The sequence below is a fragment of the Prauserella sediminis genome (assembly GCF_014195435.1).
Classification (GTDB): domain Bacteria; phylum Actinomycetota; class Actinomycetes; order Mycobacteriales; family Pseudonocardiaceae; genus Prauserella; species Prauserella salsuginis.
The window spans coordinates 1,065,172-1,180,514 of record NZ_JACIBS010000001.1 but is presented as its reverse complement, the minus strand read 5'-3'; the positions used below and the strand labels follow the sequence as shown (position 1 = coordinate 1,180,514).

94 protein-coding genes (2 of these 94 only partly in view) are annotated in these 115,343 nt (G+C 70.4%); 67 read left to right on the top strand and 27 right to left on the bottom strand.

The features are described 5' to 3' along the window. The 4 genes from rpsD to truA form a co-directional block, all read left to right on the top strand. A protein-coding gene (rpsD, locus tag FB384_RS05160; RefSeq protein ID WP_183646118.1) for a 30S ribosomal protein S4 crosses the window boundary here: on the top strand, nt 1-392 show its 3' portion. It extends 214 nt beyond the left edge of the window; 392 of the gene's 606 nt are visible here — the last part of the coding sequence; its start codon lies off the left edge, out of view; the stop codon is at nt 390-392. A gap of 91 nt (nt 393-483) precedes the next feature. Beyond that, the gene (locus tag FB384_RS05155) at nt 484-1,563 is read left to right on the top strand and encodes a DNA-directed RNA polymerase subunit alpha (RefSeq protein WP_183779618.1); all 1,080 of its coding nucleotides are present in this window, start codon (nt 484-486) and stop codon (nt 1,561-1,563) included. A 68-nt stretch (nt 1,564-1,631) separates the two neighbouring features. Beyond that, on the top strand, nt 1,632-2,216 hold the full coding sequence (gene rplQ / locus FB384_RS05150; RefSeq protein ID WP_183779616.1) for a 50S ribosomal protein L17: 585 nt from the start codon (nt 1,632-1,634) through the stop codon (nt 2,214-2,216). A gap of 71 nt (nt 2,217-2,287) precedes the next feature. After that, on the top strand, nt 2,288-3,115 hold the full coding sequence (gene truA, locus FB384_RS05145) for a tRNA pseudouridine(38-40) synthase TruA (RefSeq protein WP_323985124.1): 828 nt from the start codon (nt 2,288-2,290) through the stop codon (nt 3,113-3,115). A gap of 68 nt (nt 3,116-3,183) precedes the next feature. Here the strand turns inward: truA and FB384_RS05140 are convergent, their stop codons facing one another. Continuing rightward, a complete protein-coding gene (locus FB384_RS05140) occupies nt 3,184-3,903 on the bottom strand; it encodes a hypothetical protein (protein ID WP_183779614.1) in 720 nt (239 codons plus the stop codon). Then, nucleotides 3,900-5,111, bottom strand: coding sequence for a type VII secretion protein EccE (gene eccE, locus FB384_RS05135; protein ID WP_183779612.1), 1,212 nt, complete (start codon nt 5,109-5,111; stop codon nt 3,900-3,902). The genes FB384_RS05140 and eccE overlap by 4 nt, the downstream gene beginning before the upstream one ends. An 827-nt stretch (nt 5,112-5,938) precedes the next feature. Here eccE and eccB point away from each other — a divergent pair. After that, nucleotides 5,939-7,582, top strand: a complete 1,644-nt coding sequence (eccB, locus tag FB384_RS05130) for a type VII secretion protein EccB (RefSeq protein ID WP_183779610.1) — start codon at nt 5,939-5,941, stop codon at nt 7,580-7,582. A gap of 716 nt (nt 7,583-8,298) precedes the next feature. Here the strand turns inward: eccB and FB384_RS05125 are convergent. Together FB384_RS05125 and eccD are read right to left on the bottom strand one after the other, a co-directional pair. Next, nucleotides 8,299-9,924, bottom strand: coding sequence for a S8 family serine peptidase (locus tag FB384_RS05125; protein ID WP_183779608.1), 1,626 nt, complete (start codon nt 9,922-9,924; stop codon nt 8,299-8,301). 190 nt (nt 9,925-10,114) lie between these two features. Further along, nucleotides 10,115-11,509 carry a type VII secretion integral membrane protein EccD gene (eccD, locus tag FB384_RS05120; protein WP_183779606.1) on the bottom strand — a complete coding sequence of 465 codons (1,395 nt, stop codon included), beginning with the start codon at nt 11,507-11,509 and terminating at the stop codon, nt 10,115-10,117. A gap of 283 nt (nt 11,510-11,792) precedes the next feature. Here eccD and eccCa point away from each other — a divergent pair, with 283 nt between their 5' ends. The 10 genes from eccCa (at nt 11,793) to FB384_RS05070 (ending at nt 26,573) form a co-directional block, all read left to right on the top strand. After that, nucleotides 11,793-15,815 carry a type VII secretion protein EccCa gene (gene eccCa, locus FB384_RS05115; protein ID WP_183779604.1) on the top strand — a complete coding sequence of 1,341 codons (4,023 nt, stop codon included), beginning with the start codon at nt 11,793-11,795 and terminating at the stop codon, nt 15,813-15,815. A 52-nt stretch (nt 15,816-15,867) separates the two neighbouring features. After that, complete coding sequence (locus FB384_RS05110) at nt 15,868-18,039, top strand: type VII secretion-associated protein (RefSeq protein WP_183779603.1); 2,172 nt, start codon at nt 15,868-15,870, stop codon at nt 18,037-18,039. Between the two features lie 374 nt (nt 18,040-18,413). Then, on the top strand, nt 18,414-18,731 hold the full coding sequence (locus FB384_RS05105; protein WP_183779600.1) for a WXG100 family type VII secretion target: 318 nt from the start codon (nt 18,414-18,416) through the stop codon (nt 18,729-18,731). A 62-nt stretch (nt 18,732-18,793) separates the two neighbouring features. Next, entirely contained in the window at nt 18,794-19,081 is a 288-nt protein-coding gene (locus FB384_RS05100) for a WXG100 family type VII secretion target (protein ID WP_183779598.1), read from the top strand. 554 nt (nt 19,082-19,635) lie between these two features. Next, on the top strand, nt 19,636-20,088 hold the full coding sequence (gene rplM, locus FB384_RS05095) for a 50S ribosomal protein L13 (RefSeq protein ID WP_183779596.1): 453 nt from the start codon (nt 19,636-19,638) through the stop codon (nt 20,086-20,088). Nucleotides 20,089-20,102: 14 nt separating this feature from the next. Continuing rightward, nucleotides 20,103-20,573: a 30S ribosomal protein S9 gene (rpsI, locus tag FB384_RS05090; protein ID WP_183779594.1), complete on the top strand. Its 471-nt coding sequence runs from the start codon at nt 20,103-20,105 to the stop codon at nt 20,571-20,573. Nucleotides 20,574-21,132: 559 nt separating this feature from the next. Then, nucleotides 21,133-22,476: a phosphoglucosamine mutase gene (gene glmM, locus FB384_RS05085; protein WP_183779592.1), complete on the top strand. Its 1,344-nt coding sequence runs from the start codon at nt 21,133-21,135 to the stop codon at nt 22,474-22,476. A 320-nt stretch (nt 22,477-22,796) separates the two neighbouring features. Next, nucleotides 22,797-23,102, top strand: a complete 306-nt coding sequence (locus tag FB384_RS05080) for a WXG100 family type VII secretion target (RefSeq protein ID WP_183779590.1) — start codon at nt 22,797-22,799, stop codon at nt 23,100-23,102. Nucleotides 23,103-23,175: 73 nt separating this feature from the next. Beyond that, on the top strand, nt 23,176-26,082 hold the full coding sequence (locus tag FB384_RS05075; protein ID WP_221213380.1) for a hypothetical protein: 2,907 nt from the start codon (nt 23,176-23,178) through the stop codon (nt 26,080-26,082). A 32-nt stretch (nt 26,083-26,114) separates the two neighbouring features. Continuing rightward, on the top strand, nt 26,115-26,573 hold the full coding sequence (locus FB384_RS05070) for a hypothetical protein (RefSeq protein WP_183779586.1): 459 nt from the start codon (nt 26,115-26,117) through the stop codon (nt 26,571-26,573). Between the two features lie 102 nt (nt 26,574-26,675). Here FB384_RS05070 and FB384_RS05065 read toward each other — a convergent pair whose 3' ends face one another. After that, a complete protein-coding gene (locus FB384_RS05065) occupies nt 26,676-26,843 on the bottom strand; it encodes a hypothetical protein (RefSeq protein ID WP_183779584.1) in 168 nt (55 codons plus the stop codon). Between the two features lie 126 nt (nt 26,844-26,969). On the opposite strand from FB384_RS05065, the gene FB384_RS05060 reads away from it, so the two are divergent. From FB384_RS05060 to FB384_RS05035, 6 genes are all read left to right on the top strand, one after another. Further along, nucleotides 26,970-27,332 carry a hypothetical protein gene (locus FB384_RS05060; protein ID WP_183779582.1) on the top strand — a complete coding sequence of 121 codons (363 nt, stop codon included), beginning with the start codon at nt 26,970-26,972 and terminating at the stop codon, nt 27,330-27,332. Continuing rightward, a complete protein-coding gene (locus tag FB384_RS05055) occupies nt 27,329-29,803 on the top strand; it encodes a WXG100 family type VII secretion target (protein ID WP_183779579.1) in 2,475 nt (824 codons plus the stop codon). Before FB384_RS05060 ends, FB384_RS05055 begins: the two co-directional genes overlap by 4 nt. Before the next feature lie 131 nt (nt 29,804-29,934). Further along, on the top strand, nt 29,935-30,438 hold the full coding sequence (locus FB384_RS05050; protein WP_183779577.1) for a hypothetical protein: 504 nt from the start codon (nt 29,935-29,937) through the stop codon (nt 30,436-30,438). Nucleotides 30,439-30,449: 11 nt separating this feature from the next. Then, entirely contained in the window at nt 30,450-30,737 is a 288-nt protein-coding gene (locus FB384_RS05045; protein ID WP_183779575.1) for an acyl carrier protein, read from the top strand. 2 nt (nt 30,738-30,739) lie between these two features. Continuing rightward, complete coding sequence (locus FB384_RS05040; RefSeq protein ID WP_183779573.1) at nt 30,740-31,978, top strand: beta-ketoacyl-[acyl-carrier-protein] synthase family protein; 1,239 nt, start codon at nt 30,740-30,742, stop codon at nt 31,976-31,978. Then, entirely contained in the window at nt 31,975-33,141 is a 1,167-nt protein-coding gene (locus FB384_RS05035; RefSeq protein ID WP_183779571.1) for a beta-ketoacyl synthase N-terminal-like domain-containing protein, read from the top strand. Before FB384_RS05040 ends, FB384_RS05035 begins: the two co-directional genes overlap by 4 nt. 6 nt (nt 33,142-33,147) lie before the next feature. Here FB384_RS05035 and FB384_RS05030 read toward each other — a convergent pair whose 3' ends face one another. After that, nucleotides 33,148-33,984 (bottom strand): dienelactone hydrolase family protein, encoded by an 837-nt coding sequence (locus FB384_RS05030; RefSeq protein WP_183779568.1) that lies wholly within the window; start codon nt 33,982-33,984, stop codon nt 33,148-33,150. A 131-nt stretch (nt 33,985-34,115) separates the two neighbouring features. Here FB384_RS05030 and glmS point away from each other — a divergent pair, with 131 nt between their 5' ends. From glmS to tsaE, 5 genes are all read left to right on the top strand, one after another. Further along, nucleotides 34,116-35,981, top strand: a complete 1,866-nt coding sequence (gene glmS / locus FB384_RS05025; RefSeq protein WP_183779566.1) for a glutamine--fructose-6-phosphate transaminase (isomerizing) — start codon at nt 34,116-34,118, stop codon at nt 35,979-35,981. Between the two features lie 5 nt (nt 35,982-35,986). Then, nucleotides 35,987-37,459: an NAD(P)H-hydrate dehydratase gene (locus tag FB384_RS05020; RefSeq protein ID WP_183779564.1), complete on the top strand. Its 1,473-nt coding sequence runs from the start codon at nt 35,987-35,989 to the stop codon at nt 37,457-37,459. A gap of 223 nt (nt 37,460-37,682) precedes the next feature. Then, entirely contained in the window at nt 37,683-38,813 is a 1,131-nt protein-coding gene (alr, locus tag FB384_RS05015; RefSeq protein ID WP_183779562.1) for an alanine racemase, read from the top strand. Next, nucleotides 38,810-39,817, top strand: coding sequence for an alpha/beta fold hydrolase (locus FB384_RS05010; protein ID WP_258938002.1), 1,008 nt, complete (start codon nt 38,810-38,812; stop codon nt 39,815-39,817). The genes alr and FB384_RS05010 overlap by 4 nt, the downstream gene beginning before the upstream one ends. Further along, nucleotides 39,814-40,269, top strand: coding sequence for a tRNA (adenosine(37)-N6)-threonylcarbamoyltransferase complex ATPase subunit type 1 TsaE (gene tsaE / locus FB384_RS05005; RefSeq protein WP_407676066.1), 456 nt, complete (start codon nt 39,814-39,816; stop codon nt 40,267-40,269). Before FB384_RS05010 ends, tsaE begins: the two co-directional genes overlap by 4 nt. A gap of 203 nt (nt 40,270-40,472) precedes the next feature. Here the strand turns inward: tsaE and FB384_RS05000 are convergent, their stop codons facing one another. The 3 genes from FB384_RS05000 to FB384_RS04990 form a co-directional block, all read right to left on the bottom strand. After that, nucleotides 40,473-41,834: a carboxyl transferase domain-containing protein gene (locus tag FB384_RS05000; RefSeq protein ID WP_183779558.1), complete on the bottom strand. Its 1,362-nt coding sequence runs from the start codon at nt 41,832-41,834 to the stop codon at nt 40,473-40,475. Then, entirely contained in the window at nt 41,827-43,257 is a 1,431-nt protein-coding gene (locus tag FB384_RS04995) for an acyl-CoA synthetase (RefSeq protein ID WP_183784998.1), read from the bottom strand. The genes FB384_RS05000 and FB384_RS04995 overlap by 8 nt, the downstream gene beginning before the upstream one ends. Before the next feature lie 94 nt (nt 43,258-43,351). Next, entirely contained in the window at nt 43,352-44,731 is a 1,380-nt protein-coding gene (locus FB384_RS04990) for an SLC13 family permease (protein WP_183779556.1), read from the bottom strand. Between the two features lie 294 nt (nt 44,732-45,025). Here FB384_RS04990 and FB384_RS04985 point away from each other — a divergent pair, with 294 nt between their 5' ends. The 10 genes from FB384_RS04985 (at nt 45,026) to FB384_RS04940 (ending at nt 52,773) form a co-directional block, all read left to right on the top strand. Further along, the gene (locus FB384_RS04985; protein WP_258938005.1) at nt 45,026-45,763 is read left to right on the top strand and encodes a FadR/GntR family transcriptional regulator; all 738 of its coding nucleotides are present in this window, start codon (nt 45,026-45,028) and stop codon (nt 45,761-45,763) included. Nucleotides 45,764-45,790: 27 nt separating this feature from the next. After that, a complete protein-coding gene (gene tsaB, locus FB384_RS04980; RefSeq protein ID WP_183779554.1) occupies nt 45,791-46,465 on the top strand; it encodes a tRNA (adenosine(37)-N6)-threonylcarbamoyltransferase complex dimerization subunit type 1 TsaB in 675 nt (224 codons plus the stop codon). Nucleotides 46,466-46,584: 119 nt separating this feature from the next. Beyond that, on the top strand, nt 46,585-47,064 hold the full coding sequence (gene rimI / locus FB384_RS04975; protein ID WP_183784995.1) for a ribosomal protein S18-alanine N-acetyltransferase: 480 nt from the start codon (nt 46,585-46,587) through the stop codon (nt 47,062-47,064). After that, the gene (gene tsaD / locus FB384_RS04970; protein WP_183779552.1) at nt 47,064-48,110 is read left to right on the top strand and encodes a tRNA (adenosine(37)-N6)-threonylcarbamoyltransferase complex transferase subunit TsaD; all 1,047 of its coding nucleotides are present in this window, start codon (nt 47,064-47,066) and stop codon (nt 48,108-48,110) included. Before rimI ends, tsaD begins: the two co-directional genes overlap by 1 nt. Nucleotides 48,111-48,576: 466 nt before the next feature. After that, on the top strand, nt 48,577-49,467 hold the full coding sequence (locus FB384_RS04965; RefSeq protein WP_183779550.1) for a WXG100 family type VII secretion target: 891 nt from the start codon (nt 48,577-48,579) through the stop codon (nt 49,465-49,467). A gap of 17 nt (nt 49,468-49,484) precedes the next feature. Then, nucleotides 49,485-49,940 (top strand): hypothetical protein, encoded by a 456-nt coding sequence (locus FB384_RS04960; RefSeq protein WP_183779548.1) that lies wholly within the window; start codon nt 49,485-49,487, stop codon nt 49,938-49,940. A 46-nt stretch (nt 49,941-49,986) separates the two neighbouring features. Beyond that, nucleotides 49,987-50,499, top strand: a complete 513-nt coding sequence (locus tag FB384_RS04955) for a DUF3558 family protein (protein ID WP_183779546.1) — start codon at nt 49,987-49,989, stop codon at nt 50,497-50,499. Nucleotides 50,500-50,502: 3 nt separating this feature from the next. Next, nucleotides 50,503-51,147, top strand: coding sequence for a hypothetical protein (locus FB384_RS04950; protein ID WP_183779544.1), 645 nt, complete (start codon nt 50,503-50,505; stop codon nt 51,145-51,147). Between the two features lie 136 nt (nt 51,148-51,283). After that, nucleotides 51,284-52,072: a helix-turn-helix transcriptional regulator gene (locus tag FB384_RS04945; RefSeq protein ID WP_183779542.1), complete on the top strand. Its 789-nt coding sequence runs from the start codon at nt 51,284-51,286 to the stop codon at nt 52,070-52,072. A 77-nt stretch (nt 52,073-52,149) separates the two neighbouring features. Next, nucleotides 52,150-52,773, top strand: a complete 624-nt coding sequence (locus FB384_RS04940; protein WP_183779540.1) for a LysE family translocator — start codon at nt 52,150-52,152, stop codon at nt 52,771-52,773. A gap of 87 nt (nt 52,774-52,860) precedes the next feature. Here the strand turns inward: FB384_RS04940 and FB384_RS04935 are convergent, their stop codons facing one another. Next, nucleotides 52,861-54,825 (bottom strand): N-acetylmuramoyl-L-alanine amidase, encoded by a 1,965-nt coding sequence (locus tag FB384_RS04935; protein ID WP_183779538.1) that lies wholly within the window; start codon nt 54,823-54,825, stop codon nt 52,861-52,863. 566 nt (nt 54,826-55,391) lie between these two features. Between FB384_RS04935 and groES the strand changes: the two genes are divergently transcribed. Together groES and groL are read left to right on the top strand one after the other, a co-directional pair. Then, complete coding sequence (groES, locus tag FB384_RS04930) at nt 55,392-55,685, top strand: co-chaperone GroES (RefSeq protein ID WP_030532828.1); 294 nt, start codon at nt 55,392-55,394, stop codon at nt 55,683-55,685. A gap of 81 nt (nt 55,686-55,766) precedes the next feature. Next, the gene (groL, locus tag FB384_RS04925; RefSeq protein WP_183779536.1) at nt 55,767-57,386 is read left to right on the top strand and encodes a chaperonin GroEL; all 1,620 of its coding nucleotides are present in this window, start codon (nt 55,767-55,769) and stop codon (nt 57,384-57,386) included. Between the two features lie 330 nt (nt 57,387-57,716). Here the strand turns inward: groL and FB384_RS04920 are convergent, their stop codons facing one another. After that, on the bottom strand, nt 57,717-58,454 hold the full coding sequence (locus tag FB384_RS04920; RefSeq protein ID WP_183779534.1) for an SDR family NAD(P)-dependent oxidoreductase: 738 nt from the start codon (nt 58,452-58,454) through the stop codon (nt 57,717-57,719). Nucleotides 58,455-58,550: 96 nt separating this feature from the next. Here FB384_RS04920 and FB384_RS04915 point away from each other — a divergent pair, with 96 nt between their 5' ends. Further along, nucleotides 58,551-59,168: a TetR/AcrR family transcriptional regulator gene (locus tag FB384_RS04915; protein ID WP_183779532.1), complete on the top strand. Its 618-nt coding sequence runs from the start codon at nt 58,551-58,553 to the stop codon at nt 59,166-59,168. Nucleotides 59,169-59,260: 92 nt separating this feature from the next. Here the strand turns inward: FB384_RS04915 and FB384_RS04910 are convergent, their stop codons facing one another. Next, nucleotides 59,261-59,560: a WhiB family transcriptional regulator gene (locus FB384_RS04910; protein ID WP_183779530.1), complete on the bottom strand. Its 300-nt coding sequence runs from the start codon at nt 59,558-59,560 to the stop codon at nt 59,261-59,263. Nucleotides 59,561-59,809: 249 nt separating this feature from the next. On the opposite strand from FB384_RS04910, the gene FB384_RS04905 reads away from it, so the two are divergent. The 4 genes from FB384_RS04905 (at nt 59,810) to FB384_RS27260 (ending at nt 64,021) form a co-directional block, all read left to right on the top strand. After that, nucleotides 59,810-60,856: a serine/threonine-protein kinase gene (locus FB384_RS04905; protein ID WP_323985123.1), complete on the top strand. Its 1,047-nt coding sequence runs from the start codon at nt 59,810-59,812 to the stop codon at nt 60,854-60,856. Between the two features lie 129 nt (nt 60,857-60,985). Beyond that, nucleotides 60,986-61,582, top strand: a complete 597-nt coding sequence (locus tag FB384_RS04900) for a response regulator transcription factor (protein WP_030532824.1) — start codon at nt 60,986-60,988, stop codon at nt 61,580-61,582. 393 nt (nt 61,583-61,975) lie between these two features. Beyond that, nucleotides 61,976-62,548 (top strand): sigma-70 family RNA polymerase sigma factor, encoded by a 573-nt coding sequence (locus tag FB384_RS04895; RefSeq protein ID WP_183779528.1) that lies wholly within the window; start codon nt 61,976-61,978, stop codon nt 62,546-62,548. Then, a complete protein-coding gene (locus FB384_RS27260) occupies nt 62,549-64,021 on the top strand; it encodes an anti-sigma-D factor RsdA (protein WP_323985122.1) in 1,473 nt (490 codons plus the stop codon). Between the two features lie 465 nt (nt 64,022-64,486). Here FB384_RS27260 and FB384_RS04885 read toward each other — a convergent pair whose 3' ends face one another. After that, nucleotides 64,487-64,882, bottom strand: coding sequence for a DUF5319 domain-containing protein (locus FB384_RS04885; protein WP_183779526.1), 396 nt, complete (start codon nt 64,880-64,882; stop codon nt 64,487-64,489). A 175-nt stretch (nt 64,883-65,057) separates the two neighbouring features. Here FB384_RS04885 and guaB point away from each other — a divergent pair, with 175 nt between their 5' ends. The 3 genes from guaB to FB384_RS04870 all read left to right on the top strand — a co-directional run bounded on the left by guaB (nt 65,058) and on the right by FB384_RS04870 (nt 69,956). Further along, entirely contained in the window at nt 65,058-66,542 is a 1,485-nt protein-coding gene (guaB, locus tag FB384_RS04880; protein WP_228726194.1) for an IMP dehydrogenase, read from the top strand. A gap of 105 nt (nt 66,543-66,647) precedes the next feature. After that, entirely contained in the window at nt 66,648-67,805 is a 1,158-nt protein-coding gene (locus FB384_RS04875; RefSeq protein ID WP_183779522.1) for a GuaB3 family IMP dehydrogenase-related protein, read from the top strand. Nucleotides 67,806-68,186: 381 nt separating this feature from the next. Next, nucleotides 68,187-69,956, top strand: a complete 1,770-nt coding sequence (locus tag FB384_RS04870; RefSeq protein ID WP_183779520.1) for a GMC oxidoreductase — start codon at nt 68,187-68,189, stop codon at nt 69,954-69,956. Between the two features lie 171 nt (nt 69,957-70,127). Here the strand turns inward: FB384_RS04870 and FB384_RS04865 are convergent, their stop codons facing one another. Beyond that, complete coding sequence (locus FB384_RS04865) at nt 70,128-71,441, bottom strand: aldehyde dehydrogenase family protein (RefSeq protein WP_183779518.1); 1,314 nt, start codon at nt 71,439-71,441, stop codon at nt 70,128-70,130. 143 nt (nt 71,442-71,584) lie between these two features. On the opposite strand from FB384_RS04865, the gene guaA reads away from it, so the two are divergent. The 3 genes from guaA to FB384_RS04850 all read left to right on the top strand — a co-directional run bounded on the left by guaA (nt 71,585) and on the right by FB384_RS04850 (nt 76,079). Beyond that, on the top strand, nt 71,585-73,165 hold the full coding sequence (gene guaA, locus FB384_RS04860) for a glutamine-hydrolyzing GMP synthase (RefSeq protein WP_323985121.1): 1,581 nt from the start codon (nt 71,585-71,587) through the stop codon (nt 73,163-73,165). A 28-nt stretch (nt 73,166-73,193) separates the two neighbouring features. Beyond that, nucleotides 73,194-73,973, top strand: a complete 780-nt coding sequence (locus FB384_RS04855) for an E3 ubiquitin ligase family protein (protein WP_183779513.1) — start codon at nt 73,194-73,196, stop codon at nt 73,971-73,973. 471 nt (nt 73,974-74,444) lie between these two features. Continuing rightward, entirely contained in the window at nt 74,445-76,079 is a 1,635-nt protein-coding gene (locus tag FB384_RS04850; protein ID WP_228725963.1) for an FAD-dependent monooxygenase, read from the top strand. Nucleotides 76,080-76,118: 39 nt separating this feature from the next. Here the strand turns inward: FB384_RS04850 and FB384_RS04845 are convergent, their stop codons facing one another. Both FB384_RS04845 and FB384_RS04840 read right to left on the bottom strand, forming a co-directional pair. Beyond that, entirely contained in the window at nt 76,119-76,358 is a 240-nt protein-coding gene (locus FB384_RS04845) for a hypothetical protein (protein ID WP_183779511.1), read from the bottom strand. Next, nucleotides 76,351-77,622 carry a PspC domain-containing protein gene (locus FB384_RS04840; RefSeq protein WP_183779509.1) on the bottom strand — a complete coding sequence of 424 codons (1,272 nt, stop codon included), beginning with the start codon at nt 77,620-77,622 and terminating at the stop codon, nt 76,351-76,353. The genes FB384_RS04845 and FB384_RS04840 overlap by 8 nt, the downstream gene beginning before the upstream one ends. Before the next feature lie 182 nt (nt 77,623-77,804). Here FB384_RS04840 and FB384_RS04835 point away from each other — a divergent pair, with 182 nt between their 5' ends. From FB384_RS04835 to FB384_RS04825, 3 genes are all read left to right on the top strand, one after another. Continuing rightward, complete coding sequence (locus FB384_RS04835) at nt 77,805-79,409, top strand: ATP-binding protein (RefSeq protein WP_183779507.1); 1,605 nt, start codon at nt 77,805-77,807, stop codon at nt 79,407-79,409. Then, nucleotides 79,406-80,143, top strand: coding sequence for a response regulator (locus tag FB384_RS04830; RefSeq protein ID WP_407676065.1), 738 nt, complete (start codon nt 79,406-79,408; stop codon nt 80,141-80,143). Before FB384_RS04835 ends, FB384_RS04830 begins: the two co-directional genes overlap by 4 nt. A gap of 166 nt (nt 80,144-80,309) precedes the next feature. Further along, a complete protein-coding gene (locus FB384_RS04825; protein ID WP_183779505.1) occupies nt 80,310-81,248 on the top strand; it encodes a DMT family transporter in 939 nt (312 codons plus the stop codon). A 147-nt stretch (nt 81,249-81,395) separates the two neighbouring features. Here the strand turns inward: FB384_RS04825 and FB384_RS04820 are convergent, their stop codons facing one another. The 6 genes from FB384_RS04820 to FB384_RS04795 all read right to left on the bottom strand — a co-directional run bounded on the left by FB384_RS04820 (nt 81,396) and on the right by FB384_RS04795 (nt 87,511). After that, a complete protein-coding gene (locus FB384_RS04820; protein WP_183779503.1) occupies nt 81,396-82,418 on the bottom strand; it encodes a serine/threonine-protein kinase in 1,023 nt (340 codons plus the stop codon). An 18-nt stretch (nt 82,419-82,436) separates the two neighbouring features. Continuing rightward, on the bottom strand, nt 82,437-84,134 hold the full coding sequence (locus tag FB384_RS04815; protein WP_183779501.1) for a serine/threonine-protein kinase: 1,698 nt from the start codon (nt 84,132-84,134) through the stop codon (nt 82,437-82,439). A gap of 198 nt (nt 84,135-84,332) precedes the next feature. Next, nucleotides 84,333-84,716, bottom strand: coding sequence for a hypothetical protein (locus FB384_RS04810; protein WP_183779500.1), 384 nt, complete (start codon nt 84,714-84,716; stop codon nt 84,333-84,335). A 239-nt stretch (nt 84,717-84,955) separates the two neighbouring features. Further along, nucleotides 84,956-86,347: a hypothetical protein gene (locus tag FB384_RS04805; protein WP_183779498.1), complete on the bottom strand. Its 1,392-nt coding sequence runs from the start codon at nt 86,345-86,347 to the stop codon at nt 84,956-84,958. Between the two features lie 379 nt (nt 86,348-86,726). Then, nucleotides 86,727-87,041, bottom strand: coding sequence for a hypothetical protein (locus FB384_RS04800; protein WP_183779496.1), 315 nt, complete (start codon nt 87,039-87,041; stop codon nt 86,727-86,729). A 155-nt stretch (nt 87,042-87,196) separates the two neighbouring features. Further along, a complete protein-coding gene (locus FB384_RS04795) occupies nt 87,197-87,511 on the bottom strand; it encodes a chorismate mutase (RefSeq protein ID WP_183779494.1) in 315 nt (104 codons plus the stop codon). A gap of 220 nt (nt 87,512-87,731) precedes the next feature. On the opposite strand from FB384_RS04795, the gene pcrA reads away from it, so the two are divergent. Next, nucleotides 87,732-90,161, top strand: coding sequence for a DNA helicase PcrA (pcrA, locus tag FB384_RS04790; protein ID WP_183779492.1), 2,430 nt, complete (start codon nt 87,732-87,734; stop codon nt 90,159-90,161). A 924-nt stretch (nt 90,162-91,085) separates the two neighbouring features. Here the strand turns inward: pcrA and FB384_RS04785 are convergent. Further along, nucleotides 91,086-91,808, bottom strand: a complete 723-nt coding sequence (locus tag FB384_RS04785; RefSeq protein WP_183784987.1) for a M23 family metallopeptidase — start codon at nt 91,806-91,808, stop codon at nt 91,086-91,088. Between the two features lie 1,123 nt (nt 91,809-92,931). Between FB384_RS04785 and FB384_RS04780 the strand changes: the two genes are divergently transcribed. The 12 genes from FB384_RS04780 (at nt 92,932) to FB384_RS04720 (ending at nt 110,716) form a co-directional block, all read left to right on the top strand. Continuing rightward, nucleotides 92,932-93,150, top strand: a complete 219-nt coding sequence (locus tag FB384_RS04780) for a hypothetical protein (RefSeq protein WP_183779489.1) — start codon at nt 92,932-92,934, stop codon at nt 93,148-93,150. Next, complete coding sequence (locus FB384_RS04775; protein ID WP_183779487.1) at nt 93,147-94,943, top strand: hypothetical protein; 1,797 nt, start codon at nt 93,147-93,149, stop codon at nt 94,941-94,943. The genes FB384_RS04780 and FB384_RS04775 overlap by 4 nt, the downstream gene beginning before the upstream one ends. 256 nt (nt 94,944-95,199) lie before the next feature. Further along, nucleotides 95,200-96,366, top strand: coding sequence for an ADP-forming succinate--CoA ligase subunit beta (gene sucC / locus FB384_RS04770; RefSeq protein WP_183779485.1), 1,167 nt, complete (start codon nt 95,200-95,202; stop codon nt 96,364-96,366). Between the two features lie 5 nt (nt 96,367-96,371). Further along, nucleotides 96,372-97,259, top strand: a complete 888-nt coding sequence (gene sucD, locus FB384_RS04765) for a succinate--CoA ligase subunit alpha (protein ID WP_183779483.1) — start codon at nt 96,372-96,374, stop codon at nt 97,257-97,259. Between the two features lie 418 nt (nt 97,260-97,677). Next, nucleotides 97,678-98,508 carry a DUF5336 domain-containing protein gene (locus FB384_RS04760; RefSeq protein WP_183779481.1) on the top strand — a complete coding sequence of 277 codons (831 nt, stop codon included), beginning with the start codon at nt 97,678-97,680 and terminating at the stop codon, nt 98,506-98,508. 165 nt (nt 98,509-98,673) lie between these two features. Beyond that, on the top strand, nt 98,674-100,542 hold the full coding sequence (locus FB384_RS04755; protein ID WP_183779479.1) for a cell division protein PerM: 1,869 nt from the start codon (nt 98,674-98,676) through the stop codon (nt 100,540-100,542). 263 nt (nt 100,543-100,805) lie between these two features. Further along, complete coding sequence (purN, locus tag FB384_RS04750; protein ID WP_183779477.1) at nt 100,806-101,423, top strand: phosphoribosylglycinamide formyltransferase; 618 nt, start codon at nt 100,806-100,808, stop codon at nt 101,421-101,423. Continuing rightward, entirely contained in the window at nt 101,420-102,991 is a 1,572-nt protein-coding gene (gene purH, locus FB384_RS04745) for a bifunctional phosphoribosylaminoimidazolecarboxamide formyltransferase/IMP cyclohydrolase (RefSeq protein ID WP_183779475.1), read from the top strand. Before purN ends, purH begins: the two co-directional genes overlap by 4 nt. 711 nt (nt 102,992-103,702) lie before the next feature. Then, nucleotides 103,703-108,007, top strand: a complete 4,305-nt coding sequence (locus tag FB384_RS26725; protein ID WP_323985120.1) for a Pls/PosA family non-ribosomal peptide synthetase — start codon at nt 103,703-103,705, stop codon at nt 108,005-108,007. Continuing rightward, nucleotides 108,007-108,717, top strand: coding sequence for a BPL-N domain-containing protein (locus FB384_RS04730; RefSeq protein WP_183779472.1), 711 nt, complete (start codon nt 108,007-108,009; stop codon nt 108,715-108,717). The genes FB384_RS26725 and FB384_RS04730 overlap by 1 nt, the downstream gene beginning before the upstream one ends. A gap of 2 nt (nt 108,718-108,719) precedes the next feature. After that, the gene (locus tag FB384_RS04725; protein ID WP_221212646.1) at nt 108,720-109,517 is read left to right on the top strand and encodes a dimethylarginine dimethylaminohydrolase family protein; all 798 of its coding nucleotides are present in this window, start codon (nt 108,720-108,722) and stop codon (nt 109,515-109,517) included. Nucleotides 109,518-109,525: 8 nt separating this feature from the next. Next, the gene (locus FB384_RS04720; RefSeq protein WP_183779470.1) at nt 109,526-110,716 is read left to right on the top strand and encodes a heparan-alpha-glucosaminide N-acetyltransferase domain-containing protein; all 1,191 of its coding nucleotides are present in this window, start codon (nt 109,526-109,528) and stop codon (nt 110,714-110,716) included. Here the strand turns inward: FB384_RS04720 and FB384_RS04715 are convergent. From FB384_RS04715 to FB384_RS04700, 4 genes are all read right to left on the bottom strand, one after another. Continuing rightward, complete coding sequence (locus FB384_RS04715) at nt 110,664-111,155, bottom strand: STAS domain-containing protein (RefSeq protein ID WP_228725961.1); 492 nt, start codon at nt 111,153-111,155, stop codon at nt 110,664-110,666. The genes FB384_RS04720 and FB384_RS04715 overlap by 53 nt on opposite strands. A 195-nt stretch (nt 111,156-111,350) precedes the next feature. Then, the gene (locus FB384_RS04710) at nt 111,351-112,103 is read right to left on the bottom strand and encodes a GAF and ANTAR domain-containing protein (RefSeq protein ID WP_221212645.1); all 753 of its coding nucleotides are present in this window, start codon (nt 112,101-112,103) and stop codon (nt 111,351-111,353) included. A gap of 60 nt (nt 112,104-112,163) precedes the next feature. Further along, nucleotides 112,164-112,895, bottom strand: coding sequence for a GAF and ANTAR domain-containing protein (locus FB384_RS04705; protein WP_183779466.1), 732 nt, complete (start codon nt 112,893-112,895; stop codon nt 112,164-112,166). 171 nt (nt 112,896-113,066) lie between these two features. Next, nucleotides 113,067-113,432, bottom strand: coding sequence for a hypothetical protein (locus FB384_RS04700; RefSeq protein ID WP_183779464.1), 366 nt, complete (start codon nt 113,430-113,432; stop codon nt 113,067-113,069). 145 nt (nt 113,433-113,577) lie between these two features. Here FB384_RS04700 and FB384_RS04695 point away from each other — a divergent pair, with 145 nt between their 5' ends. Next, nucleotides 113,578-114,177, top strand: coding sequence for a hypothetical protein (locus tag FB384_RS04695; RefSeq protein ID WP_183779462.1), 600 nt, complete (start codon nt 113,578-113,580; stop codon nt 114,175-114,177). Then, nucleotides 114,174-115,343 carry the 5' portion of a Y-family DNA polymerase gene (locus tag FB384_RS04690; RefSeq protein WP_183779460.1) on the top strand. Its footprint extends 525 nt past the window's final position, so the window shows 1,170 of its 1,695 coding nt (coding positions 1-1,170); it begins with the start codon at nt 114,174-114,176; the stop codon falls past the right edge of the window. The genes FB384_RS04695 and FB384_RS04690 overlap by 4 nt, the downstream gene beginning before the upstream one ends.

Below are 115,343 nucleotides of genomic sequence, written 5' to 3'. Positions count from 1 at the left end.
AGGAAGCCGCACGGCGTTCCGGTAAGACCGGCGAGAACCTGCTGCAGATCTGCGAGTCGCGGCTGGACAACGTCGTGTACCGCGCGGGCATCGCCCGTACGCGCCGCCAGGCCCGTCAGCTCGTGGGCCACGGCCACTTCACGGTCAACGGCAAGAACGTGAACGTGCCCAGCTACCGGGTTTCCAAGTTCGACATCATCGACGTGCGGCCGAAGTCCGCGAAGATGCTGCCGTTCGTGGCCGCCAAGGAGGCCCTGGGCGAGCGTCCGATCCCGGCCTGGCTGCAGGTCGTGCCGTCGACGCTGCGGATTCTCGTGCACCAGCTCCCGGAGCGGGCGCAGATCGAGATCCCCGTGCAGGAACAGCTGATCGTCGAGTACTACTCGAAGTGATCGCCGGCGGCGGCGCGGCAGATCCGCGCCGCCGCTCCGCCATCCCTTTCGGCGTCATATGGCGGGCGCCGGCAGGAAAGGACAAGGAACAGTGCTGATTTCCCAGCGGCCGGCTCTGAGCGAAGAGACGGTCAACGAGACCCGGTCCCGGTTCACCATCGAGCCGCTCGAGCCGGGCTTCGGCTACACGCTCGGCAACTCGCTCCGGCGTACGTTGCTGTCGTCGATCCCGGGTGCTGCTATCACGAGCATCCGCATCGACGGCGTCCTGCACGAGTTCACCACCGTTCCGGGGGTGAAGGAGGATGTCACCGAGATCATCCTGAACCTCAAGGAGCTCGTGGTGTCCTCCGAGGAGGACGAGCCCGTCACCATGTACCTGCGCAAGCAGGGCCCGGGTGAGGTCACCGCGGCGGACATCGTGCCGCCGGCCGGGGTGACCGTGCACAACCCGGATCTGCACATCGGCTGGCTGAACGACAAGGGCAAGCTCGAGGTCGAGCTCGTCGTCGAGCGTGGCCGTGGCTACGTGCCCGCGCTGCAGAACAAGCAGGCTGGTGCCGAGATCGGCCGGATCCCGGTCGACTCGATCTACTCGCCGGTGCTGAAGGTGACGTACAAGGTCGAGGCCACGCGTGTCGAGCAGCGGACCGACTTCGACAAGCTGATCCTGGACGTGGAGACGAAACCGTCGATCACGCCGCGGGACGCCGTCGCGTCGGCGGGCAAGACGCTCGTCGAGCTGTTCGGCCTCGCTCGGGAGCTGAACGTCGACGCGGAGGGCATCGAGATCGGCCCGTCGCCGCAGGAGGCGGACACCATCGCCGCCTACGCGATGCCGATCGAGGACCTGGACCTGACGGTGCGGTCCTACAACTGCCTCAAGCGCGAGGGAATTCACACGGTCGGCGAGCTGGTCTCGCGCAGCGAGGCCGACCTGCTCGATATCCGCAACTTCGGTGCGAAGTCGATCGACGAGGTGAAGATGAAGCTCGTCGGTCTCGGCCTCGCGCTCAAGGACAGCCCGCCCGGGTTCGACCCGACGACCGCGGCCGCCAATTACGACGACGGCGAGGGCTGGGGCGACGACATGTCCGTCGGCGTCCCCGGTGGTCTGTCCGACGATGGCCACGACGATGGCCAGGACTACGCAGAGACGGAGCAGTTGTAGGACCCACGACGGTGGCCGGCGCGCGCCGGCCACCGGGTCCCACGGCTGAGAGCTAACGAGGAGAACCGATGCCCACCCCCACCAAGGGACGCCGTCTCGGTGGATCGCCGTCGCATGAGCGGCTGATGTTGGCGAACCTGGCCACGTCGCTGTTCGAGCACGGCAAGATCACGACCACCGAGGCCAAGGCCAGGCGTGTCCGGCCGCTCGCGGAGAAGCTGATCACGAAGGCCAAGCGCGGCGACGTGCACAACCGGCGTCAGATCATGCGGACCATCCGCAACAAGGACGTCGTGCACAAGCTGATCGACGAGATCGGCCCGCACTTCTCCGAGCGCAACGGCGGTTACGTCCGCATCACCAAGACGCTGCCGCGCAAGGGCGACAACGCCCCGATGGCGGTCATCGAACTGGTGGCGGAGAAGACCGTGACCTCGGAGGCCGAGAAGGCTCGCGGCACGAAGTTCGCGGCCGACGAGAAGGCGGCAGAGGCCGAGTCCGCTGAGAGCGCCGAGTCCGCGGACTCCGCCGACAGCGCCGACTCCGCCGATTCGGCTGACTCGGCCGATTCGGCCGACAGCCCGGCCGCCGAGTCCGACGACAAGGCCGAGGCCGACGACAAGGCCGAGTCCGAGAAGAAGGACGAAGCCTGACAGGCAGTCACGCATCGAACGAGCCCGCCGTTCCCACTGGGGAGGGCGGGCTCGTTCGTCTGCGCCTCGAGGTGGCCTACGACGGCACGGACTTCTCCGGGTGGGCTCGGCAGCCCGGCAGGCGCACCGTGCAGGGGTCGCTGGAGGAGGCGCTGGCGACGCAGCCGCCCGGCGCGGCGGTGCCGCGGTCGGTGGTCGTCGCGGGCCGGACGGACGCCGGCGTGCACGCGGCGAGGCAGGTCGTGCACGTCGACGTGGAGCCCTACGAGGGGCAGCTGACGTCGCGCAGGCTCACCGTGGACGAGCGCGGGCTGCCCGACCTGGACCGCATGCGCCACCGGTGGAATCGGCTGCTGCCGCCGGACGTGCGCGTGCTCGCGGTGGCTCCCGCCCCGGACGGTTTCGATGCCCGGTTCTCCGCCGTCCGGAGGCACTACCGCTACCAGGTGTCCGACGCGCCGTGGGGCGTCGATCCGCTGCGCCGCAAGGACACGCTGGCCTGGAACCGCCCACTGGACGTCGACGCCCTGCAGGAGGCTTCTCAGGCGTTGCTGGGGCTGCAGGACTTCGCCGCCTACTGTAAGCAGCGTGAGGGCGCGACGACGGTGCGGGAGCTGCAGCGGTTCACGTGGCGTCGCGTCGGTGAGTACGACGTGCACGCCGAGGTGTCGGCCGATGCGTTCTGCCACTCCATGGTGCGCAGCCTCGTCGGGGCTGTGCTGATGGTCGGTGACGGCAGGCGCGACGTCGACTGGCCGCACCGGGTGCTGGACAGCCGGGTGCGCGCCAGCTCGGTGGCGCCTGCCCACGGGTTGACGCTCGTCGCGATCGACTACCCGCCGGACGACGAGCTCGCCGCCCGCGCCGAGCAGACCCGCAACGTCCGCGAAAGCCTCTAGCCGCGGGCTTGCCTGCAGCAGCGGGTGTGTGCCCCCAAGGTGCCCTTGGGGGCACACACCGGGCTTGTTCAGTCGCCTCGGCGGACGGGGCCGAGGATCGCCTGCTCCTTGTTCGTCGTGACGAGTCGCAGCGGGCGCCACAGGTTCCGGCCGAGGGCCACCACCTGGTCGTCCTTCAACGTCGTCAGCTGACGGGTCATCTGCTGCGGCAATCGCCAGATCTGCGCGGCCAGGTCTGCCTGTCCCGCGGGCAATCGCTGCATCAGCACCAGATCGGCGCCGTTGGCGACCGCCGTGGCCTGCGGGTGCAGGTACGGCAGCACGTACACCGTCGTCTGCCACGGCGAACGCGGCGGGAACAGGTCCTGCGGTGTGGGGCCGCCGTCGTTGACGACCAGCAGCGGTGCGTCCTCCGACGGCCGTGGCAGTTCGACGGGCGAGAGCCTGCGGATCTGCACCAGCGGCGACGGCTGGCCGTCCCGCTGCGTGCCCGCGGCCTGCTGCAGCACGTGCCACGCGGCGGGCCGGCCCGTGGCGACGATGCACCACGCACCGACGGCCATCGCGCGCATCGCCACCTGCCGCGCCAGGTACAGCCCGCCGACCACCACGATGCGCGTGGGCACCGATCGCAGCGCGGAGACCGTCAGCGGCTCGCCCTGCAGGCCGGAGCCGAGGATGATGCCGCCGCGGTCACCGGACGGGCTCACGGCGTCGAGCAGCGCCGGGTCCGCGACGAACTCGGGTGCGACCCCGTCGACCTTGGTGGGGTCCTGAAGCCGGGTCATGCGGTGCCTCCCAGCGGGATCGTCGCCGCCAGTCCGTCGGTCTGCTTTCCGCGCAGCGGGGTCAGCGAGACGCCGACCTTGTCCGCCAGGGTGCCGAGCCGCTGGTCGGCGGCGTCGAGCTCACGCGGGTTGCGGGCGCTGACGCGGACGATGCCGCGCAGCGTGACCTTGCCTTCGTCCTCGGCGGGCGAGATCGCCATGCCGACCGTGGACGACAGCGCGCGCACACTGGTCAGGGCGTTCAGGTTCTGCGTGACCTTGCCCTTGGGCCAGCCGGTGATGGCGTAGCTGGCGTGGCCGATGCCCGCGGCCGTGACGCCCGTCCACTTCTCCTTGAGCGACACCTTCTGGCCCGAGCCCACGACGCCGGTGAGCTCGGCGGCGGAGATGCCGGCGCGGAGCAGCTCGTCGGCGTCCAACGGGCGGGTGGGCACCCCGTTCGACTCCAGGGCGTTGCGAACACGCGAGAGCGCACCCATCAGGGCGCGGTGCGCACCGACGACACCGCCGCCACGCTCCTGGACGGCGGCGGCGCACCGCTTCGGGTCCAGCCGCAGCGAGATCCACGTCGTCCGCCGCGCCGCCGCGGGGAGCGGGCCGAGGACCTCCATGTACGAGCTGAGGGCGGGCGAGTCGGAGGGCAGTGCGGCGCTGCCCGGGTAGCAGTGCCACGTCATCTGGATGGAGTCGAGCACCACACCGCGGTCTTCGAGACACGGTGCGAGCGCCGACAGCGGCAGGCTGGGCGCGCCGCCCGCCTGCGTGATCAGCGCCGGCGTCGGTTCGACGAGCAGCACCGCCGTCCAGGTGCCGTCGTGCCAGGCGAGGCCGACGTCGGAGTGCTCGTGGTCGTTGCCGTGTGCCACGACCAGGCCGGGAATCGCCAGCCGCAGCAGGTTGACGCGGACGTCGTCGTCGCCGATGACCGTCTCCTCCTCGTCGGCCACCGTTTCGATGGACTTCGGAGGCGGCGGTGTCGCCGTCCTGGCGCGCGAGCGGAACGTGTACCGCGACGTCAGGCCGGCCCACTGCGTGAACCACTGGCCGTGCCAGCGCAGCAGTGCCAGGACGACCGTCACGCCGAGGACACCGGCGCCGACCCACAGCAGCGACTCGTTGATCGCCACCAGGACCAGCCCGATGGCGAGCCCGACCTCGATCAGCACGATGTTCATCACCGGCAGTGGGCCGAGGCTCGCACCGAGCATCCGCTTGCGGGCGGGCGGTGCGTTCCGGGGCTGCGGTTCCGGCGGCTTCGGAGGTTCCGGCGGTGTCGGTTCGGGGCCGCCGGAACCGTGCGGACCGCTGGGCCCACCGGGACCCCCCGGCCCACCGGGACCACCTGGCCCGCCCGGCCCGCCGCTACCGGGGCCCTTCGGCCCACCGGGACCCGCCGGGCCGTTCGGGCCACCGGGGCCGGGGCCCTTGTCGGGACCCCCGGGGCCGCCGGGCCCCTGGGGACTGCCACCGGGACCCGCAGGGCCGCTCGGCTTGGGCGGTCCACCGGGACCACCCGGGCCGTTCGGCCCGCCGGGGCCGCCAGGTCCGCCGGGGCCACCGGGGCCGGGCCGTCCTGGACCCGGCTTACCGGGCCCACCGGGGCCCGCGGGAGCCCCCGGTCCGCCGGGACCTGCCGGCCGGTTCGGGCCCGCAGGCGCACCGGGCCCCCCTGGACCGGGCCTGCCGGGACCGCCGGGTCCACCGGGTCCGCCGGGGCCGGGCCGTCCGGGACCTCCGGGTCCCTGCGGGCGCTGCGGTCCCGGGCCCTGCGGCCTCCCTCCCGGAGGCGGGCCCGATGAACGTGGAGTGGTGACGGACATCCGCTGGCTTCTTCCCCTCTTGTCCCTCGCGTGTGCCCGGTCGGCCGCAGGCGAAGCCTGGTTTGTCCGCTGCGGGACGCGTGTGACGGTCACGCAGCGGAAACAGCCATCCCGGGGAGTCGCAGACTAGCGGGTGTTGGTAGAAACCAACACCAGCCGGTCCTGCACGGCTATCCTGCGGGACCGTATCGCGATGGGGAGGCAGTGGGGCGAGAATGCCGTCAACACCGACAACAAAGTCACAGGTTCAGGCGTACCGGTTCGTGCTGCGGAGGATGCAGTCGGCGCTGGTGCGCAAGGACCCGGTCATGCTGCACGACCCGATGCGGACCCATGGACGTGCCACGACGGTCGGCGTCGTCCTCGGCGCGCTCGGCTGCCTCGGTTTCCTCGTGTTCGGCATTTTCAAGCCGGCGCCGAAGGTGCCCGACAGCGGCATCGTCATCAGTGAGCAGTCCGGCCAGGTCTACGTGGTGCATCAGGCGCAGGGCGGGGACAAGCGGCTCATCCCGACGTTCAACGTCGCGTCGGCGAAGCTGCTGAGCATGGCTCAGGCCCAGCAGGGCAGCGAGGGCGGCGAAGGCGGGGGACAGCTGCCGCAGGCGCCCGAACCCGGTGACCTCGAACCGCAGGTCGTGCCCGACACGCAGCTGGTCGACATCGGCCGCGAACGACTGCGGGGCATTCCGGACGGTCCACCCCTGCTGCCGACCGGTGAGCAGGCGATCGGCCAGCAGTGGGCCGTCTGCGACAACCTGAACTACGACAGTTCGCTGCCCGATCAGACCGCGCGGCAGGAAGCCGTAGTCAAGAGCCAGGTGCTCGCGGGTGAGTCCGGTGGCTCCTCACGCGACGAACTGCCGCGAAACCAGGCCATCCTCGCCAAGGCCTCGAAGGGCGACGACGGCACCGTCTACCTGATCTACCGGCAGGCGGACACCCAGGCCGGTCAGGGCGACGCGGTGAAGGCGCCGGTCAACATGGCACCCAACGACCCCATCGTGAACGCGTTCGGACTGAGCGAGGACGGCATCCGCAACATGTCGCCGAGCCTGCTGGAAGCGATCCCGAACGCGTCGGGTGAGCTGATCGCCCCCGACGTCCCCGGCGCGGGCAGCTCGCCGCAGGACTTCGACGTGGCTTCGGCGCGGATCGGATCGGTCCTCGAGGTCCAGGACGCGGGTTCGACGACCTACTACGTCGTGCTGCAGCAGGGCGTCCAGGAGATCAACGAGGGTGCGGCCAGCGTCCTCCTCGCCGCCGATGAGAACGCCGCGACGGCGCGGCGCGTCGGGCCCGGTGGGATCGCCAGCGCGCCCAAGGTAGCCGAGGGTGACCAGGGCTGGCTCGAGCTCGACCACCTGCCGGTGACCGGTGACCTGGAGGTCGTCGACCAGGAGCTGACCCCGCACACCTGCCTCGGCTGGAGCGTCGAGGGTGAGGGCCGTGCCCGGGACTCGGTCACGAGGCTGTACGTGCACAACACCTCGCCGCTGCCGAACGGGGCGAACCCGATCGACGTCAGCACCCCGGCGCCCGACGGCTACAACCAGGTCGACCAGTTCTACATGCAGCCGGGGCACGCGGCGGTCGTCCGCGCGGCGACCACGCAGGAGACGTTCGACGGCGGGCCGCTGCAGTTGGTTTCCGACCGCGGTATCCGCTACAGCATCCCGGACGTGACGACGGCCGAGTGGCTCGGCCTGTCCGGGAACATGTTCAAGGCGGCACCGGAGACGATCCTGAAGATGCTGCCCGCGGGCTCTTCGCTGAACTACCAGGACGTGCGCCAGACGTACGACTCGGTGCAGGTGCGGACGCCCGGAGTCGAGAACGGAGCGGCCGCCGCAGGCGGCTGACCTGATCTCGTCCAAGGCCCTGTGACGTCGGCCCTGTGACGTCGGCCCTGTGACGTCGGCCCCGTGATGTCGGCGCTGTGATCGTGGCCCCGTGAGCTCGCTTCGCCGAGCCGCGGGGCCACGGTCGTGTCGTATCGGGTTCGGTCCGGACGGGCTCGCGGCCCGGAGGGTGGGGCAGCGCGAGCACCTCGGCGTGCCGAGATGCCTCGCAAGCGCGGGAGGCGGCTTCCGGGTCACGTCCGGTGCTGCGGAGGCGTCCCAGGCGCCCTCCAGGGGCGGGAAACGGGCCAGCGGCGTGAGATGGGGCCCGGAACGTCCCGGAAGTGCTTGGCACGCCTAGGAGGCGGCGAGAGGCACAGGTAGGTCTGGGGCGGGTCCCGGGGGCTGGACAGCCCGGCAGGCTGGACGCGCCGGCACGGCGCACACGAGCCGGCACGGCCCCGATGAGCCCGGCACAGACCAGAAAAGCGCGCCACAGACCGGAAGAGCCCGCCACAGACCGGAAAAGCCCGCCACAGACCGGAAAAGCCAGGCACACCGGAAGAGCCCGATAACGGCCGGACGCCTGCCGGCAGCTTCGGACGTGTCCGACGGCGCCGCATCCGGGAGCCGGTGGCACGCGGCTCGTCACAGTCAGCGGCCCGGGCCGCACGTGAGGCGGCCCGGGCCGGATGCTCGGGTGGTCACGGCCGGCCGGTTCGGCAGGCCCTGGTGGATCAGCCGGGTGAGCCGGAGGACGGCGCCTTGGCCGACGGGGCGGCAGTCTTCTGCCTGCGCCGCACGGTGTGCACGACGAACATCGTCACGCCGAGGGCCACCAGTGCGCCGGCGGAGCCGGTGACGGCCACGGCGAACGGTGTCCAGTTGGGCACGTTCGCGGGCGGCAGGTCGTCGGGCAGCGGCTGCTGTTGGATCGGCTGGATGCCCATCTCAGTGGGCACGTCGGCGGTCAGTGCGGCGACGGGGTCGATGACGCCGTCGCCGATGTACTGGTCGTGGCCGTCGGGCGTGGCCGGGTGGTGCGCGGTGTACTTGATGCGCTCCATGACCTGGGTGGCGTTGAGGTCGGGGTACATCTGCCGCACCAGGACGGCCAGTCCCGAGACGTACGGCGCCGCGAAGCTCGTGCCCTCGATGGGGGCCGCGTTGCCGCTGGGGTCGATCGTCTGGTTGACGATGCGGTCCGAGTCCTCCGCCGGGTCCAGGGAGATGATCTTCGTGCCGGGCGCGGCGACGCCGACCCACGGGCCGTTCATGCTGAACGGCGCGGTGCCTTCCTCGCCGGTCGCGGCCACCGACAGCACATGGTCGGCGAACACCGGCGGCGAGACGACCGAGTTGAGCTTGCTGGGGTCCGAGTCGGTGTTCTGCTGGCAGTTCTCGCCGACGTTGCCCGCCGCGCTCACGACGACGACGTCCTTCTCCTTGTGCGCGTACTTCACCGCAGCCTGGAGCTTCTGGTTCTCGACGTCGATGTTCTCCGAGTACGGCTGGCAGTTGTTGATCGACACGTTCATGACGCTGCCGGGTGCCGTGTCGGCTGCCTTGATGATCGCGGCCGCGAGTGTGGCGAGTGTGCCGGCGCCCTCGTCGCTGTCGGCCTGCCGCTGTGACGTCCCCGTGGCCGACGACTCGCCGGTGCCGGCGTCACCGCCGCCACCGTCCTGGCCACCGGCGTCACCACCGCCGCCGTCACCGCCTGCGCCGCCGTCACCGCCGTCCTGGCCGCCGCCGGCGCCGTCACCACCGTCGCCGCCGCCGTCGCCGCCCGGTTCGGGCTGCTCCGGCTCCTCGCTCTTCTCGTAGTACTGGCTGGACTGGCGGATCGCGTTGATCTGCACGTGCGGTGCGACGCCCTGGAATCCGATGTCCGGTGGGGTGTTCGCGCCGATGATGCCTGCGACCTCGGTGCCGTGGCCGTCGCAGTCGACGACGCCGGGACCGCCGTCCTTCAGGACGTACTCGCCGACGCCGTTGACCCTGCTGTTGCCGTCGGGGCCCGCCAGGTATGGGTGGCCGTCCTCGACACCGGTGTCGATCACGGTCACCGTCTGTCCGTCGCCCGGCTGCTTGCCCTCGGCGGCCAGGATGCGGTGGGCCTCCTCGAGGCGCAGGTACAGCTGGCCCCACGGTGCCTGCCGGAGGCGGTCGGCCTCTTCGAGTTCGGCGGCCTGCACACACTCGGTGTTGCGTGTGTAGGTCTCATTCGGACCGTCGAGTTTCAGCGAACCGACGGGCGGGAGATTGGTGTCGGGCGGGGGAGACCAGCTGTCGGCCTGGGCGGCCGCGGGCAGTGCCGGGACGAGCGCCGTCGTGGCGCCGATGGCCGCGGTGAGCAGCATCGCCGAGATCCGGCGCGCCGATCCGGTCCGGGAACCGGTGCCGACCCGGCCCGCTGGTCTCGACCCGGTGACGTGTGGACCGACCGAACGCACCCGAAACCCCCTTGACGTCTGTTTCCGTGCCTGCACGTGTCGCTGTGGCTGCACCTGTTCGGCGTGCCGGTGCGGGCGGCCGGCGCCCGCACCGGTGTCAGCCGAGTAGATCGAGGTGGCGGAAGAACGAGTACAGGCCCATGACGGCCAGCGCCAGCGGCAGTACCGCCGCGATGCAGATGGCCTCCAGGATGTCGACCGTGCGCCGCACCGGCGGCGAGAACCGCTGGTTGGGGATCACGACACCCAGCACGACCGAACCCGCGGCGATCACGGCGAACGCCACGGTCGCCCACAGCAGCTGGTCGAACGGCTCCGCGCCCTGCAGCCAGCCGATGAGGATGCCTGCGGCGGAGACCATGCCGGTGACCAGCAGCGCGACGGCCTGTGCGCCGTTGGCGTAGGTGCGGGCGCGCAGCAGCAGCACGACCGTGGCCACGGCACCGGTGAGAATGCCCCAGATGTCGCCGGAGGTCGCGGTGAGCATCGCCGCGAGCGCGGTGACGGCACCGCAGCCGACGAGCAGGCCCGTCATGTAGTTGTGCGCGGAGCTGGTGCGCTGCTCGATGTCGGAGTAGTCCGGGATCTCGGAGTCTTCCTTGAGCTCGTCGGCCGTGCCGGGAACGGTCGGCAGCGGCAGCTTCGCGAGCCAGATCGTCGCGCGGGGGAGCATGGAGATGCAGCCGAGCGCCACGGCGGCCGTGCCGGCGGCGATGCCGGGCGCCGGGTGGTCGACGAGCGTGGCGACGAGGAACGAGAGGACACCGAACACGCCGGCGGTCGCGGCGGCGATGAAGGTCGTCAGGCCCGTGCCCATGATCATGATCGAGGCGGCGGCGACCACGACCACGAGCGCGCTGCCCAGCAGCAGGTTCGGCCGGACCGAGACGTCCAGCGGAACGATGAAGAACCCGGCGACGAACGCCATCGGCAGGCCGCCCGCGGCGGAGATCAGCACGCCCGTCGAGATGGCCTGGTAGGCGCGGACCAGGGTGGCGCCCAGCGCGACGCACGCGACGGCCAGCACACCGCCTGCGATCGCGGCGAACAGCGCGTAGCCGCCGATGCCGCCGAGGAACAGCGCCAGCGCGGCGAGCACGGCCGACAGGCCGCCCGCGGCGTGGCCGATCTTGCGGGCGGTTTCCTTGCTCCACGGCCGGAAGCCGTCCGGGTCGGCCTCGGCGATGGCGTCGACGACGTCGTCGTAGAGCGGTGGCGGAGGGTTCTCGTTGCGCTTGCGCAGCTGCAGCAGCTCGCCGTCGACGACACCGAGAGAGGCGAGCGTGCGGCTCGGATCGAGCGGAGCGTCGCCCAGCTTGGCCAGCGCCCAGCCGCCGTGCCGAGCGCCGCCGTCGGGAGAGACCTCCTTGGCCATCTCCAGCAGCATCGGCATCAGGTCCGCAACGGCCACGTCGGCCGGCAGTGCGACGTCGATGCGGGTGCTCGGTGCGACCACCGTGACCCGGCTGAATACGGTCGTGCCCGTTGCCACCTGTTGTCCCCCTACTTGGATGTTCGCTGACCCGGTACTTATACCGCGCACGGGAACTTACCGTTCGCCCGCCCGGACGACTACGGCTACCTCACGCGCAGCTGCGGATGTGTGCCGTTTCTAGCGCACCCGGCGCCGCGATGGGACGGATTCGCTCCAGGCGGCAGTGACTTCGCCGGTCTGTGGATCGCCGGTTGCTCTCGTTCGCTACCGTGTGGTCTCGGCCAGCTCGTGGCCGGTCGCACGGCGACTTGATCAGCCGAGTTGAAGAGGGGTCTTTTCGGTGAGCACGCTGCAGTTCAAGCGGTCGCCACGTCTTGCTGCGCCCCGCCCGCCGGGCGGCGAGGTCCATCTCGAGCCGCCGCCAGAGGTGCCCCGCGCAATTCCGGGCAACATCATGATGAAGATCCTGCCGGTCGTCATGATCGTGGCGATGCTCGGCATGGTCGGCCTGATCATGGTGCCGCGACTGCAGGAGGGGCAGGCGCCGAGCCCGTTCATGCTGATGATGCCGATGATGATGATCATGTCGATGGTCGGCATGTTCGCAGGTGGCGGCAAAGGGGGAGGCGGCCAGAAGAAGGCCGAGATGAACGAGGACCGCAAGGACTACCTGCGGTACCTCGGCCAGATGCGCGAACGCGCCCGCGAGGCGATGGAGGAGCAGCGCGCCTCGCTGGAGTGGGTGCACCCGGATCCGCAGACGCTGTGGTCGATGGCGGCCACGCGCCGGATGTGGGAGCGCAGGCAGAACGACCAGGACTTCCTTCACCTGCGGGTCGGCCGCAGCGCGCACCGGCTGGCGACGCGCCTGGTGCCGCCGCAGACCGGCCCCGTCGACGAGCTGGAGCCGATCGCCACGCTGGCGCTGCGCCGATTCGTGCGGGCGCACTCGATCGTCCCGGACCTGCCGACGCAGATCACCCTGCGCGGGTTCGCGGCCGTCGGCGTGCAGGGGGAGCGCGAGCTCGTCCGCGGGCTGACGCGTGCGGCGCTGGCGCAACTCGTCACGTTCCACAGCCCGGAGGACGTGCTCATCGCGGTCGCGTCGACCGGTCGGTCGAAGGCGGAGTGGGAGTGGGCCAAGTGGCTGCCCCACAGCCAGCACCCGACGCTGTCGGACGGCATCGGCCAGCTGCGCATGATGGCCGGTTCGCTCGCGCAGATCGAGCAGTGGCTGGAGGAGGAGCTGCGCGACCGGCAGCGGTTCTCGCGCAACGCCACGCCGCCACCGGACCAGCCCCACATCGTGATCGTGCTCGACGACGCCGACGTCACCGGCGAGGAGCGGATCCTGCTGGAGGAGGGCCTGGTCGGCGTCACGCTGGTCGACCTGTCCGACACGATCGGCAACCTCGCCGCCCGCCGTGGTCTGCGCCTGGTCGCCGAGCCCGAGCGGCTCGGTGCGCGCAGCGCGGGCGGTGTCGAGTGGTTCGGCGCGCCCGACACGCTCAGCCTCGTCGAGACCGAGGCGCTCGCGCGGAAGCTGTCGCCGTACCGCATCGGCACGGCGGCCGCCGAGGACGGTGAGGAACAGCCGCTGCTGTCCAACCCGTCGCTGCTCGAACTGCTGGGTATTCCCGGCGACCCGATGACGTTCGACGTGCAGCAGGCGTGGCGGCCGCGCCCGGTGCGCGACCGTTACCGCGTGCCGTTCGGGGTCGGCGAGATGGGCCAGGCGGTCGAGCTGGACATCAAGGAAGCCGCGATGGAGGGCATGGGCCCGCACGGCCTGTGCATCGGTGCGACCGGTTCCGGTAAGTCCGAGTTCCTCCGCACCCTCGTGCTGGGCATGCTGGCCACACACTCGTCGACGTCGCTGAACTTCGTGCTCGTCGACTTCAAGGGTGGTGCGACGTTCCTCGGTCTGGACAAGGCACCGCACGTGTCGGCGGTCATCACCAACCTCGCCGACGAGGTCACGCTGGTCGACCGTATGAAGGACGCGCTGGCCGGTGAGATGAACCGCCGGCAGGAGGCGCTCAAGAACGGCGGCAACTTCAAGAACGTCTGGGAGTACGAGAAGGCCCGCGAGAACGGTGCCGACCTCGACCCGCTGCCCGCGCTGTTCATCGTCGTCGACGAGTTCTCCGAGCTGCTGAGCGAGAAGCCCGACTTCATCGAGCTGTTCGTCGCCATCGGCCGGCTGGGCCGGTCGCTGCAGATGCACATGCTGCTGGCCTCGCAGCGCCTCGAGGAGGGCAAGCTGCGTGGTCTGGACTCGCACCTGTCGTACCGGATCGGCCTGAAGACGTTCTCGGCCGCGGAATCACGCGCCGCGATCGGTGTGCCGGACGCGTTCGAGCTGCCGTCGGTGCCCGGTGGCGGTTACCTCAAGTACGACACGTCGACGCTCGAACGGTTCAAGGCCTCGTACGTGTCCGGTCCGTACCGGCCCGCCGGCATCAAGGCCGCGGCGCCGGGCGCGAAGGTCGTGCGCGCCGACAAGCGGCCGCAGCTGTTCGTGCCGGACTACATCGAACTGCCCAAGGAACCGGAACCCGAACCGGAGCCGGAACCGGAACCGCAGCAGCCCGAGTCCGAGGAGGCCGTGGAGCCGAGTGAGCTCGACGTCATCGTCGGCAGGCTCGTCGGCCAGGGCCCGCCCGCTCACGAGGTGTGGCTGCCGCCGCTGACCGAGCCGAACTCGCTCGACACGTTGCTGCCGAACCTCAACCCCACCGAGGAACGCGGCCTGTCCCCGGTCGGGTTCTTCGGCAACGGCAAGCTGCAGGTGCCGCTGGGCATCGTCGACCGTCCCTACGAGCAGCGGCGCGACCCGATGTGGGCGGACTTCTCCGGTGCCGCGGGCCACGGCGCGATCGTCGGCGGCCCGCAGTCGGGCAAGTCGACGCTGCTGCGGACGCTGATCATGTCGATGGCGCTGACGCACACGCCGCAGGAGGCGCAGTTCTACGCGATCGACCTCGGCGGCGGCACGCTCGCCTCGCTGGACGGCCTGCCGCACGTCGGCGGTGTCGCCGTGGCGAGGCGGGATCCGGACAAGGCCCGCCGGATCGTCGCGGAGCTGACGACGCTCGCCAACGAGCGCGAGTCGCGGTTCGGCGAAATGCAGGTCGACTCGATGGCCGACTTCCGCAACCGCAAGCGCCGGGGTGACATCACCGCGGATCAGGACGCCTTCGGCGACGCGTTCCTCGTCGTCGACGGCTGGCGTGCCCTGCGGGACGACTTCGAGGAGCTGGAACCGCAGATCACGAAGCTCGCGGTGCAGGGCCTGGCCTACGGCGTTCACGTGGTCATCGCCTCGAACCGGTGGGCCGACATCCGCCCGGCGATCAAGGACATGCTCGGTACGCGGTTCGAGCTGCGACTGGGTGACCCGACGGAGTCCGACATCGACCGCCGCACCGCGGTGAACATCCCCGCAGGAAGGCCGGGTCGTGGTCTGACCCGCGACAAGCTGCACTTCCTCGGTGGACTGCCGCGGATCGACGGGTCGAGCGACGACGAGACCATCGGTGAGGGTGTGAGCGACGCCGTCGCGAAGATCAACGCCGCGTGGCACGGCCCGCACGCGCCGCAGGTGCGGCTGCTGCCGGAGCTCATGCCGTACGAGGACGTGCTGGCGATGGACAACCGCCGCGACTCGAAGCTGGTGCCGATCGGTGTCAACGAGGACGAGCTGGCGCCCGTGTATCTCGACTTCGACGCGGATCCGCACTTCCTGGCCTACGCCGACGGCGAGTCCGGCAAGACGAACCTGCTGCGGCAGATCGTCCGCGGCATCACCGACCGGTACACGCCGAAGGAAGCGGTGCTGATCCTCGTCGACTACCGGCGCACGATGCTCGGGTTCGTCGAGGGCGACCAGGTGCTGTCGTACGTGGTCTCGGCCAACCAGCTCGAAGGCATCGTCAAGGAGGTCACCGGGTCGATGCAGAAGCGGCTGCCCGGCCCGGACGTCACGCCGCAGCAGCTCAGGGACCGTTCGTGGTGGCAGGGGCCGGAGCTGTTCGTGGTCGTCGACGACTACGACCTTGTGGCGACGCAGCAGAACAACCCGCTGCGGCCGCTGGGCGAGTACCTGGCCCAGGCGAAGGATGTCGGCCTGCACATGATCGTCGCTCGCCGCACCGGTGGTGCTGCGCGGACCGGTATGGACCCGATCCTCGGCAAGCTCAAGGAGCTGGCGATGCCTGGCATCGTCATGAACGGTTCCAAGGACGAGGGCCAGCTGCTCGGCAACGTCAAGGCCGGGCCGATGCCTCCGGGCCGCGGCAACCTGGTCAGCCGCAAGGTGGGCAAGCAGCTCATGCACGTCTCGTGGATCAATCCCGAGTGATCACCGCGATGTCGGACCGATCACCGGTCGCCTCTGACATCGGAGGCGGCCGGTGACTTTTCGCGTCGCGATCGATTTCGGCACGTCCAGCACCTGTGTGGTGGCCGCGATCGGCGAACGACAGCCGCAGGTCGTCGTGATCGACGGCCAGCCGCTCATGCCGTCCGCGGTGTACGCGCACAGCGACGGCACGCTGTTCGTCGGGCAGGAGGCGGAACGCCAGGCCGCGGTCGACCCCGCGCGATTCGAGCCGACCCCGAAGCGGCGCATCGACGAAGGCGAACTGCTGCTGGGCGACACGGTGCTGCCGGTCGTCGACGTGGTCCGCACGGTGCTGTCGCGGGCGGTGGGCGAGGCGCGCAGACTCGCGGCGAACGCCGATGTCGACCTGCTCGTGCTGACCCATCCCGCCGACTGGGGCGCGGTGCGCACGCGACTGCTGCGGCAGGCGGCGTCCGGGCTGGGTCACGAGGTGGCGCTCGTGCCGGAACCGGTGGCGGCCGCGGTGTTCCACGCGGCGACCTACACGCCCGCGAAGGGCGAGAACCCGGAGAAGACCGTCGCGTTCACGGGTACGCCCGGTGACACGCTGGCCGTGTTGGACTTCGGCGGCGGCACGATCGACGTCAGCGTGGTGCGCAGGACGGAGTCGCAGCAGCGGCGGACGGCGTTCGAGGTGCTCGCGACTCGCGGTGATCCGGGGTTCGGTGGTGCGGACATCGACCAGGCGTTGCTCGAGCACGTCGGGTCGCTCGTGCCCGCAGCGGACCGTGAGGCGTGGGACGAGCTGGTGCAGGGCCGCGAGCTGGCGGATCGCAGGCGTAGACGGGTGCTCCGGCAGGACATCCGTGGCGCGAAGGAGACGCTGTCGCGTCACGCCTACACCGACGTGCCGATGCCCCCGCCGTTCGCCGACGCGCACGTCACGCGTGAGCAGCTCGAGGAACTGATTGCCTCGCCGCTCGGCAGGGCGGTCGAGTTGACGCTCGCGACGATCGAGGATGCGAAGCTGCGGGCCAAGCAGCTGACGGCGATCTTCCTGGTGGGCGGGTCGAGCCGGATCCCGATGATGTCCCGGCTGGTGCACGAACGCACGGGCGTGGTGCCGACGACGCTCGACCAGCCGGAAACGGTAGTGGCTCGCGGTGCGCTGCGGGCGGTGCAGGTGATCCCCGACCGCGGCGGCGCCGTGCCGGGTGCGCTGCCGGGCCGTGGCAGTGAGACCACGACGGTCGTCGGCCGGGACGAGGCGGACCGGGCCGTCCAGGGCAGGCCGGCTTCGGGACCGGTGGGTTCCGGCCAAGCGGGGCAGGTACCGCGGGGCGCGCCGGGGCGGCAGGCCGGCCGGTCGCAGGGCTGGCACGGCGGACCGAATCCGCAGGCACCACATCCGGCAGGTCCGAACCAGCAGGTCGGTGGCCAGCAGGGCCCGCAGGCACGGTCGGCTGCGAACCCGTCCGCAGCGCCGGGACCGAACCATCAGGCAACGGGACGTCCGCAGGCGTATCCGCCGAGCGGGCCGCTGCCGCACCAGCAACCGAGCGGGCAGCAGCCGCAACCGGGTGGTCAGCACCAGCAGTCGGCGCCGTACGGCCCATTCGGTCAGCAGCCGTCGCAGGGTTTCGGCCAGCAGCCGGGCCCGCAGGCCGCCGACGGCGGCGACGGTGAGGGCCGGCCGAGTCGGAAGCGTCGCGGGCTGGTGTGGTCGACGGCCGCCGTCGTCACAGTGCTCGTGGCCGGTGCGGCGGGCTGGTTCTTCTTCCTGCGGGACGACCGGCCGCCCGGTACGGAGATCGCGCGGTTCTCCTACTCGTTCGTGGCCCCCGAGGGCTGGGAGAAGGTCCTCGAGGACACCCAGCGCGCGAGGGTCGCGTTCGCTCCGGAGGGCTCGGACGGCTCGGACCGGGTCGTCGTCCAGCAGATCGAGCAGGACTTCGATGCGGGCGAGCAGCATCGGCAGCTCTACGACACGCTGCGGGCCGACGCCGACCAGGCGAACGCGCAGAGCCCCGGCAAGTACCGCAATTTCCGCCAGCACCACACCTATGCGGACAAGGACACCATCTACTACGAGGAGTTCCCGTCCGAGGGCGTGGTCATCAAGTGGTACGTCCAGGCCAACGGCAGGGCGCAGGTCAGCATCGGATGCCGCGTCGTGGAGATGAAGCAGCGGCTCGAATCGGGCTGCAACCAGATCGTCGGCACGTTGGAGTTCACCAACTGACGCCCGATGGCGGCCTGCAGGGGCCTTGCACTGCGGCTGCGGGAGTCTCGTTCGCAAACTGCGGGAGTCGCGTTTGCGAATCAGCGTTGTCGCATTCGCAAACCACGGCCGGAGAACCCGGGAATCGATCCTCCGCCGGTAACCCGTCCGTGGTCGCAGGCCCTTCGAAAACGAATGCAAATGACCGTACGTATGGTTCTGACCTGCGAAAACACGACCGGTTCCTGCTGGTTCCAACCAGTTGCGTTTACGGGAGCAACTACTTCCCAGTCCGGTGGGACATCGTGGAACCGATCGTGGCAGGGTCTTCGTCGTAGGGTCAGTACGAACGAGGAAGTACTCGACCGAACCACTTACGAAGGGGGTCATTCCCAATGGCTGGCGGTTTTGCAGGTACACCGGAGCAGTTCCAGAAGGCGTTCCAGGACGTGTCCGAGACCAAGGGGCAGATGGACGCCAACATGCAGAAGCTGCGTTCGAACATCGAGGCCACGTCGGCCGGCTGGCAGGGCGAGGCAGCCGGTGCGTTCCAGAACGTGATGGCCGCGTTCGACGAGAAGAACCACAAGCTGAACCAGGCGCTGCAGGACATCGCGGACCTGCTCCAGCAGTCCGGTCACAAGTACCAGCAGGCTGAAGAGGAGCAGAACTCCGCCATCAGCAACATCGGCAACGTTCTCGGCGGCCTCTGAGCAGGCGCTCCCACATCCTGATCCACCGCATTTCTTAAACTTTCTCTGGAGGGAAGAAGACCATGGCCGGAATCAAGGTTGATTACGCAACAATCCAGACGGCAGCCGAGGACTGCAAGTCCACCGGCTCGGAGCTGGAGGCCCTGTTCGAGCAGCTGAAGAGCAACCTGGCCCCGCTCACCAGCGAGTGGGAAGGTGACGCCATGGCGGCCTGGCAGGAGCTGCAGCAGAACTGGAACAACTCGCTCGACGAGCTGAAGCAGGTTCTCGCGCAGATCGCCACCGCGCTGCCGCAGATCGCCGACTCGTACCAGGGTACGGAGCAGGGCATCAAGGGCATGTTCGGCTGAGACGGCTTCGGCCGAGCAGCTGACGACGCTGTGTTGAGGCGGGTCCGGCGCTGACGCCGGGCCCGCTTTCTCATGTCCGGAGGAGGTGGGCGTGCCACCGGCTCCGGAATCGGCTGCGTGGCGCGTGCCCGAGTGCGCCTTCGGGGCATCGAACACAGCCCCGCGTCGGCGTGCCGTCGGTGGTGGGCCAGCGGGAGGGCCTCAGGCCTTCCCATCGCTGTCGTGCCGTCGAAGGGTGGCCGGCGGGTCGACGGGCGGAATACAGTCACGCGCCGGCGTGCCGTCGAGGGGTGTGGTCGGGTCGGCGTAGTTGAGGTGCCACAGGGGCTTCACTCGGCCCGGCGGTGGTACGTAAAATGCGTCGGCGCCGGATGTCGACGCGCCGGTGCGGCCTCCTCGGCGTGCGGGGCCGCCGACATTAAGATGACCGGCCGACCCGACCCCGCTTCCATGCGCTCCGAAGCGACCGGGTATCTTCGTAGTCTGTGCGCGCGCCGAGTGTTTGCGCCCAGCCCGCACGTACCCACAAGCAATCTTGACGACGAGGTAGACCCTTGCCCACGTACAGCCCTAAGCCCGGCGATGTCACCCGTGCCTGGCACGTGATCGACGCCCAGGACGTCGTGCTCGGCCGGCTCGCGACCGAGGTTGCCACGCTGCTGCGCGGCAAGCACAAGCCGACCTACGCTCCTCACGTGGACACGGGTGACTTCGTCATCATCGTGAACGCCGAGAAGGTCGCCCTCACCGGCAACAAGCGCGAGCAGAAGTTCGCGTACCGCCACAGTGGCTACCCGGGCGGCATGCGCAAGCAGTCGTTCGGCGAGCTGCTGGACCACAAGCCGGAGCGCCTGCTCGAGAAGACCATCAAGGGCATGCTGCCGAAGAACAAGCTCGGCCGTGCCATGGGTAAGAAGCTGAAGGTGTACGCCGGCCCGAACCACCCGCACGCCGCGCAGAACCCGCAGCCGCACGAGATCACCAAGATCGCTCAGGTGACCAAGTGAGTGAGGAACAGCCTGTGACCAGCACCGAGACCGAGGCCGCCACCGAAGCGGCTGTGATGAGCGAGACGCCGGCCGCGCCGAAGCCGTCTCGTGCCGCCGGTGGCACCGCGCAAACGGTCGGCCGGCGCAAGGAGGCCGTCGTCCGGGTGCGCCTCGTGCCCGGCAGCGGCCAGTTCAAGCTCAACGGCAAGCCGCTTGAGGACTACTTCCCGAACAAGGTGCACCAGCAGCTCATCCGTGAGCCGCTGGTCACGGTCGAGAAGCCGGAGTCGTTCGACATCTCCGCGAACCTGCGTGGCGGCGGCCCGTCGGGTCAGGCCGGTGCGCTGCGCCTGGCCATCGCCCGTGCGCTCGCCGAGATCGACGCCGACGACCGTCCGGCGCTGAAGAAGGCCGGCTTCCTCACGCGTGACGCGCGTTCGACGGAGCGTAAGAAGTACGGCCTCAAGAAGGCCCGTAAGGCGCCGCAGTACTCCAAGCGCTGACCTACGGCGAAGGTTTCCGGTCGCGTGCGTCACATGCGCGCGCGGCAACACGCGAAAGCGCCCATCCGATATACGGGTGGGCGCTTTCGCGTGTCCGCACCGGAGTGGCGCGTGTTGCGCTTTCCGGGGGCCGTGTCGCGTTTCCCAGGGGCCGTGTTGCGTCCTCCGGAGACCGTGTTGCGTCCTCCGGGTGCGTGTCGCGCCTGGAGCGCTTCCGTCGACGCCGGCGCTCGACCGCGCATTCGGGCATCTCCGGTTGCCGATCGTCGCCGGTTGCCGATCGTGACCGGTGCGCCGGGGTGTCGGTGCGGCGGCTTGCGGGTGTGTCGGTGGCGGCGCGGTGTCCGGTTCGGCTCGGCCTGCCGATCGACGGAGTGTCGGCGGGTTCGAGTGCCGGGTGAGGTGCGGAACGTCGTCGTGCGGGCACCGGCGGTAGCGCTATCGGCGACCCGCCGGTATCGCCCGCGCGTGTGTCGCTAAGTTGTCGGCGCGGCGCGCAGTGCCCACCGTGGGCTCGGGAGCGTCGTGAGACGCGAGAAATTGGCAGTTGGAGGAACGTATGGCCCGCCTGTTCGGCACCGATGGTGTGCGTGGTCTCGCGAACGGTGAGCTGACACCGGAGTTGGCGATGTCGGTAGCGGCTGCAGCCGCGGGTGTGTTGGCTGCGCACGACCGGTCCCACCGCCCGGTGGCTGTTGTGGGGCGGGATCCGCGCGCGAGTGGCGAGATGCTGGAGGCAGCGGTGGCTGCCGGCCTCGCGTCGGCGGGTGCGGACGTGCTGCGGGTCGGTGTGCTGCCGACTCCGGCCGTGGCGTTCCTCGTGGGCGACCTGGGTGCGGATTTCGGCGTCATGATCTCGGCGTCGCACAACCCGATGCCGGACAACGGCGTGAAGCTGTTCGGCGAGGGTGGGCACAAGCTGCCGGACAGCATCGAGGACGAGATCGAGGCGGCTCTCGCGGGCGACGGTCCCGGCCGGGTGCGCCCGACGGGGTCGGAGATCGGCCGGGTGGTCGACGTCGACGACGCGGTACAGCGGTACGTGTCGCACCTGGTGGCGGCGACGCCGCACGCGCTGTCGGGCCTGAAGGTGGTCGTGGACTGTGCGAACGGCGCGGCGTCGACGGCGGCACCGGAGGCGTACCGGAAGGCCGGCGCCGACGTGGTGACGATCAACGCCGAGCCGGACGGGCTGAACATCAACGACGGATGCGGTTCGACGCATCCGGAGCGGCTGCAGGAGGCGGTCGTCGCCTGCGGTGCGGACCTGGGGATCGCGCACGACGGCGACGCCGACCGGTGCCTGGCCGTGGACGCCGCGGGCCGGCTGGTGGACGGCGACCAGATCCTGGCGGTGCTCGCGCTGGACATGGCAGAACGCGGCGAGTTGGCGCACACGACGCTCGTGGCGACGGTGATGAGCAACCTGGGCCTGCACCTGGCGATGAAGGAACACGACATCGCGCTGCGCACGGCGGCCGTCGGCGACCGGTACGTGCTCGAGGAGCTGCGGGCCGGCGGGTTCGCACTCGGTGGGGAGCAGTCGGGGCACGTGGTGCTGCCTGCGCACGCGACGACGGGTGACGGGCTGCTGACGGCGTTGCGGCTGATGAGCAGGGCCGCGGCTACGGGCAAGCCGATGGCGGAGCTGGCGGCGGTGATGGAACGGTTGCCGCAGGTGCTGGTGAACGTCCGGGTGGCCGACAAGGCCGCGGTGGCGGCGTCGCAGGCCGTGAAGGACGCCGTCGAGGCGGTGACCGACGAGCTGGGCGAGGAGGGGCGCGTGCTGCTGCGCCCGTCGGGAACCGAGCAGCTGGTGCGGGTGATGGTCGAGGCGAAGGCCGAGGCCACGGCGCAGGCCGCCGCCGACCGGCTGGCGGGAGTCGTCGCCGCCGTGGCGTGAAGGCGGCCGACACCGATCACTGGAAGCCGGTCGAGGTCGACCGGGGGTAGTCGGGTGCCGTAACCCTGGGCTGAACGTCGATTGGCGGTTGGCCGGGGCGTGCAACTCGCTGCACTGCTCCCGGAGCTCACCCGCTCCCCGGCTGTCGGGCCCTGCGGTGCAGGTCATGCACGGCTGGTGTGGTTGTTCTCGTGTCGTGGACCCGGCCGATTCGGTATGTTTCGCTGTGCATCTGTAACGGCACTGGACGTCATCGTGTTGCGTCTGAACCGTGAGGAGCAAGCTCGACCCGCACGACCACGCAACAGGGGGAGGAACCGATGGCCGGTGGACACAAGGTAGACCCGGGCAAACTGGGACAGGTGGGTAAGAACTACACCCAAGAAGGAAAAGGTCTCGGCGAAGCCGGAAAAAAGATCGAAGCCGGAGTCGGTGAATCACAGATTGGCAACCTCTGGTCGGAGACGGCCGAGAAGTATGCGGATGCCATTGAGCAGTATCAAACCGCGGTCAAAAAGTACGGCGAACAAGTAGGGGACTTGGGCGACAAACTCAGCAAGGCCGCGAAGTCGTACGAAGACGGTGAGGCTGTCAGCGCCGAGTCGATCGCGAAGAAGGGGGTCTGAAATGGACCGCGAGGCCTCTATTGCGCTGAGTGGACTGCGAGGTGACGAAGCTCGCGCCAAAGCAGTCCAGCAAATGGCCAACTCGGTTTTCACAGACGCAGAGCTGAAAGAGATGAAAACTCTGCTCGATGATCCAGACATTTCATCGCAGCAGCGTGGTCAAATGTTGATGGCTCTATCCAACGCGGGCATGGTCAGTCATCAGGAGATCGACAAGTATTCGAGCAAGTACGGATACGACGCGGAAGACATCAAAGAGGGCGGAGAGGCTCCGCTCGAGAACCTTATGAACGCCCGTAAGAGTCTTGACGGCGTCAACAAGGGAAAAATCAAGGACGCTAAAAAGAACCTGGACGAGGGCGGCTTCAAGACTTCGGACGAGATCATTGGCGAGGTCGGTCCGGCAATCAAGCTCTTTGACAACTTTCATCCGCTTTACAAACAAGTAAAGCAGCTGAATCTTGGGGATGGTCAGGGTAATGAGAAGCCGGAGTATGTCGAATCAGACCTGACTGAGGACAAGAATTCAGGCCCCGGCAGTGGTCAGTACACCCACACCGGTGGCTCGCCGCAGCAGATTCGAGCGGGTCTTGACGAGTTCCGCGGCATGAACTTCGGTGCGTTCGGTCAGGACGCGAACATGCTGGGAACCGCTTCAAGTGCGGTTGACGAGGCGAAGGAGTCGCTCGACACGGCGTGGGGGCAGGGTACCCAGGACTGGACCGGCGATGCCAAGCAGGCGGCGCAACAGCAGAACAAGGCGATCGTCGACAACGCCGACAAGCTCTCGGAAGCCTTGGGTCGCGCGCCGGAGAACATCAAGACGGTAAGTGGTGACAACAAGAAAAACGTAGTCGAGTATGCCAAGGCCGTCCTGCAGGTCTACGGTGATGGAAAAATCACCGGCCTCACCCAGCAACAGGTTGCGGACCTGATCAAGGCGCACGAGGAGATTCCCAACGCCCTGCGGGAGCTCAATAATGCCATCCAGGAGATGGAAAACAAGAGCATGTGGGACCATATCGGCGACTTCTTGACGAGCCCGTTTTCGCTGCTTCAAGGGGCGCTTGGGCCGGTTGGGTCCATACTCGGTTACGTTGTCGCCGATCAGATCACCGAAGAGAATATCTACGCGGAACGTGACAAGATCAAGCAGGCCCAAGCTGATACGAAGCAGAAGCTTCTGGATTTCGCCAATGGTTACGACAAGAAGGTAAAGGGATTTCACGACCAGGGGCGTAATGCCGGCAAGGCGATTCAGAAGAACTACTCCACCCTGATTCAGCAGCTTGGTAAGGACCTGGAAGGCGCGTTTACCGGCCAGCGTGGCCCGGGTGGCGATGGCAAGGGGTCTGGCGCTCAGGCCATCACGGATCCAGGTGGTGCTGGTAATCAGCAGCCTGGAGGTGGCGGAGGTGGAACTTCCACTCCTCCCGGAGGGGGTGGAGGCAATGCCGGTGGCAGTTTCACGCCGCCTCAAATGGACGGTGGGGGTGGCCCTGTCGCCGGTGAGCAGGCGCAGGGGGAAGCAGGTCAGGGCGGGAACGGTCAGCCGAAACCGGGCGAAGCGGGTGACGGGAAGAACCCTGTCACGGGCGGCAAGCTCGAAACCGACCCGGAGACCGGCGAGCCTTACCCGATCGACCCGGCGACCGGTGAGGCAGTCAAGGACGCTGCCGAGCGCGACACGTTGACGGTCGAACAGGGCGACAAGAAGTTCGAGTTCGCGGAGCCCGACGCCAACGGCGAGATGGGGATCTCCGTCGACGACGGCAACGGGCAGCTCAAGGACTACAAGCTCGACTTCGGCAACAGTGAGGACGCGTCCGGAGGTGCCCAGCCGGGTGGGCAGACCGACGGTGGCCCGGCACAGGCCGGCGGCCAGAATCAGGGGCTCGGCCAGGGACTCGGAGGACAAGGCCAGGGTCCGGGGGTCAGCCAGGGACAGAACCCTGGTGAACAGGGTCGGCAGGATTTCGGTCCGCAGGGCTCCGGTGACGGGGCCGGTGGCGCCCAGGGCGGCGGCCGGGACGAGAAGGTCTACACGCCGGACGAGGACGGCAAGATCCGCATCCAGGACGGCGACACCGAGATCGTCGCCGAGCAGCCCGACGGACCCGATGGGCCGACCAAGGTGACCGTCGACGACGGCAAGGGCGAGCCGACCACCTACACCCTCGGTGAGGACGAGACGGCCGGGTCCGAGGCAGGCGGCGACCGGTTGCGTCCGGCAGGGGACGCCCCGGGCGACACCGACATGTTGGCCCAGAACGCACGCATGGACCCGGCGGCCGGCGGCCAGGAACCCGGACTCGACGGTGGTTCCACCGGCGCGGCGCAGGCGGCAGGAGACCTCGCCGCCGAAGGTGGAGGCGGGGCTGTCGACGCAGGCAGCGAAGCGATGCAGGCCGGTGCGGCTTCCGACCCAACCGCAGGTGGGCCCGCGGCGATGCCCGACGGTATGGACTCGGCTGACGGTGGTGCGTCCGGATCTGCAGCCGGTGATGCGGCACAGGCAGGCCCAGCAGGAACGGCCGACCAGCCGGACGCGAACGGTGACGCCGGCGGCGCGAGCGGTCCCGACGACTCCACCGCACCCGCATCCAGCCTCGGATCATCCCTGGGTGACGACGCACTCGGCGGCGGTGCCGGCGAGGCGGACGGCAGCAGCCTCGGTGACGCAGACATGGGTGACAGCCCGAGCGGCGACTCCGCGGCCGCATCCGGTGACGGCGACAACGGCGGCCCTGGTGGCTCCGGCGACCGCGGTGGCGGCTCCGGTGGTGCCGGTATGGGCGGCGGCATGATGGGCGGAGGCATGGGCGGCGCCGGAGGTGGCGGCGGTGGCGGCGACGAGGAACGGCAGAGCCAGTTCATCCTCAACGCCGTCAGCGATCTGTTCGGCGAGGCCGTGGCCGGGAATCACATCAGCGGCACGATCGGCGACGGCGTCGAGTCCGCCGTGTCGTTCAGCCGGTAACGGCACACTGATAGACCAGGAGGCAGTCGACGATGACCGAGAGCGCAAGTCCCGAGCTGCTAGAGGCGCTCGCCGAGAATCGCGCGGAATTCGCAGCGGCATCTGCCGAGATCAGTGAGCGTGCGGAGCGGCAGGAACGCGAGATCATTGAAGCGGCCGAGCAGCGGCGGCAGGAAAGCCTGGAGCGTTGCAAAGAGTTGGATGAACAGGCCGCCGCCAACAAGGAAGCCCGCGAGGATCCGAACTCGAAGAACGAGTGGTTGCAGCGGCGGGACGACGGGGGCGGTCGCACGATGGACTTCGGTCCTGCCGGCGACGAGCTGGAGGAGGCGCCGGTCGACCCGGCACCTGCGCAGCCCACCGCACCGACTCCGCAGCCGCCGGTCGCGGAACCTCCGCAGCAGTCCACCCAACCGGTCCGGCCTCCCGCCCGTCCCCGGACCGACGAGGACGACGACGAGGACTTCGCCAATCGCGACTGGTTCGTCTAGTGGCCCGCACAGGCGATGTGCCCGCCTGCCGCGCTTACCCGGCTGACACCACGCGCTGACACCACGCGCTGACGACAGCATGCACGGCGGCGGTCGTCCGGATCACCACGGTCCGGTCGGCCGCCGCCGTTTCTCCACCAGGACCACCACCCACCTGCCCTCGTCAACCCCGCAGCCGTCGACACCACCACCGACGCCGCAGCGCATCACCATTGCACCGGTCACCAACCCGGCCTGCGCACCCCACACCGCCCGCGTCGTCCACACCATTCGCCGGCGCTGTTCCTCTCCGGGTGGTAGCGGCTGTTTCGCGTTCCTCCGATCTTCCCAAGCCGGTACATTTCGTGTGCAGATGCGACGGCACCGATCCGGTACTTCTCGCGTCCTATGCGGCAGATGACCACAGATGATTTCCAGGGGGTGTCGACGGTGAGCGGGGTCAATGCGCCGGACGGCTACACGGCCGACCAGGGTTCGATGTCGAACCAGGCCACGCGCATCAGCGATGCCGCGGCGAGTGCGCAGGAGGAGGTTTCCGACGTCGGCACGTCGAACGTCGGCGAGGGCGGATTCGGCAAGGCGCACACGGATTTCAGCGGTGACTACACCACGGGCTTTCAGACGATCGGCGAGGCGGCGCAGGCCATGTGCGGCGCGCTGACGTCGTTCGCGAGCACAGTCGGTGCCGCCGGGCAGCAGTACGGCGCGGCCGAGGAATCGCAGGCGCAGGCGGCCAACCAGGCGGGGAGTGGACTGTGAGCGAGTACACCTGGGAGGAGACGAAGGAGATCCTCGACGATCCGTACGTCTCCGCCGACACCAAACAGGCGGTTCTCGGCCGCTACTCCATGAGCGGCGACGGTAACGATGCCGCCGAGGACTACTACGAGAAGTACAACGTCACTCCTCACCCGTACCCCGGGGGCTACGGCGGCGACCCCTACGGCGGCGGCTCGTGGGGCAACTACGACGGCTACGACAGCGACAAGGACCCCTACGAGCGGGCGCGCGAGGAATCGGAGGAGGGCAGCTACCGGGGCCGTCAGATCGAGTCGAAGCTCGAGGACAACAGCGGCGAACTCGACCAGGCCCAGCCGCCCGGGTCGTCGTCCTCGTCGACGACGAGCATCACCACCTCCGACGAACTGCTCGAACTGGCCAAGGACGCGCTCGACACGTTCCACAAGTTCCTGCCGATCGACGCGGAGGCCCCGGCCGACTCGCAGCGCATCGACGGTCCGCTCGATTACGCCTCGGACATCCGCGAGCGCTACTGGGAACAGGGTGGCATCGACTTCCAGAAGTTCCTCGACGACGCCGAGCAGCTGCGCAAAGCGCACGGCACGTTGCAGGAACTGCAGAAGAGCACCCAGCAGGACCTCAACTCGCTGTATCGCGACTGGACCGGGGACGCGGCGAACGCGTCGTACCAGCAGTACAGCGAGGACATCGAGCCGAACTCGAATGAGCTGATCGAGCACCTGTCGGGGGCATCCGAGGTGATCGAGACCGCCGTCCGCACGGTGTTCGACACGGTCAAGTACAAGGCCGAACAGGTCATTCAGCTCTACACCCCGACGGTCGGCCAGGCCACGCCCGACGTCGCACGGAAAGTCATGAAGCTCGCGCGCGGCGACTTCGACAACCAGGACCAGGTACTCGAGGTGGCCGCCTGGGTCGACTCGGTGTGCGGCTCCAACCTGGAATCCACGATCCGCGCGGACGACTGCGGCCTCAACGACGAGAACAAGGAACTCGTCATCACCGAGACCAAGACGTGGATCCGCGAATCGTGGAACGTCGACCTGTACGAGAACCTGTACGCGTCGTTCAAGTCGCTGTGCGACTCGACGAAGGAAGCCGTCGACCAGGCCTACGGCACGCTGAACGAATACCTCGGTGAGTACGAGAACGGCTTTCCCGCACAGCCGGGCGGGCAGCAGCCGGGCGGGCAGCAACCCGGTGTCGACGCGGGCGTCGGAACCCCCGGAGCGGGCGCCGGCACTCCGGGAGGCGGAGCGGGGACGCCGAACGTGCCGACCCCGGGCCCGGGCGTGTCCACCCCGGGCGGAGGTGGCGGCGCGCCGGGCGGTGGCGCGTCGGGCGGTGGCGGCGGGGCCCCCGCCACGCCGACCCCGGAGGTCCCGACCCCCGAATCGCCGGAGATGCCGGAGTTCGAGACGCCGGGCCCCGGCACCGGCGGCCCCGGCAGCGGCGACTCCGACGGCAGCGACACGGACGTGACGACGCCGCAGGCGGACCTCGACACCGACACCGGTGGCGGGCCCGACAGCCTGCTCGGCACGCCGGGCGGCGACCGCGACAAGCTCACGGTCGAAGAGGGCGACAACAAGCTCGAGATCACCGAGCCCGACGAAGACGGCAGGATGGAGATCTCCGTCGACGGCGGCGAGGGCCCGCTGAAGGACTACCAGCTCGACTTCGGCGCTGACGACAACGCGGCCGGTACCGGTGAGCCTGGCGACTTCGGTCCGAAGGGCACCGGCGGCGCCGGTGACGGGGCAGCGGGCGACAAGGTGTACCGGCCCGACCCGGACGGCAAGATCCGCATCGAGGACGGCGACATGAAGATCGTCGCCGAGCGGCCCGACGGCCCCGGCGGCCCGACGCTGGTCACGGTCGACGACGGCGAGGGCGAGCCGACGACCTACACGCTCGACGGGCTCGACGACGGTTCCGGCGGCGGGATCGGCTCGCTGTCCGGCGACTTCACGCCGTCCTCGTCGATCTCGGGTGACCTCGGCGACACCGCCGCGGGAGCCGGAGCAGGCGCCGGCGGTGTGGGCGCCGGCGGCGTGGGCGGTTCGGATTCGATCGGCGCGGGTGCCGGTTCCATCGGCGCTGGTGCCGGCTCGGTCGGCGGCGGAGGTGGCGGCGGGTTCTCGGCAGATGGCGAGCCGCAGCAGCCGCTGGACGAGGGTTCCCGCACGAGCGGCACGACCGCACCTCCCGCGAGCGGGGCGCCCGCGGCAGCCGCCGCCCCCTCGGGCGGTGACGCCGGTGGCGGAGCGGGCGGTGGCCGCGGCGGAATGGGCGGCGGCATGATGGGTGCGCCGATGGGCGGTGCTGGCGCCGGTGGTCAGGGCGGCGGCCAGGAGCGGACATCGAGCTACCGCATCGACGGTGGCCTGTTCGACGGCTCCGAGTCCCCGCAGGCCATCACCGGCACGATCGGCGACGACCCGCCCGCCGTGCGCTACGACAAGTGAGCGCGCTGCGACAGGTGAGCGGTGCGACAGGTGAGCGCACTGTGACAAGTGAGCGCTGCGACAAGTGAGTGTGCTGCGACAGGCGGCGTGTGACACGGCGGCAGGTGAGGACATGACAGCGGGAGAGGCTCATGGCTGAGGGCAGGGCGGCGGCCGCGCTCGCCCGGTTCGACCAGATCAACCGGGAACTGGCCGACCGGCAGGCGTTGCGCGAGCGCAAGGCGGCCGAGGCGAAGCAGCGCGCGTCGGAGAACCTCGCGCGGCGCGGCGAGGTTGCCGAGCGGTCGGCGAAACACCTCATCGAGCTGGCGAAACGCCAGCGCGCGAACAGCGGTTTCGACACCGGGCGCTCGCGGGAGGACGAGGAACACGTGCTGCAGTTCGACGTCGAGGACGAGGAGGTCGCCACGGACCGGGCTGCCTACCCCGCGGAGCGGCCGAACTACACGGCGGAGCGGCCGAACTATACGGCGGAGCGGCCGACGTACGCCGCGGAGCGGTCCACCCAGCACCCGGCACCTCCGCAGGCGGAGCCGGCCGCACCGTCGGCACCGCAGGCACAACCGGTGCGCAGGGCCTCGCCTGCCTATGACGAGGATGACGAGGACTTCTCCAACGAGACCTACCTGAAATGAGCGTCCCCGACATGAATGTCGACGAGAGTGCCGGTGTGCCGGCCGTGGCGAATCCTGTGGTCCGCGAACGTGCAGGGGAGATCAAGGCGTTGGTGTGCCGGGTGCTGGAGACCGAGCCGGATGCGGTGGGTCTCGAGGACCGGTTCGTCGATGACCTGGGCGCGGACTCGATGAAGCTGATCGAGTTGTTGTCGCACCTGGAGATCGAGTTCGACGTGGAGATCGACGAGGACGAGCTGGACCGGCTGGTGCATCTGCAGGGCGTGTACGACGTGCTCGGCGACGTCGCCGGCGCGTAGGCGTGACCGGTTCGGGTTCGCGGGCCGAGCGGCGCCGCGTGGTCGTGACGGGCGTCGGTGTCGTGTCGTCCATCGGCACCGGCGCCGACGCCTACGCGCGTGCGCTGCGGGAAGGCCGCAGCGGGGCGCGGCCGATCGAGGCGTTCGACACCACGGGGTTCGCCCACGCCACCGGCTGTGAGGTCGTCGGGTTCGACCCGGAGGAGTGGCTGCGGCGGATACCCGTTGCGGAAGCGGGCAGGGCGGCACAGTTCGCGATCGCCTCGGCCAGGATGGCGGTCGATGACGCGGGGATCGGTGAGGACGACCTGCGCGACCGGCGCGGTCTCGTGTCCATCGGCACCACCGACGGTGGTTCCGACGACGGCGAACGGCTCGCCGCCGCGTTCGTCCACGACGGCCCCGCGGCCACCGACCCGGCCGCCGCGCGCCGCGTGCCCGCGAGCCGCCTCGCCACCGGCGTCGCCCGTGACCTGGGGCTCGCCGACGTCGAGACGTCGACCGTCGCCACCGCGTGCGCCGCGGGTAACTACGCCATCGGCGGCGGGGTCGACGCGATCCGCACCGGCGAGGTCGACTACGCCCTCTGCGGCGGCGCCGACGCGTTGTGCCGTATGACGTTCACCGGCTTCTACCGCCTCGGCGCGGTGGACCCCGAGCGCTGCCGGCCGTTCGACGTCGACCGCCGCGGCATCCACACCGGCGAAGGCGGCGCCGTGCTGCTGCTCGAACCCCGTGAGGACGCGCTCGCCCGCGGCGCCCGGATCTACGCGGAGGTCCTCGGTTACGGCCTCAACTGCGACGCCCACCACCAGGTCGCCCCGCACGGCGAGAGCGTCGCCCGCTGCATGGCGCTGGCACTCGAGGACGCCGGCGTCGCGCCGGGCGACGTCGACCTGATCTCCGCCCACGGCACCGGCACCAAGGCCAACGACGTCACCGAATGCGGCGCGATCCACGGCGTCTTCGGCGCCGACGGTGACGTTCCGCCCACCGTGTCGGTCAAGTCGATGCTCGGTCACACGATGGGTGCGGCGAGTGCGCTCGCCGCGGTGGCGTGCGCACTCGGCATCGACCGCGGTTTCATCCCGCCGACAATCAACCACACCGAGACCGACCCGGAGTGCGCCGTCGACTGCGTCCCCAACACATCCTCCGGCGCCGAGCTGCGCGTCGTGACGAACAACGCACTCGCGTTCGGCGGCAACAACGCCGTGCTCGTGCTGGGCAGGCCCGCATGACCGGCGCGGTGATCACGGCGTGGTCGGCGATCTCGGCGTGCGGCATCGGCGCCGCCGCCCATCGCGCGGTGTACGGCGACCCTGCCCGCAGACCCCCGCCTACTCCGGTGGGCGATCCGGTGCCCGGCGAAGCCCACGTGGCCGCGGACTTCGACGTCACCGAGGCCCTCGGACCGAAGGGCACCTCGTCGATGGACCGGTGCAGCGGCCTCGCCGTCGCCGTCGCGGCGGAGCCGCTCACCGCCGGGCAGCGCCCCCAGGGGCACTTTGGTTGCATTCAACGCAACCAAAGTGCCCCTGGGGGCATCGCACCACGGAGCGTCACCGGAGTGGTGCTGGGGACGACGTCGGGGAGTGCGCAGACACAGCTCGACTTCACGCGCGAATCGCTGACACGTCCCAAGCCGTACCGCGTCAACCCGGCGCTCATGCCGTTCGCGCTGATGAACAGTGCCGCGGGCCAGACGGCTATCTGGCACGGCCTCACCGGGCCGAACACGACGATCGCGGGCGGCCGCATGTCCGGGTTGTCGACCCTTCGCTACGGCGCGCGGCTGCTCGCCGCCGGCCGCGCGGACGCCGTGCTGTGCGGCGCCGTCGAGGAGTACGGACCCGCCCGCCAGTGGCTCGCCGACCAGCGGACGCCCGCCGCCGCAGGCCGCCGCCCACTGGGAGAGGGCGGTGCCGTCCTGCTCCTCGAACCCGCGGCCGACGACCCCTTCGCGGCCTCCGGTGACGACGCACACCACCGCGACGCGCACCACCAGGACGCGAACCGCCACGATGCGAGCGGTGCCGGCGGCCGCACCCCGCTGGCCGAACTGCTGGGCGTCGACACGCGGGTGGACGTCGACGACGATCCCGCGGCGGCGCTCGACGCTTGCATCCGCCGCACGCTCGATCGCGCGGGTCTGACCGGGGGCGACGTGGGCGCGGTCGCCGTGTCCGGACCACCGGGCCCGCTCGCGGGAGCCGAACGCGACGCCGTCGCACGCACCGCCGCTCGGGCCGACGTGCGCGATCCGGGCGAGATCCTCGGTGACACGGGCGCCGCGGCCGGCCCGTTCCAGGTCACGCTCCTGCTCGATCGCCCCGGCGTGGCACTCGTGACCGCCGTCGACGAGGACGGCACGGTCGGCTGCGGACTTCTGCGCGTGTACTGACCGGGGTCAGCGCGCCTTCGCCGTCACGGCCTTGTCGGAACCGGCGTCCTGCTCCTCGAGGTCGACGATCTTGGCGGCCTTCACGCTCTCGTCGAGCAGCGGCCGGTACGTGTCGGTGCCGGTCAGGTGGGTCAGGAAGAACGCCGTCAGCAGTGCTCGCACCGTGCGTTGCGCCGCCCGGTTGGGCTTGCCGTGCACGAGCAGCCTGCTCCAGTGCATGCCCTCGGTGATGGCCAGGTGTGACGTCTTCGGCATGGTCCGCAGCTGCACCGGACCGGCCCAGGCGCGGGCGATGGCCTCGGCATTGCCCAGGGAGGGTGCGACGAGGTCGTCCTCGGCCGCCAGGTGCAGTCCGGGGCATCGCACCTGCTGGGCCGCGGTCGACGCCGACGGGATCGTCTGGGCGGGTGCGAACGTGCCGACCGCGCGGACCTCCGGTTCCTTCGCGGCCGTCAGCACCGCGGAGCCGCCGCCCGTCGAGTGTCCGCCGACGCCCACCTTCTCCGGGTCGACGCTGATCGCACCCGGTCCGAGCCGCACGTTGGTGATCATTTCCAACGTCGACAACAGGTCGTCGCCCAGCAGCCGGTGCGACGGCAGCGGCCCACCCTGGGTCGACGGTGCGGCCGCGACGATGCCCCAGCTCGCCAGGTGCCGCAGCAGCTCGCGGTACTGGCCGGTCGGCTGCAGCCACCCGTGACCGAACGCGACGGCCGGCAGTCCGCGGCCCTCCTTCGGCGTGTAGACGACGCCCGGCAACCCGACCAGAGCCAGGTCACCGCGCAGCACGTGGTGCGGTCCCGGGAAGGTGAGGTCCTCGAGCAACTGCTTCGCCTTGGCCATGCCGCGCAGATTACTCGACAACCTGCGGTGACGAGACGGCCGACACAGGTCCGCGATCCGCCGTGCCGCCACCACGCCCGTCGGATGCGGCCGGGAGGGCGTCGCTGTGTCGTGTCGATACGCTGGAGGGCGTGTGTGGAATCGTCGGATACGTCGGGCACCGGGACGCACTGGATGTGGTGCTCGGTGGGCTGCGACGCATGGAGTACCGCGGCTACGACTCGGCGGGCGTCGCCGTCCTGGACGGGACGGGTGGCCTGACGGTCGAGCGGAAGGCGGGCAGGCTCGCGAACCTGGAGGCCGCGCTGGACGAGGCGGGCCGGCCGAGGTTCGAGGGCACGTCCGGGATGGGCCACACGCGCTGGGCCACGCACGGCCCACCGGTGGACCGCAACTCGCACCCGCACCGGGACGCGGCCGAACGCGTCGCGGTGGTGCACAACGGCATCATCGAGAACTTCGCCCAGCTCCGCGCCGAGCTCGAGGCCGACGGGGTCGAGCTGGAGAGCGACACCGACACCGAAACGGCCGCGCACCTCATCGCGCGTGCCTACGAGATGGACCCGGACACCGCCGGTGACCTGCCGGCCAGCGTCCGCGCGGTGTGCCGCAGGCTCGAAGGCGCCTTCACGCTGGTGGTGACGCACGCCGACCACCCGGACCAGATCGTCGCGGCGCGCCGGTCGTCGCCGTTGGTGGTGGGCGTCGGCGAGGGCGAGACGTTCGTGGCCTCCGACGTCGCCGCGTTCATCGAGCACACCCGCGAGGCCGTCGAGCTCGGCCAGGACCAGCTCGTGACAATCAACCGCGAGGGCTACCAGGTCAGTGACTTCGACGGCGAGCTCGCCGAGGGCAAGCCGTTCACGGTCGACTGGGACCTGTCGGCCGCCGAGAAGGGCGGCCACGAGTACTTCATGCTCAAGGAGATCGAGGAGCAGCCCGAGGCGCTCGCCAATTCGCTGCGCGGTCACTTCTCCGGCGGCCGGGTCGTCCTCGACGAGCAGCGCATGTCCGACCAGGATCTGCGCGACATCGACAAGGTGTTCGTCATCGCCTGCGGGTCGGCGTACCACTCGGGGCTGGTCGCCAAGTACGCGATCGAGCACTGGTGCCGGCTGCCCGTCGAGGTGGAGCTGGCCAGCGAGTTCCGCTATCGCGACCCGGTGCTGGACCGCGACACGCTCGTCGTGGCGGTCTCCCAGTCCGGCGAGACGATGGACACCCTCGAGGCCGTCCGCCACGCGCGGGAGCAGAAGGCGCGGGTGCTGGCGGTCTGCAACACCAACGGGGCGCAGATCCCGCGTGAGTCGGACGCCGTGCTGTACACGCACGCGGGGCCGGAGATCGGCGTCGCGTCGACGAAGGCGTTCCTCGCGCAGATCGCGGCCAACTACCTCGTCGGCCTCGCGCTCGCGCAGGCCCGCGGCACCAAGTTCCCCGACGAGGTGGGCCGCGAGTTCGCCGAACTGGAAGCCATGCCGAAGGCGGTCGAGCAGGTGCTCACGACCGTCGGCCAGGTGCGCGACCTGGGTGCGCGGCTAGCCGAGTCGAAAGCCGTGCTGTTCCTGGGCAGGCACGTCGGCTACCCGGTGGCGCTCGAAGGCGCGCTCAAGCTCAAGGAACTCGCGTACATGCACGCGGAGGGCTTCGCCGCGGGCGAGCTCAAACACGGTCCGATCGCGCTGGTCGAGAAGGACCTGCCGGTCGTCGTGGTGATGCCGTCGCCGCGGGGTCGCGCGGTGCTGCATGCGAAGCTGGTGTCGAACATCAGCGAGATCCAGGCCCGCGGCGCCCGCACCATCGTCATCGCCGAGGAGGGCGACGAGACGGTGCGCCCGTTCGCCGACGAACTCATCGAGGTGCCGGCCGTGTCGACGCTGCTGCAGCCGCTGGTGTCGACCGTGCCGCTGCAGGTGCTGGCGGCCGAGATCGCGCGGACCCGGGGTTTCGACGTGGACAAGCCGCGCAACCTCGCCAAGTCCGTGACGGTGGAGTAGCCGTCGTGCGCGGCGTGTGGACCACCGCCGGGGTGCGGGAGGCCGAGGACGAGGTGCTCGCCCGCACGCCCGACGGTGCGCTCATGCGCCGCGCCGCGCACGCGGTCGCGCTGCGGGCGGCAGCGATGCTCACCGAGCACACGGGCGGCGTTGCGGGCCGCCGCGTGCTGCTGGTCGTCGGGGCTGGCAACAACGGCGGCGACGCGTTGTGGGCGGGTGCTTTCCTGCGCAAGCGGGGCGTGGGCGTCGGTGCGGTGCTGCTGGCCCCGGAGAAGGCGCACGCGGCTGGACTGGCCGCGTTGCGCCGTTCCGGTGGCCGCGTGGTGTCCGAATCGGACGTTCCACAGTGGATCGAACAGGCCGACCTGGTGGTCGACGGCGTCGTCGGCATCTCCGCGCGCGGCCCGTTGCGGCCCGCGGCCGCCGACGTGTTCGACCGGGTCACCGCACCTGTGCTCGCCGTCGACCTGCCCAGCGGCGTCGACCCCGACACCGGGGCCGTCGACGGGCCCGCCGTGCAGGCCACCGCCACGGTCACGTTCGGCGCGCGCAAGCCCGTGCACGTGCTCAACCCCCGGCGGTGCGGCGACGTCACGTTCGTCGACCTCGGCCTGCCCCTGGGCGCCGAGCACGGCCGGGCTCCCGACCTGTGGCAGCTCGACGTCGCCGACGTCGCCGCGGCCTGGCCGGCGCCGGCACCGGCCGACGACAAGTACACCCAGGGCGTGGCGGGTATCGCCGCGGGTTCGGCGACCTATCCCGGCGCGGCGGTTCTCGCCGCGGGCGCCGCCGTGCGGGCGACGTCGGGCATGGTGCGCTATGCCGGGCCTGCCGCCGACGAGGTGCGCTCATGGTGGCCGGAGGTCGTCGCGACCGGGTCGGTGGGCGACGCGGGACGGGTGCAGGCGTGGTCGGCGGGGCCGGGCCTCGGCACCGGACGCGACGGCTCCGACGTCCTCGCCCACGTCCTCGGACAGGGCGTGCCCGTGTGCGCCGACGCCGACGCGATCACGCTCATCGCCACGCGCCCCGAGGTCCTCGACGCCCGCGACCCCGGCACGCCGCTGGTGCTCACCCCGCACGACGGCGAGTTCGCCCGCCTGACCGGCGACCGCCCCGGCGCCGACCGCGTGGCCGCCGCCCGTGACGCGGCCCGCCGGTTCGACGCCGTCGTGCTCCTGAAAGGCCACTGCACTCTCGTCGCCGCGCCCGAAGGGCGGGTGCTCGTCAACCGGCCACGCGGTGCCTGGCTCGCGACCGCGGGGTCCGGCGACGTGCTCTCCGGCATCCTCGGCGGACTGCTCGCGGCGGGGCTCGACCCGTGGCTGGCCGCGGGCGCGGCCGCCGACGTCCACGCCCGCGCGGGGGAGATCGCGGCGGCAGGCGCCCCGACCTCGGCATCGCAGGTGCTCATGGCCGTGCCGGAGGCGATCCGGCAGGTACGCGCACTGTGCGACGATGGCTCGCGCAACGCGTGAACCGCGGCGACGCCCCCGGTCCGCAGCCACGCGCCCGCACCCTCGAACGAGCAGTCCCGAACTCGTGACCCGGCATTCGACAGCAGTGACCCGACAGGCAGCAACCCGACAGCAGTAACCCGACAAGCAGTGACCCGGGGGCAGCGACCCTGACCGGCAACAGCACACTCCGGACGACAGCCCGCCGCCCCTCGGCGGCCCTCGACAGCAGCACAGGAAACTCATGACCGCACACACCCGGCCGGCGCGGGCGCTGGCGACCGTGGACCTCGACGCGATCCGCCGCAACGTCGCGCTGCTCTCGTCGCGCGCCGCAGGGTCGGGCGCCGAGACGATGGCGATCGTCAAGGCCGACGGCTACGGCCACGGCGCCGAACAGGTCGCTCGTGCGGCTCTGCGCGGCGGCGCGACCTGGCTGGGTGCGTGCTCGATGGCCGAGGCGGTCGCCCTGCGCGAGGCCGGGATCGACGCGCCGCTGTTCAGTTGGCTCGAGGCCGTCGACACCGATTTCACCCCCGCGCTGGAGGCGGACATCGACGTGTCGGTGTCGTCGGTGGCCGAACTCGCGCGGGTGGCCGACGCCGCCGCGAGTACGGGCAGGCGGGCGCGGGTGCACCTGAAGATCGACACAGGGCTCTCGCGCAACGGCTGCCCCGCCGAACTGTGGCCCGCGCTGGTGAAGTCCGCAGCGGGGGAGCCGGGCATCGACGTGGTTGCCGTGTGGTCGCACCTGGCCGCGGCCGACGAACCCGGCCACCCGTCGATCGACCGGCAGGCCCAGCGGTTCGCCGACGCCTATGCCCTCGCGCGCGAGGCGGGCCTGAACCCGTTGCGGCACCTGGCGAACTCCGCGGCCACGCTCACCCGTCCGGACCTGCACTTCGACCTCGTCCGCCCCGGCATCGCGATCTACGGCCTCAACCCCGTGCCGCAGCAGGAACAGCTCACCCCGGCGATGACGTTCTCCTCGCACGTCGTGCTGACCAAGCGCATCGCGGCCGGGGAATCGGTGTCGTACGGCCTCACCTGGACCGCCGACCGGGACACGACCGTCGCGCTCGTGCCCGTCGGCTACGCCGACGGCGTGCCGCGCACGCTGTCGGGCCGGATGGACGTGTGGCTCGGCGGGCGCAGGCGGCCCGTCGTCGGCCGGGTGTGCATGGACCAGGTCGTGGTCGACTGCGGCGACGACGAACCGCAGGTCGGCACTGACGTCGTGCTGTTCGGCACCGGTTCGGAGGGCGGCCCGACCGCGCGCGAATGGGCGGACAAGATCGGGACCATCGACTACGAGATCGTCACCGGCATGTACCGGCCGCGCGTGCAGCGCGCGTACACGGGAGCGGATTCGTGACCGCGGACGCCGGCCAGCACGACCCCGGGGGCGTGCTGGGTTCGCCGGGTGACGGCAGGGTCTCGAGAGTCGCCGCCGAGGACGGCACGCCGTTGATCGTCGAGGAGGTCACGCCTTCCGGTGGCGACGCGGAGCTGGCCGTGGTGGGCGTCCACGGGTTCGCGCTCTCGCGGCGCAGCTGGCATTTCCAGCGGGCCGCGCTCACCGCACTCGACCGGCCGCACGTGCGCCAGGTGTACTACGACCACCGCGGGCACGGCGAATCCGGTCCCGCCGACCCCGACTCCAGCACGATCGAACAGCTCGCCGCCGATCTGCACGTCGTGATCCGCACCGTCGCGCCCCGCGAGCCGATCGTCCTGATGGGACATTCGATGGGCGGCATGGTGATCATGGAGCTCGCCCAACAGGCTCCGGAACTGTTCGCCTCGCAGGTCCGCGGCGTCGCACTGCTGGCCACCGCCGCCGGTGAGGTCGGCAGTCACGGATTGCCGAGATCGTTGCTGTCGCGGAAGAATCCGCTCACGCGCAGTGTCGGCGAGCTCGCCGGATGGCAGCCGGGGATCGTCGAGTTCGTGCGCGCCGCTGGCGGTCAGCTGACCCGCACCGCGGTGCGGCACCTCGCGTTCGGCAAGCACGACGTGCCCTCCGCTGTCGTGTCGTTCATGCAGGAGATGCTGGCGGTGTCGTCGGTGAAACAGCTGGCCGGCTTCGCCGACACGTTCGGCACCCACAACCGGTACGCCGCGCTGGCCGGGCTGAAACACGTGCACACGCTCGTCGTCGGCGGGGACGCCGACCGCATCACGCCGTACTCGCACACCGAGCGCATCGTCGCCGAGCTGCCGGACGCCTCGCTGCTGCGACTGCCCGGCGCCGGCCACATGCTGCAGCTGGAACAGCCGGACGAGGTGAACAGCCACGTGATCGACCTGGTGCAGCAGTGCGCCGGTGTTACGGGGCAGGGACAGGCGAAACGGAAGTCGAGGTGGTGGCGCCGGTGACCATCGAACTGAGGACCGCCGACGATGCGATCCGATTCGGACGGTCGTTGGGACGGCAGCTGCGCGCGGGGGATCTCGTGCTGCTGGCGGGCCCGCTCGGTGCGGGGAAGACGACGATGACACGCGGAATCGCCGACGGCATGGGCGTTTCCGGTCGGGTCAGTTCCCCGACGTTCGTGCTGGCGCGCGTGCACCCCGCTCCCTGCGGCGGGATCGCGCTCGTACACGTCGACGCCTACCGCCTCGGCGGCGATCTGTCCGAACTGGACGATCTCGATCTCGACGCGGAACTCGAATCCTCCGCCGTCGTCGTGGAATGGGGCGAAGGGTTGGCCGAACCGCTGTCGGAGGACCGCCTCGTCGTCCGGATCGAACGCCACCCCGACGACACCCGCACCGTCACCCTCGAACCCCATGGAACCTGGAAGACCCGCGCCGACACCCTCCTCTGACCCCCGCGTGTCCTGCACTCAGACCCGCGTGTTCTGCGCTCGGCACCGCGTGTCCTGCATTCGGACCCGTGTGTTCTGCTCCCGCCCGTCGTCCGACCACCACCCTTCAACCACGCGCTGGGCGCGGCTGTGTCCTCGCGCGTGTTCTGCACTCGGACCTCGAGATGCAGGCGAACAACCGCCGTGTTGTCGACTCCGGGTGCTCAGTCGACGATGCCGCGGGCGATGCCGAGGTCGACGAGGTCCTGCGGGCGCAGGCGCAGCTGGTCGGCGGTCTCGGGGACGTCGTCGGCGTCGCGTTTGAGGATCCGTGCGGCGGCCTCGGGGGATGTGACCGAGAAGTAGGCGTCGGGGGTGATCCACATGCGGTCGGCGGCCGCGAACGCGAGCGCTCCGCCGGAACCGCCCTCGCCGATCACGAGAGTCGTCACCGGCACCGTCGCCGACGCCACCGCCGTGAACAGCTCGGCGATCGCGGGGCCCGCACCGGCGCGTTCGGCCTCGGGGTCGTTGGCCGCGCCCGGCGTGTCGACGAGCGTCAGCACGGGGATGCCCAGCCGGTCGGCGAGCCGCACCAGTCGTGCCGCGGTGCGGAATCCGGCGGGAGTGGTCGCCGTGCCGCACTGGGCGGCGTACGCCACCGTGGCGCCGTCGCGGTGGCCGAAACCGCACAGCACCCCGTCGTCGACGCCGCCGCTTCGGTCGCCGCGGATGTCCTCGCGCCAGTCGAAGTAGTCCTCCACATAGGACCGAGCAGCCGGGCGGTCGGCCGATCGTGCGCGGAGCACCGCGTCCCAGCCGGTGGTGGGCGGCTCCACCGATGCCATCTGCGCTACCGATGCCACCTGCGCTGCCAGCGCGCGAGGCGGGGGCGGCGGTTCCGCGGACGGTGCGGTGAGCAGCCGCAGCCACCTCCCGAGCCGCTCGCGCAGCAGCTGCGGTTCGACGATCTGGTCGACGTGTCCCGCGGCGAACTGTCCCTCCGCGGTGTAGGCGCCGGCATCACCGGGCGGTCGCACGCGGGACCCCGCGAAGCCGACCTGTGCGCCGCCGACAGCCAGCGCGACGTCGGCACCGGCACCCAGCGTCGCCCATCCGCCGCCGGTCGTTGGGTTACGCAGGACGGCGACCTGCGGCAGGCCCTCGCCGCGCGTCAACGCCGCCTGTCTCGCGATGCGCTGTAGCTGGGTCAGAGCGCGCATGCCCTCCTGCATCCGGCTGCCGCCGGTGGCGATCAGTGACACCACCGGCAGCCCCGTCCTGCGGGCACAGGCGAACGCCGCCTCGATGCGGTCGCCCGTCCGCCGGCCGATCGAACCGCCGAGGAAGCCGAAGTCGAACGCGATCAGCACGGCCTCGGTCCCGTCGATCACGCCGGTGCCCGCCACGACCGACTCGCGCTCGCCGGTCCGCTGCCGGGCGCGGTCGCATGCCGCGTCGTAGCCCGGCCAGCCGATGGGCCCGTCCACCTCCGCGGGAGGTGTGCCGTCGGTGCCGGGCAGTTCGGTGAACGCCGAGGCGACGAGCCCGATCACCTCGCGGCCGGAATCGGGCAGGTCAGCCATGGAGGGACCGCTTCATCAACTTGCCCATGTCGTTGCGCGGCAACTGGTCGAGGAACCGCACCACCCGCGGCCGCTTGTGCGGCGTCAGCAGCCGTGCCACGTGGTCGGCGAGCTCCGCCTCGGTCGGCGCGGTGCCCGCCGGTACGACCCATGCCACGATCCGCTCGCCGAGGTCGTCGTCCGCCTCGCCGGTCACGGCCGCCTCGGCGACACCGGGATGTTCGATGAGCGCGTTCTCGATCTCGCCCGCGCCGATCTTGTAGCCACCGGACTTGATGATGTCGGTTCCCTTGCGTCCCACGATCTTCACGTAGCCGTCGGCGTCGCGGACGGCCATGTCGCCGGTGCGGAACCACGAGTCGTGGAAGGCCTCGGCCGTGGCGTCGGGACGGTTGAGGTACTCGGTGAACAGGTTCGGCCCGCGCACCTCGATCTCGCCGACGGTCTCGCCGTCCCAGGTCCCGATCGGCGTGCCGGACTCGTCGACGAGCCGGAGCTCCACGCCGCGCAGCGGCACACCGACCGTGCCCGGTTTGCGCTCGCCGTCGGCGCGCACGCTGGTGTTCATCAGCGTTTCGGACATGCCGTAGCGCTCGACGACCCGCTGGCCCGTTACGGCGTGGATGCGCTGCTGGTCGTGCACCGGCAGCGCGGCGGACCCGGACACGAGCAGCCGGGCACCGCGCAGCGCCCCGGCCAGCGCAGGATCGGCGTCGAGCTCGTCGGCGATCCGGTGGTACATCGTGGGGACGCCGAACATCATCGTGGCACCGCCTGCCAGCGCGTCGGTGAGGGCTGCCGTGGAGAACGTGCCGAGGTGCCACACCGTGCCGCCGCGGCGCAACGGGCCGAGCACGCCGAGGATCAGCCCGTGCACGTGGAACAGCGGCAGCCCGTGCACCACGGTGTCGTCCGACGTCCACAGCCACGCGTCCTCGAGTGCGTCCAGAGTGGAGGCGATGGCGCGGCGGGGCAGCACGACGCCTTTCGGGGCGCCGGTCGTGCCGGAGGTGTAGACGATCAGCGCGGGCGCCTCGGCGTCCGGTTCGGCCGGCAGCTCGGCCGCGGCGGCACGGACGTCGACGTCCATGCGTGGCACGTCGGCCAGGCCGTGTGGGAGCTCGTCCCCGGTGGCGGCGAGCACCAGGCCGGGTTCGCTGTCGGACACGATGTGCGCCAGTTCGCGCTCGCCGATCTTCGGGTTCAGCGGCACGGCGGGCACGCCCGCCAGCAGCGCACCCACCACGGCGACCGCGGTCTCCAGGCTCGGCGTCGCCCACACCGCCACCCGGCCCACGCCGGTCAGCCTGCCCGCGAGCGCGCCCGCGGCCCCGGCCAGCTGGTCGTAGCTGAGGGTCCGCTCGCCGAACCGCACCGCGGTCTTCGCTGGCGGGGCTGGCAGGGACGGGAACAACGGCGGCACGCTCACACGATCTCCTCGGTCGGGTCTTGTCTCGAATCCTGTCCCCGGAGTCGTCGAGGCTCGACGACTCCGGGCAGCGGGCGGTCGGTGCCGGTCATCCGAAGCCCGGCACGACGAGTATCAGCCACGCGACGGCCGGCGCCACGGCCACGACGAGCCCGCCGTAGATCATCAGCTGCCGGAAGAACCTGCCGCTGTCCACGTCGTCGTCGACGTTGGCGAGCACCAGCGCACCGTTGGTGGAGAACGGGCTGACGTCCACGACGGTCGACGCGACGGCGAGTGCGCACACCATGCCGATCGGCCCGATCGTGCCCTCGGCCAGGAACGGCACGGCCAGCGGGATCAGCGCGCCCATGATGCCGACGGACGAGGCGAACGCGGACACGATCGCGCCGATATAGCAGAGCAGCAGGGCGGCGAGCAGCGGAATGCCCACGTCCGACACGGCCTCGCCCGCGTAGTCGATCGTGCCCATCTCCTGCAGTACGCCGACGTAGGTCAACATGCCGCAGATCAGCAGCACCGTGGGCCACGTGATGTGGTTGATCGCCTGCCTGCTGGTGTCCGGCCACACGATCGAGAGCAGGACCGCGAGCGTGATCGCCGACAGGCCGACGTCGAGGTCGAACACCAGCGCCCCGGTGACCAGTGCCGCGAGGCCGGCCAGCGTCGCGATCCGGGCCGGGGTGAGGCGCAGTGATGCGGAACCGCCGCCGTCGGAACCGTCGGAACCGGAGCCGTCGGAGCCCGAGTCTTCGGAGCCGGAGTCGGGGCCCGAGCCGCCGGATCCGCCAGCGGTCGCGGATCCGCCGCCAGGAGCCGCGGCGGCGGTCGCCATCGCGGGCCGGTCCACGCGCTGGGCGGTGCGGGCCAGTTTGAGGCCGCCGCAGACCACGAACACGAGGACCGCGATCACGAGGTTCATCGCGATGCTGGCGAGGAACAGGACGAGCTCGGTGCTGGGGAGGCCTTCCCGCGCGACGATGCCGTTGACGATCGTGCCGTAGATGCTGATCGGGGAGAAGCCGCCGGCCTGAGCGCCGTGAACGACCATCGCGCCCATCAGCAGCGGACTGATCCGGTACTGGGAGGCGAAGTTGAGCGCGATCGGCGCGACGATCGCGACCGCGGCCGGGCTCACGGCACCGATCGCGGTGAGCGTGCCGCTGATCGCGAACATCACCCACGGGATCAGCACGAGTCTGCCGCCGACCAGCCGGATCGAGGCGTGGACCAGCCAGTCCGTCGTGCCGTTCGCCCGCGCGATGGAGAACAGGTAGGTGACTCCGACGAGCACCACGAACAGGTCGCCGGGGAAGCCGGCGAAGATTCCGTCGGCGTCCATGCCGGCGGCGAGTGTGCCCACCCCGAAGGCCGCGGCGAACGCCAGCGCACCCATGTTGATGGACCGCGTCGTGGCGATCACGAACACCACGACCAGCACGAGGATCGAGACGAGTTCGGCGGACATGCGGATCTCCCGTCGTTGGGCTCGCTGTCGTCGGCCGTCCGCCGGGTGCGTCGGGCCGTCGCCGTGGTGGTCCCCGAGTGCTGCCGTCGTGCTCGGCTGTGGACCAGAGGACCAGTGGCTGGACCACTTTGCGGCGCGATGCCTGACCGTGTCAAGAAGGAAATGGCTCAGTGGGTAGTCCACTCGGCCGGCCTGCACGGCCTGCGGCTGTCGGCCTGCCGGGAGGCCGGTGGCTGCTAGCCTGACGGCGAGCATCGCAGGTCAGCGCTATCGAAGCTATCGAAAGGCCCCAACGTGTCCGACGCTCTGCGGCCGATGTCCCGGCCGCGGCTGTACGAGCAGGTGATCGACCGGCTGCGGAAGTACGTCGCGGAGGAACGCCTCGGTGCCGGCGACAAACTGCCCGCCGAACGCGAACTCGCGCAGCGGCTCGGCGTGAGCAGGACGTCGGTGAAGCAGGCGATCGTCGTGCTGCAGGTGCAGGGGCTCGTCGAGGCACGGCACGGCGGCGGCACGTACCTGGTCGGCGACACGCTCGACGCCGAACCCGTCGAGCAGCTGGTCGAGCGCAGGAAACGACTGCCGGACGTGCTCGATGCGCGCGAGGCCGTCGAGACGAAACTCGCCGAGCTGGCGGCGCAGCGCAGGACGAAGGCCGATCTCGACGCCATCTCCGCCGCCGTCGACCACATGCGCGCGGAGATCGCGGAGGGGGCCCACGGCGTCGACGGCGACCGCAGGTTCCACGCGGCCGTGACCGAGGCGGCGCACAGCGCCATCCTCGCGGAGTTCATGAACTCCATGGCCGAGCAGATCACCGAGAGCCGCACCGAATCGCTGCGCCAGCCGGGCAGGCCGTCGCGCTCGCTGAACCAGCACGTTGCCATCCTCGACGCCATCAGCCTCGGCGACGGCAGGCGAGCGGCCTCCGCGATGCGCAGACACCTGCGCACCGTCGCCAAGGTGCGGTTGCTGTCATGGAACCCCGAAGAGGGGGACGAGGGAGCCGCAGGCGGAGACGCGCGCGAGTGATCGGCTGCGACGTCGTACGCTCGAAGGGTGCTGATTCTCGCCCTTGACACCGCCACGCCCGCGGTCACCGCCGGGATCGTCCGGCTGACGGGTCCCGCGGGCACCGACGCGGGCAGCGACACCGCGAGCGCCGGCACCACGGCCGTCGCCGGCGGTGCGGTTCCCGTCGTCGAGCAGGTGGCCGCGCGCGTGACCGTCGACCCTCGGGCGCACGGTGAGCTGCTCACCCCGCACGTGCTCGACGCCGTCGCCGACGCCGGGATCACGCTGGCCGACCTCGGCGCGGTCGCCGTCGGTGTCGGTCCAGGGCCGTACACCGGGCTGCGTGCGGGCCTGGTCACCGGCGCGGCGCTGGCGCACAGCCTCGGCGTTCCGGCGTACCCGGTGTGCACACTGGACGCGATCGCCGCCGGCCCCGACGGCCCTGCGCTGGTCGTCACCGACGCCCGGCGCCGCGAGGTGTACTGGGCGACCTACGACGCGGAGGGGACGCGCACCGACGGTCCGCACGTCGGGTCGCGCGCCGACGTGCCCGAGCCGGCGGGCCGCCTCGCCGATCACGAACAGCCGAGCCCGGTGGGCATCGTGCGCGCGGTCGCGGCCGACGTCCTCGCGGCCCGCGAGCCCGGGCCGCTGACACCGCTGTACCTGCGCAGGCCCCACGCCGCCGAACCGGCCGCCAGGAAGCGGGTGACGGCGTGACCCCCGGCGACAGCGCCGCCGCGAGCCACGACGGCAGGAATCCCGACGCCACAGCACCCCACGGCGCCGCATCCGACGCTGTTGCGCCCCACGGCGACGTCTCCGCCCGGCTGGAGCCGATGCGCAGGCGGCACGTGCGCGCGTGCGCGGAGCTGGAGCAGGTGCTGTTCGCCCGGGACAGTCCGTGGCCGCCCGCCGCGTTCCACAGCGAACTCGACCTCGGCGGGCACTACCTCGTCGCGGTGGACGGGTCCGTTCGCGACGGCGACGAGCATGTGCTCGGATACGCGGGCCTTGCCATCATGGGCAAGCGCGGCGACTACGAGACGAGCCTGCACACCATCGCGGTGCGGCCCGAGCACCAGGGAACCGGCCTCGGCAAGGCGCTGCTGCGTGCGGTCCTGGCGAAGGCCGACGAGCTGGCCGCGCCGGTGCTGCTCGAGGTGCGCACCGACAACGACAGCGCGATCGGGCTGTACGAGCAGCACGGATTCCAACGACTCGGCGTGCGCAAGGGCTACTACCAGCCCTCGGGCGCCGACGCCTACACGATGCGCCGGGACGCGATCACCGGTGAGCGACGGGAGGACGGCCACTGATGGCAAGGATCATCATGGGCATCGAGAGCTCGTGCGACGAGACCGGTGTCGGGCTGGTCGCCGCCCACGACGACGGCACCGTTGAGCTGCTGGCCGACGAGGTCGCCTCCAGCGTGGAGCAGCACGCGCGGTTCGGCGGCGTCGTGCCCGAGATCGCCAGCCGCGCGCACCTCGAGGCGATGGTGCCGACGACCCGCCGCGCCTTCGACGCCGCGGGCCTTTCGATGTCCGATGTGGACGCGGTCGCCGTGACCGCCGGTCCCGGCCTGGCAGGCGCGCTGCTGGTGGGCGTGTCCGCGGCGAAGGCCTACGCCGCGGCGCTCGACGTGCCGCTGTACGGCGTCAACCACCTCGCGGGCCACATCGCCGTCGACGCGCTGCAGCACGGACCCTTGCCGACGCCGTGCCTGGCGCTGCTCGTCTCCGGTGGGCACACGCAACTGCTGCGGGTCGACGACATCGCGGGCGCGATCACCGAAATCGGCTCCACTGTGGACGATGCAGCGGGGGAGGCGTACGACAAGGTCGCGCGGCTGCTCGACCTGCCGTACCCCGGCGGCCCGCCGATCGACAAGGCCGCCCGCGACGGCGACCCGCACGCCATCGCGTTCCCCCGCGGAATGACGGGCCCGCGGGACGCACCGTTCGACTTCTCGTTCTCCGGCCTGAAGACCGCGGTCGCCAGGTGGGTCGAGAGTGCACAGGGGCGTGGTGAGCAGGTCCCGGTCGCCGACGTCGCAGCCTCGTTCCAGGAGGCCGTCGCCGACGTGCTCACCGCGAAGGCGGTGCGTGCCGCGACCGAGGCCGGCATCGGCACACTGGTCGTTTCCGGTGGGGTGGCGGCGAATTCGCGACTGTCGGCGTTGGCGCGGGAGCGCTGCGCCGAGGCCGGTATCGAGCTGCGCATCCCGCGGCCCCGGCTGTGCACCGACAACGGCGCGATGATCGCCGCCCTCGGTGCCCACGTCGCCGCCGCCGGCCACAAGCCCAGTTCCCTCGACCTGTCCGCCAACCCCGGCCTGCCCGTGGACACGGTGCTGGTCTGAGCGGCGCACTTGGGACGTTCAGGGTGGTGTGGATGCGCGTTGTCGTAGGAAACGCCGTTCACTAATTTCGGGCATGGCGGAGTTGACACGGCGACCGTGGGCAGTAGCCTGCGACCGTAGTTCGACTACGGAGGGGATTATGTCTGCTATGGGGGCCACGAAGTCGACCCGCTTGTTCTGCGCGACCTTGCCAAGTATATCTCTAATTTGGCGACGAGTTTTGAGGTTATCCGTATTGATGCGCAGCATGAAGGGCTGAGTGTCAAGGGGTTTACTGGCTTGCTCGCGCCGATTGGTGATTCGTTTTCCGCGTTCGGGCAAGAAACACTAGGTCCGCTTGCTGAGATGGCCACTACGAAGATGAATCAGATGGCTGACAGCTTGCTCTCTGCTGCTGAGCAGTATGGCCTCGCAGAGGCTGAGGCGCAAGAGCGAATCGAGCGACCGGCGGAAGGGGGAGGTTTTAGTGCAGTTTAAGGACACTGTAGAGATCAAGGGATTCTTTCCGACGGTTTCCAAAAAGCCGCTCGCCGAGCAATTCGAGGAAGATTACTTCCTCTTGGATGAAGTCGACTGGTTTTGGCGCAACTTTTTCAGCGACGAGAACAAAGGTCTCTATGCGACGCTAGTTGAACCCATTGCCGGCGACTTCAACCGAATTGCGGAGAACGGTGAAGCATGGAAGCATGTAGCCGACAACTTCCGTGGAATATCCGCGAATCTTACTGATAACGCGCATGTTGTTCTGCGGGACTCTTGGAGTCAGGGTCAAGCATCCGAGGCTTTTCAATCTCTCGTCGAGAACATTTGGAGCCCTGCTCTTTTTGTGGCCGAAGAGATGTCGGATTTCATGGGCGCGGGGTTCGTCAGCCTGTCGGAAGGCCTCGTGAATCTGGCCGAGACTGTCGTAAAGCTCCTGAAAAAGATTGTCAACAAGATCAAAGACCTCGCGGCCCGTGCCATCAGCAGCCTGGGTGGTGTTATTGCCAAGACGGTCGAGTGGGTGGCCACTGGTTTTGAGAAGTTCCCCTATTGGGAAGACGTTCGGGAGATTAGCGCGATCATAAACCAGGTCCTAGGTATCCATAAGACGATTAAGAAGTTGACCGATGTTGTGAAGAAGTACATAACGTCCTTTGTCCAGGTATTCGATGCCTTCAAGGCGATTCCGGATATAAATTCAACCCAAGATGGTTTTGCTGTGATTAAGGACATTCGTGATGGAACGACCGACATGGAAAAACAATCTAGGGAGTACCGGGAAAGTAAGGGGAAGTTAGAGGAGCGAAAGTCTAGGATTGACGACACACTTAACCCTGGGCCTGATTCGGTGGAGAAGGGCGGGTCGGTGAAATGAGAATTGAGCGACCTGGTGTGCAGTTTTCGCCGGATATGATGGAAGCTCGGCGTTCCCTTGACGCAGTGCTCGATGATGTTGCATCGGATATCAGGGCGTCGGAGGAGCTTCTTTTACAGGTTGATAACGAAGGGGTAGAGCGAACTGACGAGGAGATCGATCTCTTTGTGTCCTATGTGACAGGGCCCGGAAACACCCCTGAATGGGACGCAGTGGTAGCTAGGGTCGAAAGCGGGGAAATGACGTGGAGGTCCGTCGCGAACGGGTCGCTTGCGCACGATTCAGGAGTTGTCGAAGCGTTCAGGTCGAATCCTCGTGTTTCCGCTCCGGAGCAACTAGATGCCATTACAGATCAGGCTTCCGGGTTTTGTGAAGAAGGCACGGAAAAGGGGATTAATGCTAACTATTCCGATCAAAAATTAGCACCGATGGACGATGATGAATACTTTGATAGTTCGTCATTGTTTCGGTAGGGCTGCGGTAGTAATGCGTCTCGGAGGAAATGAGAAGGTGGTGTGGATGGAGAGCGGATCGCTCTTGCGGAAGATTTCGGTTGTTTCCGGCGTGGTGGCAGGCGGGGTCGCCCTGGCGTCCTGCGGACAGGAAACGTCCGGTGCCGCGGGCGATCAGTCGAGCACGCCGTCCACACCCCAGGTCTCGCCGATCTCTCCGTGTGAGTTGGTGACGGCGGCGGAGCTGAAGGAGGCGACGGGCATCTCGTTCAACGAGGGGCAGAAGCGAGGTCCGGTCTGCGATTTCGCTACAGCGGACTACGCCTCGACCGCGAGCGTAAGTACCGGTCTGGACACCGTGGCGGACCACCTCGACACGAAGAAGATCACGATCAGCGGCGCCGAAGCCGTCCAGGGGCAGCCGCCGGAAGGTGACCAGTGCCTGGTCGATGTGCCCTTGGGTTCGGATGCACCGGTGGAAATGCTGAACACGGCCATCTCGGAAGTCGACCCGGCGGACAGGCCCTGTGAGATCGCCACGGCCATCGCCGAGAAGGCCCTGGCCAGCTTGAAGGACTGAGGTATGCCGCACTGGCTCTGGTACGTCGGCGCAGCCGTCGTCGTCGGGATCTACTTCTACATCGCATGGAAGGAAAAGCAGAAGACCCACAGCGAGTACGCGCAGTTGGCGTCGGGGCTGGGCTGGCATTACGAGAAGTACAGCACCGACTACAACTCCCGTTACCGCAAGTACTCCCCGTTCGACGACGGGAAACGCCCGCGGGCGGACCACGTCTTCCACGGCTCGCATCGTGGCCGCCGGCTGGTCGTCTTCCAGTACAGTGCGGATTTCGAGTACACCGAAGGCCGGTCCAAACGGCAGCACTGGCAGGTCGTCGTCGTGGGCCTGGCCGACGACGTGTCGACGCTGGAAGTCGGCCCGCGCGGGACGCTCGGCCGCCTCGCGCAGCGCGCCGGCCTGGGGCAGAGCACCGGTGACGACTATTTCGACCGCCGTTACGGCGTGAAGACCGCGGACAAGGATTTCGCGGCGACACTGCTGAATGACGACGTGCGGTCAATGTTGCGGCGACGCAAGGATGACGCGAATCTCCTGCTCCACGGCACCGACATCGTCACCTGGCGGCAAGGCCCGCTGTATCCTGACGACATGGAGCCTTGGGTCGACTTTCTCAACGACGTCCTGGACCGCGCGGGTCTGGAGTGACACCCGGCGCAACCCACGTCGCTGCCAACTTCGACGTCCGTGCGACTTGCGGCCACAAGCCCAGTTCCCTCGACCTGTCCGCCAACCCCGGCCTGCCCGTGGACACGGTGCTGGTCTGAGCGGCCCGGTCGAGAGCATGGGTGAGTTCCGGCGTAGCACGGCGGTGCCGCATCTGGAGGTGCGCCGTTCGTGCCGGGAAAACACGTGCTATCGCCCGCACTTCCACGACACGTTTTCGATCGGATTGATCGACAACGGCTCCTCCGTCTTCACCGGGTCGTCCGCCGGCACGATCCGCCTGCAGCCGGGTGACGTCGTCGTCATCCCGGCAGGGCAGGTCCACGCCTGCAACCCCGGGGAGGGCCCGTGGCTGTACCGGATGGCGCACATGGACCAGGAGTGGGCGGTGTCCCTCGTGCCTCGGTGTGCGGCGCACCGGCTGCTGTCCGGGGTCGGCGTGCTGCGCCGCGACGACCTGCACGACCGAATCGCCGCGGCGATGCAGGTCGTCTTCGCCGATCAGCCGTCCGCCCACATCGAAGCCGAGTTCGCTGCCGCGCTCGGCGACCTGGCTGCCGCGACACCCGAGCACCTGGTTCCCAGCGGCACGGATGCCACCCTGCGCACGCGCCTACGGCCGGTCATGGACCGCCTTCGCCGTGACGAGGCGAACCCGCAGCTCGACGAGCTGGCGCAGCTGGTCGGCATGACCAGGTACGAGTTGGTGCGGGCGATGCGGCGTGCGACCGGTCTCGCGCCGTTGGCGTGGCGGCAGAACGCCCGCATCGTGCGAGCCCGGCACCTGCTCCGCTCCGGGCTGCCGATCGCCGACACCGCGCAGGCGCTCGGATTCACCGATCAGAGCCACTTCCACCGCGTTTTTCGTGCACACGTCGCCGCATCTCCGGGCGTCTACCGCGGCTGAGCGCAAGAACGTACAAGACCCCCGTCCCCGCTGCTGCCCATGCTCGGTGCGTTCGTCGCCGAGACCTGTGAGGGGACATGGAGCAGTTCGCCGCCGTCGCCACCGCGCATTTCCTCGCCCTGCTGATTCCCGGGGTCGATTTCTTCCTCATCGCCCGCACCGCGATGAGAAGCGGGTGGCGGAACGCCACCGGTGTCTGCCTGGGCATCGCCGTCGCCAACGGGATCCTCATCGCGGCGGCGTTCTCCGGCGTCGCCCTGCTCTCGCATCCCGTGCTCCTCGACGGGATCCAGGTGGCGGGCGGGGCGTTCCTTCTCGTCGTCGGGGTCGCGTTCGTCAGGTCGCCGGTCCGGATCGACATGCAACAGGGTCCGCGTATGGCATCGGTGACGTGGTTGCGCGGCGCCGGACTCGGAATCACCTCCGGCCTGCTGAATCCGAAGAACGCGCTGTTCTACGTCAGCCTCGCCGCCGCGGTCGCCGCAGCTCGGCCACCGGCCCTCGTGCTTTACGGCGCGTGGATGGTGACGATCGTTCTCGGCTGGGACGTCTTCGTCGCTGTCGTGCTTGGTTCCCGGCGGGCGCTCGCGCGCATGGAACGTGTCCTGCCGTGGCTGACGAAGGCAGCCGGCGGCTTCCTCGTCGTATTCGGGGGCGGCATGATCGGCAGCTTTGCGGTGCGGGGCTTGTCGTCGTTCTGAACGCAGAACACGCGGTTCTGAACGCAGAACACGCGGTGCTGAGTGCAGGACACGCGGTGTTGACCGCAGGAGGCCCGGAGGCTAGCCCTAGACGTGCCAGGTGTCGACGTCGGCGAGCCTGACGTAGGCGACGCGGTGGCCGAGCTGCACCTGGGCGTACTTCTCGCCGCGGACGACGACGTGCTGGGACTCGTCGTAGGTCTTCGCGTGGTAGTACTCCGAGTCCAGGACCGGGCCGACGGCGTAGCGCTGGCCCTCGGGGATCGAATACTGCAGCGGTGCGAGCTCCTGCGGCGGCACGTCGTCGGGGTAGGCACTCTCCTCCGGATACGCCCGCCCGTAGACGGGGATCCGCCCCGAACCGGCCTTCGGCGCGGCCACCACGCCGAGCGCCGGCCGTGCGACGCGCGCCGAAGCAGGGTTCTTCAGCCACGCCTTCGTGCCGTTGAACCAGATCGCCGTCCAGTCGCCGTCCGACCCGGCGACCGCGTACACCTGGCCGGTCACGACGCGGCTGCCCCAGTCGGACAGGTGCATCGATTGCGGGGAGCCGTCGGGGTTCAGCGCCGGGTCGCTCAGCAGCGGCGCATCGTCGCGGGGTTCGGTGCGCAGCATGACCATCGCCGAGCCGGTGACGGGGCAGGCGGCGGACGGATCGTCGGCGTCGCAGCCGTGGAACGGTACGTGGTTCGTGTCGAAGTCCGGCAGGATCACCACGAGTCCGGTGTCGGCGCGCCACGTCGGCAGCTCGGCTCCGAGCAGCTCGAAGTAGTGCGCCCAGTCCCAGTACGGGCCCGGATCCCAGTGCATGCCGGCGACGTTGTCCGGGGTGGTGCCCGGCACGTTGTCGTGCCCGATGATGTGCTGGCGGTCCAGCGGGATGCGGAACCGGCGCGCCAGATGCCGCACGAGCTTCGCCGACGCGCGATACATCGCCTCCGTGTACCAGGCGGGCTCGGCGGCGAACCCCTCGTGCTCGATGCCGATCGACTTGGCGTTGAGGTACCAGTTGCCCGCGTGCCACCCGACGTCCTCGGTGCGCACGTGCTGTGCGACGTGGCCGTTGGAGGAGCGGATCGTGTAGTGCCACGACACGTACTCCGGGTCCTGCACCAGGCCGAGTGCGACGTCGTACTCGCATTCGGTGTCGTGGATGACGATGTGCGTGATGCGCTGGCTGCCGGGACGGCGCGCCTGGTCGTGGTTGCCGTAGTGGCCGGGGTCGTCGGAGAGCTGCTCGTACGGCGCGGGGATCCACTCGACGGGCAGGTCGTCGGGGCCCTCCGGTGGCGCGGCGGGGGCGGTGCGCAGGCCGAGGGAGCGCAGCTGGGTGCGGTCGGGGCGCGCGGCGGACCCGGTCAGCCGCACCGTTTCGCCGTCCACGGTGACGCGCTCGGCACCTTCGGCAAGGACGGTGAACACCTCGTCGGCGAAGAAGGCCGCCGTCGCCTCGTCGTCGGCGCCGCTGTAGCGGGCGACCGCGCCGTAGAAGTCGCCGGGTTCGGAGCCGCGGCCCCCGGTGCGGCGGTGGTAGTCGGCGAGGATCGCGGCGCCGCCGCGGATGTTCTCCGCAGGGTCGGTGCGCAGTGTCGTTTTGTCGACACCGGTGAGTTCGGCGGCGAGGTCGATGGTCTGCAACCGTTCGGCCGGCTGCCCGTCGGCGGGCGAGGTGGGCCGCAGCGCGGTCCGTGCGGTGTCGCCGCGCGGATCCTCGACGGCGGTGTCGCCGCCCGTGGCCGCGCTGCCGTGGCTGTCGTGGTGGCTGCCGCCCGCCGCGGCCGTGCGCAGGTCGGTGAGGTGCATCGGGCCGTACCCGGCGCCGCTGCTCGGGCGGCCGCCGTGGTCGTCCCAGCGTGACTCGAGGTACGACACGGCCAGCAGTACCCGTTCCGGTACTCCGAACTCGGCAGCGGCCGCGGTGAACGCACGCTGGCGAGCGTTCCTCCTCGCGACGTCTGCCGCGGCGGGCGTGGCGGACAGTCCCGCGGTCGTTGCGGCGAGGCCGGCGGTTCCGGCGGCGCGCAGCGCGGTACGTCGAGGGAAGGTGTCCATGCGTTCACTCCTCACCGGCGATGTGGTGTGAGGAAGGTACCGACAGTCCGTGCATCGTGGAACGAACTTTCCTCCGGGACGTATCGCCCGTCCGCATGACACGGCGGTGCCCCTGGGGGGCAACCGGGGCGCCCGCAAACCGGGGCCCGGACGGCGAACGGCCCCCGACGTGTGGTCGGGGGCCGTCGATACGCGGGGCCGTCAGCAGCAGCTGGCGCAGCACCCGCATCCGTGGCCGGTACACGCACTGCAGCAGTTGCAGCCACCCATTCGGATCACCGTCCCTTGTCCGTGTCGTCCACCGGGAGGCCGTCAACGGTAGGCGGGCCCGCGGGGCGCAGGGCACCGCGCGACGAGTGACGACGTGCGATCACGGGGAGTGCGCGCGCGGCGAAGGCGCCGATCAGGCCGGTTGTGGACCCTGCTTGCGCGGCTAGCACTCCCATGGCTAGAGTGCTAATCGAAACGGCACCACACACGCCCCGGCACCCGCGACGGCGGGGTGGTAGGCGCCGTACCCAATAGGTACCTGCCAACGCTTTCTTAGACCCGTGGAGGTCAACCCGGTGAGCGTGAACATCAAACCGCTCGAGGACAAGATCGTTGTCCAGAGGAGCGAGGCCGAGGAGACGACGGCTTCCGGTCTCGTCATCCCGGACACCGCCAAGGAGAAGCCCCAGGAGGGCAAGGTTCTGGCCGTCGGCCCGGGCCGTGTCGACGACAAGGGCAACCGCGTCCCGGTGGACGTGAACGAGGGCGACGTCGTCATCTACTCCAAGTACGGCGGCACCGAAGTCACGTACAACGGCGAGGAGTACTTGATCCTGTCCGCCCGCGACGTGCTGGCCGTCGTCAACTGACGACCCGCTATGCGTTGACGCCCCGGGCCCCGCTGACGCCGGGGGTCGGGGCGTTTCGCGTGCCCGGAGAGAGGTTCCTCAATGCCTAAGCAGATCAATTTCGACGAGGATTCTCGTCGCGCGCTCGAGCGCGGGGTCGACAAGCTCGCCAACGCCGTCAAGGTGACGCTCGGCCCGCGTGGCCGGCACGTCGTCCTGGACAAGCAGTTCGGCGGCCCGACGGTCACGCTCGACGGCGTGACCGTCGCCCGTGACATCGAGATCGACGAACCGTTCGAGAACCTCGGCGCCCAGCTGGCCAAGAGCGTCGCCACGAAGACGAACGACGTGGCGGGCGACGGCACCACGACGGCGACCGTGCTCGCACAGTCGCTGGTCAAGGTGGGCCTGCGCAACGTGGCCGCCGGTGCGAACCCGGCCGCGCTCGGCGCCGGGATGGAGAAGGCCGCGGACCACGTGGTCGAGTTCCTGAAGAGCAAGGCCACCCCGGTCAAGGGCCGCGACAACATCGCCCAGGTCGGCACGGTCACGTCGCGGGACGCCAACATCGGCGCCCTGCTCGGCGAGGCCGTCGAGAAGATCGGTGAGGACGGTGTGATCACCGTGGAGGAGTCCTCCACGATGGCCACCGAGCTCGACATCACCGAGGGCGTGCAGTTCGACAAGGGCTTCCTGTCGGCGCACTTCGCGACCAACCCGGAGGAGCAGCGGGCGATCCTCGAGAACGCCTACGTGCTGCTGCACCGGGAGAAGATCTCGTCGCTGAACGAGCTGCTCCCGCTGCTGGAGAAGGTCGCCGAGACCAAGAAGCCGCTGCTGATCATCGCCGAGGACGTCGAGGGCGAGGCGCTGTCCACGCTCGTCGTCAACTCGCTGCGCAAGACGATCAGCGCCGTGGCCGTCAAGGCGCCGTTCTTCGGTGACCGCCGCAAGGCGTTCCTGGACGACCTGGCCGTCGTCACCGGCGGCACGGTCATCTCGAGCGAGATCGGCATGAAGCTGTCCGAGTCGGGCATCGACGTGCTGGGCCAGGCCCGTCGCATCGAGATCACCAAGGACGCGACGACCATCGTCGACGGTGCGGGCTCCAAGGATGCCATCGCCGACCGGGTCTCCCAGATCCGCAGCGAGATCGAGGCGACCGACTCCGACTGGGACCGCGAGAAGCTCCAGGAGCGGCTCGCGAAGCTCGGCGGCGGCGTCGCGGTCATCAAGGTCGGTGCGGCCACCGAGACCGAGCTGAACGAGCGCAAGCACCGCATCGAGGACGCCGTGGCCTCCACCAAGGCGGCCGTCGAGGAGGGCATCGTGCCCGGCGGTGGTTCCGCGCTGGCCCACGCGTCGAAGGAGCTCGAGGGCAACCTCGGCCTCACCGGCGACGAGGCCACGGGCGTCAAGATCGTCCGGGAGGCGCTCACCGCTCCGCTGTACTGGATCGCCAGCAACGCGGGCCACGAGGCCGCGGTGCTGGTGTCGAAGGTCAAGGAGCAGGAGTGGGGCCAGGGCCTCAACGCCGCGACCGGCGAGCTCACGGACCTGCTCGCGGCCGGTGTCGTCGACCCGGTCAAGGTGACGCGTTCCGCGGTGGCCAACGCCGCGTCCATCACCCGCCTCGTGCTCACCACGGAGGGCTCCGTGGTCGAGAAGCCCGAGGAGGACGAGGACGAGGACGCCGGCCACGGTCACGGCCACGCGCACTGACGTCACTTCGGCGACGTCTCGCGTAGACACACCCCGGCGGGGCGGCACTCCAACTCGGAGTGCCGCCCCGCTTGTGTTTCCGGCGGTGTCCGCACGGCGGGCGGGCCTCGGCGAGCGCCGTGCCAGCGCAGGTCGGCGCGCCCACGCCCGCGGGTGCCGTATCTACGACGGCGGTGACCACCAGCGTCGTGTCCGCGAACGGCACCGGCTGCACCATGACGCCGTCCGCACCATGACGCCGTCCGCGGCGGCGTTGTCCGTGATGGTGCCGGCCGCAACCGGTGCTGTCCTCGATGACGCTGGGGGCGTGGGCACGGGCGTACCGCGTGCTCAGGCGTTGGCGCCGCCGTCGATCAGGATGCCGCTGCCGGTGATGAACCGTCCGCCCTCACCGGCCAGATGCGCCACGGTCGCGGCGACGTCGCCGGGCGTCGCGTACTCGGCGAGTGCCCGTCCGGCCTTCTGGGCCTCGGCACGCGGGCCGCCCGCCGGGTTCATGTCGGTGTCCGTCGAACCCGGGTGCACCGCGACGGCCGAGATACCGCGCGGGCCCAGGTCGCGGGCGAGGCCGCGGGTGAGCCCGTCGAGTGCCGACTTGCTCGCCGAGTAGAGGCTGAGTCCGGGACCGGGCACGCGGCTTGCGAGGCCGCTGCCGATGTTGATCACCCGGCCGCCGTCGGGGAGGTGCCGGGCTGCGGCTTGGGTGGCCACCAGCACGGCGCGGACGTGGATCGCCAGAGTCCGGTCGATCTCCGCCACGGTGAGCTCGTCGATCGTCGCGGTCGGGAAGACGCCCGCGTTGTTGACGAGGATGTCCACGCCGCCGAGAGTCTCGGCCGTGCGGTGGACCGAGTCCGCCACCGCGTCGGCGTCGGTGCTGTCGGCGCGGATCGCCAGCGCCTTCCGGCCGTGCGACTCGATCCGCGCTGCGACCTCGCCTGCCTGCTGCTCCGCCGAGGTGTAGGTGAACGCCACGTCGGCACCGTCGGCGGCGAGCCTGGTGGCGATCGCCGCACCGATACCCCTGCTGCCGCCGCTGACGAGTGCGACCTTGCCTGCCAGTGTCATGCACGAGCTCCATTTCTGTGTCGATCGATATACAAATAGGGCGCGTAGGATGACTGGGTCAAGCTTTTTTGTGTCGATCCATACAGAAAGAGGGCTATGTCACCCCGAGGTCGCCCGAGGGCGTTCGACCGGGACGCCGCGCTCGACACCGCGATGCGCGTGTTCTGGGAGTACGGCTACGAGGCCACGTCGGTGTCCGACCTCACCGCGGCGATGGGGATCGGATCACCCAGCCTGTATGCCGCTTTCGGTGGCAAGGAGGCGTTGTTCCGGGAGGCCGTGGAGCACTACGTGCGCCACTACGGCTGGCAGGCGGTGAACGAGCTCGACCGGGAACCGGCCGTATGGCGCGCCGTCGAGGCGATGCTCCTGGCGAACGTCGGGCTCTACACCGATCCGGCGCTGCCTCGCGGGTGCATGATCGTGGACGCGGCGACGAACTGTGCCCCCGGCAACGACGCCGTGCGGGAGTTCCTCGCGGGGCAGCGGCGTGCGACCCGGGAGCGGATCGCCGCGCGCCTCCGGCGGGCGGTCACGGAGGGTGAACTTCCTGCCGATGTCGACCTCGACGCGCTCGTGGGCTTCTGCGAGACCGTCCGGAACGGGCTGTCGAATCTGGCGCGGGATGGCCGTTCGGCGGACGAGTTGCGATCGATTGTCGACATCGCGATGAACGCCTGGCCCGATCGGCGAGATCGCTCGCGGGAAAGATAGTTTGGCGAATAGTTTGCGAGAAAGACAGTTCGGCGAAAAGAAAGGGGCGCCCGGCCGGGCGCCCCTTTCTTCATCCCCCTCCGAAAAGAGGTTCACATTACGACGGTCAGCGAGCGTTGTTCGTTACGGATGATGTGCTCCCGTTCGCTTTCCGACAGACCGCCCCACACGCCGTAGGGTTCGTGGACCGCGAGGGCGTGCTCCCGGCACAGCTCCAGCACCGGACACGCTCGGCACACCGCCTTTGCTCTGGCCTCCCGTCGCGCCCTTGCCGGGCCCCGCTCCCCGTCGGGGTGGAAGAATGAGCCGCTGTCCATGCCCCGGCACGATCCTTCGAGCTGCCAGTCCCAGATATCGGCATTCGGGCCGGGAAGCCTGCGGATATCCGCCATCGGTGTCCCCTCGTCGAATCCGGTTCCACGTAACCGGATCAGCTACGACTACTCCATTCGGTGCAACGAGGTGCACGTTAGAAGTGTGGCAAAAGTTGTTCAAGTGATTGACAAGAGGATTCATTCGTTAGGCATCCCCCGCAGGTGTGATAGCAGACACAGTGTTGGTTTTTCGTCGGGGTTCCTCGTTCGCCCGGCGGCCCGTGGCCGGCCTGTGGCACGGAGCGTGTTCGGCGGCAGGATGAGGCGGTGACTCTCGAGAACCACCTTCGCCGGATCGCGTTTGGCGACCCGGGTGAGTCGACCGCCACACCGGATCATCGGATCGCCGGTACGGCTTCCGGTGCTCGCACCGACCGTGAGTGCTGGCTGGCCGCTGTCGTGCTCGGCGCGCGCGGCCGGTATGCCGCCGCGACGACGCTGTTGCGCCGCCTGCGGCACAGCCGGGACGTCGTGATCGCCTCTCTCGCCGCGAGCACGATCGCTTCGCACCGCCGTCAGCTCGGCGGGCACGCCGCGGCCCTGCCCGCCGACGGTGCGGCACTCGCCGCCGTGGCGGGCCTGCCCCTCGTGCCCGCGGCCGGGGAATCCGTTGCGGGAGTAGACGCGGACTCCGCGGACCGGAACGCCGCTGACGGGGACGCTGCGGGCCGGAATACTGCGGGCCGGAACGCCGTGGCCGGACAGGGCCCCGCGACCGGGACCGACGCCGTGGGGATCGCGGCCGACGCGGACGGTGTCGACGTCGCCGGCGCGTGGGCCGACGCCCTGCTCGGGCTGGCCGCCGACCAGCTCGCGCTCGGCAGGCCCGCGCTGGCACGCCGTCTCGTGGGAGAGGTCACGGCCGGACTCGACGCGGCCTTCGGGAACGGTGGCGGCAGCGTGCGCTCACGGGTGCGCGCGGCGTGGGTCGGGGCCGAAGCGGCGCTCGCCGGTGGCGACCCGGCGACGGCGGTCGCCTCGGCCGAGGCCGCGTTGCACCTCCTCCGCTCCGGATCCCGCGCGACACCGGTGCGGCATCGGGCCAAGACGGAACTCGTGCTCGCCGCGGCACTGTTGGCGGCGGGGTCCGACCCGGCCCGGGCCGCGGAACTGGTGGCCTCGGCGCTCACGGTGATCGACGCCCACGGGTTCGCGTCGTTGTCGTGGCCGGCCCGGCTGCTCGCCGCCGAGACCGATCCGGCGGGCGCCGACGAGCATCGCCGCCGTGCCACGCGTGAGGTACACGCACTGTTACCGAGGGTCGATCCCGAACTGCGCAGACTCGCGGTGGAGTCGCCGTGGGTCCCGGTGTGAGCCCGCGACCTGCCGTTCCGGCATCCGGGTCAGAGAAATTTCAAAAAAGCCACCAGATCGTGTCAAGGTCCGGCCTAAAGCGTCCGATAGTGGGGGTAGTACGTCACCCGGCTGCAGGAAGGAACCCCCGTGACTACGGTCTTGATCTGCGACGACCGACGCAGTGTCCGCGAAGGCCTCACCCGCGTGATGTCCGCTGTGCCTGGCGTCAGCCGTATCGACTGCGTAGCGCACGGTGACGAGTTGCTGGCCCGGTACTCCCGGCAGCCGGTCGATGTCGTGCTCGTGGGCACGCAGCGCGCCGTGCCCACCGGAGTGGAGGCCACGCGTCGTCTCGTGTCGGCGAACCCGCAGGCGAACGTGATCGTCTTCGGCGCCCCGGACGACGCGGGCAGCATTGCAGCGGCCATCGCGGGCGGCGCCCGCGGCTACCTGCGCTGGGACGCCTCGCGCCCCGAGCTCGTCGCCGCCCTTGCGCACACGCTCGCCAGCACGTCCGTGCCTGCTCAGCGGCAGCCCGCCGACCCGGGCGTGCAGCTCACCGAACGCGAGCTGCAGGTGCTGCGCGGCATGGCCCAGGGCAAGAGCAACGGCCAGATCGGCCGTGAGCTGTACCTGTCCGAAGACACCGTGAAGACACACGCGCGCCGGCTGTTCCGCAAGCTCGGCGTGCGCGACCGGGCGCAGGCCGTCGCGCACGGCTTCCGTCGTGGCCTCGTGGCCTGACGCGTGGCCTGATCCGACTCTGCACCACAGGCACTTGCTGCCGCAGTAACCCGCTGCCCGGGGACGACGCCGACGGGGCGTGGCATGGCGACATGCCACGCCCCGTCGTGTGCGTGTAGCCGGTACCGTGGCCGACGGCGATGCTGTGAGCGCTGCTGCATCGCCCACACGGCCGCCCGTCACGACGGACGCAGTGTGTTCGCGTGAGACGCAGGACGTCCCGGCGGTAGCCCGTTCGTGGGCCATGTCACCTGCTCGAGCGACCACCGGGAACTCACGCGGAACTCAAGGAGTGGCCGGGTACTGTGGTCACGTCACCGGCGTGAGGGACCGCTAAGCCCGCGCGCCGCTTTTCATGCACACCGAGACGTAACACCGGGATCGTTGTCTGCGATGGCCACTGTGGGGGATGGACTGGACGAGTCGGTCGCCGCCGCTGTTGAGGGAGATCAACAAGCGGTCGAGCGACTGCTCGCTTCGATCCGCCCCCTTGTGGTGCGGTACTGCCGCGCCCGTGTTGGCAGGCAGGAGCGTTCGTACGCTTCGGCAGACGACGTGGCTCAGGAGGTGTGTCTCGCGGTGCTTACCGCTCTGCCCTCCTACCGCGACCAGGGACGACCCTTCCTGGCGTTCGTCTACGGCATCGCCGCCCACAAGGTGGCCGACGCACACCGCGCGGCCCACCGCAACAAGGCGGAGCCGGTCGCCGAAGTGCCGGACGAGATGGAGCGTGACGTCGGCCCCGAACAGTTCGCCATCCAGGGTGAACTGAACGAGCGCATGACGAAACTGCTGCAGGTCCTGCCGGAGAAACAACGCGAGATCGTGGTGTTGCGTGTGGTCGTCGGACTGTCCGCGGAGGAGACCGCGGAGGCCGTGGGCTCGACCCCCGGCGCGGTCCGGGTCGCTCAGCACCGTGCTCTCGCGCGGCTGCGCAAGGTGCTGGCCGCTGAGGAGGTGGTCTGAGTGACGGAACACACCGGTCCTGCCGGTTCGGCCGACGAGCCGGAACGCGACGCCGCCGACGCCGGAGCGGTCGAGTACGCCGAGACCAACATCGCCGGCACCGCTGCCGACCCGGCCGCGGCCGGTGACACCGCTGCGGCCGGCGACACCGCCGGTGGCGCGGACGACACGGCGTCCGACCCGGCGACGGACGAGGCCGCGACGGTCCAGGACGCTGCAGACCAGGACGCTGCAGACCAGGACGCTGCAGACCACTCCGAAGCCGGAACCGACGCTGCCGAGGCCGAGGGCGCTGAGGCTGATGGCGCCGAGACAGGCGACACCGAGACGACCGACGTCGAGGCAAGCGACACCGAGGCAAGCGACACCGAGGCAAGCGACACCGAGGCAAGCGACACCGAGGCAAGCGACACCGAGGCAGGCGACGCCGCCGACGGTGACGACCTCGCCGGGGTGGTCACCATCACGCCCGCGTGGGCGGCCGAGCCCGCCGACACCCAGCTCACCGACACCGGGGACTTCGAGGCAGGGGACTCCGAGACCGGGGAGCCGGTGAACGGCACCGACGGTGCCGAACTCGCCACGGCCGCCGCGGACCTGACGGCTGTGCAGGCCGACGACGCGCTGCTCGACGCGCTCGGCGGGCCCGACGCGAAGGTCGCCGACGAAATGGGCGACGCCGAGCTGGGCGCACTGCTGCTCGCGTGGCGAAGGGACATCGACAGTGAACGCATCCCCGAGCTGATCGACGCCGACACCGCCGCCACGGAGATCAGGACCGCCTCGCTGGCGAAGCGGCACGCGGGCCGCGGCCACAAGCGGCGGTTCATGGTGCCGGTCGCGGCGGCCGCCGCGGTGCTGGCCATCGGGTTCACGGGCACGGCTCTCGCCGCACGCGACGCCCAGCCCGGCGACACCCTGTGGGGCCTGAGCAAGGTGCTCTACACCGACCATGCCCGATCGGTCGAGGCGGCCGCGTCGGTGCGCTCGTCGATGGACGATGCGCGGCTCGCGCTCGCTTCGGACCGGTACGACGAGGCCCGCTCCGCGCTTTCCCAGGCCGAGCAGGACCTGAAGAACGTCACCGCCACCGAGGAGGCCGCGCAGCTCAAGGCGCGGCACATGCAGCTGATGCAACGGCTGCAGGGGCACCCGGACGAGGGTGAACGGCCTGTGCCGGAATCGTCGACCGACGGTTCGTCGTCGAGTTCGACCTCGCGGGACCCCTCGTCGCCGGACTCGTCGTCGCCGACCGGGTCCCACCCGCAGCCCGGGCCGGACGACCCGACCGACACCACGCCGACGGACCCGGACGACTCGACGACCAGTGAGCCGGACGACACCACCTCGAGCACCCCGAGCTCGGAGACTCCGCCTCCGTCCACGGAGACGAGCGACGAGCCGGATCGCTCGTCGGGCGGCAGCGACAGCGGGTCATACGTGTCGCCCGCCCTGTCCGGCAGCTCCAACTGAGACGACTGCTTCAACTGAGACGACTGCGACACCGGAACGCCCCCGAGGTCCACAACGTGACCTCGGGGGCGTTTTCGTGTTCCGGCCGTGTTCGTCCCGATCGTGGCCGTTCCGGCCGGTGCCCTGTTCCACCCGCGCCCGCGGTCATCCGCGCTCGAGGCCGGTAGTGAGCACCCGGTCGCCGTCGGCCGGTCGCGGTGATGTGGCCGCAGCCATCCGGCCGCGATGATGTGGTCGCGGTGCCCCGGACCACCGCCGACCGCGAGAGGTACGAGTCGCCGACCGCACGTGTCCGGGATCGTCCACTCGTGTTCGCTACACGCGAACAGGTGTGAGAAGCGTCGCGGGCGCACCCGGGTACGGGCCGGTCCGGCTCGCTCCGTCGCGGCGTACCGCGGAGTCGCGCCGCACCCGGTGGCCGTCCCGTCGCAGGTCAGTGGACGGTCGGCAGGCGGGAGCGGCGGCTCAGTAGGCGCTCTCCGTCGTGGTGATGCCGTCGGCGAAGCCGCGGCAGTAGTCCCACGTCACATAGTCGGCGGGGTCCGGATCGAACGCCGGCTCGTGGGGACGCATGCGGCCGTCGGCGAGCAGCTGCTCGAGACTGGCGCGGAGCAGATGCCAGTCGTGGTAGTGCGGCAGGTCGCACTCACCGCAGTCCACCACGATTCCGCGCACCCCGCGCGGCTCGAGAAGTGCCTGGTAAACGGCCAGGTCGGCGAGGTCCGAGAGGAGTTCGGTGCGCTCCTCCTCGGAGATCGGCTCACCGGACTGCTCGTCGAGTTCGGCGATCTCCTTTGCCGGGTCGTCGGGGTCGTCGGCGAATGGGTCTGGGGGCAACACGTCGTGCGGCACGGGCTGCACGGTACCGGGAAGGTACCCCCATCCGTCCAGCTACCATCGATTACGAGGCGTTTCGCCCCGTGCAGCCACCCGCATCCCCCATGCATCGAGGAAGGTCCGCCGCCCTATGCCGAGCGAGTTCACCGACTCCGACTCCAGTGCCGCCGTGCCCGGTGGTGCCGATGACGCCGCCGTGATGGCGGACAAGTTCGCGCTTCTCGGGCTGACCTTCGACGACGTGCTGTTGTTGCCCGCCGAGTCGGACATCGTGCCGAGCTTCGTCGACACGTCGACCCGCGTGTCCCGCAACGTGTCGCTGCGCATCCCGCTGCTGTCGGCGGCGATGGACACCGTCACCGAGGCGCGGATGGCCATCGCGATGGCACGCCAGGGCGGTATGGGCGTGCTGCAGCGCAACCTGCCGATCGACGAGCAGGCGCAGGCCGTCGAGATCGTCAAGCGCTCCGAGGCGGGCATGGTGACCGATCCGGTGACGTGCTCGCCCGACGACACGCTCGCCGAGGTCGACGCGCTGTGCGCCCGGTTCCGCATCTCCGGTGTGCCCGTCACCGACGCGTCCGGCCAGCTCGTGGGCATCATCACCAACCGCGACATGCGGTTCGAGCTGGACCACTCCAAGCAGGTGCGCGAGGTCATGACGCCCGCACCGCTGGTGACCGCCCAGGTCGGCGTCACCGCGGAGGCGGCGCTCGGCCTGCTGCGTAAGCACAAGATCGAGAAGCTGCCGATCGTCGACGGCGCGGGCAAGCTGCGCGGGCTGATCACGGTGAAGGACTTCGTCAAGACCGAGCAGTACCCGGACGCCAGCAAGGACGACGACGGGCGGCTGATCGTCGGCGCCGCGGTCGGCGTCGGTGCCGACGGGCACCAGCGCGCGATGGCGCTCGCCGACGCGGGCGTCGACGTGCTCGTCGTGGACACCGCGCACGGCCACTCGAGGGGCGTGGTCGACACGGTGGCGACGTTGAAGAAGGAGCTCGGCGACGCGGTCGACGTGGTCGGCGGCAACGTCGCCACGCGCGCGGGTGCGCAGGCGCTCGTCGACGCGGGCGTCGACGGCGTGAAGGTCGGCGTCGGCCCCGGCTCGATCTGCACCACCCGGGTCGTCGCCGGCGTGGGCATGCCGCAGATCTCGGCGATCCACGAGGCCGACAAGGCGTGCCGGCCCGCGGGCGTGCCGGTGATCGGCGACGGCGGCATCCAGTACTCGGGTGACATCTCGAAGGCCATCGCGTCCGGGGCGTCGGCCGTGATGCTGGGCAGCCTGCTCGCGGGCACCGCCGAGGCGCCCGGTGAGGTCGTGCTCGTCGGCGGCAAACAGTTCAAGACCTACCGCGGCATGGGTTCGCTCGGCGCGATGAGCTCGCGCGGCGGTGCGCGGTCGTACTCGAAGGACCGCTACGCCCAGGACGACGTGCTGTCCGAGGACAAGCTGGTGCCCGAGGGCATCGAAGGGCGCATCCCGTTCCGCGGGCCGTTGTCCGGCGTCGTCCACCAGCTCGTGGGCGGGCTGCGATCCGGCATGGGCTATGCGGGAGCGCAGACGATCCCTGCGATGCAGCGGGCGCAGCTGGTGCGGATCACCGCGGCCGGGCTCAAGGAGAGCCACCCGCACGATGTGACGATGACCGTGGAATCGCCGAACTACACGACGCGCTGACGCGCCGACGAAACCACGGCTGAGCCGCCGCATCCGCACGTTCCCGCCCGACAGCGGGGAACGTCGCAGATGCGGCGGAATCCGGGAAGCGAGAGAGGACTACACGTGCGGGATCTGGTCGAGATCGGCATGGGACGGACCGCCCGGCGGTCGTACGACTTCGACGACATCGACATCGTGCCGTCGCGGCGGACGCGGTCGTCGAAGGTGGTGTCGACCGGCTGGCAGATCGACGCCTACCGGTTCGACCTGCCGCTCGTGACGCACCCCACGGATGCGGTGGTCTCGCCGCACACGGCCATCGAGATCGGCAGGCTCGGCGGACTCGCCGCGCTGAACGCCGAGGGCTTGTGGGCGCGGCACGCCGACGCCGACAGCGCGCTCGCCAGGGTCGCCGAGGCCGCGAAGGACGGTGCGGCCCCGTCCGAGGTGGTGCAGCGGCTGCAGGAACTGCACTCCGCCCCCGTCCGGCACGACCTGATCACCGAAGCGGTGCGCACCGTGCGGGACTCGGGCGTCACCGTGGCGGCGCGGGTGAGCCCCCAGCACGCCGCCGAGCTCACTCCGCACCTGCTGTCCGCGGGCGTGGAGATCCTCATCGTGCAGGGCACGATCGTGTCGGCCGAGCACGTGGGGGAGGACAACGGGGAGAGTGACACCGACCCGCTGAACCTCAAGGACTTCATCGCCGACCTCGACGTGCCGGTCGTCGCGGGTGGGGTCAGCGACTACCGCACGGCGATGCACCTGATGCGCACCGGTGCGGCGGGCGTCATCGTCGGCCACGGCGCTGCGCCCGGCATCACCAGCACGGATCAGGTGCTCGGCATCGGCGTCCCGATGGCCACCGCGTTGATCGACGCCGCGGCCGCGCGCCGCGACTACCTGGACGAGACCGGCGGCCGTTACGTCCACGTGCTCGCCGACGGCGGGGTCCGCCACTCGGGCGACATCGCCAAGGCCGTCGCGTGCGGAGCGGACGCCGTCATGCTCGGTGCGCCACTGGCCGCGGCGAGCGAGGCACCGGGCCGCGGGCTGTACTGGACGTCGGCAGCGGCGCACCCGTCGCTGCCGCGGTCGCGGGTGGCCCCGGCCGGCTCCGTCGAGCACACCGGGGTGGACCTGCGCACGCTGCTGCACGGGCCGTCGCAGGACCCGAGCGGCACGGTGAACCTGTTCGGCGCGCTCCGGCGGGCACTGGCCAAGACGGGCTACTCCGACCTCAAGGAGTTCCAGCGCGTCGGGCTGACCGTCCGTCACTGAGCGAGCCACCGGTCGGCCGGCGCCCCCAAGGGCACCTTGGGGGCATAGCTCGAGTACTGCCGCGCGGAGCGCGTCCGTCTGGGTGGAGACGGGAGGCGGCCGGGAGCCCCGAATGTTCCCCTCGTTACCGGACCGCCGACTCGGTGCTGTCGCGTCGGAACGGAGGGAGATTCGTGGTGCCCCGCCTCTCGTCGCCGCCTCATCGGTCACGCTCCGCACGGCTGTCCCCGATACGCGCGACCACTGTGCCCTTGGGGCATGCGCACTCTCGTTGCGTCGGCGGCATCGTGTTCGCGGAACGTCACGCGATGTGACGATGCGAATTGACCCGGCGGTAACTTACCTCTGGTCAGAAGTTGCCCGGCTGGTTACAGTTTTTGTGTGACTTCGCGTAACACCATCGCTGGGGATGGCAGGACTGACCTCGACTACGACGTACTGGTCGTCGGCTCCGGGTTCGGCGGCAGCGTCGCGGCGCTGCGGCTGACCGAGAAGGGCTACCGCGTCGGCGTCATCGAAGCGGGTAAGCGGTTCACCGACGAGGATTTCGCCAAGACGTCGTGGGATCTGCGCAACTACCTGTGGGCTCCGCAGCTCGGGTGTTACGGCATCCAGCGGGTTCACCTGCTGCGCGACTGCATGATCCTCGCCGGGTCGGGGGTCGGCGGTGGGTCGCTGGTGTACGCGAACACCCTGTACCGGCCGCTCGCGCCGTTCTACCGGGATCCGCAGTGGTCGCACATCACCGACTGGGAGTCCGAGCTCGCGCCGTTCTACGACCAGGCCAGCCGCATGCTCGGCGTGAACGTCAACCCGACGGTCACCCCGTCCGACGAGGTCATGCAGAAGGTGGCCGCGGATCTGGGCGTCTCCGATACGTATCACGCGACACCGGTGGGCGTGTACTTCGGCGAACCGGGCGAGGACGTCGCCGACCCGTACTTCGGCGGTGCCGGCCCGGCGCGCACGGGCTGCACCGAATGCGGGTCCTGCATGACCGGCTGCCGCGTGGGCGCCAAGAACACGCTGGTCAAGAACTACCTGTACCTGGCCGAACAGGGCGGGGCGCATGTCGTGCCGATGACGACGGTCACGGCCGTGCGGCCCCGTGGAAATGGGGGCACCCCCGCCAATGAGGGCGTAGCCGGCGGGGGAGGGGCGTTCGAGGTCGACCTGCGCAAGACGGGCACGACGTCGAAGAAGTTCACCACGACCGTCACGGCGGGCCACGTCGTCATGGCTGCGGGCACGTGGGGTACGCAGAAGCTGCTGCACGCGATGCGCGACAACGGCACGTTGCCGCGGCTGTCGAACCGGTTCGGCGAGCTGACGCGCACCAACTCCGAGGCGATCCTCGGCGCCGCACGCACCGACGTCGATCCGGAGCGGGACTACAGCCGGGGCGTCGCGATCACGTCGTCGATCCACCCCGACGAGGACACCCACGTCGAGCCGGTGCGCTACGGCAAGGGCAGCAACGCGATGAGCCTGCTGCAGACGATCGCCACCGACGGCAGCCTCGCCGAGCCGCGGTGGAAGCAGCTGGCCAAGTACATGATCAAGCACCCGCTCAAGAGCATGAAGATGCTCAACGGCTACAAGTGGAGCGAGCGGACGGTGATCCTGCTCGTCATGCAGAGCCTCGACAACTCGATCACGACGTTCACCAAGCGGGGTCTGTTCGGGCGGCGCAGGTACACCTCGAAGCAGGGGCACGGCCGGCCGAACCCGACGTTCATCCCGGCCGGGTACGAGGCCACGCAGCGCACGGCGGAACACATCGACGGTGTCGCGGGCGGCACGTGGGGCGAGATCTTCGACATCCCGCTGACCGCCCACTTCATCGGCGGTGCCCCGATCGGCACGAACGCCGAGGAGGGCGTCATCGACCCGTACCACCGGGTTTTCGGCTATCCGAACCTGCACGTCGTGGACGGCTCGGCGATCACGGCCAACCTGGGCGTGAACCCGTCGCTGACGATCACGGCACAGGCGGAGCGGGCGTTCTCGTTCTGGCCGAACGCCGGCGAGGCGGATCCGCGCCCGCCGCAGGGCGAGCCGTACCGCCGGATCGACCCGGTCGCTCCTCGTCGCCCGGCCGTTCCCGCCGAAGCCCCCGGTGCCCTCCGCCTCCCGATCACCCCGGCGTAGCCCCCGCCGGCCGCGTGTCCTGCACCCAGGCACGCGTGTCCTGCACCCAGGCACGCGTGTCCTGCACCTGTGACGCCGTGTTGCGCCCTCCGGGGGCCCGTGCTGCGCCCTCGGGGGCCCGGGGAGCGCAACACGGGCCCGGGATCCGCAACACGGACACGCGGGGTGGCGTCAGGTCAGGGTCGTCAGCTGGGGCGTGGTGATCGCGTGCATGGTGATGCGGACCGTGGCCGGGTCGTAGTCGGGAACGTCGCCGACGACCACGCGTGCGGCGTCCAGCTGGGCCTGCGCACGCATCGCGAGTGCGGTGTCGCCGGTGAACAGTCCCACCGCCGGTGCGGCCGCTCCCGGTGCGGAGACCGCGGCGAGTGCCTCCTCGGGCTCGTCGGCGACCGTCACGGCCAACACCGGCCCGCCCGCCGGTTCGTTCTCGGTACCGGTGACCAGCGTCGGTTCTCCCGAGGTGCCGCCCGCCAGCACGGTCGCGCCTGCGGCCACGGTGTCGGTCAGCCATGCTGCGGTCTGCTCGGTCACGTCGGCGGGCAGCGGGCTCACCGAGACGGACGTGTCGTAGGCGTTGCCGGTGGGCTGGGCTTCGACGGCCGACGTCAGCGCGGGCAGCAGTGCGTCGGCGACCGCCGAGGACACGACGGCCCGTCGCACCGCCTCCGGTCGCATCCCGCCCTGTCGGGTGGCGGCGACGGCGATGCGCTCGGCGATCTCGGCATGGTCGGCGGTGCCGGCGAGGTCGGTCACGACCACGGCCGCGCCCCGCGACGGAGCGGCTGTCTCCAACCGGACCAGGTCGCCGTCCGCCGGCTCGGCGCCGGGGAGGATCGAGAATGCCCCCTCCGGCATGCCGACCTCGCCCAGCGCCTCGCCGAGTGCCAATGCCGACAGCGGCGTCGCCGTGCCCGCCGCGACGACCACCGGTGAGCCGACCGCGAACGCGGCCGCCACGGCGTGGGCCGCGCTGCGCAACGGCGCCTCCGGTGACACGACGCCGAGCACCGGTCCGCGCGGAATCTCGCGGATCAATGTCGTCACCCCGCCGTTGCTGCTCACCCTGCCGTCGCGGGGCAGCGGATGCCGCGCCGCGTACTGCAGCACCGCGACGGCGTCGTGCACCTCCTGCTGTGCCCAGCGCAGCGGAATGCCGCTCTCCGCGGTGATCAGTTCCGACAGCTCTTCGTGGCGGGCTTCGAGTTCACCCGCGGCGATCTGCAGTGCACCCGTGCGCAGCTCCTCGTCGTCGATGCGGCCGAGTTGCACCGCCGCGGCGACGGCGCGTGCGATCTGCTCCGGCGAGGGCGTGGCGACGGTGGCCACCTCGGTGTCGTCGGCGGGGTGCGTGACGGGTGTCGTGTCCGGGCTTTGCTCCGCGCGCCCGGCGATCCAGGCCTCGCGCGGACGAGGGGTGTACGCCTCGTCGTGGTCGTCGGCATCGGGATCGAAGTCGAAATCCGGCGAGCCTGCTGTGTTCATGGCCGCACCCTATGTGTGCCCGCTCACCCACGCCGAACGCCCGCCGTGCCACCCGGGCGAAGCTGCCCACCTGGCGGCAACGGTCGTCGGCTCACCTGCGACGATGGAAGCCAGCCGAATGTCGCAGCGAGGAGGTCCTGCTCGTGCCCGAGAACACGTCCGCCGGTCCGGCCGCCGCCACCGAGGGCCCGGTCCTCGTCGTGGACTACGGGGCGCAGTACGCCCAGCTCATCGCACGCCGGGTGCGGGAGGCGCAGGTGTACTCGGAGGTCGTGCCGCACACGGCGACAGCGGCGGAGATGCTCGACCGCAATCCGTCGGCGATCATCCTGTCCGGCGGCCCGTCGAGCGTGTACGCCGGCGATGCGCCGAGTATCGATCCGGCGCTGTTCGACGCGGGCGTGCCGGTGTTCGGCATCTGCTACGGCTTCCAGGTGATGGCGCAGGCGCTGGGCGGCACGGTCGAGCACACGGGCACGCGCGAGTTCGGCCGCACCGAGGTCGACGTCTCCGGTGGGCGGCTGCACGAGGAACTGCCTACGCGGCATCCGGTGTGGATGAGTCACGGTGACTGTGTGACGAAGGCGCCCGAGGGCTTCGAGGTCACGGCCAGCAGCGAGGGTGCGCCGGTGGCCGGGTTCGAGAACGTCGGCCGCGGCTTCGCGGGGGTGCAGTACCACCCGGAGGTGGCGCATTCGCCGCACGGCCAGGAGGTGCTGCGTCGGTTCCTGCACGAGATCGCCCGCATTCGTCCACAGTGGACCACATCGTCCATTGTGGATGACCAGGTTGCGCGGATCCGGGCCGAGATCGGTGACGACGGGCACGCGATCTGCGCCCTGTCCGGCGGTGTCGACTCGGCCGTCGCGGGCGCGCTCGTGCAGCGCGCGATCGGGGACCGGCTCACGTGTGTGTTCGTCGACCACGGCCTGCTGCGGTCGGGCGAACGCACGCAGGTGGAACGCGACTTCGTCGCCGCGACGGGCGTCAACCTCGTGACCGTCGACGCGCGTGACCAGTTCCTCACCGCGCTCGCCGGAGTCAGCGACCCGGAGGAGAAGCGCAAGATCATCGGGCGCGAGTTCATCCGCGTCTTCGAACGTGCCGCGCGTGACCTGAAGGAGAAGGGCGACGCCGAGTACCTCGTCCAGGGCACGCTGTATCCGGACGTCGTCGAATCCGGCGGCGGCACCGGTGCGTCGAACATCAAGAGCCACCACAACGTCGGCGGCCTGCCCGAGGACCTGCAGTTCACGCTCGTCGAACCGCTGCGGCTGCTGTTCAAGGACGAGGTGCGCCGCGTCGGCCTCGAACTCGGCCTGCCGGAGACGATCGTGCAGCGCCAGCCGTTCCCCGGGCCGGGACTGGGGATCCGCATCATCGGCGAGGTCACCGGCGACCGGCTGGACACGCTGCGTGCCGCCGACGCCATCGCGCGCGAAGAACTGTCGGCCGCCGGACTGGACCGCGACATCTGGCAGTGCCCCGTGGTGCTGCTGGCCGACGTGCGCAGCGTCGGCGTACAGGGCGACGGCCGCACCTACGGCCACCCCGTCGTGCTGCGTCCCGTTTCCAGCGAAGACGCCATGACAGCCGATTGGACTCGGCTACCCTACGACGTGCTCGAGCGCATCTCGACGCGCATCACCAACGAGGTCGCCGAGGTCAACAGGGTCGTGCTGGACGTGACGAGCAAGCCGCCGGGCACGATCGAATGGGAATGACGCGCGAAACGAACCGGGGGTAGCGGACGTGTGGATCGCAGGCGCGATTCTGATCGTGGCGGGTGTCGCCGCCTTCTTCTTCATGCAGCACACCAAACGCGAGCTGCACGCGATGATCGGCACGGAGACGCTGTCGATCCCGGACCTCGAAGCGGAACGCAAGGTCTCCGACGAGCTCGGTGCGAAGGGGTCGTTCCGCAAGGTCGCCGAGGTCGTCGGTGCGGCGCATCCGCGGCCGGAGGGTGTGCTGACGGCGGAACTGTCGAAGCAGGAATGCGTCTGGTATCGCTACACCGTCGAGCGCGAGTACGAGCACGTCGAATACCGCGACGGTGACCGCCGCACGCGCAGGCGTACCGAGAAGATGACCGACCACTCGTCCAACGCGGGCTTCGCCGTGATCGACGAGGCGGGCCGCACCATCGGTGTCGACCCGAGCGGCGAACGCCCCGACAGCCCCGAACAGGTCGTCGACCGGTTCGAACCGGCCGACGGCGGCCGCGACAGCTTCGAACTGTTCGGCATCCGGTTGCCCAGTTTCGGCGGCGGCAACCGGACGATCGGCTACAAGTACAAGGAGTGGATCGTCCGCCCGGGGCGCCGCTTGTACGTCCTCGGTGAGGTGCACGACAAGATCGGCCCGCTGGTCATCGGCAAGCCGTCCGACGGCGGGCACTTCATCGTCTCGACCCGATCCGAGGGCGAACTGCGCAAGTCCCGCGAGACGCAGCACAAGCTGCTGGCGCTCGGCACGGTCGCCGGTGTCGTCATCGGCATCGGGTTGATCGTCGCGCAGATCGTCACCTAGGAACCGCCGAGTCGGCGATCCGTTCACGCCGTGGCAGGTCGGAGATGTTTCCGGCCGGCCACGGCGTTTTTCGCGTTGGCGGGCCCTTCGGGTCCTGTGGTTCGGCGGCGGTGTAGCCGGGAACCGGGGTAGTAGTCGAGAACCGGGGTAGCCGGAATCGATGTAGCCGGGTCCAGGACCGCCGGAATCAGTGCCGCGGAGAACCGGGGCAGTCGGCACCGACGCCGCCGGAACCGGTGCGGCTGGAACCGGTGCGGCTGGAAACCCGATGGTGGCCGGAAATCGGCGGCATGCAGGGCCGGCGTCCGGCGGCGGCGGGAAGCGGGAGAGCCGAGAAAGGCGGGTTTCCCGCCATGTTCACGGTATAGCGCATCCCTGGGCTTGCGGCAATCCCCGGTGTGCGGCGCAGACTTGCGTCTCGTCGAATCCGGCCGGGAATCCGATTTCCGGCAATTGTTCAGGGGGACTTCCATGTACGACGTGATCGTCGTCGGCGGTGGGCCGACCGCGGCGATGCTGGCCGCCGAACTGCGCCTGCACGAGGTGTCGGTGCTGGTGTTGGAACGGGACCCGGAGCCGTCGCCGGTGGTGCGATCGCTCGGGCTCCATGTGCGCAGCATCGAGGTGCTGGATCAGCGCGGGCTCCTGGAGCCGTTGCTCGAGCGTGGCAGGCGGAGTCCGCTGGGTGGTCAGTTCGCGGCGATCCCCGGGCCGGTGCCCGACATCGACACGACGCATCCCTACATCCTCGGAGTGCCGCAACCCGTCGTCGACCTGCTGCTCGAACGGCACGCCGCAGCGGCGGGTGCGGAGATCCGCCGCGGCCACGAGGTGACCGGCCTCGCGCAGGATGCGGGCGGCGTGACGGTGGAGCTGACCGACGGGACGACCGAGCGCGGCCGCTACGCCGTCGGCTGCGACGGGGGCCGCAGCACCGTGCGGAAACTGCTCGGCGTCGGCTTCCCCGGTGAACCGACGCGGACGGAGAACCTGCTGGGGGAGGTCGAAGTGACGGCCCCGCCCGAGGAGCTGGCGGCCGTGGTGACCGAGGTGCGCGGGACACAGCTGCGGTTCGGAATCGGCCCGATCGGCGACGGCGTCCACCGCGTCACCGTGCCCGCGGCCGGTGTCTCAGCCGGTCGCACACCGCCGACTCTCGACGAGCTCGCCAGCCGCCTCGTCGCCGTCGCGGGTACCGACTTCGGGGTGCATTCACCGCGGTGGCTGTCGCGGTTCGGCGACGCCACGCGGCTCGCGGAGCGCTACCGCGTCGGCCGTGTCCTGCTGGCGGGCGACGCGGCGCACGTCCACCCGCCACTCGGCGGGCAGGGGCTCAACCTCGGCATCCAGGACGCGTTCAACCTCGGCTGGAAACTCGCCGCCGAGGTGGCGGGGTGGGCGCCGGAGGGGTTGCTCGACAGCTACGAGTCGGAGCGGCGCCCGGTGGCAGCCGACGTGCTCGACAACACGCGAGCCCAGACGGTGTTGATGGCGACCGACGCGCGGTCGCAGGCGGTGCGCAGGCTCGTCGCTGAGTTGATTGAGATCGACGAGGTGAACCGGCGGTTGACCGAGAAGATCGTCGCCACCGCGGTGCGCTACGACGTCGGCGACGCGGGCGACGGGGAACGCGCCGACCTGCTGGGCCTGCGGATGCGGGACGTGCCGTTGGCCGGCGCCAGGCTCTACGAGCGCACCCGCGCGGGGCGGGGACTGCTGCTCGACCCGCGGGGAGAGTTGTCGATCGAAGGGTGGGCCGACCGGGTCGACCACGTCGCCGAGCTCGCCGCGGTCGATGCGGCAGGAGCGGGGGCGGCAGGAGCGGGTGTGCCAGGAGTCGAGCCCGGGGGAGCCGAGCCCGCCGGGGTGGGCGCCGCCGGACGCGATCGGGCAGGCGACACCGTGCTCCGAGATGCCGTGCTCCGAGATGCCGCAGCAGACGGAGCCGCTGCCGACACAGCAGCCGACGGCGACGCCGCCGCCGGCGATGCGTGTGGCGTTCCGCCTGCGGTGCTGTTGCGCCCGGACGGGCACATCGTGTGGGCGGGCGGCAGTCCCGCCGCCCTGCGGGAGCGGCTCACGCGCTGGTTCGGCGCCGCCGCGTGAGCGCTCCGCGCCGGACGGGAGGCAACCGGACGGGAGGCGTCAGCGGTCCTTGCGCAGTGATGCCGCCAGCATGCCCACGCCGATGAGCACCGCGATACCGGCGATGAGCCAGCGCGGGTCGACGTGCCCGATCCACGCCGGTCCGTCGAGGAACACGTACCCGGTGCCGCCGAGTGCCGCCAATCCGGCGACGAGGGACAGCGGATCGAACCGCCGCCTGGGGGACGTGCCGGTGGCAGCCGAGTCGGTCGGGTGCTCGAACGGGTTCTGCTCAGCCATCGCGCCGCACCTCCACGTTGCCGACACCGGTCTCGAGCACCAGGCGGAACCGTGGTCCGCCGGTACCGTCGTCACCGTTGTCGCGTCCGACCAGACTCTGATTGCTCACGCCGCTCTGCGACTTTCCCAGACACATCGCCGACCCGGTGTGGGCCGTGCAGTCGTAGGTCACGTCCGCGTCGCGCGGCACGGTGAACGTGATGTCACCCGTGCCGACCCGCGCCTCGACGGGGACCGTGCCGGAAGGAGTGGCCCGCTCGTCCATCTCGAGTTCGGTCAGGTCGATGTCGATCGCACCCGCGGTGCGTTCGTAAGTGTGATCGAGCTGCGCCGCGGTCCGTGGCGTCTCGATGATCTCGCCCACGCCGCCGGGATATCCGCCCGCGGGCCACGCGCTCGTCAGCACGGCCACGGCTGCCGTCGGCACGGCGAACCAGATCAGCCCGCGTGCGCCTCCGGTGAACGCGCCGACCAGCAGCCCTCCTGCGAGCACGGCCAGCGTCGCCGCGGCCACCTCGGCGGGGCCCCACGCCGCGTCGAGGACGTTCGCCGTCACACCCGCGGTGATCACCGCCAGCGCCAGCGTCACGAGCGTGACCTTGGAGACGCAGCGCCGGCGCCGCGGCCGTTGCTGCGGTGGGCGCTCCGGTTCCTCGGGCGGCGGTGCGGGAACGGGTGTCGACGGGTCGGCGAGATGCCAGCCCATCGGGTTCGCACCCAGGGCGTCCCAGTCGGCCGTGGCCGTGTCGACGCGGGTGCCGGGTTCAGGGGCCGTCGGGTCGGCGAACGTCCCCGCACGGGCCGCGACGGGCCGGTTGAGGTGCCCGCGGCCGCGGTGCATCAGGTACAGCGCCGTGACCACGAGTGCCAGGCCGATGAGGCCGCCGCCGTCCAGCCACGTGCCGCCGAACGCCAATCCGAACGCCGGGAAGCACGCCGCGCACAACAGCAACGTCAGGACCTTCGACGTCGCGCTACCGCCGTGGCCGAGGAGCGCCTCGAACGGCGACACCTCGTCGTCGGCGCCGGGCAGGAACAGCCAGCCCAGCAGGTACACCGCAGGCCCGACGCCGCCGAAGAACGTCAGCACCACCAGTGCCACGCGGATGACGATCGGGTCGATGCCGTACCGCAGTCCGATCCCCGCGGCGACACCCGCGATCTTGCGCCCCTGCGCGGGGCGGCGGGGTCTGCTCGCCCAGAAGTCCTTGACCGTCGCCTCGAACCCGTCGAGGTGCCGGGTCGCACCGCTCGTGCTGTTCATGACAACGAGCATGCGCTTCGCGGCGGCTCCGGCACATCGGGGAGCACCCTGAAACCGTCCCCGAGGTCGGCACGGCCGCAGGCCCCGCGTGCTCGGCGCGGACCGGTACCCGTCTCCGGGCAGCGCTTCAGGGGTTTCCCTGATGATTCCGGCCCCGAAGTCTGTGACGATGGACAGCGACCATGGATGACGTGCAGGAACAGGCCGCGGACGGGCGGCCGGCGAGGTCACGGCCGACAGGTGGGGCCGACGCGCCGGACGCCGGCACCCGCGTGTCGGCCGACGGCCCGCAGGCCACGGGCGCGCAGGCCACGGGTGCACTGCCCACCGGCCCGGTGACCGGCGGCGACGGCGGCGCCGGCGCCGGAGACGCGTGGCAGAAACCCCCGAAGATGTACCGCAGGCGTGGCGGGCGCGCGCTCGCCGGCGTCGCGGGCGGCCTGGCCGACCACCTCGGCGTCAAGGTCCTGTGGGTGCGGGCCGCGTTCGCCGTGCTCGCGGGCCTCGGCGGCCTTGGGCTGATGTCCTACGGCCTGTTGTGGGCGTTCGTGCCGCAGGAACGGCGCGACACCGCCCGCGAGGAGCTGACCGGCCGCCAGCGCCAGCAGGCCTACGGGCTGATCGCACTCGGCGTCGGGCTGTCCGTCGTCGGCGGGGTGCTCAGCGGCGTGCTCACCGGTTGGGCGGGGCTGCCCGTCGCGGTGGTGCTCGTCGGTGTCGCCGTCGTGTGGCGGGAGGCCGACGAGACACAGCGGCGGCGCTGGCGCAAGGGCGCGAAGTCCGGCGTGGCCGGCGTGGTGTTCGGCGGCGGGGGCGTGTCGGCGACGATCCGCGTGCTGGCGGGCGTGGTGCTGGTCATCGCGGGCATCGGCATGATCATGCTGCGGGGAAGCGGCCTCGCCCAGGTGCAGTTCGCGTTCGTCTCCGTGCTCGCGACCCTCATCGGCGTGGCCCTGCTGACGGTGCCGTTCTGGCTGCGGCTGGTGCGCGACCTCGGTGATGAACGCCGCGCGCGCATCCGCACCGAGGAGCGTGCCGAGATCGCAGCCCACCTGCACGATTCCGTGCTGCAAACGCTTGCGCTCATTCAGAAGCGCTCCGACCATCCGCGCGAGGTCACCCGGCTGGCCCGTGGCCAGGAACGTCAGCTGCGCGCGTGGCTCTACGGTCCGAACGGCTACGGCACCCCGACCCGCGACGGCTCCGGGAACCGCGACGGCTCCGGGAACCGCGACGGCACCGCGCCCGCCGACGGCGCCGTGGGCGATACGGAGTCGGCGCCGGCCACGCTCGCGCAGGCCGTCGCAGCGGCGTGCGGCGAGATCGAGGACACGTTCGCCATCTCGGTGCAGCAGGTCGTCGTCGGCGACGTCGAACTCGACGACGGCCTCACCGCTCTCGTGCAGGCCGCGCGCGAGGCCATCGTCAACGCTGCCAAACACGCCGGGGTCGACGAGGTCAGTGTCTACGCCGAGGTGGAACCCACGTCGGTGACGGCGTTCGTCCGCGACCGCGGCTCCGGGTTCGACCCCGACGCCGTGCCCGACGACCGCCACGGGCTTTCCGACTCGATCCGGGGCAGGATGGAACGTGGCGGCGGCACCTGCCGGGTGCGCACGAGTCCCGGCGAGGGCACCGAGATTCAGCTCGAAATGCCGCGCGCGTCCGGCGCGGGCAGCACCGACACCGGCAGCGGCGGCGCGGGCGGCGACACGGGAACCGCCGCCGCGCACGACCGCCACGCCGCGCACGCATCCGACCGAGCAGCACAGGGGGCAGCCTCATGACGACCGACGACACGGGCCACACCAGCACCGACGGCCCCGCCGAGACCGGTAGCGACACGGAGCTGGCGGGCCAGCAGTCGCCCGGGCCCGTGACGGTGTTCCTCGTCGACGACCACGCCCTGTTCCGCGCCGGTGCGAAGGCGGAGCTGCAGTCGATCAGCGACGAGATCCGCGTCGTGGGCGAGGCGGGTTCGGTCGGCGAGGCCGTCGCCGGTATCACGCGGATGCGGCCGCAGGTGGTGCTGCTCGACGTGCACATGCCCGACGGTGGCGGTGCGGAGGTGCTGCGGCGGCTGCGCGGCGAGCTGCCGGACGTGGTGTTCCTCGCCCTGTCGGTGTCCGACGCGGCCGAGGACGTCATCGCGGTCATCCGGGCGGGTGCGCGCGGGTACGTCACGAAGACGATCTCGTCGGCGGAACTGGTGAAGGCGATCGTGCGAGTGTCCGGCGGTGACGCGGTCTTCTCGCCGCGGTTGGCCGGATTCGTGCTGGATGCGTTCGCCGAGCGGCCGGGTGCCGAACCGATCAGTGATCCCGAGCTGGACCAGCTCACGCCCCGGGAACGGGACGTGCTGCGGCTCCTTGCGCGTGGCTACGCGTACAAGGAGATCGCGTCGGAGCTGTTCATCTCGGTGAAGACGGTCGAGACCCACGTGTCGAGCGTGCTGCGGAAGACGCAGCTGTCGAACCGCTACGAACTCTCCCGCTGGGCCACGGACCGCCGCCTCGTCTGAACGCCCCCCACGGACCACTGCCCTCGTCTGAATGTCCCCAAGGGCAGCTTTGGGGCGTTGAGCGCCCGAAGGTGCCCTCGGGGACCCTGAAAATGTAGTTCAACTTAAATAGGGTTCAGAACTGTTCGCTTGTCCTCATTAGTTGTGGTGGGCGAAGCTTGAAGGTATGCACCTCGGGTCCCGGAAAGCTGCCGTACTGCCGTGGGTCGCCGCGCTGGCCGTCATGGTGTTGTGGGCGTCGTCGTTCGTGGTCATTCGCGGCGTCGGCGTGCACTTCTCGGCCGGTTCGATGGCGCTGCTGCGGCTGGTCGTCGCGTCGGTCGCGTTGGCGATCGGTGCGGTGATCTACCGGCCACGGTGGCCCCGTACGGCCGCGGCGTGGGGTTGGATCCTGCTGTGGGGCGTGTCCTGGTTCGGCGTGTACACGGTCGTGCTCAACCTCGCCGAACACCACATCGATGCGGGAACCACGGCCATGCTCGTCAACGTCGCGCCGCTGCTGGTCGCGCTGGCGTCGGGAGTGCTGCTCGGCGAGGGGTTGCCCGCGCGGTTGTTCGTCGGCATCGGTGTGTCGATGGCCGGCATCGTCGTCATCACCCTCGCCACCACGACCGGCCAGCTGACGATGGCGGGCGTGGTGCTGTCGTTGATCGCCGCGGTGCTGTACGCCGGGAGCGTGCTGCTGCAGAAATGGCGACTGACCGGCGGCGATTCGTACGCGGTCACGCTGATCGGCATCGTCGGCGCGATGGTGGCGTGCACCCCGTTCTCCGGGGACCTCGCCGACGACCTGCCGGCCGCGCCGCCCGGGTCGGTGCTGGCCGTCGTCTACCTGGGCCTGTTCCCGACCGCGCTGGCGTTCAACTTCTGGGGTTACGCGCTGAAGAACATCCCGGCGGGCGTACTCAGCTCGTCGTCGTTGGTCGTGCCTGCGCTCGTGGTCCTGCTGTCGTGGATCGCGCTGGCGGAGGTGCCGCCGTTGCTGGCCGTCGTCGGCGGGGCGCTGTGCCTGACCGGTGCGGGTTTCTCGATCGTGCCGCACATCCGCGCCGCGCTGCGCAGGCCCGAGCCGGTGCTCGAACCCGAGCCGTCCCTAACGCGCTGACCGGCTCGCAGGTGGAGGTGTTGTTCGCCGCGGCCCGACCGGTACTGGCGGCGGGGTCCTCCGCGACGACTGGCCGGCGTCAACGGGTGGGCCTGCGGGCTCAGCGGACGGGACCGGCCGCCTCACGGACGAGTGTGACGCCGACGTTCAGAGGACGAGCACGAGGACGACGACGATCACCAACAGCACGGCGGCCGCGCCGACGAGCAGCCACGTGCGCATCGCCCCTGCGCTCATCGACCCTGCGCCCATCGAACCCGCGCGCATCGAACCTGGGCCCATCGAACCTGCGCCCATCGAACCCGTGCGCTGGGGTGCGGGTGGTGGAGGCGGTGCAGGCACGCTGACGACCTGCGGCAGCACCGGCACCGTCGGCATCGCCGGAGCCGTCGGCGGCACGAGACCCTGTTCGCGGCCCTTCGTGATCGCGCGCAGCGCCTGCACGGTGTCCTGCATCGTGGGCCGCAGCTCGGGGTCGTCGCGCAGCAGTTTCAACAGCGCCCCGGTCAGTGCACCGCAGCGGCGCGGCACGACCGGTGTTCCCGTGCCGTCCTCGCCGAACGGTGGCACTCCCTCGACCGCGGCGAACAGCATCGCGCCGAGCGAGAAGCCGTCCGACGCGGGTGACGGTTCGACGCCCTTGGCCAGTTCGGGTGCGCGGTAGGCCGGATCGGCGGGCGGCTGGGACAGGCCGATGTCGGTGAGTTTGACTCCGCCGTCGTCGCACAGCAGGACGTTCCCGGGTTCGACGGCCCGGTGCGTCACGCCGATCGCGTGGGCCGTGGCCAGCGCCGCACCCAGCCGGTGACCGAGGTACGCCGCCTGTTGCGGGGTCAGCTCCCCGTGTTCGGCGAGGAAGTCGGCCATGTTGCGGCACGGCACGTACTCCATGATCGCCCACACGTCGCTCTCGTACCGCACCGCGTCGTATACGGCGACCGCTCCCGCGTGCACGACCCGCGTGGCCTGGCGCGCCTCGTGCAGCGCCGTCCGGCGGGCGTGGTCGGCCGCCTCGCCGGTCAGCGACGGGTCGATGTAGAGCTGTTTCGCCGCAACCGTCCGGTGCAGCATCGTGTCGAACGCCAGCCACACGATGCCGGCCCGACCGCGTCCGATCGGCTGGTCGAGCCGGTACCGCTTACCGACGACAGTGCCTTCCGCGTAGTTCACACAGTGCCTCGGGCCTGGTCAGGGAACCATTGTCGTGGTGTTGGTGTCGGACGGTCCCGGCGTGTCCGACGACGTCGGCGGCGGTTCCTCGGAGGAGGGCGGCGGCTCCGGCGACGGCTCCGTCGTCGGTTCGGGCTCGACGTAGCTGGACGTCGGTTCCTCGTACGTCGGCTCCGGCTCCTCGTAGGTCGGCTCGGGCTCGACGTACGTCGGCTCCTCCGTCGTCGGCTCCGGCGAACTCGTCGTCGGTTCCGACGAGCTCGTGGGCTGCGACGTCGACGTCGTGGCCGGTGCGGGGTTGCCCGCGGGTTCCGGGTCGTCGCCGCTCGGGCCGCTGAACAGCCACACCGCGAACGCGGCCAGGCCGACCACGACGAGACCGCCGACCAGGGCGGGCACCTTCCACTTGGGCTTCTCGTCGTCCTCGTCGACCGCCCCGGCGCCTGCGACACCGGCACCGCCCCCGGCGGCTGCCACGCGCGTGCCGTCCGGGTCGTCGTAGGGATCGTGGTCGTACGGATCTTCCGGGTAGGCGCCGTAGCCAGCAGCGGCCGCGACGCGGGTGCGTTCGTCGTAGTCGCCGTAGCTGTCGTAGGCGGTCGCCGGGTACGCCGGATCGTCGTAGTCGTGCTCGGGGTAGTCGTGCTCGGGATAACCGCCGGCCGCGGCGTAGTCGTCGTAACCGCCGTGGTCGTCGTAGTGACCACCCGCGCCGGAGCCGAGCGTGCCGGAGTGCCCCGCGGGCAGGTCCTCCCCGGCGCCCGCGGCACCTGCGACCCCGGCACCCAGGGCGCCGCCGATCGCGCCACCGGCGGCCGCGGCACCTGCGGTGCCGAGCACCGACGTGCGGTCGGCATCGTCCTGCTCGTCGGCAGGGCCGCCGAGAGGCGTCTCACCGTGGGAGACGGCGTCGAGCAGCTCCTCGCATTCCTCTGCGGTGGGCCGGTGCTGCGTCTCGGGGTGCAGCATGACGGCGAGCACGCTGGTCAGCGGGCCGGACTGGCGCGGCGGGTTGATCTGCCCCGCCGCGACGGCGTGCAGCAGGCTGAGCGTGTTCTCGGACAGGCCGAACGGCGGCTGGCCCTCGGTCGCGGCGTACAGCGTCGACCCGAGCGAGAAGATGTCGGACTCGGGTCCGGGGTCGCCGCCGATGGCCACCTCGGGGGCCAGGTAGGCGGGGGTGCCGGCGATCATGCCGGTCTTGGTGACCGTGACGTCGTCCTTGGCACGTGAGATGCCGAAGTCGGTGAGCTTCACCATGCCGTTCGGCGCGAGCAGGATGTTGCCCGGCTTGATGTCGCGGTGGACGATGCCGACCGCGTGCGCGGCCTTCAGTGCCGCGGACACCTGGGCGCCGATCTGGGCGACGTCGGTCGGCGCCAGGGTCCGGCCGCCCTGGAGCTCCTGGGCGAGGCTCGTCGACTCGAGGTACTCCATCACCAGGCACGGCTGGCCGCTGTCGTCGGTGACGACGTCGAAGACGCTGATGGCGTTCGGGTGGTGGAGTCGCGCCGCGATCCGTGCCTCGCGCATCGTGCGGGCGCGCGCGTCGTCGATCTCGTGCTCTTCGAGTCCGGACTGGAGCAGGAGCTGCTTGATGGCGACCGTGCGGTGCAGCAGTTCGTCCTGCGCCATCCACACGGCGCCCATGGCGCCGGAACCGATCCGGCTCAAGACACGGTAGCGGCCCGCGATCAGGCGACCTTCGTCGCTCACGCGACCTCCTTCGGGGGCTGGTGTCTCCGGTGGTGGAGCGTAGGCACACCGATCCGACCGAGCTGGCTGGGTGTGGTCCGGAGACGCAGCCGTCGAGCGTCTCGACCACTCAGCACAGGTTAGGCCGCTCACGCTGTGCACACGAAGGCGGCACTGGCGCGCACGGTAGTTCGCTCCGCCCAGAAGGACGCGCGGCGTTTAGAAAGGTTGTGCCACCGAGACGAATGATACCGGCTCTGTCGCGGCTGCTCTGGGTAGCGATGCGGCGGCACCTGCGGCGGTGTTGTCATCCTCACCGGTGACGACTGCGGCGGCGATGATGGATGCGACGACCATCAGCGTCGCCACGATGAGTGCGATCAGCTTCGCGCGGCGCGCGACGGGGTGTTCCGGTTCGGGGTCCGCCGTCACCGGCTCGGGCTCGCGGTTGGCCTGCACGCTGGGCGGGGGCAGGTACCGGCCGGGCTCGGCGAGGGCCTCGCGAAGGTAGGCGTCGTCGACGAGGTCGTCGTCCAGGATCTCCCGGTCGATGACGTCCTCGACTGCGACGCAGTCCTCGCTCGCGTGTCGGCGCTCGTGCACTGTTTCGGCCCTGTCTGCTCCGTCTCGTGGTTCGGTTTCGTGCGGACCCCTGCCAACCAGGTAACCGGCTGTCGTCGTCGATCACCAGGCCGTGTCGGTGGAGGGTTGAGGCCGTACGACGAGCGGTCATCGAGATCACTCGGTTAGAGCAATTTGCGACCGCTCAACGCATGCACGTGCATCCGGATGTGCGACGGAATGTGCAGGAAAGTGGCCCCGACGTGGGGAATCTCCCGTGATCACGTCCCGTCGGCGGAAATCTTCTCGGAGTCGTCGAACGTCAGCCGGCGAGTCTGCCGGGCCGTGCTGCCGTCCTCGTACGTCACCCGCAGGGTGTTGTCCGAGACGCCCTCGTACTGGTCGATCGCGATGTGCTCGACCTCGAAGTATGCGATGCCGGCGTATGTGCGCTCGAGCCCCTCGGCACCCTGCTCGCGCAGTTCACCGCTGGTCAACTCGTGTGCGGCCCGCGGATCCTCGGTCACCCGATCGAAGAACGCCTGCGACCGCTGGGCCATGGCCTCGGTGTCGTGCGCCCTGCCGAAGTACACCCGGTTGGACGTCGACGTGGACGCAGGAGTGGGTGACGGCTTCGTCGGCGACGCCGACGGCGGGGCGGACCCGGACGGTGGGCCGCTCGGCGGGTTCGACCCCGGCGGGTTGGACCCCGGCGGGGCGGACTCCGTGGGTCGAGGAGCGCCGCCCTGGGGCCTGCCGTCGCGCACGGGAGCCGGCGACTCCGTGCCGTGGCGGGTGTCGGACGGGCCGGCCGAGGTGGACGAGGACTCGGAGGTGGACGACGTCCCGGGCGGGCCCTGTTCGTGCCTGCCGCCGCGGTCGTCGCGTTCCTCGGGCAGCAGTGGTGCGACGGCGCCGTTGCGGTCGGGCCAGCCGTCGACCGCCGCGGACTGCTCGTCCGGGCCGACCAGCAGCGTGCCCGCCACGAGCAGCGCCACGACGACCGCACCGGAGGACAGGCTCGCGAACCACGCCGCCTTCCGCCACGTCGACGGCGGGGTGACCGAGGCGGGCACCGATCCCAGGTCGAACGTGCCCAGCCCGTCGACGGGGTGCACGCTCGCGCCGTCGTCGGCTTCGTTGACGTCGGTCCCGCCGGGTTTCGGTCCGGGCGTGGCGGGTGTGGATGGCTCGGGACGGGATGCGGTGCCGGAGGCGGCCTGTGCCGGGGTCTCCGACAGCGCGACACGCTGTCGGCGCGCGGGCACCTGCCCGCCAGCGTGCCCGCTGCGCGCGGGCGAGCCGACGTGCGGCGTCCCTTCGCTCGCGGCCCCTGCGTACGACCCGCTGCTCTTCGGCGGTGGTGCGTACCGGTGCGCGGCCGTGGCCGCTTGCGGGCCTGCGCTCTCGGCGGTGCCCGCCTGCGGCGCCGGCACGGCCGAGATCGGCGCGGTGGTCTCGGTGGGGTGGGCCGGCTCGGCGGGCGGAGTTCCCTGCGCCGGGATCGACGGCAGGGTGCCCGACATCGACCCCTCGGCCCGGTCGTCGCCGGGTGGGGTGGGGTCGTCGTTCCGGGCGTGGCGACCGCGTGAGCGGCCTCCGCCCGAGGTGTGATCGGTTGTGGTCCGGGTCGGGTCGAAGAAGTCGAATGCGTCGCGCGAGCCGGCGGTCATGTGGTGCGGACCCCTTCCCGCGTGCCTCCTGACGCCGGGGACGCCCCGTTTCGTCCGAACGGAGCAGCGCCCGGGGTGGTCGTGCGCCGGCCCGGGTCGATCGTGTCGTGATCCGGGCCGGTCGTGCCGCGGTTTTCGCTGTGCACAGGCCGGCGGCGGCCGGGGGTGCGGATGGCCACGCCGGATTCGGGGCTCGGGGCACGCGCAACTGCACGGCCGTATGCACGTGCGCGGCAACTTGCAGCGCGCACGGTGCCCCTCGAAACCCTCACTCGAACCAGGGTAGGAGCTTCAGCCGCCGTTCGTGGAGCTTGGAACCGTTAGTGCACCGATATCACTCCACCGGGCGCACCCTGGTTTCACTGTGTAAGCGACTGCGTCAGTTGCCGGAGCGGTACTTGGTCCGGGTGGACTGCAACGCCTTCGTCGCGACGGCCCCGCTGCCCACGGCGACGAGGATCGCCACCACGTCGAGGAAAGGGCCGCCCGCGGTGAACAGCAGCGCCAGCAGGGACGCGACCGTCGTGCCGCCCGCGACCGGCCAGCGGCTGCGCACGTAGTCGGCGATCGGCCCGCCGCCCGCTCGCTTGGTCGCCGCACTGTTGAGCAGCGCCAGATAACCCGTGTGACCGAGCGCCGCGAGGACGCTGGCGAGAGCGGCCACGACGGCGATCAGGTTGATGATCGTTTCCATGTGTCCAGTGTGCCCGAATGCGGTGACGTGCCGGTGGGCGGAAGTGTGTGGCCTCTACCGCGGGTAGGTCGGAACCGGGTCGGGGTGGCCGGTCGGCGGGCCGCACCGCACCGGCGGATCACCGGCCGCGCGTTGACGCCCGGCCGGGCCCGGTGTCAGTGCCCGAGCCTGCCGCGGCCGAGGTTCAGCAGGGCGAGCGCGAGCTGCCTGCCCTCCGGGCCGAGCTCGCGATAGCGGGCGAGCACGTCCATCTCACGGTTGTAGACGATGCGCGGGCCGCCCGCGGCCATCCGCGCGGCCCCGATCGTCCGGGAGACCTCGGCACGGCGTTTGATCAGGCGCAGGATCTCGGCGTCGAGCCAGTCGATCTCCTGGCGCAGGTCGTCGATCGTCGACTCGCTCTCGGCGGCCGGCGCATCGGCCGACTGCGCGTCGGCGGCCTGCGAATCATTGTGAGTCTGGGCGTTCATGTGACCCTCCGGTCGTGTCGGCGTGGCTCCGGACCCGGACCCCGAGCCGACGAAAGCCCCGGGTCCGAGGACTCCGGGGCTTGAGGTGATGGCTGGGTCAGCACGCGATCACGGGAGCCGGAGTCCGGGTCCCGTAGAAAAATCGGCACGTAGCGTTGACCACGGCGCGAGTATGGCACATTCCGGCCGTGTCAGGGGTGCGAGGTAGCGTGAAGTCACAATGAGCACCCTCTTCGATCTTCCCCCGGACCAGGGCTCCCACGCCGATCTGACCGGCGACCTGAACCCGGCGCAACGCGCCGCCGTCGAGCACGCGGGCGTGCCCTTGCTGGTGGTCGCCGGTGCCGGCTCCGGCAAGACCAGGGTGCTCACCCGCAGGATCGCGTACCTGCTGGCCGCCCGGAGTGCGCACCCCGGGCAGATCATGGCGATCACGTTCACCAACAAGGCCGCCGCCGAGATGCGGGAGCGGGTCGGCGAACTGGTCGGCCGCCGGTCCGGCGCGATGTGGGTGTCGACGTTCCACTCGATGTGCGTGCGGGTGCTGCGGCGCGAGGCGAAGACCCTCGAGATGTCGTCGAACTTCTCCATCTACGACGCCGACGACGCGCGCAGGCTGCTCACGCTCGTGGCCCGTGACCTGGATCTCGACTCGAAGCGGTACCAGCCGCGGGCGCTGGCCGCCCACATCTCGAACCTGAAGAACGAGCTGATCGACTCCGAGTCGGCGGGTTCGCACGCGACGAACGACTTCGAACGCAGAGCCGCCGAGGTCTACGTCGAGTACCAGCGCAGGCTCTCGCAGGCCAACGCGATGGACTTCGACGACCTGATCATGCGCACGGTCGAACTGTTCCAGGTGTTCCCCGACGTCGCCGAGTACTACCGCCGCCGGTTCCGGCACGTGCTGGTCGACGAGTACCAGGACACCAACCACGCGCAGTACACGTTGGTGCGTGAGCTGGTCGGCAGGGAGCCGACGGAGTCCGGGGTCGAACCCGCGGAGCTGTGTGTCGTCGGTGACGCCGACCAGTCGATCTACGCGTTCCGCGGCGCGACGATCCGCAACATCGAGGAGTTCGAACGGGACTTCCCGGACGCCCGCACCATCCTGCTCGAGCAGAACTACCGGTCCACGCAGACGATCCTGTCGGCGGCCAACGCCGTCATCTCGCGGAACCCGAACCGCAGGGACAAGCGCCTGTGGACGTCCGAGGGCGACGGCGAGAAGGTCGTCGGTTACGTCGCCGACAACGAACACGACGAGGCGGCGTTCGTCGCGGGTGAGATCGACGAGCTGGTCGACCAGGGCGTGGCGAAGTACTCCGACGTCGCCGTGTTCTACCGCACCAACAACCAGTCTCGGGTGTTCGAGGAGATCTTCATCCGCCTCGGGTTGCCGTACCGCGTGGTCGGCGGCGTCCGGTTCTACGAGCGCAAGGAGGTCCGCGACGCGCTCGCGTACCTGCGGGTGCTGGCGAACCCGGACGACACCGTCAGCCTGCGGCGCATCCTGAACGTGCCCAAGCGCGGCATCGGTGACCGGGCCGAGGCGTGTGTGGCCACGCACGCCGAGCGGGAGCGGATCTCGTTCGTCTCGGCGCTGCGGGACGCGGTCGCCGACAAGGTGCCGATGCTCAACCCGCGTTCGCGGAAGGCGATCACGGCGTTCGTGGAGCTGTTGGACGGCCTGTACGAGCTGGTCGACTCCGGCGTCGAGGTCGCCGACATCCTGGAGGCGGTGCTCGACCGCACGGGATACCGCGCCGAGCTGGACGCCTCCGACGATCCGCAGGACGCCTCGCGGCTGGAGAACCTCGACGAGCTCGTCACGGTCGCGCGCGAGTTCACCGAGTCGGCCGCCGAGGCCGCCGCGCTCGCCCCGGAGCCGGAGGCCGACGAGGAGCCCGACGCGGGGGTCCCGGAGCCGGGCTCGCTGCCCGCGTTCCTCGAACGGGTGTCGCTCGTGGCCGACGCGGATTCGATCCCCGAGTCGGACGGCGGTGACGCTGACGACGACGAGGAGGAGGCCGACGACGCGGGCGTGGTCACGCTGATGACGGTGCACACCGCGAAAGGCCTCGAGTACCCGGTCGTGTTCGGCACCGGCTGGGAGGACGGCGTCTTCCCGCATCTGCGCGCGCTCGGCGAACCGAAGGAACTGGCCGAGGAACGCAGGCTTGCGTACGTCGCGATCACGCGGGCGCGTGAGCGGCTGTACGTCTCGCGGGCGCTCGTGCGGACGCAGTGGGGTCAGCCCGCGGCCAATCCCGCGTCGCGGTTCCTCGACGAGATTCCCGCCGAGTTGATCGACTGGCGCCGTGAGGCCCCCTCGTCGGGCGGTGGTGGTTCGCCGCGAGCCGCAACGACCTGGGGCGGCAGGCCGGGAACCGGTTCGGACTCGGCCCAGTCGCGGATCGCCTCCGGCGGTATGCGCACGACCGGGTTCAAGGGTGCGGGGAATGACTGGAAGGACACGGTCGCGCTGAAACTCGATGCCGGTGACCGCGTGAATCACGACAAGTACGGGCTCGGCACGGTCGTGTCGACCGACGGTTCGGGCCCGCGCGCGACGGCGACGATCGATTTCGGCACGGCGGGCACGGTGCGGTTGATGCTGATCGGCAGCGTGCCGATGGTGAAGCTGTAGGCCGTATTTCGGGGCTGTGGCCCGGAATACGGCCGGTGAGGCGCGCTGGCCGGGGTGTTCGACGTGCTGGTGGGTGCCGGGTGGTTCGCGGTGGTTCCCGTGGGGGCCGCTTCGCGTTGCTGGTCCACTGTTGAAGGCGACATTCGATCGTCTGTTCGGGTGATGACTGACGTCGAGTTCCGATTCTGTCGCCTCCTCGCGATAACCTCTATCTCGAACAGGAGTTCGTAGCAGGTCGGCGATGGGGGATGACAGGTGTGGACCGCGCGAGGAACGGTGAGACGCTGGCGAGAAGTGTTCGGTCGCGTGTGTGCGCGGATGTCCGCGGCGCGTTCGCGCGGCGGAGACTGCGTGACCGCGGTCGCCCGCGGCATCGGGGTCGTCGGGCGCGGCGGGGCGACATCGGGCCCGAGCGGTGGTTTCTGGCGGTCCGCGCGGGGGTCGTCGAGGTGCTCGGCGGATTACCCGCCAGGGCGTCCGCGCGGTGTGGCCGGCAGGTTCCGGAGGTCGAACGACTGGTCGCCGCGTGGCAGCTGCTCCTGCGGCTGCACGAGCGCACCGGGGACGGCGGGTGCCGCGTGTGCGGGCCCCGTCAGGACCGCAGGCTCTGCACCGTCTGGCAGGTCGCCGTCGGATACTTTCTGCGCCGGTTGCCGAACGAGTCGCCGGTCGAGCGACGCCGCGCGGGTTGAACCGAGAGCAGCCACCGAGTCGGGGCGACGCGGTATGTCGGCAGCGCCCGTGGGGTCATCAGGACACGTAGCACCGGCCGAGTCCGTGGGATCGGCGGCGCGTGCGGAACCGGTGGAACGTGCGGAATCGGCAGACTGCGCTGCAGCGACACCGTGTGCCGCGGCGGCGGGGCGTGTCGCGGTCACCCGGTTCGGGAGTGTGGCGGGGTGTGCCGGTTGCGAGGGGAGTCGGTCAGCCGACGTGGATGCCGTTCTCGGCGAGCCATGTCGACGGGTCGATCTTCTCGCCGTCGTCGGAGTTCCAGACCTCGAAGTGCAGGTGCGGACCGGTCGACTGGCCCTCGTTGCCCATCAGGGCGATCTCGTCGCCGGCCTTCACCCGCTGTCCCTCGTGGACCGAGAAGCTGGAGACGTGGCCGTAGACCGTGACGATGCCGTCGTCGCGCTGCACCTTCACCCACTGGCCGAAACCGCTGGCCGGACCTGCCTCGATGACCGTGCCGTCGACGGCGGAGACGATCGGGGTGCCGATGGAGTTGGCGAGGTCGATGCCGTAGTGGGTCGTTCCCCACCGGGCGCCGAAGCCGGAGGTGAAAACACCCTCGGCGGGCTTGACCACCTTCGGGCGGGAAGCCTCGATCTCGGCGAGCCGACGGGCCTCGGCCTCGGCGGCCAGGCGCTTGTCGGTGACCTTGGCGCTCCGGTTCAGCTTCTGAGCCTCGGTCGTGGCGGCGGCCTTGTCGGCCGTGTCCCGCACCTGGAGCAGCTGGGGAGTGGCGACCGGGGCGTCGCCACCCATTCCCATGGCCGCACTCGCGTCATGGGAGTTCGCCAGCGGCGTCACATCCGTGCTGGTGTCCACGGAACCGGACTGAGCTTCGTTGGAGGAGGTGTTTTGGAGGGTCTGACCCGCCGCGGCAGCGGCGAACGCGCCGGCGGCGACGGCCGCGACCATCACACGACCGCGCAGCGCCGAGGACGGCGCGGGCAGCCGGTGGGCGCCACGCGTACGGACGAACGAGTCGTCATCCATTCCGTCCAGCGCGTCTTCAAGCGCAGGCGAGGTGGCTTGGCCGCTATGAGAGCGGTGTCGAGCCAAGGCAGGGGCCTCTTCCGTTACTCGGGGGAGCCAGTTCGCGAACGCCGGGCGGGGGAACCCGGTGGACGACCTCGGGGGTGATCGCCCTGGCAGCGGTACCGGCCTCTCGGGGAGGCGGACCACCACGCAATGTCCGTGATCTGACCGTAATGGGGACTGCGGGACAGTAACGAAGTGCCGCCGCAAGGGGCAAGGCCTCGCCGTGTCTATCGACCGGACGGGGACGATCGGCGCGGTGTCCGCCGGGTGCGATCACGCAAGGTACGGCGGCAATTGGTCTACTCGTGTGAGTTGGGTTACATCCGGGCAACCGTGGTCTGGACATCGGTGCCCACGGCGCTCGCGCAGGGTGGCCGCGGGACGCCACGGGCCGGTGCTGCGCCCCGGTGCTGTCGGCCCCGGTGTTGTCGGCCCCGGTGTTTGTGGACCCGGTGTTGTGGGGCGAGTGCGGACGTGGGATCCGGTGTTGTTCCGGGTCGGTGTCTTTCGGGGTCCGTCCTTCCGGGTCGATGCCGTTCTGGGCTGATGCTGTTCAGGCCGGCGCACTTCCGGGCCGCCGTTGCGGCGGCGTGATGGACGGCGCCTCCTGGTGCGCCACCAGGTAGGGCACTACCGAGGACTGCGCCACCGAGGAGGCGCAGTAGTAAGGACGTCACCAGGAGGGCGGACGAAAGGCGAGCGGAAGGGTGATGGAGTGGGGACGCGCGCCGGGGACGTCGGTCGGATCGGCCGCCGGGTCGCTCCGTTGCTAGCGTCGACGTCGATGACGGTTTCCCGGTCCTTCTTCGCGCGGCGTCGCTGCTTCAGTGATGCCGCCGCCCCTGGCGTGGCCGTCCCCGGTGATGCCGTTCCCGGTGGTGCCACGACCTCAGGCGGTGCCACCGTTCCCGGCGGTCCGGTGGTAGCCGGTGATGCGGCTACCGGTGCTGTCGCCTCCGGGGATGTGACCTCTGGTGATGCTGTCACCTCCGATGGTGTCGTGGCCGCCGGCGATGCCGTGCTCGCTGTGTGGCCGTCGGCCTCGTGGCGGCGCGTGCTGTACGGCGAGGCCCTGTACGGCGAGGCCCTGTACGGCGAGGCCCTGTACGGCGAGGCCCTGTACGGCGAGGCCCTGTACGGCGAGGCGATGTACGGAAAGGTCCTGTGCGGCGAGGCCATGTCTCGGCGGGTGTCGCGTCGGCGGGCGGTACGGCGGTGACCCCGGAAGCGAGTGACGAGGGCGTTCTGCGGGACCTTCGTGCGAGCGGTGCGGCGCCGGCCCTGCCCGCGGCGTTGGCGGCGTCGGTGCTGGCCTTTCTGTCGCTGACCGCGGGCGCCCTGGTGCCCGTCGTCGACGGCGGCGAACGCGGCCTGGCCACCGGTCCGGTGGTCCTGGTGGTGCTCGCGGTGCTGCCGCTCGCGCTGGCCGCGGCGTTCGCCCTGCGGGGCGGCACGGTCTCGGCGGCCGGGGTGCTTGCCGGCGCTGCCGCGCTGGCTCCGGGCAGGGCGGTGCTGGACCTGCAACTCGCCGCCGACCCGTCGCGGGCCTCACGTCCCGAGCTGTACTTGCCGTCGGATCTGTACGCCCATTCCGCGGCGCTGGGGCTGTGGCTGCTCGTCGCGGGACACGTGCTGACCGCGGTGGCCGGCGTGCTGGCCCTGCGGTCCCGTGCGGGTGCCGCGGGCGAGGTGGCCGCCGGTGACGCGGGCGATCCGGGAAGGCGGCTCGCCGTCGCCGTGTCCGCGGCCGTGGTGGCCGGGATCGGCCTGGTGATGCAGCCGTTCACATCGACAGAGGTGTATCTGCTGGCGCAGAACGCGTTCGAAGGGCCGGTCGTCGCGATGGCCGGGTACCTGCTGGTCGCCGCGGCGCTCCCGGTGACCGCGGCGATCGCGGTGTCGTCGGGAGACTCGGACCTGATGCGCGGGGGTCTCCTCGGTGCGGCCGCGGGCGGAGCGGCGGTGGCCGTGCCCGCGGTGGTCGCGGCGCTCGGCATCGGCACGGTGGGCCTGGCCGCCGGCCCGGTGGTGGCGCTCGTCGGGCTGGCGGTGCTCGTCGTCGCAGCACTCGTGCGCATTCCCGCGGCCGACGTCCCCGACACCGGCGAGGCGGAGATGCGGTTGCCGGGCAGCGTGCGGCTGCGGGCGGGAGCGGGTGCCGCCGCCCTCGCCGCGGGCGCGTGTGCGGTGATCGGCGCCGTGACCCCGCAGCTGGAGACGCAGGGGCCGATCGCGGCGCCGGAGAGTCCGGCCCGGTGGTCGCTGCTGGCGGCAGGCGTCGTCGTCGGGGTGCTGGGTGCTGCGATGTTCGTGCCGCGGATCGCGGTACTCGTCCGGCCCGTGTTGTCCGTGGCGTGGGTCGCCGTGCTCGTCGCCGGCACCGCCGTCCTGGACACCGCGGTGATCGCGACCGGCTCGGCCGGCGGTGTCGCATCCTCCGGTCCCGGCGTGGTCTGGACGTGGGTGGCGATGGTCGCTGCTGCCGTGGCTGCGTGTTCGTCCGTGGTCGCAGGTGCCGTGGAACGGGACGACCTCGATGACGCCGGCCTCGATGATGCCGACGACGGCAGCGCCGACGACGGCAGCGGCGTCCGGATGTCGGCAGTACTGCTCGCTGCGCTGGCCGTCGCCGGAGTCCTGACGGTCGTGGGGTTCGGCATGCCCGTGTTCACCGCGCCCGACTACGTGCCGGCAGGCCTGTGGGCTCGTTTCGGCACGCCGTCGTGGGGGCTGCTCGCCGGGGCGGCCGTCACGGTCGGAGCGCTCGTCCTGGCGGCCCGGAGCAGGCAGGCCCCGGCGGTCGGCCTGCTGTGCGGCGTCGGCGCGGTTCTCGCACTGCACGCGGCGTCGTTCCCGCTGAGCCGCGGGGAGATCGCGGGGGTGAGTGCGGGACCGGGGTTTTGGTTCGCGTTCGCGGCGGTGATTGCGGTGCTGGTGGCTGCCATGGCGGCGGCGCTCGTACGGCCCGTGCGAGAGGACGCGGACGCCCAGGGCGGAAGGCGGAAACGATAATGCCGCGGCATCGCCGGACGCACCACGTCGACCTACTCTTCGGTAACCGCGCGGACGTGTGCGCTGAATGGTTTCAGCCGAAGGCGATCTGCGCCACATTCCCCAGCTCAGAGGCGGTCCGGTGACCGAGTTCACCGGAGGTGGCCGCGGCGTGTCGCGGGTGGCTCGATAGGGTCGTTCACGTCCGGCAGCACGGTTTGTAAAACCATCATGTCTTGCAAACCAGAGTGGCGTGTGTCGTCAGGAGACTGAAGTAGTGGACCTCTACGAATATCAGGCGAAGGATCTCTTCGCCGCCCACGGCGTGCCGGTACTGCCCGGCGCCGTGGCGAGCACCCCGGAAGAAGCACAGGCCGCGGCCGAGAAGATCGGCGGGCAGGTCGTCGTCAAGTCGCAGGTGAAGACCGGCGGCCGCGGTAAGGCGGGCGGCGTCAAGCTGGCCGAGAACTCCGCGGAGGCGAAGGAGAAGGCCGAGGCCATCCTCGGTCTGGACATCAAGGGTCACATCACGCGGCGGGTGTTGGTGACCGAGGCGTCGGACATCTCCGAGGAGTACTACTTCTCGTTCCTGCTCGACCGCGCGAACCGCACCTTCCTCGCGATGGCCTCGGCCGAAGGCGGCGTGGAGATCGAACAGCTCGCCGTGGAGCGTCCCGACGCGCTCGCGCGAGTGGCGATCGACCCGCTCGAAGGTGTCGACAAGGCGAAGGCCCTCGACATCCTCACGCAGGGCAAGTTCCCCGAGGCGGTCAAGGACGAGGCCGCGGACGTCGTCGTCAAGCTGTGGGAGACCTTCGTGGCCGAGGACGCCACGCTGGTCGAGATCAACCCGCTGGTGCGCGACCCGCAGGACAAGATCGTCGCCCTCGACGGCAAGGTGACCCTCGACGGGAACGCCGACTTCCGGCACCCGGCCCACGAGGAGCTCGTCGACAAGGAGGCCGAGGACCCGCTCGAGGCGAAGGCCAAGGCGAAGGACCTCAACTACGTCAAGCTCGACGGTCAGGTCGGCATCATCGGTAACGGTGCCGGTCTCGTCATGTCGACCCTCGACGTCGTCGCCTACGCGGGCGAGAACCACGGCAACGTGAAGCCGGCGAACTTCCTCGACATCGGCGGCGGCGCGTCGGCCGAGGTCATGGCCGCCGGCCTGGACGTCATCCTCGGCGACCCGGACGTCAAGAGCGTGTTCGTCAACGTCTTCGGCGGCATCACCGCCTGCGACGCGGTCGCCAGCGGCATCGTCGAGGCGCTGAAGATCCTGGGCGACGACGCGACCAAGCCTCTCGTCGTGCGCCTGGACGGCAACAACGTCGAGGAAGGCCGCCGCATCCTCAACGAGGCCAACCACCCGCTCGTCACGCAGGTGGACACCATGGACAACGCGGCGGACAAGGCCGCCGAGCTGGCGGCAGGAGCGTAAGAGACATGTCGATCTTCCTCGATTCCAGCAGCAAGGTCATCGTCCAGGGCATCACCGGGTCCGAGGGCACCAAGCACGCGACCAAGATGATCGCCGCGGGCACGAACATCGTCGGCGGTGTCAACGCTCGCAAGGCCGGTCAGACCGTCACCATCGCCGAGCAGGAGCTGACTGTGTTCGGCTCCGTCGGCGAGGCCATGAAGGAGACGGGCGCCGACGTCAGCGTCATCTTCGTGCCGCCGAAGTTCGCCAAGGACGCGGTCATCGAGGCCATCGACGCCGAGATCGGCCTGGCCGTCGTCATCACCGAGGGCATCCCGGTGCACGACGCGGCCTACTTCTGGGCGCACGCCAAGTCGAAGGGCAACAAGACCCGCATCATCGGGCCGAACTGCCCGGGCATCATCTCGCCGTCGCAGTCCAACGCGGGCATCATCCCGGCGAACATCACCGGCCCCGGCAAGATCGGCCTGGTGTCGAAGTCGGGCACGCTGACGTACCAGATGATGTACGAGCTGCGTGACATCGGCTTCTCCACCTGCGTCGGCATCGGCGGTGACCCGATCATCGGCACCACGCACATCGACGCGCTCGAGGCGTTCCAGGCCGACCCGGAGACCGACGTCATCGTGATGATCGGTGAGATCGGTGGCGACGCCGAGGAGCGCGCGGCCGATTACATCAAGGCCAACGTCACGAAGCCGGTCGTCGGCTACGTCGCCGGTTTCACCGCGCCCGAGGGCAAGACGATGGGCCACGCCGGCGCCATCGTGTCGGGCTCCGCGGGCACGGCGCAGGCCAAGAAGGAAGCGCTCGAGGCCGCAGGCGTGAAGGTCGGCAAGACGCCGACCGAGACTGCCGACCTGGCGCGGGAGCTGTACAAGGCTCTGTGAGCGCACGCGGCTCCGCACTCCACGGCTGCGCGGCAGGCCGGAGCGCCGGTGAGGCCGTGAGGCCGTGAGGCCGATCCGGCCACACGGCGGTGCGGAGCCGGGGTATTCCGGAGACTCCACGAGGGACCGGGCACTTTCGTGCTCGGTCCCTCGTTGTGTGTCGGGGACCGGACGCGCGGCGTCCGGTCGGGCGGAGCATGAGCGGCGACGCCGTTGTCGACGCGGCCGAGTCGATCAGCCGGCCTGGGCGTGAAACCGGTCGGGCGAATCATCCGTCTAACGGCAAACGTCTCAGGTCGGTGCGCTAACGTCCGTGCTGTGGCCGTCGGCACGGCGCGGCCGCGTATCCCGGGTCAGGCACGGCAGGTGAGACCGATCGGCCGTGCTCGCGAGCAGAATCACGACAGGAGAACAACGGATGAGCTTCCCGAGCGGCGGCCCCGGCACGGGTGGATTCCCCGGCCAGGGCCCGCAGCAGCCGCAACAACAGTTCCCGGGTCCGTCTGCACCGCCGCCCGGCGGTGGGGGCATGAAGATCAGCCTGCCGCAGATTCTCTTCCTCGCGACGGCGGGCCTCGGCCTGCTGAACCTGTTCCTCGGCTTCGCGAACTTCCAGGTGTCCGAGGTCCCGGAAGGAGCTCCGGAGGGGTACGACCCGGGCCCGGGTGTCGGCTTCTACGAGAGTCATGCGGCGTGGCTGCCGATGATGTTCTTCCTCAGCGGTCTCGCCGCACTGCTGACGATCCTGCCGGGTGAGCACAAGCCCGGCCCGTGGCCCGCGCTGTTCTCGTTGGGTGTGCTGCTTCCGTTCCTGTTCATCACCTTCGCCAGCGAGGGTTCGTACGGTGCCGGCGCGATCATGATCCTGATCTTCGGCATCATCCAGACGCTGGTGGCGATCGCGGCGTACCTGTTCGACGAGAACATCATCAAGCCGCCGCAGCCGTCGCCGCAGCCTATGGGGCAGCCCGGTCAGTTCGGCCAGCAGGGCCAGGGCGGGTTCGGTCAGCAGGCCCCGCAGTCCGGTGCGTTCCAGCAGCCGGGCCAGCCCGGTCAGCCGGGCCAGCCGGGCCAGCCCGGCCAGCCGGGCCAGCCGGGTCAGCCGCCGCAGCCGGTGAACCCGCACCAGCAGCCGACGGCTTACGCCTCGCAGCAGGGCCAGTTCTTCCAGCCGCAGGAGAGCGGCCAGCAGCCGCAGGGCGGCCAGCAGGGCCAGCCCGGTCAGCAGGGTCCGCAGCAGGGGAGCTGACCCCGCGGCATTTCTTTCCACGACATTTCTTTCCACGACGAACGCCCACGGCCGGATATCGGCCGTGGGCGTTCGCCTTCTGGGTGAGACCCGGTCGGGCGAACGTGATTCTCGTCAGATCCCCTCGCGCGGCGTGGCGTTCCTTGCGGCCCAGGGTCGTTTGCGATGGTCGAGGGCATGAGCCTGCTCGCCTCGACCTTCCGTTCCGCGTATGCGGACGGCGAGCCGGTATCCCGTTCCACCTGGGTACGGGCGCTGGCGATGGCCGCGTTGGCCCCGATCGTGACGGGTCTGCTGGCGACGGCCGCGTTGCTGACGCTGATCCTCGCGATCGCCACGTCGTCGAATTTCTCCACCGGCGCGGTGCTGTCGGCGACAGGGCCGGTCTGGCTCGCCGCGTACCAGGTGCCGCTGGAGATCGACGGGTCGCCACTCGGGGTGCTGCCGCTGCTGCCGACGCTGCTGGTGTGCGTGCTGATCGCGCGCGCGGCGTCCGGCGCGGCGGGGCGGCTGGGCTGTTCGACGCCGGACCGTGCGCCGCTGCTGATCGGTGTCGTGGCCGGTACGCACGCCGTGGTGGGCGCCGTGGTCGGCATCCTGGCCGGGGACGCCTTCATCACCGTCGACGTGCTGACGGCCGGGTTCGTGCCCGCGCTGGTGTCGGGGCTCGCGGTGGCCGTGGGTGTTGCGAAGCCGTGTGGTCTGACGACCGCTGCGTGCCGCTACCTCGATCCGCTCGCCGTGGCAGGTCTGCGAGCGGGCGCGCTGGGCCTGGCAGGGCTCGTCGCCGCGGGTGCGGTGACGCTGCTGCTGGCCACGGCGCTGTCGGTGTCGACGGTGGCGGACCTGTTCGCCGAGGTGGCGCCGGGAGCGGGCAGCGCGACCGGGCTGTGGCTGGTGACGCTCGGCTACGTGCCGAACGCGGTGATCATGTCGATGGGCTTCGTGACCGGGCCCGGCCTGCAGCTCGGCAGTGTCGAGATCGGGCCGATGTCGTTCAGCGGGGGCGGGGTGCCTCCGTTCCCGCTGCTCGGCGCTTTGCCGGACGAGCAGGCGTTGTGGTGGCCGGTGCTGATGCTGCTGCCCGCCGCGGTCGGTGCGGGCGTCGGTTGGTGGCTGCGTAAGTGCCACGACGATCCGGTGGCACGGTTGCGGACCGTCGGCGTCGCTGGTGCGCTGGTCGGTTTCGGCACCGTCGTCGCGGGTTTCCTCGCGGGCGGTCGCCTCGCGGCGGGGCCGTTCGATCCAGTGGGGATCCCGCTGGGGTTCGTGTCGATCGCGGCGTTCCTGTGGATCGCCGTCCCCGGTGGCCTCGTCGCCTGGTTCGCGGGTCCGCGCCCCGCGGCCGCCGACGATGACGCCGAGGGCGACGCGGATGAGGCGGACACCGATGACGATGCCGACGCTGACGCCGACAACGTCGACGACGCGGATGCCGACGCCGCCGATGACGATGCCGCCGATGACGAAGACGCCGAGGGAGCCGAGCCGGGTGATGCCGACGAGGCCGAGAACCCCGACGGCGAGGATGCCGAGGAACCGGAAGAGAAGGACGACGCCGACGCCGAGGAAGACGGCGCAGACGACGACACCGCCGACGACGACACCGCCGACGACGACGCCGGGGAACCGGCCGACGAGGAACCGGACGACGATCACGACGAGACCGGAGACCTCGACAGCGCCGACAGCGCCGACGACCCCGGTGATCTGGACGACCCCGGTGATCTGAACGACTCCGCTGATCTGAACGACTCCGCTGATCTGAACGACTCCGGCGAGGCGGATGTCGACGGCGAGCCGGGTGGTGCCGACGGTGCCGCGGTCCGCGCGGACAGTGGCGACGCGGCAGCCGGGCGCAAGCCGGCCGAGCCCGACGACTTCGACGAGCCCGACGAGTTCGACGACGAACTGGACCTGCCCGACGACTCCGCCGCCGACAACGCCGACCGGGTCGACAACGCCGACCGGGTCGACAACGCCGACCGGGCCGACAACGCCGACAACGACGACACCCCGGGCCGACGCTCGTAGCCGTGACCGGGCCCGTGATCGAACCGGCGCTGCCGGCGACGGTCCTGCCGGCGATGGTGCTGCCGACGACGACGCGGACGGTTCGGACCAGCCCGGTGATTCGGGCGGCTCGAACGGTGGGGGAGAGCGAAAGGTGTGACGGGCGCCCCTCGTCCGTGCCCTCGCCGAGCCGGCCGAAACCCCGGCGTTAGGGTGGGGTCACCAGGTCATGCGATGTGCGCGGTCGTGCACCACCGGCGAGGAGAAGCGTTCTGGTTACCAGGTTGGAGTTGCCGGCACCGGCGAAACTGGTCGTTCTCGCCTCGGGGGCCGGCAGCCTGTTGCAGGCCGTCCTCGATGCGACCGCCGAGCCATCGTTCCCGGCCACCGTCGTGGCCGTGGGTACCGATCGCGGGGATGTCGAAGCGCTCACCCGAGCCGAACGGGCCGGGATTCCGCAGTTCACGGTCCGTACCGGCGACCACCCCGATCGCGCCGCGTGGGACGCGGCGCTGACCGAAGCGGTGTCGGTGCACGAGCCCGATCTGGTGGTGTCGGCCGGGTTCATGAAGCTGCTCGGACCGGCATTCCTGGAAGCGTTCCCGAACCGGGTCATCAACACGCATCCGGCGCTGCTGCCCGCGTTCCCGGGCATGCACGCGGTCGCCGATGCGCTCGCACTGGGGGTCAAGGTCACGGGGTCGACGGTGCATTTCGTCGACACCGGCGTCGACACGGGGCCGATCATCGCGCAGGACCCGGTGGTCGTGGAGCCCGACGACGACGAGTCGAGCCTGCACGAGCGCATCAAGGTGACCGAGCGTCGCCTGCTCGTGGAGGTGATCGCGAAGCTGGCCCGTGCGGGGTGCACGGTGGACGGACGAAAGGTGAGGTTGTCGTGAGCGAGCAGACTCCTGGAGCCGGACAGCGCCGGATTCGGCGTGCGCTGATCGGGGTGTCGGACAAGGCGGGCCTGCTCGAACTCGGCACCGGTCTGCATGCCGCCGGGGTGGAGATCGTGTCGACGGGCGGCACGGCGCGGGTGCTGGCCGACGCGGGCGTGCCGGTGACGAAGGTCGAGGAGGTCACCGGGTTCCCCGAGTCGTTCGACGGCCGGGTCAAGACGCTGCATCCGCGGGTCCACGCGGGCCTGCTGGCCGACCGGACCAGCGCCGAACACGAGTCGCAGCTGGAATCGCTGGACATCGCGCCGTTCGACCTGCTCGTGGTGAACCTGTACCCGTTCGAGCAGACGGTCGCCTCGGGTGCGAGCCCGGAGGACTGCGTCGAGAACATCGACATCGGCGGCCCCGCGATGGTGCGCGCTGCGGCGAAGAACCACGGCAGTGTGGGTGTCGTCGTCGACCCGTCGAACTACGAGTGGGTGCTCGAGCGCGTGCGCGCGGGCGGGTTCACGCTGGCGGAGCGCAAGCGGCTGGCCGCGCGGGCGTACGCCCACACCGCGTCGTACGACACGGCGGTGGCGTCGTGGTTCGCGAGCTCGTACGCGCAGGCGGACGATTCCGGTTACGCCGACTTCGTGGGGGCCACGTGGGAGCGCGGCGACGTGCTTCGGTACGGCGAGAACCCGCACCAGACGGCCGCGATGTACCGCCGCGCCGGTGAACCCGGCATCGCCCATGCCGAGCAGCTGCACGGCAAGGCCATGTCGTACAACAATTACGTCGACACCGATGCCGCCCGCCGCGCCGCGGCCGATTTCGACGAACCCGCCGTGGCGATCATCAAGCACGCCAACCCGTGCGGCATCGCGCTGGGTGACGACATCGCCGAGGCGCACCGCAACGCGCACGCGTGCGACCCGGTGTCAGCGTTCGGCGGGGTGATCGCGGCGAACCGTCCGGTGTCGCTCGCGATGGCCGAACAGATCGCGGACGTGTTCACCGAGGTCGTGCTCGCCCCGGCGTTCGACGACGACGCCCTCGAGGTGCTGACCCGTAAGAAGAACGTCCGCCTGCTGACGCTGCCGGCCCCGGAGGCGAGCCCGGTGGAGTTGCGGCCCATCTCGGGCGGCATGTTGATGCAGAGCGCGGACCGGATCGACGCCGAGGGTGACGATCCTGCCGACTGGACCCTCGCGACCGGTACGCCCGCGGACGAACGCACCCTCGCAGACCTGAGGTTCGCGTGGCGGGCGATCCGGGCGGTGAAGTCGAACGCGATCCTGCTGGCCCACGACCGTGCGACCGTCGGTGTCGGCATGGGACAGGTCAACCGGGTCGACTCGTCGCGGTTGGCGGTGCAGCGCGCAGGGGAGCGGGCGCAGGGTTCGGTCGCCGCGTCGGATGCGTTCTTCCCGTTCCCCGACGGCCTGCAGGTGCTGCTGGACGCCGGCGTGCGCGCGGTCGTGCAGCCCGGTGGGTCGGTGCGGGATGCCGAGGTCATCGCTGCGGCCGAGGCCGCGGGCGTCACGCTGTATCTCACGGGCACGCGCCACTTCGCTCACTGATCCTTTTCCTCCGCCCCGGTGCCGCGTGTCGGCACCGGGGCGGAGGTGTTTTCGGCCCGGCCGCGCGGGCGCCAGGCGACGCCGAGTGTCGGAGTCCCGAAGTCCCGGAGTGTCGGGCGGCCGGTTTGGTCCCCTGTGCGGGTGATTCGGTGCGGCCGAGGGCGGGCGTGACACACCTCGGTATGCGGCGGTCCGGGCACGGTCTGCTGTGGCCGATCCCGCCGTCGGAAGCGCCGGTCCGGTCGTGACCGGGTATTCAGACGTCCGTTCGATGCGTCTTCTGCCGTAGATGAAAAATGACCGACGCAATTGTGTGGCGTTGGTGTGGCGCGCCCGCTGGAGAGATCTGCTTTCGGTGCGGAGAATTCCGTCCTTGTGGTCCTTCCCGTGGTGTCATGGCGGTTTTATGCACACCGGGCGGCGACCTTGTTTGTTTCCGCCTGGATGTATCGCTTCCGTGGTTTCCGGTGAGTAGCCGGGGTTGTCACATCCGGAAGATCCTCCCTGGTATCGGTAACGTGCACCGCGTAAGCGACGACACCATGCGCACGAGAGCTTCCTACTGGGCCGAAGATCAATCCTGAAAATACCACTTCGTGACAGCAGTTCCTGTATATGGGGAATTCCATCAATTCGATCACCTCTTCGATTGTGCCGTGGTCGAACCGGATCGTCTCGCTGCCATTTTCGCAAGCAAAGGGGTCACTAGTCGTGTCCGATACAACTGCGGGTGTTCCCGTCGACCGGAGAGCGCGTTCGGACGGGAAGGTATTTCCGGTCCAGCGCGGCGCAGCCGACACGGTGTGGCCGCGGCTGCACCGGTTCTTCGAGGCGACCGTCGATCGGGCGCCGGACCGGGTGGCCGTCGTCGACGGGCCGGTCGAGGTGACCTACGGCGAACTCGACGTCCGCGCCAATCAGTTGGCGCACCGCCTGCGCGAGCGGGGCGTCAGGCCGGGCAGCAGGGTCGGGGTGTGGCTCGATCGCTCGGCCGACGCCTACGAGAGCGTGCTCGGCGTGCTGAAGGCGGGTGCGGCCTTCGTGCCGATCGACCCGGCGGCACCGCCGGAGCGGGTGGCCTACATCGCCGACGACGCCGAACTCGGACTGCTGATCACCTCGGCCGCACTGGCGGCCACGTTCTCGCTGCCCGGGCGCCCCGTGCTCGAGATCGATCGCGCCGGCAATGGGCTCGACTCGCTGCCCGGATCCCGTATCGCTGCCGATTCCGGTGCCGATGCGGCGGCGTACGTCATGTACACGTCCGGTTCCAGCGGGCGGCCGAAGGGAGTGGAGATCGCGCAGCCGAGCATCTGCAACTTCCTCTCCGTGGTGCCCGACATCTACGACGTGCGGGAAGCCGATCGGGTGTATCAGGGGATGACGCTCGCGTTCGACTTCTCGATCGAGGAGATCTGGCCGACCTGGGCCGTCGGGGCGACGCTCGTGGTCGGCCCCACCGACGCGGGCCGGTTCGGCGAGGAACTGGCCGACTTCCTCGACGAGGCGGGCGTGACGATGCTGTACTGCGTCCCCACGCTGCTGGCCACGATCCAGCGGGAGCTGCCGAGCCTGCGGATCGTGCTGGTCGGCGGGGAGACCTGCCCCGCGGAGCTGGTCGAGCGGTGGAGCACACCGCAGCGGCGCATGCTGAACACCTACGGCCCGACCGAGACCACGGTCACGGCGCTGTGGAGCGCACTGGAACCAGGCCGGGAGGTGACGATCGGCCACCCGCTGCCCACCTACAGCGTGGTGCTGCTGGACGAGGACCTGCAGGAGGTGCCGCGCGGCGAGGTCGGTGAGATCTGCATCGGCGGTCCCGGGGTTGCCGTCGGATACGTGGGAATGCCCGAGCGGACGGCCGATCGCTTCGTCAGCACGACACCGCTCTCCGGCGGCGATCGCCTCTACCGCACGGGAGATCTGGGAAGGGTCACAGAGGGCGGCGAGATCGCCTACCTCGGCCGCGCCGACGCCGAGGCGAAGGTCCGCGGACACCGGGTAGACCTCGGCGAGATCGAAAGCCTGCTGCTGGAGGACTCCGAGGTGGCGGCCGCCGCCGTGGCACTGTCGCCCAACGGAACGTCCGAACTCGCCGCCTACGTGACGTTGCGACGGGACAACGGTGTCCAAGGCAGCAACGGCGTCCGCGGGAACAACGGCGTCCGCGGGAACAACAGTGTCCGCGGGAACAACGGTTCGCAGGGGCACAAGAGCTCGGGACACAATGGCTCGCGGAGACACAATGGCTCGCGGGGAAGCACCGGCTCGCGGGGACACAACGGTTCGCGAGAGCACAACGGTTTCCAGGGGCACAGGGATTCGCGCCCGGGCCGTAGTTCACAGCCGAGCAACGGTTCGCCGCCGAGTAATGGTTCACAGCCGAGCAACGGCTCACAGCCGGGTATGTCGCCGGAACTGGCGGCACGGCTGCGGCACGCGCTGCAGAACCGACTGCCCGACTACATGGTTCCGGCGTCACTGGACGTGCTGGACACGCTTCCCACGATGCCGAGCGGCAAGGTCGACCGATCCAAACTGCCCGCTCCCAGCGGTAACCGGCTGCGAGCCGGAGGGCATGCGATCACGGCGCCGGCCACCGACCTCGAACGGCAGGTCGCGGCGGTGTGGGCCGAAACACTGGGTATCCCCGCTGAACAGCTGTCGACGGACGCGGATTTCTTCACCGACCTCGGCGGACACTCGCTGCTCGCCGCACGCACCGTGTCGCTGCTGCGGCACCGCGGCATCGGGGACGGTCCCGCGGTGCGCGACCTCTACACGCACCCGTCGATCCGCGCGCTCGCACATCACCTCGGCACTCCGCATGCGCCGGGAACGTCGGTGGCCGCCGTGGCGGCGGGACCGGGACCGGCGCGCCGCGGGAACCGGCGAGGCGCCGGCCTGCTGCGGATCCCCGCCGGTATCGCTCAGGCGGCGTTCGTGCTCGTGCTGATCGCACTGGGGGCACTGCCGGTGGCGCTGGTCTACGCGTCCTTCGGCGGCGCGGTGGCCGTGTCCGGCGCGCTCGGCCCACTCGCACTGGCCGCCCTCGCGGCGTACGTGACCGTGCGCTGGGCACTGCCGCCACTGCTGGTGCGGCTGCTGTCGATCGGCATCAGACCGGGCCGCTACCGGTTGTGGGGGACGACGTACCTGCGGCTGTGGGCGTTGGACGTGACGTTGACGCTCGCGCCGCTGCCGGTGCTCAGTGGCTCCGCATTGATGGGGCCGTACCTGCGGCTGCTCGGTGCCCGGATCGGACGCCGTACCCACGTGGGCAGCGCCGCCCTGTCACTGCCCGCCATGGTGTCGGTCGCCGATGACGCCGCCGTCGGTTACGGCGCGGCCCTGCGGCCCTGGATCGTCGAGCACGAATGGGTCGTCGTCGCCCCCGTCACCGTGGGCGAGGGCGCGTTCGTCGGCGCTTCGACGGTCCTCGAGCCGGGGACGCGAGTGCGTGACCACGGCGGGGTCGCCGAGCACACGGTGCTGACCAGGAACCAGCACGTGCCGGAAGGCCGGTGGTGGGGCGGTTCACCGGCCAGGCCCGTGACCGAGCCCGACCCGGCCTCGGCGATCGGGAAGCTGGCGCCGGTGCCCGCGTGGAGCCGCTGGGCCCTGGCCCGCACCGCGGCCGCCCTCGCGGTGCTCGAACTGACCATGGTCGCCATGGTGATCCCCGCGATCGTCATGGTCTGGACCGCACTGCTGCTCGGTGGGATCGTCGCCGGTCTGATCGCGGCGGCGCTCAGCGGGCCGGTGTTCGTGGTGACCGTGTGCGTACTCGTGGCGTTGCTGCGCCCGATCGTGCTGCCGCGCATCCCGCTGGGGACGCATCCGGCACGGTCGTCGCTGGGGATCCGCAAATGGATGGCCGACTCGCTGTTCGAGATGAGCCTGACCCTGACCAACTCGCTGTACTCGACGCTGTACACGGTGCCGTGGCTGCGTGCGCTCGGCGCACGGATCGGCCGCGGGGCCGAGGTGTCCACCATCGCGCACACCGATCCGGAGCTGCTGGTCCTGCGGGACGAGAGTTTCGTGGCCGACATGGCCACGGTCGGGGCGGCCACGTTCCACCGGGGTTACCTGACGTTCGCACCGACCGAGGTGGGGCAGCGGTCGTTCGTCGGCAACGCCGCGTTCCTTCCCACAGGCACTCACACGGGCGCCGGATCGCTGGTCGGCGTGCTGACCGTCCCGCCGCCCTCCGGTGTGCCCGCGGGCTCGTCGTGGCTGGGCGCACCGGCGATGAACCTGCCACGGCGGCAGGACAGCGGTGACTACTCCGAACACGAGACGTTCCGGCCCCCGAAGCGGCGTATCGCCGAGCGACTGGCGATCGAACTCGTGCGGATCACCGCACCCGCGTCGATCCTCGCGGTCTCGCTGTACCTGGTGCTGCTGAGCCTGTCCGAGCTCGCGGGCGCGACGAGCACAGCGGTCACGGTGCTGCTCGCCCCGCTGCTGTTCGCGGCCGGTTCCGTGGCGGTGCTGCTGGTCGTCGTGCTGGCGAAGTGGCTCGTCGTCGGCCGTTACCGTCCGCGGCGCGAGCCGTTGTGGGGCCGTTTCGTGCGCCGCACCGAACTCGTCACCGGGCTGTACGAGGCGGCCGCCGTGCCCGCCCTGCTCGGCGTGCTGACCGGAACCCCGTGGCTGCCACTGGCGTTGCGGTTGCTCGGCGCACGGATCGGCTGGGGCGCCTGGATCGGCACCACCTATCTGACCGAGTTCGACCTCGTGCACGTCGGCCGCAGTGCCACCGTGGGCCGCGGCGCGTCGCTGCAGACGCACCTGTTCGAGGACCGGGTCATGAAGATGTCGCACGTGCGGATCGGCGCCGACGCGAGTGTCGGCGAACGGTCTGTCGTGCTCTACGACGCCACCGTCGAGGACGGGGCGACGCTCGGACCGCTGTCCCTGGTGATGAAGGGTGAGCAGCTCACGCGGCGCACCCGGTGGATCGGGATCCCCGCTCAGGGCGATCCGTTGCCGGTAAAGGAGTCATGATGACCGTGCGTCCCCTCGCCCTTGTGTACCGCGGGCCCGCGAGCAGGCCGGCAGGTTGCGCCGAAGCCGTCGCCGAGGTGCTGTCCCGCAACCGGCACGGCTTCGACGTCCGCTACGTCGGTCCTCGCGAAGGGCTGTCACTGCGGGACGACGTGTTGGCCGCGGCGACGGTGTACGCCCAGCCGGGCGGCGGGAGCCTGCGGCACGGATACCGCGTGATGAAGAAGCACCGCGATCGGATCCGCGCCTACGTCGGCTCGGGCGGGCACTACATCGGGTTCTGCCTCGGCGGCTATCTCGCGGGTGCCACCCCGGGGTTCGCGCTGCTGCCCGGCGACACCGACCAGTACATCGCCACCCCCGGAGCCACCGTGACGACCTCGGGGGACGCGATCGTCGACGTGCAGTGGGGACACCGCACGCGCGCCGTGTTCTTCCAGGACGGGCCGGTGTTCCAGCTCGATCCCGCCAACGCCGACGGCGGGCACCGGGGACTGACGATCCTCGCGCGCTATCCGAACCGGCAGATCGCGGCCCTGGCCACGGATTTCGGCGCGGGCCGGGTCGCCGTCGTCGGCCCGCACCCCGAGGCCACGTCCGACTGGTACGCCGGCGCCGGGCTGACCTGGCCGGGCGGGACGGCCACGGACCTGGCGGACGAACTCGTCGAGGCGCTACTGAGCCGGGAACCGGTCGGAGGAGGTTGGTGACCATGGTGAACACACATCTGCTGGTGTCGGATGCCGAGCACTTCCGCATCGACTACGAGATCAACCCGTACATGAGCACGGCGAACCAGCCGGATTCCGGCGTCGCGGTCGCCGAGCACGACGCGATCGTCGAGGCGCACCGCAGCGCGGGCCGCACGGTGGAGCGGATGTCCTCGGCGCCGGGCTGCCCCGACATGGTGTTCACCGCCAACGCGGCACTCGTGCGTCGCGGACGTGCCGTGCTGGGGCGTCCGCCCGCGGCCCGTGCCGACGAGGTCGAGCACTACCGCCGCTGGCTCGACCGGCGCGGCTTCGAGGTGATCGAAGCGCCGTACGCGTTCAGCGGCCAGGGTGACGCGCTGCCGTGCGGTGACATCCTGCTCGCCGGCTCCGGATGGCGGACGGACCCGCGGATGCACGAGTTCCTGCGGCGGAGCCTCGGCTACGACGTCGTGCCGCTGCACACGGTCGACCGGCGCTGGTACGACCTCGACCTGGCCGTCGCGGTCATCGGCAATCCGCACACCCTCGCCTGGTGTCCCGAGGCGCTGGACCGCCCGAGCCGCGACCGCATCGAGAACCTGGGGCTCGACCTCATCGAGGTCTCGCGCGGCGAGGCCGAGCACTTCGCGCTCAACCTCATCAGCGACGGCGACACGGTCACGATGACCCGCAGCGCGCCGCGTCTCGCCGCCGAACTCCGGTCGCGCGGATTGCACGTCGTCGAGCTGTCGACCACCGAACTGGCCAAGGGCGGCGGCGGGGTTCGCTGCACGGCCCTCACGCTCGACCAGAGGTGACACCGTCGATGCGCACCAAAACGAGATCCGCTCCCACGGCGTCGGCGACGTCGCGGCTGATCGGTGTCGACGCGACCAGGGGCATCGCCGTGTTGGGCATGATGGCCGTGCACGCGTTGTACATCGTGGGCAGCGACGGCGACCCGACCTGGTGGTACTCGATCGTGTCCGGCCGGTCGGCTGCGACCTTCGCCGTGCTGGCGGGCGTCGGCATCGCCTTCACCACGCGCCGCGAGCAGGTCCCGCGGGCGCGGTGGCGGCCGGTCACGGCGTCGCTGGCCGCACGTGCGCTCGCGGTCGGTGTGCTGGGCCTTGCGCTCGGCTACACCGACAGCGACATCGCCGCGGTGATCCTGCCGTTCTACGCCGTCCTGTTCCTGCTCGCGATCCCGCTCGTGTTCCTGAGCACGCGGCTGTTGGTGATCACGGGCGCCGCGGTGGCGTTGCTCGTTCCCGTGCTCAGCCACCTGTTCCGGGACGCGCTGCCCGAACCACGCTTCGCCAACCCCTCGTACGGCTACCTGCTCGACGACCCGCTCGGCATGCTGTCCGAGCTCGCGGTCACCGGCGTTTACCCCGCACTGCCCTGGGTGACCTACCTCTGCGCCGGGCTCGCCATCGGCAGGCTCCGGCTGTCGTCGACGACCGTCGATGCGTGGTTGCTCGCGGGAGGGGCCGCACTCGCCGCGGCGGCCTCCGCCCTGTCCGGGCTGTTGCTCGGTCCGCTCGGCGGTTTCGACCGTCTCGTCGCCGTCGACGGGCGTGCCGTCGTCGAGGGCGCGCTGCAGTTCGGCGAGCCGGGCACGACCCCCACGACGAGCTGGTGGTGGCTGGCCGTCGACGCGCGCCACTCGAGCACGCCCCTGGACCTGCTGCACACCACCGGATTCGCGGCGGCACTGCTCGGCGCGCTGCTGTTGCTCACGAACGCCTCGAGGCTGACCGCCGTCGCCCGCATCCTGGTCGCTCCGCTGACAGCCGTCGGTGCGCTCACGCTGACGGTGTACTCGGCGCACATCGTGTTCCTGAACTCCCCGCTCGACCGGTTCGGCGCCGTCAGCGGCTATCTCGTGCAGGTCGCCGTCGCCGTCGCGTTCGCCATGGCGTGGCGGCGGTTCGTGGGCCGGGGTCCGCTCGAATGGGCCGTCACCTGGTTGGCCCGCCACGCGAGTGCGCTCGCATCGAGGCCCCGAGGCTAGCGGGATTCCGCCTGCCTCCCGCCAAAGTGGTGGCGCTGGTGACGTCCGGCGCCGTCAACAGGACGTCGTCCAGTCCGACCTGGACGAGCACCCGACGCAACGCGGCGGTCGGGCCTGCCAGCCGCAGCGAGCCGCCCGTGAGCTCGGCGTGATGGTGCAGCGTCACGAACAAGTTCAGCCCGGCGGCTCCGCAGAAGGTCAATCGTGCGACGTCGAGGACAACGTGATTGCCCGCCGTGACGCCCGGTGAGAGCCCGTCGGCGAGCGAGGGCGCGGTGGCGAGGTCGAGTTCCCCGTCGACGGTCGCCACCACGAGGCGACCGTGGGAACGAATGTCCCATCGCAGCAACGAATCACCCGCGGCCTCACCGGCACCGGATCGGGACGGGTGCGGTGAACGGCTACAGGCACGCTGGGTGAATGGAAATGAAGCACACATGCCGGAACCCTTCGGGGAGGTGCGATACCACCGGGGTCCGGGGTGGTGAGGTGGTGAGGTGGCAGGTGCAGCCACGCGATGGCTGTTCTGCGCACCCTAGGCGAATCTAACAGAAATGGCCGCTCTACGATATGAGCGCGATTCCCGCCACTGCGTGCCGGGGCGGGAGGCCGCCGGGCTGGTCGGGTTGTGGGGCTAAGGGCGGTTGGGGTTTCCGCTCCGGGCTTCGGCGAGAGCGTCGGTGATGTTGACCGTGCCCGCGATGATCTCGCCGGCCACCTCGCCCAGGCGCCGGTTGTGACTGCGAGCGTGGCGGCGCATCGCGGTGAACGCCTGGTCGGGGTCCACGGAATTGCGTTCGGCGAGGACCCCTTTGGCCTGTTCGATGGTCACGCGGCTGTTCAGCGCGGTCTGCAGCTGTTCGGTGACCATCTCCTGGTGGCGTACCGCCCGTTCGGAGAGCAGGCCGATGGTGGCCACGTCGACCAGTGCCTTGCCCAGCTTCGCGTCGGTCTCGTCGAGCCCGTTCGGATGCATCCGGAACAGGTTCAGGGTGCCGATGATCTGCGTTCGGAGCTGCATCGGGATGGCGTGCACCCCCGCGAACCCCAGCTCGGTCGCCATCGCCGAGAACCGGGGCCAGCGCCCCGCCACCTGGCTGACGTCTGGCAGGGTCACGACCTGGCCGCTGTGGTAGCACTCCAGGCACGGGCCCTCTTCCTCCTGCAACTGGAACAGCTCCAGGAGTTGGGTCTGGCCGGTGGACGCGGCGACCAGCCGCAGCGAGCCGCGCTCGTCGGCGAGCAGCAGACCCGCCGTGTCGGCGTCGAGCAGCTCCACACACCGTTCGGTCAACGTGTGCAGGAACTCGACCGCGTCGAAGCCGGCGACCAAGGTATCCGCCAGCTCCACGAACGTGTCGGCCACTCGTTGTTCCCGCATTGCCATTCCCTTCACCTTACGGCCTAACTCTGCCTGGCACATCCGGGTTGCCCTGCGCCTGCGGACCTACAGCGTCTCGTCCGGTTCGACCTCGGGTCGGAACCGTAGTCGGCGGGCCACCACGTCGGCGGCGACCTCGCTCAGCGGGGTGTCCCCGGTGAAGGCGTGGGCTCGCAGCCGCGACAGTGCCTCGGCCATGTCGACCCCCAGCTGCACGGCGATCATGCCGGTCGCCTGATGTACCGCGTTCCGGCCGCGAGAGGTGTCGTCGATCGGATGACGGTCGAGCGGCCGGACCGTGCCGGACGCGTCGTCGAGCAGCAGTTGCAACGCGAGGTCGGCGAAGATCAACGCGTCTCCGAGGGCTTCGGTCGGCAGTGGTCCCGCGGCGGCGCGGTGAAGTTCGAATACGCCCAGCTGGATCGTGCCGGCGTGCAGCGGGAACGCGAACACCGCACCGACGCCGCGCTGCCTGGCGGCCCCGGCGAACCCGGGCCAGCGGGCCGTGGCCTCGGCCAGGTCCGGCACCAACATCGGAGCGGCGAACCTGAACGCCGCGAGGCACGGGCCCTCGCCGAGGGTGACCTGTAGTTCCTCCAGCTCGGCGGCCAGCTCGCCCGAGGCGGCCACCGGGGTGTGCGTGCCGTTCCCGCTCATCGCCGTCACGCTCGCCCCGTCGACACCCAATCGCAGGTGGGCGGCACGGCACAACGCCGCCACCGAGATGCGGCCGTCGCCTTCACCGTCGGTGGCGGCCGCAGCGATCCACGAGAACACCCGTGCCGTTCGCTCGCCCATCTATCCATCCTGCCCCGAAACCGTGACGACACCGACGGTGCCCACGGTGTTTTGTACCCGACCTGCGGGTCGCCAGCACGGTCGGAGGCGCGCCGGAAGCGCCGTGACAGGGCCTGCTTGACACGTTCTTCGAACTCGTGTTCTATAGCGGTTGTCGAACAAGAGTTCTAGTCAGGTGGTCCGGGGGTAGACGGGCCCGAGGCCGTCGGCGCGTACGTCCCCGCGGTCGTACGGGCGGGTCTCCGGGCGTGAGGGGGTGAGCACGATGTCCGTCTCGGCGCCTGCCGCGATCGGCACACCTGCTGTGGACGACCCTGCTGCGGGCACGGGGGACGGGGCTGCGGGGGCTGCGGCGGACGGGGCTGCGGAGGAGTCGCGGTTGCCAGGGGGATCGGTGCCCGCGGGCGGTGGGAGTGTCGCCGACACCGTGGCCAGGCTGGCGTCGTTGCCCGGTGTGGGCACGGCGGGAGATTTCGCGGCGGCTACGCGGTCGGTGTCCGATGCGGAGCCGCCGGAGTCCGAGGTGGCTGCGCCCACGGGCCGCGGTCCCGGCCGTGGGCGCAGCGGGGCGATCGACGGTGGCGCGGATACGGAATTCGCCGCAGGGGCAACAGGTTCAGGGACAACGGGGTCCGGAGCAACGGGCGCCGGGGTGGCGGGTGCCGGCGACAGGGTGCTTCCCGTGGCTTCCGCGCTGGCGGAGCTGGTGCCGTGGGGCGGCTTGCGCCGTGGCAGCACGGTCTCGGTCAGCGGGTCGACGTCGTTGCTGCTGGCGTTCCTGGCTGAGGCGACCACCCGCGGATCGTGGGCGGCGGTCGTGGGGATGCCGGAACTCGGTGTGCTCGCGGCGCGGGAACTCGGGGTGGAGGTGCACCGGCTCGCGCTGATTCCCCGTCCCGGCGCGGATCTTCCCCAGGTGACAGCGGCCCTGCTGGACGGGATCGACCTGGTGGTCGTTCCCGCGGATGGAGCGGTCGGGACCCGGGATCCGAACCTCGCCCGGCGACTGTCGGCGCGGGCGAGGAACCGCGGTGCGGTGCTGCTGACGGCCGGTTCGTGGCCGGGTACGGAAGTCGAACTGCGCTGCGCGGCGGCGAACTGGTCCGGAGTGGACGACGGCTACGGGTATCTCGCACAGCGTGAGGTCCTCGTCGAGGCGGCGGGCAGGCGGGGTGCTGCGCGGACGAAACGAGTTCCCCTGCTGCTGCCGGGGCCGGACGGAACGATCGCGCGGGCCGAACCCGCCGGAACACAGCCACTGAGGGAGGTGCGCGCAGGATGAGGACCTTCCCGGAGAGTCCGACCTCGGAGCACCGGCAACCACAGCACCGGCGACCACAGCGCCAGCAGTCGCAGCGCCGGCAGTCGCAGCGCCGGCAGTCATCGCCGCCGCGGTTGTTGGTGTTGTGGTGCCCGGACTGGCCGGTGGTGGCAGCTGCTGCGGAGTCGGGTATCTCCGCGGCGGAACCCGCCGCGGTACTGGCTGCGAACCGGGTCGTGGCGTGTTCGGCGGTGGCGCGTGCGGCCGGGATCCGGCGCGGCATGCGGCGCCGCGAGGCCCAGGCCCGGTGCCCCGAACTGGCCGTGTTCGCCGACGATGCCGACCGTGACGCCCGGCTCTTCGAGACCGTGGCGACGGCGACCGAGGAGCTGATCGTCGGGGTGGAGGTGGTGCGCCCCGGTGTGGTGGCCGTGCCGGTCGCGGGGGCGGCCCGCTATTTCGGCGGCGAACGCACGCTGCTGGAACGGCTCGTCGACCACGTGTCGGCGCGGACGGGGGCCGAATGCCAGGTCGGCGTCTCCGAAGGGCTGTTCGCCGCGACCTTGGCCGCGCACCGTGCACGGCCGGTGCCCGCGGGTGCGGCCGCGGAGTTCCTGGCCCCGCTCGGAGTGCAGGAACTCGACCAGCCGGGCAGCGGCCGCCGGGATCTGGTGGATCTGTTGCGGCGCCTGGGAATCCGCACGCTCGGTGCGTTCGCGCAGCTGGCGGAACGGGACGTACTCGCTCGGTTCGGGGCCGACGGGGTGCTGGCGCACCGACTGGCGAGCGGCCGGGACGAACGACCTCCCGGCAGGCGCCGCCCGGCGCCCGATCTCGCCGTGACGGAAACCTGTGACCCGCCGCTGGAACGGGTCGATGCCGCCGCGTTCCTGGCCCGCACCTTGGCGAGCCGCTTCCACGCGGGGCTGGCGGCCCGTGGCCTCGCCTGCACCAGGCTGGGTATCCACGCCACCACCGAACACGGGGAGGAGCTCGGCCGCAGCTGGCGCTGCGGCGAACCGCTCACCCCGGACGGCATCGCGGACCGGGTGCGGTGGCAGTTCGAGGGCTGGCTGACCCGCGGCCGAGGGGACACGCCGACGTCCGGGGTGACCGTGCTGCGGCTCGAACCGGAGGAGACGGTCGAGGGCAGCGCGCTGCAGTTGGGCCTGTGGGCGGGCGGCTCC

Excerpts from the sequence above, each read along its gene's own strand:
- rplQ (WP_183779616.1), top strand. The coding sequence starts at position 1,632 with ATGCCCACCCCCACCAAGGGACGCCGTCTCGGTGGATCGCCGTCGCAT.
- FB384_RS05140 (WP_183779614.1), bottom strand. The coding sequence starts at position 3,903 with ATGACCCGGCTTCAGGACCCCACCAAGGTCGACGGGGTCGCACCCGAG.
- eccE (WP_183779612.1), bottom strand. The coding sequence starts at position 5,111 with ATGCTCGGTGCGAGCCTCGGCCCACTGCCGGTGATGAACATCGTGCTG.
- eccB (WP_183779610.1), top strand. The coding sequence starts at position 5,939 with ATGCCGTCAACACCGACAACAAAGTCACAGGTTCAGGCGTACCGGTTC.
- FB384_RS05125 (WP_183779608.1), bottom strand. The coding sequence starts at position 9,924 with ATGCTGCTCACCGCGGCCATCGGCGCCACGACGGCGCTCGTCCCGGCA.
- FB384_RS05105 (WP_183779600.1), top strand. The coding sequence starts at position 18,414 with ATGGCTGGCGGTTTTGCAGGTACACCGGAGCAGTTCCAGAAGGCGTTC.
- FB384_RS05100 (WP_183779598.1), top strand. The coding sequence starts at position 18,794 with ATGGCCGGAATCAAGGTTGATTACGCAACAATCCAGACGGCAGCCGAG.
- glmM (WP_183779592.1), top strand. The coding sequence starts at position 21,133 with ATGGCCCGCCTGTTCGGCACCGATGGTGTGCGTGGTCTCGCGAACGGT.
- FB384_RS05080 (WP_183779590.1), top strand. The coding sequence starts at position 22,797 with ATGGCCGGTGGACACAAGGTAGACCCGGGCAAACTGGGACAGGTGGGT.
- FB384_RS05075 (WP_221213380.1), top strand. The coding sequence starts at position 23,176 with ATGGCCAACTCGGTTTTCACAGACGCAGAGCTGAAAGAGATGAAAACT.
- FB384_RS05070 (WP_183779586.1), top strand. The coding sequence starts at position 26,115 with ATGACCGAGAGCGCAAGTCCCGAGCTGCTAGAGGCGCTCGCCGAGAAT.
- FB384_RS05065 (WP_183779584.1), bottom strand. The coding sequence starts at position 26,843 with ATGGTGTGGACGACGCGGGCGGTGTGGGGTGCGCAGGCCGGGTTGGTG.
- FB384_RS05060 (WP_183779582.1), top strand. The coding sequence starts at position 26,970 with ATGACCACAGATGATTTCCAGGGGGTGTCGACGGTGAGCGGGGTCAAT.
- FB384_RS05050 (WP_183779577.1), top strand. The coding sequence starts at position 29,935 with ATGGCTGAGGGCAGGGCGGCGGCCGCGCTCGCCCGGTTCGACCAGATC.
- FB384_RS05045 (WP_183779575.1), top strand. The coding sequence starts at position 30,450 with ATGAATGTCGACGAGAGTGCCGGTGTGCCGGCCGTGGCGAATCCTGTG.
- FB384_RS05035 (WP_183779571.1), top strand. The coding sequence starts at position 31,975 with ATGACCGGCGCGGTGATCACGGCGTGGTCGGCGATCTCGGCGTGCGGC.
- FB384_RS05030 (WP_183779568.1), bottom strand. The coding sequence starts at position 33,984 with ATGGCCAAGGCGAAGCAGTTGCTCGAGGACCTCACCTTCCCGGGACCG.
- alr (WP_183779562.1), top strand. The coding sequence starts at position 37,683 with ATGACCGCACACACCCGGCCGGCGCGGGCGCTGGCGACCGTGGACCTC.
- FB384_RS05000 (WP_183779558.1), bottom strand. The coding sequence starts at position 41,834 with ATGGCTGACCTGCCCGATTCCGGCCGCGAGGTGATCGGGCTCGTCGCC.
- FB384_RS04990 (WP_183779556.1), bottom strand. The coding sequence starts at position 44,731 with ATGTCCGCCGAACTCGTCTCGATCCTCGTGCTGGTCGTGGTGTTCGTG.
- rimI (WP_183784995.1), top strand. The coding sequence starts at position 46,585 with ATGCGCAGGCGGCACGTGCGCGCGTGCGCGGAGCTGGAGCAGGTGCTG.
- tsaD (WP_183779552.1), top strand. The coding sequence starts at position 47,064 with ATGGCAAGGATCATCATGGGCATCGAGAGCTCGTGCGACGAGACCGGT.
- FB384_RS04955 (WP_183779546.1), top strand. The coding sequence starts at position 49,987 with ATGGAGAGCGGATCGCTCTTGCGGAAGATTTCGGTTGTTTCCGGCGTG.
- FB384_RS04950 (WP_183779544.1), top strand. The coding sequence starts at position 50,503 with ATGCCGCACTGGCTCTGGTACGTCGGCGCAGCCGTCGTCGTCGGGATC.
- FB384_RS04945 (WP_183779542.1), top strand. The coding sequence starts at position 51,284 with ATGGGTGAGTTCCGGCGTAGCACGGCGGTGCCGCATCTGGAGGTGCGC.
- FB384_RS04940 (WP_183779540.1), top strand. The coding sequence starts at position 52,150 with ATGGAGCAGTTCGCCGCCGTCGCCACCGCGCATTTCCTCGCCCTGCTG.
- FB384_RS04935 (WP_183779538.1), bottom strand. The coding sequence starts at position 54,825 with ATGGACACCTTCCCTCGACGTACCGCGCTGCGCGCCGCCGGAACCGCC.
- groL (WP_183779536.1), top strand. The coding sequence starts at position 55,767 with ATGCCTAAGCAGATCAATTTCGACGAGGATTCTCGTCGCGCGCTCGAG.
- FB384_RS04920 (WP_183779534.1), bottom strand. The coding sequence starts at position 58,454 with ATGACACTGGCAGGCAAGGTCGCACTCGTCAGCGGCGGCAGCAGGGGT.
- FB384_RS04915 (WP_183779532.1), top strand. The coding sequence starts at position 58,551 with ATGTCACCCCGAGGTCGCCCGAGGGCGTTCGACCGGGACGCCGCGCTC.
- FB384_RS04910 (WP_183779530.1), bottom strand. The coding sequence starts at position 59,560 with ATGGCGGATATCCGCAGGCTTCCCGGCCCGAATGCCGATATCTGGGAC.
- FB384_RS04895 (WP_183779528.1), top strand. The coding sequence starts at position 61,976 with ATGGCCACTGTGGGGGATGGACTGGACGAGTCGGTCGCCGCCGCTGTT.
- guaB (WP_228726194.1), top strand. The coding sequence starts at position 65,058 with ATGGCGGACAAGTTCGCGCTTCTCGGGCTGACCTTCGACGACGTGCTG.
- FB384_RS04865 (WP_183779518.1), bottom strand. The coding sequence starts at position 71,441 with ATGAACACAGCAGGCTCGCCGGATTTCGACTTCGATCCCGATGCCGAC.
- FB384_RS04850 (WP_228725963.1), top strand. The coding sequence starts at position 74,445 with ATGTACGACGTGATCGTCGTCGGCGGTGGGCCGACCGCGGCGATGCTG.
- FB384_RS04845 (WP_183779511.1), bottom strand. The coding sequence starts at position 76,358 with ATGGCTGAGCAGAACCCGTTCGAGCACCCGACCGACTCGGCTGCCACC.
- FB384_RS04840 (WP_183779509.1), bottom strand. The coding sequence starts at position 77,622 with ATGAACAGCACGAGCGGTGCGACCCGGCACCTCGACGGGTTCGAGGCG.
- FB384_RS04835 (WP_183779507.1), top strand. The coding sequence starts at position 77,805 with ATGGATGACGTGCAGGAACAGGCCGCGGACGGGCGGCCGGCGAGGTCA.
- FB384_RS04830 (WP_407676065.1), top strand. The coding sequence starts at position 79,406 with ATGACGACCGACGACACGGGCCACACCAGCACCGACGGCCCCGCCGAG.
- FB384_RS04825 (WP_183779505.1), top strand. The coding sequence starts at position 80,310 with ATGCACCTCGGGTCCCGGAAAGCTGCCGTACTGCCGTGGGTCGCCGCG.
- FB384_RS04805 (WP_183779498.1), bottom strand. The coding sequence starts at position 86,347 with ATGACCGCCGGCTCGCGCGACGCATTCGACTTCTTCGACCCGACCCGG.
- FB384_RS04800 (WP_183779496.1), bottom strand. The coding sequence starts at position 87,041 with ATGGAAACGATCATCAACCTGATCGCCGTCGTGGCCGCTCTCGCCAGC.
- FB384_RS04795 (WP_183779494.1), bottom strand. The coding sequence starts at position 87,511 with ATGAACGCCCAGACTCACAATGATTCGCAGGCCGCCGACGCGCAGTCG.
- pcrA (WP_183779492.1), top strand. The coding sequence starts at position 87,732 with ATGAGCACCCTCTTCGATCTTCCCCCGGACCAGGGCTCCCACGCCGAT.
- FB384_RS04785 (WP_183784987.1), bottom strand. The coding sequence starts at position 91,808 with ATGGTCGCGGCCGTCGCCGCCGGCGCGTTCGCCGCTGCCGCGGCGGGT.
- sucD (WP_183779483.1), top strand. The coding sequence starts at position 96,372 with ATGTCGATCTTCCTCGATTCCAGCAGCAAGGTCATCGTCCAGGGCATC.
- FB384_RS04760 (WP_183779481.1), top strand. The coding sequence starts at position 97,678 with ATGAGCTTCCCGAGCGGCGGCCCCGGCACGGGTGGATTCCCCGGCCAG.
- FB384_RS04755 (WP_183779479.1), top strand. The coding sequence starts at position 98,674 with ATGGTCGAGGGCATGAGCCTGCTCGCCTCGACCTTCCGTTCCGCGTAT.
- FB384_RS04730 (WP_183779472.1), top strand. The coding sequence starts at position 108,007 with ATGACCGTGCGTCCCCTCGCCCTTGTGTACCGCGGGCCCGCGAGCAGG.
- FB384_RS04725 (WP_221212646.1), top strand. The coding sequence starts at position 108,720 with ATGGTGAACACACATCTGCTGGTGTCGGATGCCGAGCACTTCCGCATC.
- FB384_RS04720 (WP_183779470.1), top strand. The coding sequence starts at position 109,526 with ATGCGCACCAAAACGAGATCCGCTCCCACGGCGTCGGCGACGTCGCGG.
- FB384_RS04715 (WP_228725961.1), bottom strand. The coding sequence starts at position 111,155 with ATGTGTGCTTCATTTCCATTCACCCAGCGTGCCTGTAGCCGTTCACCG.
- FB384_RS04710 (WP_221212645.1), bottom strand. The coding sequence starts at position 112,103 with ATGGCAATGCGGGAACAACGAGTGGCCGACACGTTCGTGGAGCTGGCG.
- FB384_RS04705 (WP_183779466.1), bottom strand. The coding sequence starts at position 112,895 with ATGGGCGAGCGAACGGCACGGGTGTTCTCGTGGATCGCTGCGGCCGCC.